This window comes from Pseudomonas syringae pv. tomato str. DC3000 (assembly GCF_000007805.1).
GTDB lineage: Bacteria > Pseudomonadota > Gammaproteobacteria > Pseudomonadales > Pseudomonadaceae > Aquipseudomonas > Aquipseudomonas avellanae.
Genome location: NC_004578.1, coordinates 1 through 115,343, shown reverse-complemented (window position 1 = coordinate 115,343; position 115,343 = coordinate 1). Strand labels below are relative to the sequence as shown.

Genomic DNA, 115,343 nt, shown 5'->3' with positions numbered 1-115,343 from the left:
GGCGATGATCTTTGACCGGCAGAAAGTGTTTGTCGGCTCATTCAACTTCGACCCACGCTCAGTGTTGTGGAACACCGAAGTCGGCGTATTGGTCGACAGCCCGCAACTGGCGGAAGAACTGCGCGAGCTGACGCTGCAGGGCATGGCCCCGTCGCTCACGTACGAAGCTCGGCTGGAAGACGGCAAAGTGGTGTGGGTGACCGAGGACAACGGGCAGATCCACACGCTGCACACCGAGCCGGGCGACTGGTGGCGGCGCTTCAATGCCTGGATGAGCCGTGCCATCGGTCTTGAGAGAATGCTTTAGGCGGGTGCTGCCTGCGAATCCCCGAACGCGCCGCGCCGCCTGATCAGCATCAGCAGGCCAAAGGCACCTGCAGCCATCATCAGCGGCAAGGCCTCGCCGCTGACCCACTGGCTGCCCGCGCCAGCTATCAAAGGGCCGAGCAGGCAGCCGATGCCCCATAGTTGAGCGACATGCGCGTTGGCGCGGACCAGCAAATCATCGCGATAGCGTTCGCCGATCAGAATCAGCGACAGGGTAAACAGCCCGCCGGCACTGGCACCAAAGACGGTCCACAGCGGCCAGATCAGAGCGGTATCGATCAGCAGCGGCACCAGCAGGCTGGAAATCAGCAGCAAGGCGGCGCAGCCGGTAAACATCGCGCGACGTGAAATGCGGTCGGCGAGCATGCCGATAGGCAGTTGCAGCAGCGCGTCACCGACCACCACCACGCTGACCATGATCAGAGCGATTTGCGGGGTGAAACCGTGACGTATGCAATAAAGCGGCAACAGGGTGAGGATCAGCGCTTCAAATGCGGCAAACAGAGCGACCGCCCAGGCGATGGCAGGCATGCCGCGACAGAAACCGGACAGATCGGCAAGCGTCACATTGCAGGATTCGGTCGACGGCGCCCCGGTACGTCCCAGAAGCAGAAATGGTGAGCCGACCAGCAGCACTACGCCAATCCAGAAACCATAGTCGGCTTCGGTGCCGATCACGCCCAGCAGCAGCGGGCCCGCCAGCTGACTCAATGCGTAGGTGCTGCCATACAGCGCCACCAGACGCCCGCGCAGGCGCTCGATGACCAACTGGTTGATCCAGCTTTCACCCAGCACGAAGACGATGGTCAGGATCGCCCCGAGGGTCAGCCGCAAGACCAGCCAGATCCAGTAGTACGGGAGCAGCGCCAGCGCTCCGACCGAAACCGCCCCGGCCCACAGGCATAGGCGCATCAGACTGGCCGTGCCAAAGCGCGCCGCCAGACGACTGGCCAGCGCCGCGCCGAGCAGCACGCCCACCGCAGGCATCGCCGCCATGATGCCAATGGCAAACGAGCCATAGCCCCAGCCTGCCAGCCGCAATGAAACCAGCGGCATGCTGACGCCCATTGCCAGACCAACACCCAGCACCGACGCCAGTACGGCAAAATAAGTACCCCAACGCATTTTCAAACTCCTGCTCGGCGTTGCGCTATGCGCTCATCGCCCTGTACAAATCCTGAAATGCCTATCGTGCCAATGCTCCGCGCTGGCATGCATGAAAAACAAGGGGAGTTCCATGGTGAGTGAGACCTCTGAATTGCTGGTCGCATTGGACAAGCTGATTCTGTCATTGAAAAGCACAGGTAAAACGGGACCTGCGCAATTCTTTGCGAAGAAGTCTATCGAGCTGCAGGCAGGGGGCACTGCCGATGCTGCGATTCAAGGGCTTTCGACCTGTATCGCAATTGCACAGTACGGTGATTTCACTTTCAGCGAAGAGCGGCTACTGGAAGCGGTTGTGGAGGTCGCTAGTAGAAGCCGCAATTAGAAAGCGCCAGACAGCTAGCGCCCCTCGCGCCCTAACGTTGGAGCAAGCGTAAAGGTTGCGCCTTACAACTTGATCCAGGTGGATTTCAGCTCAGTGTATTTGTCGAACGCGTGCAGCGATTTGTCGCGGCCGTTGCCCGATTGTTTGAAGCCGCCGAACGGCGCGGTCATGTCGCCGCCGTCGTACTGGTTGACCCACACACTGCCCGCGCGCAGTGCTCTGGCGGTCAGGTGCGCCTTGGAGAGGTTCGCGGTCCATACCGCAGCGGCCAGGCCGTATGGCGTGTCGTTGGCGATCTGGATGGCTTCTTCGGCTGTGTCGAACGTCAACACCGAAAGCACCGGGCCGAAGATTTCTTCCTGCGCGATCCTCATGGCATTGTTCACGCCGTCAAAAATCGTTGGCTCGACGTAAGTCCCGCCAGTCTCCTGCAGAATTTGCTTGCCGCCCGCGACCAGCCTGGCGCCATCGGTATGCCCGGCTGCGATGTAAGACAGCACTGTGTTCATCTGCTGAGTATCGACCAGTGCGCCGACATTGGTCGCCGGGTCCAGCGGATTGCCGGGTTTCCAGGTGCCAAGGGCTTCGATCACCATTGGCAGGAAGCGATCCTTGATGGAGCGTTCGACCAGCAGGCGCGAACCCGCCGTGCAGACTTCGCCCTGATTGAAGGCAATTGCGCTGGCGGCGGAGTCGGCGGCTGCCTGCAGGTCAGGGGCGTCGGCAAAGACGATGTTCGGGCTTTTGCCGCCGGCCTCCAGCCAGACGCGCTTCATGTTCGATTCGCCCGCATAGATCATCAGTTGTTTGGCGATTTTGGTCGAGCCGGTGAACACCACCGTGTCCACATCCATGTGCAACGCCAGCGCCTTGCCAACGGTGTGGCCGTAACCCGGCAGCACATTGAGCACGCCCGCCGGAATGCCGGCCTCGATAGCCAATTGCGCGATGCGAATGGCCGTCAGCGGGGATTTTTCCGACGGTTTGAGCACCACCGAGTTGCCGGTGGACAGCGCAGGGCCGAGCTTCCAGCAGGCCATCATCAGCGGGAAATTCCACGGCACGATAGCAGCCACAACACCGACCGGCTCGCGGGTTACCAGGCCCAGTTGGTCATGAGGTGTTGCGGCGACTTCGTCATACAGCTTGTCGATCGCCTCGCCGCTCCAGCTCAGGGCCCGGGCGCCGCCGGGTATGTCGACACCCAGCGAGTCGCTGATCGGCTTGCCCATGTCCAGCGTTTCAAGCAAGGCCAGTTCTTCAGCATTCTGCTCAAGCAACCCGGCGAAACGGATCATGGTGGCCTTGCGTTTGGCCGGGGCCAGTCGTGACCAGGCGCCCGAGTCGAAGGCGCTGCGAGCGCTTTCTACCGCACGCTGGGCGTCGGCGGCATCGCAACTGGCGACCTTGGCAAGCAACCGGCCATCGACCGGGCTGATGCAGTCAAAGGTCTCGCCGGAGGCGGCAGCGGTGTATTCACCTTGAATGAAGGCGCGGCCTTCGATCTTCAGATTTTGGGCGCGTTGTTCCCAGTCAGCACGGGTCAGGGTGGTCATTTTTATGTCCTCCTCTTGTTGAATGCGGGTGTGTCATGGTTGATTAGCGACACGATATGAAAAGTTCAGGAGCGGCCAATACCCTAAACCAGCGGCTTGGCAAAACCAATATATTTGACATAAATAGCCATTACCGGCCATTTTTGTTGATTTTATTAAACGGTCGTTGTGGGTATCCAGGGCATTACTGCCCTGCTTGCTCATTCAACCGTCAACGTATTCAGCGCAAGGATCCAGCATGAGCATTGAAAGCATCGTCGACTTCAGCGAAGCCAGCACCGACGCTGAGCACTATCGCCCGGCGCCGGAAAAAGTCTTCAAGGGCGACCCGGCACAGACGATCTACAACCACTACAACAGCCCATGCGGCCAGATGAGTGCAGGTGTCTGGAATGGCGAGCCTGGGCAGTGGCAGGTCAACTACACCGAGCATGAATATTGCGAGATCGTTCAGGGCGTCAGCGTGCTGCGCGACGAGCAAGGCACTGCCAAAACACTACGTGCAGGTGACCGTTTCGTGATCCCGGCAGGCTTCAAGGGAACGTGGGAGGTGCTTGAGGCGTGCCGCAAGATCTACGTGGTGTTCGAGCCGAAACAGGGCTGAGGCTGTTTACACGGATGTGATCAGGGATCTGATGCACGTTGGGGCTGAACCCGCAGGCACAAAAAAGCCCGCTGCGAGGCGGGCTTTTTTGTAGTCGACAGAATCAATTACTTGATTTTGCCTTCTTTGTAGATCACGTGCTTGCGTACAACCGGATCGAATTTTTTGATTTCGATTTTATCCGGAGTAGTACGTTTGTTCTTGTCGGTGGTGTAGAAATGGCCTGTACCAGCGCTCGACACCAAACGGATCAATTCACGCATGATTCTCTCCCTTAAATTTTGCCGTCGCGACGGAGTTCAGCGAGCACAACTTCGATGCCACGCTTGTCGATGATGCGCATGCCTTTAGCAGATACGCGCAGACGAACAAAACGCTTCTCGCCTTCAACCCAGAAGCGGTGATGCTGCAGGTTTGGCAGGAAACGACGACGGGTTTTGTTGTTTGCGTGGGAAATGTTATTCCCAGTCACCGGACCCTTACCGGTAACTTGACATACTCTCGACATGCCTCAGCCCTCTAAAACCACATGCCCAACCCGGCATGGGTTGGCCGCTTAATCTCTCAGTCATTTGGCGCCAGGCGCCGCGTTTCTTTAAGGGTCTTACCGGCTACACCTACAGTGAAGGAACCGGGCCCCTAGAAAAGAGCGCTGCTTTATACCAGAAACCCTGCAATGCAACAACAGGCAAAGCACTTTAGCCCGAATCGTCGCGCCCTGTGCGGCGGTATGCTCAAGCACAGCGGGGGTACGGGCAAATCGACCGCTCGTCGCACCGTGACGATTGTTCTACGCCATTACATGGTCTAGGGTTAGCTCTTCACCAGACTGCGCCGGCAGATGGACCCCTTTCTGAACAGGAATATAGCCATGCGCCTTGCTGCACTTCCCTTTTTGCTTGCCTCCACGCTACTCCCGCTTACCGCACAGGCGTCGAGCCTTGCGGTCTGCACTGAAGCCAGCCCCGAGGGTTTCGATGTGGTGCAGTATAACTCGCTGACCACCACCAACGCGTCGGCTGATGTGCTGATGAACCGTCTGGTGGACTTCGATGCCAAGAGCGGCAAGCTGGTGCCGAGCCTGGCGCAAAGCTGGACCGTCTCCGCCGACGGCCTGACCTATGATTTCAAGCTGCGCACCGGGGTGAAATTCCACACCACCGACTACTTCACGCCGACCCGCGAATTGAGCGCGGATGACGTGCTGTTCAGCTTCCAGCGCATGCTCGACCCGCAGAATCCGTGGCACAAGATTGCCCAGAGCGGCTTCCCGCATGCGCAGTCCATGCAGTTGCCTGCGCTGATCAAAAGCATCGAAGCGCCTGACGCTCATTCGGTCCGCTTCACGCTCAATCGAGCCGATTCGACTTTCCTTGCCACGCTGAGCATGGGTTTTGCGTCGATCTACTCGGCGGAGTACACCGCGCAGCTCCTGAAAGCGGGCACGCCGGAAAAACTCAACAGCCAGCCAATCGGCACCGGGCCGTTTGTCTTCAAGCGCTTCCAGAAAGATGCCGTGGTGCGTTACGAAGCGTTCAAGGATTACTTCGCCGGCAAGTCGGATATCGACACGCTGGTGTATGCCATTACGCCGGACGCCAATGTGCGCCTGCAGAAAATTCGTCAGGACGAGTGCCAGATCGCCCTGTCTCCCAAGCCGCTGGATATTCAGGCAGCCAGCAAGGACGACTCGCTGAAGGTCGAAAAAACCGACGCGTTCATGACTGCATTTGTTGCGATCAACAGCCAGCACCCGCCGTTCGACAAGCCCGAAGTTCGTCAGGCAATCAACCTGGCTTTCGACAAGGCCAATTACCTGAAAGCTGTATTTGAAGGCACCGCCGGCGCTGCCAATGGCCCTTATCCGCCCAATACCTGGAGCTACGCCAAAGACCTGCCTGGCTATCCGCACGATGTTGCCAAAGCCAAGGCATTGCTGGCCAAGGCCGGTTTGAAAGACGGCTTCAAGACCACTGTCTGGACACGGCCTTCCGGCAGCCTGTTGAACCCCAACCCCAGTCTGAGCGCGCAATTGCTCCAGGCTGATCTGAAGCAGATCGGTATCGACGCCGAGATCAAGGTGATCGAGTGGGGCGAGCTGATTCGGCGCGCCAAGGCCGGTGAGCATGATCTGCTGTTCATGGGCTGGGCGGGCGATAATGGCGATCCGGATAACTTCCTGACGCCTCAGTTCTCGTGCGCTGCGGTGCAATCGGGGACCAACTTTGCGCGTTATTGCGACAAGACCCTGGACAAGCTGATCGCTGACGGCAAATCCACCAGCGATCAGGCCGAGCGCAGCAAGCTGTATCACCAGGCTCAGCAGCAGATCCAGCAACAGGCGCTGTGGATCCCCCTCGCCCACCCGACAGCCGCTGCACTGGTGCGCAAGGACGTTTCGGGCTATCAGGTCAGCCCCTTCGGACGGCAGGACTTTTACAAGGTGCAGGTGAAGTAACTCGCTGTGTTGATCGTTCCCGTGCCGGGGGCGCTGGAACGATCAATCGGCCCGCTACATCAATCCCTTCTCCACCATCGACAACGGCTCGCCGTCACCTACGATCACATGGTCAAGCACATGAACATCCACCAGCTTCAGGGCTTCTTTGAGGCGCTTGGTCAGGTCGATGTCGGAGCGGCTGGGCGTTGTAATGCCCGAGGGATGGTTGTGGCAGAGGATCAGGCTGGCGGCGTTGTGCGCCAGCGCCCGCTTCACTACCTGACGTGGGTGCACGTAGGATGCATTGATCGTCCCGCGAAACAGGATCTCGAAGGTCATGACCCGGTGTTTGTTATCGAGAAACAGGCAGGCGAAGACTTCATGCGGTTCGTGTCGAAGCTGGGCCTTGAGGTAGTTACGCACCTGGGCCGGGTTTTCCAGCGCTGAATCGCGGCGCAATGACTCGGCCATGTGCCGGCGCGCCATCTCCATGACGGCCTGTAACTGAGCGAATTTTGCCGGTCCCAGCCCCAGTTGAGCGGTGAAAGCGGGCTGATCAGCATCCAGTAACGATCTGAGCCCGTCGAATTGATTCAAGAGGTGACGCGCCAGGTCTACAGCGCTTTTTCCGGCCACGCCGGTGCGTAAAAAGATCGCCAGCAATTCGGCGTCCGAAAGGCTCGCCGCTCCCAGCTCCAACAAGCGTTCCCGCGGGCGTTCGGCCGCGGGCCAACTGCGAATACTCATAGCACCTCCATGTGGTTGGGCGCCGCTGTTGCACTGCGGTCGCTGTGCTATCTTAGCCCATCTTTTTTGCGCGACGATCTGGCCTGGGGAGGCGTCATGGCCGTCGCGTATTCACTCGACCAAAAAGGCAGGTCTATGCAGCGGCTGTATCGAAAACGCATCGTTCTGGGCGTCGGCGGCGGCATCGCGGCCTACAAGAGCGCTGAGCTGGTCCGCCGATTGCGCGACCAGGGCGCTGAAGTGCGTGTGGTCATGACCAAGGGCGGCGCAGAGTTCATTACGCCGCTGACCATGCAGGCTCTTTCCGGGCACCCTGTGCACCTGGACCTTCTCGATCCGGCCGCCGAGGCCGCGATGGGGCACATCGAGCTGGCCAAGTGGGCCGACCTGATCCTCATCGCACCGGCCACTGCCGACCTGATCGCGCGTCTGGCTCAAGGCATCGCCAACGACCTGCTGACCACCATTGTGCTGGCCACCGACGCAACCGTCGCCATTGCTCCGGCGATGAACCAGGCAATGTGGCGTGATGCTTCCGTGCAGGCCAACACCCGCTTGCTTGAACAGCGCGACTTCCGTGTATTCGGGCCTGCTTCCGGCAGTCAGGCGTGTGGCGATGTCGGCTTCGGGCGCATGCTGGAGGCCGACGATCTGGCCCGGTGCGCGGCCGATTGTTTCCAGCGCCTGACCCTGACCGGCAGGCATGTGCTGATCACCGCAGGCCCTACCCAGGAAAACATCGATCCGGTGCGCTATATCACCAACCACAGCTCCGGCAAAATGGGCTTTGCCCTGGCCGAAGCGGCGGTGGAAGCCGGCGCTCGCGTTACGCTGATCACAGGTCCCGTCAACCTGCCAACGCCGGATCGCGTCTCGCGCATCGACGTGGTCAGTGCCCGCGACATGCTGGCGGCGTGTGAGGCTGCCATCCCGTGTGATCTGTTCATCGCGTCGGCAGCGGTGGCGGACTACCGACCGGAAGTCATTGCCCCTCACAAACTCAAGAAAGATCCTTCAAACGGTGACGGCTTGCTGCTGCAGATGGTCCGTAATCCAGATATTCTGGCGACCATTGCAACCCGCCCGGATCGTCCGTTCAGTGTCGGCTTCGCTGCCGAGACCGAGCACCTGCTCGACTACGCTGCCCGAAAGCTCAAAGACAAAAATCTTGACCTTATTGTCGCCAACGATGTGGCCAACCCCAGCATCGGCTTCAACAGTGAGGAGAACGCTTGCAGCGTGATTGACCGGGCGTTGCACGCAACGCTTTTTGCCCAGACCAGCAAGGCCAAGATTGCCCGCCAGCTGATCACTTTTATCGCCGACCGCATGAATCAGGTTTAACTACGAATGCACGCTCTACAAGCCAAGATCCTCGACCCTCGCATTGGCAACGAATTTCCGCTCCCGGCTTACGCCACCGTGGGTTCGGCCGGCCTGGACCTGCGCGCCATGCTCAAGGAAGACACCCTTCTCGAGCCCGGCCAGACCCTGCTGATCCCCACCGGCCTGTCGATCTACATCGGCGATCCGGGGCTTGCCGCCCTGATTCTGCCGCGCTCCGGCCTGGGTCATAAGCATGGCATCGTGCTGGGCAATCTGGTTGGCCTGATCGACTCCGATTATCAGGGCGAGCTGATGGTGTCTTGCTGGAACCGTGGTCAGACTGCATTCACCATCGCAGTGGGCGAGCGTATTGCACAACTGGTGCTGGTGCCTGTGGTACAGGCCCGTTTCGAGCTGGTAGAAGAATTCGACGAAAGTCAGCGTGGCACAGGCGGCTTCGGTCACTCCGGCAGCCATTGATTGTTATCATTCGGCTCATGAAGCGGTTGCGCATCAAGGCTCAGGGAGAGGTCGGTGAAAGGCACTCAGCACAGCGCTTTAAAGCAAGCCATACCCGCCGATAACGCTCCCCCGGCTGCGAGCCTCAATGCGCTTGCGCCGGGTCTTGTGCCAGCTGCAGTCGGCCTGATCATCGCTGCGGTGCTGGTCTGGGTTGCCCTGATGACCGGCCCGCAGCAGCAGGATCAACTGGTGCAGGCATGGGGCGGCAGTCAGGCGTCAGCGGTCAGCCTGGCGCTGCGGCAGATCAATGCCGACACTCAGGCCGCGGCGTCCAGCGCAGCGCTGGTTCAGGCGCTGCAAAGCAACGACGCCAGTGCGCGGGTGGCTGCGCAGGAGCGCGTTACCCGTTGGGGCGGTCTGTCAGGCGCACGGCTTTATCCCAAGGGGCTGGCTGATGTCGATACGCAAGGCGTGCTGCCGGTCAGCTTTGCCACGCTGGATATGCTCAACAAGGTTGCGCAGGGTGAGGGGGTTGCCCCGGAGGCTCGCAAGGTCGGTGAGCGCTGGCTGATCTACAGCGCAGCGCCGGTACGTGCGGGCGCAGATCAGCCGGTTCTGGGTACATTGCTGCTGGCCTTCGACATGCAGCGCTTGCTCGATGCCTTGCCCGTGCTGCCGGCCGAGGCTGGGCAAATCGTCCTCAGTCAGCAGTTCGGCAGCGGACCTGCGCAGGTTTTTCTGCAGCGCGGGCAGGCAGACGGCGACAAGCCGCAAGGGTTCGATACCGGCTTTGCCGGCTGGAAGCTTGAGTTCACGCCGGGTGCGGGGCTAAAAACTTCGCCCTCCATCGTGCTTTTGCTGTTGGCACTGGTTATTGCTGGAGCAGGTGTGCTGCTTGGCCTGCACCGTAACGAAAGGGTTTTGCAGCGGCGTATTTGTGCCGATGCGCGGCAGCTGGATCAGCTGCTTCAAGAACTCTCACGCGGAAAAGCCGTCAAACCTTTCGGTTTGAGCCTCCCGGCCCTCAGTGGTCTGGCTCAGGCCCTTGCTCGTGTTTCGCTTCGTAGTCAGCCTCAGGCCGTGCCTGTACAGGCGACCAGCGAGCAGCATGGCGCAAATATTACCCAAGACAGTACTTCGCCTGCAGTCGTTGCGTCGCGTACCGACTGGACCGATCCGCTGTTTCAAGATACCGATATTCTTGATATCGACCCTCTCGACGAAAACCAGGACTTCCTGAGATCGGAGCATCCCCTCGCTATGAACAGCCCAGCATCCGTGGCACCCATTCTCCCCGACACTATTTTCCGTGCGTATGACATCCGCGGCGTGGTCGAAGATACCCTCAACGCTGAAACGGCGTACTGGATCGGTCGCGCAATCGGCTCCGAAAGCCTGGCGCAGAACGAACCCAATGTCAGCGTTGGCCGCGATGGTCGTCTTTCCGGTCCTGAGCTGGTGCAGCAACTGATCCAGGGCCTGCACGACAGCGGTTGCCATGTCAGCGACGTCGGTCTGGTGCCGACGCCTGCGCTGTATTACGCAGCCAACGTGCTGGCCGGCAAGACCGGCGTCATGTTGACCGGTAGCCACAACCCCAAGGACTACAACGGCTTCAAGATCGTCATCGCGGGCGATACCCTCGCCAACGAGCAGATCCAGGCGCTGCACGAGCGCATCAAGACCAACAACCTGACCTCGCAAAAAGGCAGCATCACCCAAGTCAACATCCTCGATCGCTACTTCAAGCAGATCAAGGACGACATTGTCATGGCGCGCAAGCTCAAGGTCGTGGTCGATTGCGGCAATGGTGCGGCAGGTGTGATCGCCCCGCAGTTGATCGAAGCGCTGGGCTGCGAAGTGATTTCCCTGTTCGCCGAGGTGGACGGCAACTTCCCGAACCATCACCCGGACCCGGGCAAGCTGGAAAACCTGCAAGACCTGATCGCCAAGGTCAAGGAAACCGGTGCCGATCTGGGTCTGGCCTTCGACGGTGACGGCGACCGTGTCGGTGTTGTGACCAACGCAGGCAATGTGGTTTATCCCGACCGCCTGTTGATGCTGTTCGCGCTGGATGTACTCAAGCGCAATCCGGGTGCCGACATCATTTTCGACGTCAAATGCACACGTCGCCTGACGCCGCTGATCAGCGAACACGGTGGTCGTCCGGTCATGTGGAAAACCGGTCACTCGCTGATCAAGAAAGAAATGAAAAAAAGCGGCGCGTTGCTGGCTGGCGAAATGAGCGGCCATATCTTCTTCAAGGAGCGCTGGTTCGGTTTCGATGACGGCATCTACAGCGCGGCACGTCTGCTGGAGATCCTCAGCCAGGAACCGGCCAATGCCGAAGACCTGTTCGAGACCTTCCCGAACGACATTTCGACGCCTGAAATCAACATCAAGGTGACGGACGTCACCAAGTTCAGCATCATTGAGGCCCTTGAGAAAGACGCCCAATGGGGCGACGCCAAACTGACCACTATCGACGGTGTCCGTGTGGACTATCCGAAGGGCTGGGGTCTGGTTCGCGCTTCCAACACCACGCCGGTGCTGGTGCTGCGTTTTGAGGCTGAAACCCAGGCCGAACTGGAGCGTATCCAGGGTGTGTTCCACGCTGAGCTCAAGAAAGTTGCGCCGGACCTCGACCTGCCATTTTGATTGTTTTTCCTTTTGACTGGAGCCCTGAATGACCCTCGAACGTGATGCCGCCTCTAATGTAGCCAAGGTTCTTTCCGAAGCGCTGCCGTACATTCGCCGTTTCGTCGGCAAGACGCTGGTTATCAAGTACGGCGGCAACGCCATGGAGAGCGAGGAGCTGAAAACCGGCTTCGCGCGCGATATCGTGTTGATGAAAGCGGTCGGTATCAACCCGGTGGTGGTTCATGGCGGCGGGCCGCAGATCGGTGATCTGCTCAAGCGCCTGTCCATCGAGAGCCACTTCATCGATGGCATGCGCGTCACTGACGCACAGACCATGGACGTAGTGGAGATGGTGCTGGGCGGCCAGGTCAACAAGGACATCGTCAACCTGATCAACCGTCATGGCGGCAGCGCCATCGGTCTGACCGGCAAGGACGCTGAGCTGATTCGTGCGAAGAAGCTCACCGTCACGCGCCAGACGCCGGAGATGACCAAGCCGGAAATCATCGACATCGGTCAGGTGGGCGAAGTAGTCGGGGTTAATACCGGCTTGCTGAACATGCTGGTCAAAGGGGATTTCATTCCGGTCATCGCGCCTATTGGTGTGGGGCCGGATGGCGAGTCCTACAACATCAATGCTGACCTGGTAGCGGGTAAGGTTGCCGAGGCCCTCAAGGCCGAGAAGCTGATTCTGCTGACCAACATCGCAGGTTTGATGAACAAGCAGGGCGAGGTATTGACTGGCCTGACCACCGAGCAGGTCGATGGTCTGATCGCTGACGGCACTATCTACGGCGGCATGCTGCCGAAGATCCGTTGCGCGCTGGAAGCGGTTCAGGGCGGCGTCAACAGCTCGCATATCATCGATGGGCGAGTGCCTAACGCGGTCCTGCTGGAAATTTTCACCGACAGCGGTGTGGGTACCCAGATTACCAACCGCAAGCGGCATTGATTCAGGCGTAACACCTAAAGCCCCGTGAGCTGACGCTGACGGGGCTTTTTGGTTCTTATGTCCCGTCCTTTAGGGTGTGGTGCTGCATGGATTTGTGACGCAGAGCGTCGCCCAAGGCATTCCTGCGCTGGAGCGTGAGGAGCGATAGGTGTCAGGGCTGGAATGTGCGGAACGATAATCTCAACTATCGTGCGACGCTCTGCGTCGGCATGCCGTTCTGGACGCTCCGCGTCCGGTCTTGAAGGCGTGGTCTACTGCGTCAGCCGCTGTACGCGCACGCGATCTTCGGCGAAACCGGCTTCGGCTTTTACGCGTGCGGCCTGATACCCGGCGATGTCGGCCTGTAGCTTGTACTGCTGGTCGCGCAGGTCATTGAGCTGATCGACCAGTGCCTGCTGAACCGGACGCCCTGCGCGCTCCAGATCGGCTGCCTGGCTTTGCAGGTTGCGCTGCTGCGCGGCAAGCCCCTGGATGTTGCCTTGGGCAACGCCGACCAGCGCATCCAGTTCGGCCAGTTTGCGGGCCTTGACGCGATCCACCTCCCCCACGCTGCTGTACAGGCTTAACAGCTGTGCATCAGCGGCGGCCTGGCGTTTGTCGGCTTCAATCTGGCGAATCTGCTCGGCGGTCGGTGCGGGCGGTACGACCTGTATTACCCGGCCACGGCCATTGAGCACTTCGTAGCCTTTGGCGACATAGTCGGGCGGCACGCCCTGGGTATCGATCACCGTCACGCCGCGGCTGTCAACGTAGCGATAAAGGCGGATTTCCGGCGCGTCGGCGGCTTGAGCGATCAGGGGCGCAAGCATGCCAAGCGCCAGCCACAGCCCCAAAATGCTTAGCGTGCCTGAAACCGGATGCTGTCGTCTGCCGCTGACTGCCATAGGCCTGACCTCAGATTCCGTATTGCGCGCGGTAGGCTTCGACGGCAGGCAGGTGCTGCTTGAGCTGTTCGTCATCGGCCAGGAACTCAAGCACCTGATTCAGTGAAACGATGCTCACCACCGGAATGCCGAAGTCACGCTCGACTTCCTGAATCGCCGACAGCTCGCCATTGCCGCGTTCCTGGCGATTGAGGGCGATCAGCACGCCAGCCGCTGTGGCGTCCTGGTCTTTGATGATCTGCATGACCTCACGGATGGCCGTGCCCGCAGTGATCACGTCGTCTATGATCAGCACGTTGCCCGCCAGCGGAGAACCGACCAGGCTGCCACCTTCGCCGTGCGCTTTGGCTTCCTTGCGGTTGAAGCACCACGGCAGATCCCGGTCATGGTGTTCGGCCAGCGCCACGGCTGTCGCCGACGCCAGCGGAATGCCCTTGTAGGCCGGGCCGAACAGAACGTCGAAGCGGATACCGCTCTCGACGACCGCCGCTGCGTAGAAACGCCCCAGCTGAGCCAGTGCGGAACCGGTATTGAACAGCCCGGCATTGAAGAAGTACGGGCTGGTGCGCCCGGACTTGAGGGTGAACTCACCAAAGCGCAAAACGCCTCGATCAATGGCAAAACGAATGAAATCGCGTTGATACGCTTGCATGAAAAAAGCCCCGAATACCACGGATTTAGCTAATTAGGTAGAGCTCGGGTATCATACACGCACGTGATTTTTGGGGCCATTTATGCGGATCATCAGTGTGAACGTAAATGGCATTCAGGGCGCAGTCGAGCGTGGTTTGCTCAGTTGGCTGCAAGCTCAGAATGCCGACGTCATCTGCTTACAGGACACCCGCGCCTCCGCCTTTGAACTGGATGATCCAGCTTTTCAGCTGGATGGCTACTTTCTCTATGCCTGCGAAGCCGAAGTTCCAGCCCAGGGCGGTGTGGCGCTTTATTCGCGGTTGCAGCCCAAGGCGGTCATCAGTGGCCTGGGTTTCGAGACAGCCGACCGCTACGGGCGTTACCTGCAAGCAGATTTCGACAAGGTCAGTATCGCCACCCTGCTCTTCCCTTCGGGAATGAACGGGGATGAAGATCTGAACCAGAAATTCAAGCTCATGGACGATTTCGGCAAGTACATGGACAAGCAACGCCGCAAGCGTCGCGAGTACATCTACTGCGGGTCGCTCTATGTGGCGCAGCAGAAGCTCGACATCAAGAACTGGCGTGACAGTCAGCAATCTCCTGGTTTCCTGGCACCTGAACGCGCCTGGATGGACGAGATTGTCGGCACAATGGGCTATGTCGATGCCCTGCGTGAAGTCAGTCGTGAGGGTGATCAGTACAGCTGGTGGCCAGATAACGAACAGGCCGAGATGCTCAATCTGGGCTGGCGTTTCGATTATCAGATCCTGACACCAGGCCTGCGCCGCTTTGTGCGTAGCGCCCGTCTGCCACGTCAGCCGCGCTTTTCACAGCACGCGCCCTTGATCGTTGATTACGACTGGACCCTGACTATCTGATCGTCAGGTAAACAGCGCACATGAAAAAGCCGACTTGAAGTCGGCTTTTTGCGTTGCTCGCGCGGTGCGTTATTTCAGCACGCGCCAGGTAAACGGATAACGATATTCCAGTCCATTGTTGGCCTTCACTCCGGCGATAACCGTGAGTATGAAAGCGCCAAGACATACCAGCATGAACAGCGCGATGCCGATTACCACGAACATCAACATTATGCATATCAGGCCCGCAATCGCGGCAGTGATTTGAAAGTTCAGCGCTTCCTTGCCTTGCGAGTCGATGAACGGGTCTGATTCCCTCTTCATTTGCCAGAGAATCAATGGCGCAAGGAGATTGCCAAAGGGAAAGACCAGCCCGATGAGTGCAGATAAATGACAGAACATCGCCCACTGGCGGGCTTCCCGGCTGGGTTTGTACAAGGGCTGCGGACTGTCATTCATCATCAAGCTCTCCTTTTTATCAGTCGGCCAGTGCGGCGCGCTGCATTTCAAACAATTCGGTCATGCCCTTCTGTGCCAGAGCGAGCATCGCGTTCAGCTCTTCAGGCTGAAACGGTGCGCCTTCTGCGGTGCCCTGTACTTCAATGAAGCCGCCTGCGCTGGTCATGACCACGTTCAGGTCGGTTTCAGCGGCGGAATCTTCCAGGTAATCGAGGTCAAGCACCGGCTCGCCCTGATACATGCCGACCGAAACGGCTGCGATCATCTGCTTGAGCGGGTCGCCGCCTTTCAGGCCGCCGCGCTTCTTGATGACTTTCAAGGCATCTGCCAGGGCAACCATTGCGCCGGTGATGGACGCGGTACGAGTGCCGCCGTCAGCCTGAATGACATCGCAATCGACATACAGGGTGACGTCGCCCAGCTTGGACATGTCCAGTGCTGCGCGCAGCGAACGACCGATCAGGCGCTGGATCTCGAGTGTACGACCGCCCTGTTTGCCACGGCTGGCCTCACGCTGGTTACGCTCGCCGGTGGCGCGCGGCAACATGCCGTATTCGGCAGTCAGCCAACCCTGGCCCTGGCCCTTGAGGAAGCGTGGCACGCCGTTTTCGACGCTGACGGTGCAAATCACCTTGGTATCACCAAACTCGACCAGTACAGAACCCTCGGCGTGTTTGGTGTAGTTGCGGGTGATGCGGATCGAGCGGAGCTGATCGGCGGCGCGACCACTTGGACGTTTCATCTGGGATACCTGTACTGAGACGGAAAACTGTCGATCATTATAGAGGCCATCGCTGCGACTGGGCATCTCTAAAGTCGTCAATGCCGGTATGGCACTACCGGAGTGCTCTGAAACAAGGCTTTCGAGCGCTTGGCGCGATGAAGTGCAGTGCCTTGCGGCGCTTGTCTCATCGCCGGATTGGGAGCCTGCGTTGCACTGCGCTACAATCCTGCGCCTCTGGCCTGTCGGCTTCGCCCGTAGGGATGGCAGCCGTTTTTACGCGCTCTTGAGCAGAATCATCTGAGCCGAGCCGTCTGATCTGAACAAAGAGGTAAATCCCATGGTGCACAGCATGACTGCCTTCGCCCGAGTAGAGCGGGCTGGCGCCCAGGGCACATTGAGCTGGGAGCTGCGCTCGGTCAATCATCGTTACCTTGAGCCTCACCTGCGCCTGCCTGAATCGTTCCGCGATCTGGAGGGCGCGATTCGCGAAGCGCTGCGCCAGGGTCTGTCGCGTGGCAAGGTTGAATGCACCTTGCGCTTTGTCGAAGAGACCGCCGGCAAGCCGCTGCAGGTTGATCGCGAGCGTGCGGGTCAATTGATCGCCGCCGCCGAATCGGTTGCTGGCTTGATCAAGCAGCCTGCCGCGCTGAACCCGCTTGAGGTGCTGGCGTGGCCGGGCGTTCTGGTCGCCGATGCCAGCGACCCGCAAGTGTTGAACACCGAGGCGCTGACGCTGTTCAATGACGCGCTGAGCGAATTGAAACTGGGGCGGGGCCGTGAAGGTGCAGACCTGGCCAGGTTGCTGGATGAGCGCCTGTCTTCCATTGTCGGGGAAGTGGCCACTTTGCGCACGCTGGTCCCGCAGATGCTGGCCGCTCAGCGCCAGAAAGTGCTCGATCGCTTTGCCGACATGAAAGCCGAGCTTGATCCTCAGCGGCTGGAGCAGGAGATGGTTCTGCTGGCACAGAAAAGCGACGTGGCCGAAGAGCTGGACCGCCTCAGCACGCATGTCACCGAAGTGCGCCGTGTGCTCAAGGCCGGTGGTCAGGCGGGTCGTCGTCTTGATTTCCTGATGCAAGAGCTTAACCGCGAAGCGAATACACTGGGCTCCAAGGCCTTTGACCCACGCAGCACGCAGGCCGCCGTCAACCTTAAAGTGTTGATCGAGCAGATGCGTGAGCAAGTGCAGAATATTGAGTAAGGCTGAACCTGACATGACCCATATCACTGGCACCCTTTACATCATTTCCGCCCCGTCCGGCGCGGGCAAGACCAGCCTGGTCAAAGCCTTGATGGACGCCCAGCAAGAGCCTCAACACGGCGCGCAGGCGAAGATTCGCGTCTCGGTCTCGCACACCACCCGCGCCATGCGCCCTGGCGAAGTGGACGGCGTGAACTACAACTTCGTCGATCGTGCCGAGTTCGTGCGCATGATCGAGCACGGCGACTTTCTGGAGCAGGCCGAGGTTTTTGGCAATCTGTATGGCACCTCGCAGAGCCATCTGCAGCAGACGCTGGATGAAGGTCACGACCTGATTCTGGAAATCGACTGGCAGGGCGCCCGCCAGGTTCGTACGCAAATGCCGCAGGCCCGGTCCATCTTTATTCTGCCGCCGTCCCAGCAGGCGCTGCGTCAGCGTCTGACCAACCGGGGTCAGGACAGCGATGAGATCATCGAAGCGCGGATGCGCGAAGCGGTCAGTGAAATGAGCCATTACAACGAGTACGAATACGTAGTGGTCAACGATGATTTTGCCGGCGCGCTGGAAGACCTCAAGTCCATTTTTCGCGCAAATCGCCTGACTCAGCAGCATCAGCAAGAACAATACAGCGAGCTTTTTCAGGAGTTGCTGGCCTGATCGAGCCGTTTCCATGCAACAGGTTGCAGGTTAAAAACACACCGTTGGTGGCTTGCCGCTTGATGCAGGGTGCCGTCCGCTTGTAAACTATTGAGTCCGCTCGCCCATCCGGGCATCGCGCATCCGCATTTGCTACGAGGAATACCCATGGCCCGCGTAACCGTTGAAGACTGCCTAGAACACGTGGATAACCGCTTTGAGCTGGTCATGCTCTCTACCAAGCGTGCCCGTCAGCTGGCAACCGGCGGCAAAGAACCAAAGCTGGCGTGGGAAAACGACAAGCCTACCGTTATGGCTCTGCGCGAAATCGCAGCGGGCCTGATGGATTACGCTGTAATCGCAGAAGCTGAAATCGTTGAAGATGAACCATTGTTTGCAGCGTTTGAGGACGAGTCCAACGAGGCCGTCTAAGCCTATGCCGGGTCGACGCAGTACGGCGCAGGGTAAAAGCCATTGGCAGGGGGTAGCGCCTTGCCGAGCATAGACGCCCTCGCCGACAGACTGTCGGCCTACCTCGGTAAGGACCAGGTCAATCTGGTCCGCCGAGCGTATTTCTACGCCGAACAAGCCCACGATGGCCAGCGCCGTCGCAGCGGTGAAGCCTACGTCACCCATCCTCTTGCGGTAGCCAATATCCTTGCTGACATGCACATGGACCATCAGAGCCTGATGGCTGCGATGCTGCATGACGTCATCGAAGACACCGGTATTGCCAAGGAAGCGCTCAGCGCGCAGTTTGGCGAAACCGTCGCGGAACTGGTCGACGGGGTCAGCAAACTGACCCAGATGAACTTCGAGACCAAAGCCGAAGCTCAGGCCGAAAACTTCCAGAAAATGGCCATGGCGATGGCGCGGGACATCCGCGTGATTCTGGTCAAGCTCGCCGACCGCCTGCACAACATGCGCACACTGGAAGTCCTGTCCGGTGAAAAGCGCCGCCGCATCGCCAAGGAAACCCTCGAAATCTATGCCCCCATCGCCAATCGGCTGGGCATGCACAGTGTGCGCATCGAATTTGAAGACCTGGGTTTCAAGGCCATGTACCCGATGCGCTCCTCGCGAATCAACCAGGCGGTCAAGCGCGCCAGGGGCAATCGCAAGGAGCTGGTCAACAAGATCGAAGAGTCCCTGAGCCATTGCCTTGCGGTGGATGGCATCGAAGGCGACGTCAGCGGGCGGCAGAAACACCTCTACGGCATCTACAAGAAGATGCGCGGCAAGCGCCGGGCCTTCAACGAGATCATGGACGTTTACGCGTTCCGCATCATCGTCGACAAGGTCGATACCTGTTATCGCGTGCTGGGCGCTGTACATAATCTGTACAAGCCGCTGCCCGGCCGATTCAAGGATTACATCGCGATCCCCAAGGCCAACGGCTACCAGTCGTTGCATACCACGCTGTTCGGCATGCACGGCGTACCGATCGAAATCCAGATTCGCACACGCGAAATGGAAGAGATGGCCAATAACGGCATCGCTGCGCACTGGCTGTACAAATCCAGTGATGACGAGCAGCCCAAGGGCACTCACGCCCGCGCCCGGCAGTGGGTCAAGGGCGTGCTGGAAATGCAGCAGCGCGCGGGCAACTCCCTGGAGTTCATCGAGAGCGTCAAGATCGACCTGTTCCCGGACGAGGTCTACGTTTTCACGCCCAAGGGCCGGATCATGGAGCTGCCCAAAGGCTCCACGGCAGTGGATTTTGCCTATGCAGTGCATACCGATGTCGGCAACAGCTGCATTGCCTGTCGCATCAACCGTCGACTGGCGCCATTGTCCGAGCCGCTGCAGAGCGGCTCCACGGTCGAGATTGTCAGCGCCCCCGGCGCACGTCCGAACCCGGCATGGCTGAACTTCGTCGTCACCGGCAAGGCACGTACCCATATTCGCCACGCGCTCAAGCTGCAACGCCGCTCCGAGTCGATCAACCTTGGCGAGCGCCTGCTCAACAAGGTGCTTAACGGCTTTGAATGCAGCCTGGACAAGGTCACGCCAGAGCGCATTCAACTGGTGCTGAATGAATATCGGGTCGAGGTGCTGGAAGACCTGCTCGAAGACATCGGCCTGGGCAATCGCATGGCCTATGTCGTCGCCCGCCGCTTGCTGGGCGAAGGCGAGCAACTGCCAAGCCCGGAAGGCCCGCTGGCGATTCGCGGCACCGAAGGTCTGGTACTCAGCTACGCCAAATGCTGTACGCCGATCCCGGGCGACCCGATTGTCGGCCATTTGTCTGCGGGCAAGGGCATGGTCGTGCACCTGGATAACTGCCGTAATATCAGCGAAATCCGCCACAACCCGGAAAAATGCATCCAGCTTTCCTGGGCCAAGGACGTCACCGGCGAATTCAATGTCGAGCTGCGTGTCGAGCTAGAGCACCAGCGCGGTCTGATCGCCTTGCTGGCCAGCAGCGTCAACGCAGCCGATGGCAATATCGAAAAAATCAGTATGGACGAACGCGATGGTCGCATCAGCGTGGTCCAACTGGTGGTCAGTGTGCACGACCGCGTGCACCTGGCCCGCGTGATCAAGAAACTGCGCGCCTTGACCGGTGTCACACGCATCACCCGGATGCGCGCGTAGGCAATCCAATCATCAGGAGTTCTTCATGACCAAGACTGTCATCACCAGCGACAAAGCCCCTGCGGCTATCGGCCCGTATTCCCAGGCGATCAAAGCTGGCAACACCGTCTACATGTCCGGACAGATTCCGCTGGACCCGAGCACCATGGAGCTGGTTGAAGGCATCGAAGCCCAGATCACTCAGGTTTTCGAAAACCTGAAGTCGGTTGCGCAAGCCGCGGGCGGTTCGTTCAAGGACATCGTCAAACTGAACATCTTTCTGACCGACCTGGGTCACTTCGCCAAGGTCAACGAGATCATGGGCAGCTATTTCTCGCAGCCGTACCCGGCGCGTGCGGCCATTGGCGTTGCGGCATTGCCGCGTGGCGCTCAGGTTGAAATGGACGCGATTCTCGTCATCGAATAAATTCCCGACGGAGCGCGTTTCGCGCCCCGTTCTCCCTGAAGGAAGGAATCCGTTATGCGTTCCGCGCTCGTCATTTCGCTGCTCGCCGTCATTTTGAGCGGCTGCGCCAGCCTCGCCGACCGCAACCCGGACGGCACCTGGATCAACCAGACCGCCATCGACGCTGCCGTCAAACAAGGCAATCTGCGTCAGGCACTGCTCGCCAATGGCCCGAATCTGGAGTGGAAAATCAACTCCAAGGCCAATCAGGCTATCTACTCAAACGGTTTCGAGCTGGGCGAAGGCAAGATTGTCAGTGCCGCCGAAGGCAAGCTGCACATCGACTTCTACGGCAACTTCTTTGAAGACCTGAGCGTAAAGGGCGGCGACCTGGTTCAAGCCGCCAGCGAGTCTGGCCCGGAACAACACTTCCAGAAGCCAGAGAACCCTGCGCCTGAGGGTGCCCAGCCGGGCAGCAGCTTTGAGAGAGCGCTGTACGGCGCTTACATGGGTGGCAAATGGACCGTTGTTGAAGGCGACGGCCAAGGCAGCACTGTGCAATTCATGCCTGATGGCAGTGTGCAGGGGCTTCCCGAAAATGATCGTTTCGCGCTATGCCTGGCTGGCGATTGTGCAGCCATGAGCGGCGAATACGACAGCATGTGGCTGGAAAAGGCCGAAAAGGGCAACCCTTGGATCTTCTCCCGCAAAGGCAAGCAACTGGAGATTTTCCAGGCAGTAAACAATGCCGGTCCAGACCAGATGCCTGAATTGCGTCCGGGCGCACGTCACTGGTTGCTGCAACAGCAGTAAGCAATTGATATTCATGAGCGCCTGCAACGGCGCTCATGAATCAACGTTCTACCCCAGTAAAGCCGCATAGCCAGCCCGGTAATCCGGGTACATCGGCGCCCATCCCAAGGCTCGTGCCCTGGCATTGCTGCAACGCTTGCTGCCGACGCGCTGCACGCTGACATCCTCCGACCATTCGGTCACGCCTAGATACTCACGCAGCCACGCCACCACGTCGGCCAGCGCGGCAGGGTCATCATCGACCCCCAGATAGCAGCTTTCCAGTGCCACACCGCGCAAGTCCGCTTGCAGCAGGTGTTCCAGCAGGCTGGCGGCGTCATCGGCATGAATGCGGTTGGCGTAGACAGGCGGGTCCACCCGCACGCTGTGCCCCTGGCGCACACGATTCGACAGATCGCTGCGCCCCGGGCCATAAATGCCGGTCAGCCTGACGGCCGTGGCGGGCAACCCGCTGTTCAGCGCAAGCTGCTCGGCCTCAAGCATCACCGTGCCGGTATAGCCGCCCGGTTCGGTGGCCGAATTCTCATCGACCCACTCGCCGTTCTGCTGGCCGTAGACACCGCTGCTTGAGACAAAGATCAGCCGTTTGGGTTGCTGCCCCGTCTGCTCAAGCCAGCTCAATACGTTACGCAGGCCTTCCACATAGGCCATCCGGTAACCCGTTTCGTCGCGTTGTGAAGGCGTGGCGCAATACACCACGTAGTCCAGCGCAGCAGTGGGCCACTGCGCGGGCCGCTGAGCCTCGAACAGATCACCCTCCACGCCAATCACCCCGGCCGGAAGCTCGGAAACAGTGCGGCGCAGCCCGTGGACAACCCAGCCATGGGGCTGAAGCCGGGTAGCGAGTCGAGAACCGATGTCGCCACAACCGGCGATCAGAAGCGAAGGAGCAGTCATTTGATATCTCCGTACAAGGCGGTGTCAGCACCTTGCAAAAGGGTCGTTGAAGGTCGGGCATTTGGGCAAATATGTAAAAAAGATACAGTATTACTTTTGTTAACAAGAACGATTTGCAATAATGGCAGCCCATTTGTTCCATGCGAGCGTCGAAAGTACTGAACGACGCACTGGAATCATCCCCCTATTTTTCTCTCAGGTCCGGCCAGCATGACACGCATTCAATCAATCGCTTCGCCTACCAAGCTGCCTCGCCTGCCTCGTGCATGGCGTGGTATTGCAGCCCTTGTCTTGAGCCTGATGTTCGTGCCCGTGGCACTCGCGGATCAATCGGCGCCAGCGACCACCCCCCCTGCAGCCTCCGCCGCTCCAGCGGCAGCGGCTCCTGTTGCACCTGACGCCGCCGCACCGGTTCAGGCGCTGGAGCCAGTGGCTGAAGACAACAGCCTGGGCATGGCACATGACCTGTCGCCGTGGGGCATGTATCAGAACGCCGACATCGTCGTGAAGATCGTCATGATCGGGCTGGCCATCGCCTCGATCATTACGTGGACCATCTGGATCTCCAAGGGTTTCGAGTTGCTGGGCGCCAAGCGCCGGTTGCGCGGAGAAATCGTCAACCTGAAAAAAGCCCGCTCCCTGACAGAAGCCAGCGCAACCGCCAGCAAGGAAGGCACGCTTGCCCACCTGCTGGTGCACGACGCGCTTGAAGAAATGCGCCTTTCGGCCAACAGCCGTGAACGCGAAGGGATCAAGGAGCGTGTCAGCTTCCGCCTCGAGCGCCTGGTAGCAGCCTGTGGCCGTAACATGAGCATGGGCACCGGCGTGCTGGCAACCATCGGTTCTACGGCGCCGTTCGTGGGTCTGTTCGGCACCGTGTGGGGCATCATGAACAGCTTCATCGGCATCGCCAAAACCCAGACCACCAACCTTGCCGTCGTCGCCCCCGGCATCGCCGAGGCCCTGCTGGCCACGGCGCTGGGTCTGGTTGCCGCGATTCCTGCGGTGGTGATCTACAACGTGTTTGCGCGCTCCATCGCCGGTTACAAGGCCCAGGTCTCCGACGCCTCGGCACACGTGCTGTTGCTGGTCAGCCGCGATCTGGATCATCTGCCAGAGCCTGCCGAACGCAATCAACAACAACCGCACATGGTCAAGGTGGGCTAACACGTGGGCCTGCATCTTAACGAGGGCGGCGATGATCTCGCCGAGAACCATGAAATCAACGTGACGCCGTTCATCGACGTCATGCTGGTGCTGTTGATCATCTTCATGGTGGCCGCGCCGTTGGCCACCGTAGACATCAAGGTCGATCTGCCGGCTTCCACCGCCACGCCGCAACCCAGGCCCGAGAAGCCGATCTTCCTCAGCGTCAAGACCGACAAAAGCCTGTATCTGGGCGAAGAGAAGGTGGCCCGCGAGCAGATTGGCCAGGTTCTGGACGCCCGCACCAAGGGCAAGAAGGACACGACGATCTTCTTCCAGGCCGACAAGGGTGTGGATTACGGCGACCTGATGGACGTCATGAACACGCTTCGCGGTGCCGGTTACCTGAAGGTCGGGCTGGTCGGGCTTGAGACGGTTGGTAAGAAATGATCAGTACGCGCCAGAAACTGACGCGCTATAGCGGTAGTCTGTTGTTGGTGCTGGCCGTGCACGCTATCGCAATCATTGTTGCCGTTCGCTGGCCCGCCTCTCAGGCGATCGAGTTGCCGCCGGCAGCGATGATGGTCGAGCTTGCGCCATTGCCCGAGCCAGCGCCGCCGCCACCGCCAAAGGTTGTTCAGCCGCCGCAGCCGCCCGCGCCCGAAGAGCAGGTTCCCATGCCGGAAGTCGCGCAAGCGCCGAAGCCGGAAATCGTGGTGCCCAAGAAGGTCGAGAAGCCCAAGCCAAAACCGCAGCCGCCCAAGCCGCAGAAGAAGCCTGAGCCACCTCAGGAAAAGCCTGCTGACGAAAAGCCGGTCGATACTCCGCCGAGTACAGCCAAACCGGAAAAATCGGCTGCTCCGGCACCAGCGCCTACGCCTTCGCCGCCCAGCACCGCATTGCCTAGCTGGCAGGGCGACCTGCTGAGTCATCTGGGCAAGTACAAGAAGTATCCCGAAGACGCTCGCCGTCGCGGTATGCAGGGTGTTGCCCGTTTGCGGTTCGTCGTGGACGCTGATGGCAACGTACTGTCCTACTCGATTGCCAACAGCTCGGGCAGCCCGGCACTGGATCGGGCAACGATGGAAATGATCCGTCGTGCGCAACCATTGCCCAAGCCGCCGAAGGAAATTCTCAACAACGGCACCATTGAAATCCTCGCACCGTTCGTTTATTCGCTGGATAAACGCTGAATTGCACTTTTGTTACTCATGAGTGCTTCTGATAACGTGCGTCTATCGATCGCACCCGCTATGCTGGGGTAGCAACTTCATGGACGCACGTTATGACTCTTACAGAATTGCGCTACATCGTTACGCTCGCCCAAGAGCAGCACTTTGGTCATGCGGCCGAACGCTGCCACGTCAGCCAGCCAACGCTGTCGGTGGGCGTCAAAAAACTCGAAGACGAACTGGGTGTGCTTATTTTCGAGCGCAGCAAGAGCGCAGTGCGCCTGACTCCGGTCGGTGAAGGCATTGTTGCCCAGGCCCAGAAAGTACTGGAGCAGGCTCAAGGTATCCGTGAGCTGGCCCAGGCAGGCAAGAATCAACTGACCGCTCCGCTGAAAGTCGGTGCGATCTATACAGTGGGCCCTTACCTGTTTCCTCACCTGATTCCACAACTGCACCGGGTCGCCCCGCAGATGCCGTTGTACATCGAGGAAAACTTCACCCACGTGCTGCGCGACAAACTGCGTAACGGCGAGCTGGATGCGGTGATCATCGCCTTGCCGTTCAACGAAGCCGATGTGCTGACCCTGCCGCTGTACGACGAGCCGTTCTCTGTCCTGATGCCTGCTGGCCATCCGTGGACTCAAAAAGAGACCATCGATGCCTCGGCCCTCAATGACAAGAGCCTGTTGCTGTTGGGCGAAGGCCACTGCTTCCGTGACCAGGTGCTGGAAGCCTGCCCTACGCTGGGTAAAGGCAACGAAGGCGCCCGGCATACGACGGTCGAGTCCAGCTCGCTGGAAACCATTCGCCATATGGTCGCTTCCGGATTGGGTATCTCGATCCTGCCGTTGTCGGCAGTCGACAGCCATCACTATGCGCCCGGTGTAATCGAAGTCCGCCCGCTGACGCCACCCGTGCCGTTTCGTACGGTCGCCATCGCGTGGCGTGCCAGCTTCCCAAGGCCGAAGGCTATCGAGATTCTCGCTGACTCTGCACGTCTGTGCTCGGTTGCGCGTCCGAAAAACGTCGCGAGCTAGGCAGTAGAGAGATGAGCGAGCTTTCCAGGGTATCGGTCACGGCACTCAAAGGTGTCGGTGAAGCGATGGCAGAAAAGCTGGCCAAGGTTGGTCTGGAAAATCTGCAGGACGTGTTGTTTCATCTACCGCTGCGCTATCAGGACCGGACTCGCATCGTACCTATAGGTGCGTTGAGCCCCGGTCAGGATGCGGTGATCGAAGGCGTCGTGAGCGGTGCCGATGTGGTGATGGGCAAGCGGCGCAGCCTGTTGGTGCGACTTGGCGACGGCACCGGTGTCGTCAGTCTGCGTTTTTACCACTTCAGCAATGCCCAGAAAGAAAGCATGAAGCGCGGCACGCACCTGCGTTGTTTCGGTGAAGCGCGCCCCGGTGCTTCCGGGCTGGAAATCTACCACCCGGAATACCGTGCGATCACCGGCGATGAGCCGCCACCGGTCGAGCAGACCCTCACGCCGATCTACCCCACGACCGAAGGCCTCACTCAGCAGCGTCTGCGCCAGTTGTGTCAGCAGAGCCTGGCGATGCTTGGCCCGAAAAGCCTGCCGGACTGGCTGCCGGAAGAACTGGCCCGCGACTATCAACTGGCCCCGCTGGATGACGCGATTCGCTACCTGCATCATCCACCCGCTGACGCCGACGTGGACGAACTGGCGCTCGGGCATCACTGGGCGCAGCACCGTCTGGCCTTTGAAGAGCTGCTGACCCATCAGCTTTCTCAGCAACGGCTGCGCGAAAGCCTGCGTTCACAGCGTGCACCCGCACTGCCCGTTGCGAAAAAACTGCCGAAACAATTTCTCGCCAACCTGGGTTTTGCGCCCACTGGCGCGCAGCAGCGTGTCGGCAAGGAAGTGGCCTACGACCTGAGCCAGCCCGAACCGATGCTGCGCTTGATTCAGGGTGATGTCGGTTCTGGCAAGACCGTGGTCGCCGCATTGGCTGCGCTGCAGGCACTGGAAGCGGGTTATCAAGTGGCGCTGATGGCGCCGACCGAGATTCTGGCCGAGCAGCATTACATCAACTTTCAGCGCTGGCTCGAACCACTTGGCGTGGATGTGGCGTGGCTTGCCGGCAAGCTCAAGGGTAAAGCGCGTGTGACCTCGCTTGAGCAGATTGCTACGGGCACCCCCATGGTGGTCGGCACTCACGCCTTGTTTCAGGACGAAGTGCAGTTCAAGAATCTGGCACTGGTGATCATCGACGAGCAGCACCGATTCGGTGTTCAGCAGCGTCTGGCGCTGCGCAAGAAGGGTATTGGCGGCCTGATGTGCCCACACCAGTTGATCATGACTGCCACGCCCATCCCGCGCACGCTGGCCATGAGCGCCTACGCTGACCTGGACACCTCGATTCTCGACGAACTGCCGCCCGGCCGAACGCCGGTCAATACGGTGCTGGTCGCCGACAGCCGCCGCCTGGAAGTCGTCGAACGCGTCCGCGCCGCCTGCGCCGAGGGGCGCCAGGCGTATTGGGTCTGCACGCTGATCGAAGAGTCCGAAGAACTGACCTGCAAGGCTGCTGAAACGACGTACGAAGAACTCACCAGTGCTCTGGGTGAGGTTCGCGTCGGGTTGATCCACGGGCGCATGAAGCATGCAGAAAAAGCCGCGATCATGGCTGAATTCAAGCAGGGCGCGCTGCAATTGCTGGTGGCGACCACGGTGATCGAGGTCGGTGTCGACGTGCCGAATTCCAGCCTGATGATCATCGAAAACCCCGAGCGTCTCGGCTTGGCTCAACTGCACCAGTTGCGTGGACGCGTCGGACGCGGCAGTGCCGTCAGTCACTGCGTGTTGCTGTATCACCCGCCACTTTCACAGATCGGGCGGCAACGGCTGGGCATCATGCGCGAGACCAATGACGGTTTTATCATCGCGGAAAAAGACCTCGAACTGCGCGGTCCTGGTGAAATGCTCGGAACCCGACAAACGGGCCTGCTGCAATTCAAGGTCGCCGACCTGATGCGCGACGCCGACCTGCTCCCGGCCGTACGCGACGCAGCGCAGGCGCTGCTCGAGCGTTGGCCGCAACATGTCAGCCCGCTACTGGACCGATGGCTTCGTCATGGCCAGCAGTATGGCCAGGTGTGATGCAGGCTACGCTTTGGAAACCGCGTGCGACCGAAAACGAATAACGTGGTTATACTTCAAAAAATGTAGGAATTTGGACAAAGCCCATGACAGAAGTTGCCCACGTCAATGATTCTCACCATGCACCGCCCGTGATTCGGCAGTTGCTTGAAAAATTGGCCATCAGCTATAACGAAGTCATGGACGACAAAAGTCTGCCTCCGGCGCGCAAGGTTCAGGCTGTGCTGGTTGAAGACGCTGTCGGCGCCTTGCTTATCCTGTTCCCGCAGAGCCAATTGCTCGACCTGAGCCGCATCACCGAGCTGACCGGACGCCAACTGACTGCCGTGCCCCATGATCGGCTGGCGCGCATGCTCACCAAACACAGCCTGCAGGTGTTGCCGGGTCTTCCTGCGTTGACCAGTTCACCGTGCCTTTACGACGATCGCCTGCTGCAAGAGCCGACACTGCTTGTGGGTTCGGGCGAAGCGGGCCTGCTGCTGGAAATCAGCAGTGACGATTTCAAAGGCATGTTGAGCAAGGCCAGCGCTGCGCACTTCGGCCAGTCCGTGGCAGCGATCCATCCGAACCTTGATCGTCCTGATGATGATCCGGCAGAAATTACCCAGGCCATGCGCGCCTTCACGGCGCGCCGCATCCAGCAGCGACTGGAAGCGACTCTGGAGATCCCGCCGCTGGCCGGCACCGCACAGAAGATCATCAAGCTGCGGGTCGATCCTGATGCAACCATCGACGACATCACCGGCGTGGTCGAAACCGACCCTGCACTGGCGGCACAGGTCGTCAGCTGGGCGGCATCGCCGTACTACGCATCGACCGGCAAGATTCGCTCGGTCGAAGATGCCATCGTTCGCGTGCTGGGTTTCGATCTGGTCATCAACCTGGCGCTGGGCCTGGCGTTGGGCAAGACCCTCAGCCTGCCCAAGGATCAGCCGCAACAGACCACGCCTTACTGGCAGCAATCGATCTACACCGCAGCGGTCATCGAAGGCCTGACCCGCGCCATACCGCGCGCCAAACGCCCTGAAGGTGGTCTGAGCTACCTCGCCGGCCTGTTGCACAACTTCGGTTATCTGCTGCTGGCTCACGTGTTCCCGCCGCACTTCACGCTGATCTGCCGACAGCTCGAAGTCAATCCGCACCTGCACCACAGTTACATTGAGCATCACTTGCTGGGCATCAGCCGTGAGCAGATCGGTGCCTGGCTGATGCGTTACTGGGACATGCCGGACGAACTCTCCACCGCGCTGCGCTTTCAGCACGACCCGCACTACGCCGGCGAGCATTATGCCTACGCCAACCTGGTGTACCTGGCGGTACGCCTGTTGCGGGCGAACGGCGTAGGTGCCGGGCCGGAACAGGAGATCCCGGACGAGCTGTTCGACCGACTGGGCCTGAGCCGCGAAAAAGCCAATGAATCAGTGAAAAAAGTGCTGGAGGCAGAGGTCTTGCTGCGCGAGCTGGCGTCGCAGTTCAGTAAGTAGATGGTGGCCTGCTGGGCAGTGCCGACGTTATCCACCACTCCTGAGGCGCTTGAAAACGGTGTTTCTGCCCGTAGAGCGTCGGAGCCTCAGGAGCTTACGACGGCTGCGATGGGCTGCGAAGCGGCCCTGAAACCGGCCACCCGGGTTGTTTCTGGTGCACCGAGTCGCTCAGGCCACTCCTTCAGCTTTTGGCCAGAATCAAACCAGAACTGTGTAAAGCTGAACGTCAGGGCTCACCTTCATCCCCCGGCAAATCCTCATCCAGATGCAGCCATGGCAATCTGTTCTCTATCCAGATATGGCGAGACGGCACGGCCAGTTCGGGCTGATCTAGCGTTGCGATGGTCACGTCCATTTCGTTCGGGCTGTTGCGGGTGAACAGTGCCATATGGGCGCCGCAGTTGCCGCAGAAATAGCGCACGCAGGTTGCAGCAGAATCGTAAGCGGCCGGGCTTCCTGTCAGCCATTTGAATGAGGCCAGCGGCACGCTGATCCAGGTCACGACGGTTGCGCCCGAGGTGCGCCAGCAGATGGAGCAGTGACAGTGCGCGATGTCCTTCAGCGGCGCATCGAACTGATAGCGAAGCCTGCCGCAATGACAGCCACCTGCGTGTATCTCGCTCATCCGCATTGCTCTCGTTCATGGGCCATAACCCTTGTGACAATAAAATTTGCGCAACTGCCGATTGAAAGGTCGGTGAAAGCTTGGGCCATTAGCATCGCTTCACTTCCGGCAAAAAGACCGGGTAGCCAGGAACGGACTCCAACGTGTTTCAGGCCCAATTAACAACAATAATGGTGATTCCGATGCTTGCTGATTTCTTGATGTGCACCCCTCTTGCGCCCCCACTCCACGTACCGCTCCCGCTGAGCTGACTCGTTCATTTCATCGTTTTGTAGCCGTATTACGTCTGGAGTACTCCCATGCTGACTTTCCTTGGCTTTGCCATGGTCATTGCGTTCATGTACCTGATCATGAGCAAGCGCCTGACTGCGCTGATCGCCCTGATTCTGGTCCCGATCATCTTCGCCCTGTTCGGCGGCTTTGCCGCGCAGATCGGCCCGATGATGCTCGCTGGTATTACCAAGCTTGCGCCGACCGGCGTGATGCTGATGTTCGCCATTCTGTACTTTGCGCTGATGATCGACTCCGGCCTGTTCGACCCGGCCGTGCGCAAGATCCTGAAAATGGTCAAAGGCGACCCGGTGCGCATCTCGGTCGGTACTGCCGTGCTGGCGCTGGTGGTGTCCCTCGACGGTGACGGCGCAACCACCTACATGATCTGCGTGGCCGCCATGCTGCCGCTGTACAGTCGCGTTGGCATGAGCCCGCGGATCATGGCCGGTCTGATCATTCTGGCCGGTGGCGTGATGAACATGACGCCCTGGGGCGGCCCGACCGCTCGTGCGGCCAGCGCCCTGCATGTCGATGCATCGGATATCTTCGTACCGATGATCCCCGCCATGCTGGCCGGTGTGGTTGCGATTCTGGCAATTGCCTACTTCTACGGCAAACGCGAACGCGCTCGTCTTGGCGAACTGCATCTTAAAGGCGATGAAGTCGATCACAGCGAAATCAGCGTCTCGCAGTTCCCGGATGCCCGCCGTCCAAAACTGATCTGGTTCAACGGCGCACTGACCCTCGCACTGATGGTCGCCCTGATCATGGGCCTGTTGCCACTGCCGGTCCTGTTCATGATCGCGTTCAGTATCGCGATGATCATCAACTACCCGAACCTGCAGGACCAGAAAGACCGTGTTTCGGCTCACGCCGGTAGCGTTCTGGCGGTGGTCGGCCTGATCTTCGCGGCGGGTATCTTCACCGGTATTCTGACCGGCACCGGCATGGTCGATGCGATGTCGAAAAGCCTGCTGGCAGTGATCCCGGACGCGCTGGGCCCTTACCTCGCCGTCATCACCGCGCTGGTCAGCATGCCGTTCACCTTCTTCATGTCTAACGATGCGTTCTACTACGGCGTATTGCCGGTGCTGTCGGAAGCCGCTGCCCACTACGGCATCAGCCCGGTCGAAATGGCCCGCGCTTCGATCGTCGGTCAGCCGGTTCACCTGCTCAGCCCGCTGGTGCCATCGACTTACCTGCTGGTTGCGCTGGCCGGTATCGAGTTCGGCGACCACCAGCGCTTCACTCTGAAATGGGCGGTTCTGGTGTGCATGTGCATCCTGGTTGCGGCGCTGCTGATGGGTATCTTCCCGTTCTATAGCAGCATGTAAGCCTCGCAAGCGCTCACAAAAGCTCGCCGTCGACTTGAACGTTGACGGCGAGTTTTGCGTTTGAGGTGTTCGAATACTTGAAGGCCGATGCTGCAACGCCTCGGCCGGATGACTACGAGTGATCGCCTCCACTTGCTCCAGATCCGCCAGGGCACGCGCTACGTTCAGCCGCCTTTATCGCTGCCAGCTCACTGGTAGTTGATGCCCGTGGCGTTCTTTTCAGTGGCGCTGATCTTCTTGTCGGTGGAGTCTTCACGGCCAGCCTGGATGGCCTCGAGCACGTCCAGAAGCTGCTTGCGCGCGGCTTCCCGAGCTTGCAACGCTTCTTTGGCTCTGAGAAGCCCTTCGGCGCGTTGCATTCCATTTTGCTGCTCTCGCATGCTGTTGATGCTTTCAGCAACGCGTTGAGCTGTCTCTTTTTGCCTGTGCAAATCAGGATTGGGTGTCTGATGATCACCGTAGGCTTCAGCCTCTGTCGGCTTTGTTTGCTTGGCATTGAACCTTGCCCCGTTCCTCTCCTCTCGGCCAGGTCGTCCCTTGGCAGACCTGTCCGCGCGAGGACTGTGGCGTTGCGCGTGATCCAGCGCAATGCCCAGCAAACTCAGCACCGAGCCTGCGGGAGGCCGCCGAGGTAATGATGACGAAGCCGTATCGCTCTGCGCATCAGGCTCTGATGGATTCGACGTCGTCGTGACCGCGTTGGGCGTCGGGTCCCAGGGAGTGAGCTTGCCGGCGCTGTCCTGCATATAGACCCTGACAAGGTTCAGGTCGTGATTGGGGTCAGCCTCAAACGCCAACACAGGTTGGAGCGTCGAGGGGCGCGCTGAAAGAGCCGGGACACCGAACATGTTGCTGCCCAAGGAGGCGAGCTCGAACAGTTTCCCTTTCTCGATGCTGGTGCGGATGTGGTCACTGATGGCGCTACGCACCTTATTCAACCACTTGATTGAAGCGGCATTGATCATGCGCGTGGAGTTGGGAATGGAAATTTTGTCTGTGCCTTGTGCGGACGAGCCCTTGCCCGCGGCTGACGTGAGCGGCGTAATGTTCATTGAGTAATCTCCCTTTATCGCTGCTGAGTGGCGATTCGCGGTGATGAGTTCCTCACGGATATATAAAGGCTCGTCGCCGCCTTGATCGTGGGTGGCGAGTTTTACGTCTGAGGGTGCTCAATTACTCGAAGGCCGATACTGCAACGCCTCGGCCAGATGGCTGCGAGTGATCGCGTCCACCTGCTCCAGATCCGCCAGCGTGCGCGCCACTTTCAGCAGTCGATGAGCTGAGCGCAGCGACAACGTCAGGCGCTCGCAGGCCGTTTCCAGCCAGCGTTCGTCGGTGCTCGACAGCGCGCAATATTGGCGCAGCCCCGGCAGATCGAGAAACGCATTGGCGCAGCCCTGACGTTGCTGCTGGCGTGCGCGAGCCTGCGCAACCACTGCGGCAGCGCTGGCGGTGTTTTCGCTGGTGGTCGGGTCAGGGTTGAGCGCCGTAGCCTCGCGGGCGACCGTCAGGTGCAGGTCAATCCGGTCCAGCAACGGCCCGGACAGCTTGTTGCGATAGCGCTGCACCTGCTCGGTGGAACAACGACAGCGCCCGGTCGGCTCACCGAGATATCCACAGGGGCACGGGTTCATCGCCGCCACCAACTGAAACCGCGCCGGAAAGCGCACGCGATCCCGTGCACGGGAAATCACGATATGCCCGGACTCCAGCGGCTCACGCAGAACCTCCAGCACACGGCGATCAAACTCCGGCAGCTCATCAAGAAATAGAACGCCGTGATGGGCGAGGGTGATCTCGCCCGGTTGCGGACGACTGCCGCTGTCGGCTTTCGAAATAACTGAGAAAGGGCTAGGCTAGAGGCCTTTGTTGGCCATAAAACGCTTCTGAAATTACTGAGAAGAATGTCGGTAATAAATGAGACCAGATAAAAAATGATCGGAAATAAATGCGACCAAATTAAACCGGTCCGGAAGATCAAGCCGACTCGCCGTAGCATTTCAGGAGTGATGGCTTTCAAGGGGCTCGGTGGTGTTGCTTTCGAATCGTCGTTGGAAAGGGATTTTTTGAAACGGATGCGGTTCTCTCACCAGGTCGAGTCGGTTATCTCCCAACCGGTTGAGGTTCCTTTCACCGACTCTTTGGGCCGTCCCCAGATCTACACTCCTGATTACCTTGTTTTCTATCACCAGCAGCACCTGCCCTATTTCGGCGCAATGCAACCGCTGCTGGTGGAGGTCAAGCCGAGGGAGCAATGGGTAGAAAATTGGCGAGACTGGTCAGGTAAATGGAAGGAGGCTCGCCGGTTGGCCCGTAGCCAGGGGTGGCAGTTCCGCATTTATGATGAATCGCGCATTCGCGGTCTCCCGCTCGAAAACATTGTGTTCCTGGAACGTTTCGAGCGAATGATTTTTGAACAAGGCGACATCGTTGCTGTGTTGAAGACGCTGCGTGAGATGGAAGTCGCCCCAGTGCACTACCTTCTGGCACGGCACTTCAATGGTATTTTCCGTGACCGGGGCGTGTCGCTGCTTTGGCACTTGATCGCCACGCGTCAGGTCGACTGCGACATCACCGAACCTCTGAACCACGATCTCGAACTGTGGGTCCCCGATAATGAAACTGTATGAAGACGACACCAGCGAGCACCTGGTTCCGTTTGAACCTGCTCGGTCACGCGTTGCCATTGAAGTCGGCGCGATGGTGCGCCGGGACAAGGAGGTTTACCGGATCGTTCAAATCCTAGATCTACAAACGGTGATCGGGACCGAGGTCGAGACGGGCCGCAGTGCGGCCCTTCAAATTATCGACCTCAGAGCTGTAGATCCGGAGAAACTGGACGGGCTGTACGTTAACCACGATATCAGCAGCATCAGTTCGGATGCCTGGGCTATAGCGCAAAAGCGCTATTCCGCGATTCTGCCTTTATTGGGCAACACGGTGTTGTCCAAAGAGACAGTGGCAGCGCGTGCGAAGGCCACCGGGATCAGCCCGGCAACCCTTTATCGTTGGCTGGATCGTTACAGTCGATGGAATGAGGTTCTGGCTCTTGTTCCGCGCAAGCGCGGTTGGCGCGAGGGCAGCACACGTCTTTCTGTCGAAGGAGAAAAGCTCGTACAGGACGTGCTGGATGATTACTACCTGACGGTGCAGAGGTACACGGTTCAGTCCACGATTTCGGAGATTGAGCGCAGAGCGCGAGCGCTCGATATCCAGCCTCCTGGCGCATCTGCTATCAGGGCGCGGATTAGGCAGATTCCCGAGGTGGTGAAGCTTCGTCGGCGTGGTTATGCCGAGCAGGCGAACAACAGACACACTCCTTCAGTCGGACAGTTTCCGGATGAGGGCTATCCGCTGGCCGTTGTGCAGATCGACCATACCCCGGTCAACCTCATTGTGGTGGACGAACGACATCGCAAGCCAATTGGCCGGCCTTGGCTCACCCTCGCCATCGACGTCTACTCCTGCATGATCGTTGGTTACTACTTGGCGTTCGAGGCGCCTTCCGAGACATCTGTGGCGATGTGCATCGCACATTCAATACTTCCCAAGGAGGCTTGGCTGGCTGCTCACGACATTCGTGGTGAATGGCCTGTTTGGGGGTTTCCACGAACAATTCATACTGACAACGGTGCTGACTTCCGGGCGCAGAACATCGTGGATTCCTGTAAGAACTACGGGATAGACAGCGTCTTCCGGCCATCCAAAGTTCCAAAATACGGTGGTCGAATTGAGCGGGTGCTTGGCACTTTCATGAGAATGGTGCATGAGCTGCCAGGCACTACCTTCAGTAACCCTCAGGAACGCGAGGGCTATGATTCGGATGCTAAAGCCGTTCTCACGATGGCGGAATTCGAGGTATGGCTGGTTCGATCAATTTTGAAGTACCACCAGACCTATCACAAAAAGATCCACATGAGCCCTGCTCGCAAGTGGCAGTTGGCGTTCTTCGGCAATCGGGAGGTTGATCCTCTGGTCAGTGTGCCGGCGCGGCCCACCGATCCTTTGGCTGTCCAGTTGGATTTCCTACCATCGGTTCGCAGGACTGTGCAGACGTACGGTGTGCAGTGGGATCTGTTCTACTATTCCGAAGCGCTGCGTCATTGGATCAATCAAAAGGATCCCGCGACCGGGAAGGCAATCAAGTTGCTCTTCAGGCGTGACCCGAGGGATGTCAGCGTCATTTGGTTCTATGACCCTGTTCTGAAGCAGTATTTTCGCGTACCGGCCTCATACCAGGCATTCCCTGCGGTGACGCTTTGGGAATATCACGCTGCCAAGGATAAAGCTGTCAGCGAAGGGCGGGGGAACATTGACGATGCATTGATCGCCGAGTACGCCGTCGAAAACCGAAAGCTAGTCGAGGAGGCTTCTGCGACCAGCAAGAGAGCTCGCAAAGACGCTCAGAAGAGTCGTACCCACAGCAAGAAAGGTACACCGGCCCAACCCACAAAGCCCGTAGCCAAGCTGGTGCTGGATCTCGTGCAGGAGGATTCTGACCTGCTTATGCTTTCGGAAGTCGAATCGACAGGTGAAGTCGAATGAGCACATACGACCACATCCATCCTGATTTTCGACCAGTGTTGCAGTTGAGCGACCGGGAACGGATCCTCTTCATAGGAGAGGAACGTTGGATAGGTTATGCATTGGCTCGCACAATCCTCGACACGCTCAATGATCTGATCGTCATGCCCAAGCGAGCCCGCATGCCTAATTTGCTGATCGTGGGGGATTCCAATAACGGTAAGACGACCGTTATCAGGCGATTTCAGAAAACGCATGGCGAAGGGTACGTCGACGAAAATGATGATCCGGTCCGCCCCCTGATTTTGGCAGAGGCCCCATCGACTGCTGACGAGAAGGCGCTGTATGTGGCTCTTTTGGAACAGCTATGGATGCCTTACAGGATCACGGATACCAAGTTGGCGTTGCGCTACCAGGTTATTCACTCCTTCCGCGAGCTTAAGGTCAGAATGCTGATCATTGATGAGTTCCATTCATTGCTCACAGGCTCTGCAATCAAGCAGCGTGAGGTGATGAACGCTTTGAAGTCCCTCTGCAACGAGCTGGTGATTCCAATCATTGGTGTTGGAACCACGGATGCTGTTCGCATCCTCCATCATGATCCACAACATGCCAGTCGCTTCGATGTTATCAAGCTCGATCAATGGAAGCTCGATCCCGAATTTCAGCGCATGCTCAAAGGCTTTGAGTCGATACTGCCTTTGAAAAAGCCTTCTGGGCTGGCACATCCAGACAAGGCTCGGCGTGTACACGCGATTTCCGGCGGTAACCTTGGGAATGTACACCGGCTTCTGATGGAGTGCTCGAAGCAGGCCATAGTCTCCGGCAAGGAATGCATTGACATAGAACTCATCGAGAGCATGTCATGGTTGCGTCCTACTCGTGGCATCCGGGAGCAGTCTCTGTAAACCCGGTCTGGCCTCTTAGTAAACCGCTGCTTACGGACGAGCTTCTGACTTCCTGGATTATCAGGATGGCTCTGGCTCACGGCTGCTCACCAGCAGCGTTGACAGCAATCGCATGGCCTGGCACTAGGGCTTGGGCAAGTGATTTGGATCGATCTGTTTCAGTGAGTAGGCTTGCGGTTCTGAGTAAGCAGTCGGGTGTGCCCTGCGCAAGCTTGCAGTCTGCTACCCTCAAAAATGTTATGACTTCGATTGTGCGTCAGCCGCACAGATTACTGCGCGCAAGCTGGCCTTGGCTGTCAACGCCAACTAAAAAGTGACCCCCTTCCGTGCTAAATCGCCAACTTAGTTTTGACCCCCCTCGGGTTCATATTTTCGAGCCGGTTCGGCCCGAGAAGATTTGGTTCCTGCTTTGCGCTTGTCCTTGAGTCGATAGCTTTCACCTGTCATCTGCACGATATGGGCATGATGTAACAGCCTGTCCAGCATGGCCGCTGTCAGTGTTTGATCATCCGCAAAGGTTCCGGCCCACTGGGTAAACGGCAAGTTACTCGTGAGGATCAGGCTGCCTTGCTCGTAGCGCTTGGCGACAACATTGAAGAACAGGTTGGCTTCATCACGACCAAACGGCAGGTAGCCGATTTCATCGATGACCAACAACCCAGGGGCCATCACCACACGACTGAAGTATTCCTTGAGCCGTTCCTGGCGGTGCGCAGCGGTCAGTTGCAGCATCAAGTCAGCCGCCGTGACGAAGCGGGTTTTGATACCGGCCATCACTGCCCGGTAGGCCAGGGCGATAGCCAGGTGGCTCTTGCCTACACCACTAGGCCCCAGGAACACGATGTTCTCGGCACGTCCAACAAAACTCAGTGCTGCCAGCTCCTGGAGCTGTGCCCGGGGGACGCCGGTGGCAAACGCGAAGTCGTATTGCTCCAGCGTTTTCACAGCGGGCAGCGCGGCAGTTTTCAGCAGGGCCTGTCGAGAGCGTTCACTTCGGGCATCGGTCTCGGCAGCCAGCAGCTTTTCGAGGAAGTCGGCAAAGCTGTCTTCGCCGCTTGCTGCTTGTTGGGCCAGGTGCGGCCAGTCCACCCCGACGCGCTCAAGCTTTAGCCCCTTGCATAGTTCTGTCAGGCGAGCATGTTGAAGGTTCATGCTCTCACCTCCAGCAGTTGCTCATAAACCGACAGCGGATGCTGCAAGCTCTCGTACGGCAGGACCCGTCCCAGGCGTAGGCCTTGGGCGGGTTGTGGGCGCAGGCTCTGTGTTGGCAGTGGTAATAGTACCTGCTGCTCTTGGGCCAGACGTACCGCCGGTTGAACACCCGTCGTGCCGTGAATCCGCTGATGAGCGACTTCGTCGAGCCATTGGCCGATATGTGCGTTGGCCGTCACCACATCCAGCGTCAGACCCGCACTCTTGAGCGTAGCGGCCAACGGGGTAATGAAACTGCCCTTCAGATACCCGTTGAAGCGCTCAACCTTGCCCTTGGTCTGGGCACGGTAAGGGCGGCAGACCTTGGGAATAAAACCAAACTCATCGGCCAGCGCAGCCAATCGGGGATGCCAACGGTGCTGGCCCTCCCCAAAAGCATCTCGCTCGGTGATGATGGTTCCGGCGTTATCAAACAATGCCTGCTCGGGCACGCCGCCAAAGTAAGCGAACGCCTCCCGAAGCCCTGTCAGCCAGGCTTCGCTGTCCTCTCGCTCGGAGAAACGGACAAAGCTTGCTCGACTAAAACCAAGTGTCGCCACGAACGCCTTAAGCGGCTGACGGCCTCGTCGAATGGTGGTGAAGTCCACCTGTATCTGCTTGCCGGGCAGTGTCTCGAAACGTACCACCGGCTCTTCTGCCTTACGTTTGAAGGGGCGAATATAAGCCTTCAGACGACTGACGCCGCCGCTGTACCCCAATGCCGTGATCTCACGCAGCAGGACGGTCGCCGGAATCCAGTGTGGGCGCGCCGCCTCAATACGCTCGTGCAGGTAGTCCTTGAAGGGGTCGATTTTGCACGGACGTGCGGGTCTCACCTTGTCACTGGGTAGCGACCGGGCCTTTCGCAGGTACTTGCGCACGGTGTTACGCGAAATACCCAGCTCACGGGCGATGAATTTGATGCCATGGCCCTGACGGGCCAACACTTTAATTTCCACAGACTGCTCCTGGGTCAACATATTGGCAGCTCAAAGCCGCCAGTTTTACCCAGGGGGGTCAATTCTAGGTTGGCGTTAGGGGGTCATTTTTACAGTGGCGGTGACACTTGGCTGACGGTACTGGGTTGTCGAGGCGGTCATCATAGCGGAGGGCTGCAATGCTGCCCGGATTGCATTGCGCAATCCAATTCACGTTTTTTCATCCAGTGGCGTTTGGCCTGGCATACCTGCTGCCCTATACATGGGGTGCAGTTGATTGAGCGGTGCGGGCATTGTCTGGCGCCTATGCAACCGGAGCTGCTGAGAGCCGGTGCTTCGCTCAGTGATTGCTACAGGTGCGGTGCTGCGCTAAGCGATGGCGCTCGGTGCGACGCTGCAGAAGCTGCGCTGGCTTTCCAGATATACGTGGACGAAAACATTGGCCGCTGGCCCTTGTACGGCTCATCGCCACTCGACTTTCGCGATTGGTTAACTGTTGCACGAACTTTGGTGAGCTTTGCTCAGGCAGCAGTGCGTCGCCATAGCGCTGCGGCTGAAAGATTCTTCGAATCACTAGGTATACCGCTTGAGTCCCTTCAACCGATTCCGTTGGGGTTGCCCCTTGAATACCTGTCTCCCGCTGAGCGCTCTGTCCTGCTCAGCATCGTGTGGGTGATAATGTCAGCCGGGCCACAAAGATTTATCGAAGCGGCACGGCATGAGTCACTTCCAGCCTCGACGCTGCATTTACCCACCAGTGGTTCTCCTCCAGTTTTGCTGGATCTGGTCGCCGCATTGCAGTCGCCCAGGCATCATCTGGTGAGCGGTGTTGACCGTGAACATCCCAGTAGCCCCGCGCAAACGCTGCGTATGTGGTTGCGACTGAAACGAAAGGTCAGACGACGTGGTATCCGTTGAACATTTGGCTCGCTGTGAATGCGACGGCTGCGGCCGTGCCATTGAGCAGCCTAAGAGGATTTACCAAGAAAAGCGCTATTGCGGCAACTGCTACCCGCGGCTGTTCAAGCGTCGACTATGTCCTGCCTGTGGCAATTTCGCCAGACTCCCGACATTCGATAAGACCGCTCGCTGCAGTGCCTGTTTAAGACGCGGTTCTTGTGCCCGATGCAACAAAGTCGATTTTAAGATAGGGCGGATCACCCCCTATGGGCCTGTATGCAAACCCTGCGCAGTGCACTTTCGTGAACCGGCAATCTGTGACGCCTGTGGAACGCTTTCTCAGCGAACAGCGAGGAACTCGCTGACCGGCAGATTGCTCTGCCCAAAATGCAGCGGCCCTGCTGCCGAAACCTGTCCTGATTGCCGGCGCCATCGCGTACTGATTTCGGAACTTGATGGTCGCAAGCGCTGCAAGGTATGCATTGAGCAGGGTGTGCTTGCGTGCGCGACTTGTGGTGTCAGCACACCAGCCGGGCGAGGCAAGGAATGTGAGAGGTGCTATTGGGAGCGAACCTTCCAAAAGCGCCTGGCAATCAATACCAGCGGTTTAAGCGTGCTATCTATGGCGCAGCGATTTGAGCGTTTCGGAAACTGGGTTTTGCTTGAGCTCGGACCCAAGGCTGCGGCCTTGAAAATCAACACCTATTACAAGTTCTTTAAAGAGCTCGAAAACGTCTGGCAGGGTGTGCCTCAGTACTCTCAGCTGCTGCGGCATTTCTCAGCCGAAGGATTGCGCCGTTCTCGTGTGCCGATGAGCTGGCTGAGCGAGTTCGACGGATTAGTGGTGTGCGAACAAGCCCGTGAGGAGGATTCGGAGCACCGACGTGTGCAGGGCATCATGGAGCAACCCCGAGAGTCTTGGCCTCAGCAGTTGATCACTGGTTATCACCGTATGTTGCAAAGTCGGCTGGCGGCCGGTGACATCAGTTTACGGTCCATCAGGCTCGCCTTGCGATCTGCTTCTGACCTTCTGGATCATTCGCGACTGAAGGCTGCCGCCATGATTGACCAGAAAGTACTCGACGGCTATTGGCGTAAGTCGCCGGGGCATGTGGCAAGTGTCACGGGGTTCGTCGGGTACTTGAATCAGGTCTACAACGCAGGGCTGAACTCTCGCCCGGATCCGAGGTGGGCAAGGCAACAGAAACAAGCGAAGCGCGAGAGAGAGCTTGTCGAATTGCTGCCACAACGCGACGAGACTAGCGATTTTGAGTCACGATGGATCGTTAAAGCCTTGGCTTATTTCCATGGGATTGGCAGGGTCAGTCGCAAGGGGCTGGTATATACGCCGGCAACCTACCAGGGGACTGCTGGATTCAACATCGAATGCTCACAAAGGGTGCTCTGGGTGCCATCAGCGAGCACCTATGAGCGAACCATAGAAGAATGATGGTGAGTCATGGAGGCTGACCTGCTGTTTGCTTTCGACCTGACTGCCACGTGGAGATTTACAGGCATGGCGGTCTTCCTTGGAAAAAGCTTGCTGAAACCTCAATCCTCTCGCGCTTGACCACCGCGGGACACTAGTAGTGACGGGACAGAGATCCAGGTTAGCTGAGCGTGATCCCAAGCTCGCTGAATTTGTTGATGAGGATGCTCCGGTAAAGAATTTCTTTATCGTGTTTGCCGTGGTTGAAGGTGACGTAGTCTGCTGGGTAGAGCTTGTTGAGCTTGCTGAACACCCCTCTGTAGCCAACGATTCTTCGGCACAGCTCGTTGACGAAATTTTTGAACGCCTCTTCATTTTCGCTGAATTTCATCAACAGTCCGGCAGATCCGGGGGGTATTTCACCTTTTTTGCCGTCCTTGCGCTGAACCTCGACGCAAAAATAGTTGCCCTTGATGGTTTTGATGCGCACGATCAGTATGCCTCGTCGCAGTCCAGCGCTCCGGTCCAGATACAGCCAGGACCGCACATCTGATGGCAGATCCTCTTCATTTTCGACCGCGAGTTCAACAATACCGAGGGGCGGCTTACTGCTGAATCGCGCCACGGGTGTGTACCAGTCCACGCGCAGAATCTGTTTCGGATTTTCAGCGCCAATCGACTTGAGCGCTTTCCAGATGTCCATGAAAAAGCCTTGGATTTCGAGCACCACGTCGAGCGCAGCCTCATGCTCCTCATCCGATACCGTCTCTAACTTGCCAACTTGCTTTCCACTTCCCGTGCCGGTACCTGCGGAAACTCCATCTGCCTCAGGTGGTGCTGGCCCAAGGCGGCTTTTGTTGGCCTTCACCACGGATTTTGTTTTCTTCACTGGGCGCTTTGCGCCGAGTACTTTAAAAGGCGCCGCTTTCGCCTCATAGATTTCGGCATGCCGATCCGGCTCAACCGTGGATCGTTCTTGGAGAAACTCTTCGAGAGCGGCGCTTTTGATTGGGCGTGGCAGCACGAGCCTTCCCAAGCCATCCACACCTTCGCTGCTGTCGAACTTTAGCTTCTGAAATTCAACTTCCGGACCTTTGGGCATGTTCGTTCCCATAAGATCCAAGCACAAAAACGTTTTCCCGCCATTCAGCCATTTACCCCGGGCGAGGATTTCACCAGGGCCTTCGAGCCAGGGTCGGCATTCGAGGAGTATGGGCTTGCCCGGTGACTGGGAAATAAACTGCGAATTCACTCTCTTTACAGCGCTGGTTGTGCGTGGGTCATAAAGTATATGAGCCAGAAACACCGCATCGAAGAAACGCATTCTCGGGCCGGGGCGAACCAGCCAGACTGGCAGATTACGTTCTGCTACCGGGTTCTGAAAAAGAACGTTAGAAACATCGCTCCAGCGCAAATTGGCTAAAGCCCTGCAAATCTCCATGTTTCTGGCATAGGCACGTACAAAGTATTCGGTGCACGGGATCAGCAGATTGCGACCATCATCGAGCGAGAAGTTGAGAAGTTTGCAGCGATCGTCGTTTCCCAAGATTAGCGGATACTCCTCATCTGCAAAGAGGTGCCCTTGACCTGAAGCGATGAGCGCTCTGCGTGAGGTAGTCCGCCACTTCCCTGCATTGAAGTTGACCGCAAGCCTCTCGGTGTCGAGCTCGGTGTCAGAAATGCAGCGACCATTGCGCCAAATGGTGCCGACCCTGTAATGGGGAAGGCTAGTGAACGGAATGTAGGCCACCTTAAAGTCGCCTGGGACGTTGTCCTTGAGTCTGCGGAACAGCACCACCGCTAGGGGGATTGACATCGCCCTGTTATTGCGCATCGCAGGACCATACCACCAGACAATGTAGTCGCCTGACCAATCTTGAGTTTTGGGATCAGGATTTCTGAGATCTGGCCTTCCGTATGCAAAATTGCAACGCGTCACTGCTTCAGTCACCGACCGCTTTCTCCTGGCTTTCAGCTCAATCTATTCCGCGCTTCATCGGCTCACCGATGTGCTGCTTACTTGATATCACTATCCAGTGTAAGGACCAAGCGCTCTGATGTGAACTCTCTGGGGCCTGTTGTCACGGCAATCGCGTCTTTGGGAAAAGGGCTCTAGCTAGAGCCTCGTCCATCAGAAATAACTGGTGTGAACACCGATCTTCTTGAAACGAATGTCATTAATGGGGCATGACCTGATCTCGTCGCCAGATGGTTCCAGCAATGGCAGCTGGCTTGAAGTCAGTGATGCCTGCAGAGCCCAATGGGGAAGTGGCTTGTAGTGGAGGATCAAGACTAAGCGTTTGCCCGGTGCTGAGCTGTAGCTGTGTGAAATACACATCGTGTGAGTCGTTGATCTTGTTGATCAGACGTCCAAACAAGCGGCTACCTCGTGCGATTGCCACGTTCTCGTAGTCGTCGTAAACATTCTCGTACACCATCGCCGCAACATAGTTCGGGTCCACACGCTCCAGCGTCAGATTGAGGAACGTCCCTTCAGTTACCTCATACGGTACGCTTACGGGGCGCTGAGCGACTGCCGCCGGCTGTTGAGCCTGCGCCCAACCTGCAAAAATCAATACGTGAGTCACCACAGTGACCCAAACGAGTTTTTTACCTACCATCAATAACTCCTGACATCAGCGAGCCACCACGCGCAAACAACTCGCATTGGACGAAAAATTATTTTATGAATCTACTTGGGCGATCATCAATCGTCAGCGTCTGACTGCGCCTTGCGAGGCACCGATACCGACGGAGTGAAAAACATGGTGCGTTGAGAGGCCGGCATCAGGATGTCAGTTGACTTGATGCTGCTGCCTTTGCGGCGCTTGGTTCGCCTATCCTTGTCGAAGACTTCGATGTCCTTGCACAGGATCGGCAGGTGAAGCGCTTCACGAACGATGCTCTCGTTAGCCATAGTTCCGTTGGCCATGCCCCTCATCATCATTCTAAACGACTGCGTTGGCCGGTCGTAGATCTTGCGTGGCAGAAGTTCAGATAGCTCCGTCTCGATCCGCTTGCCGGTCACGCCATCGAAAAAATGCTCTTCACCGAAACCCAGGTTTCGCTGATCGGTCACCTGAATGTCGCGCTTGGTGTCGTAGCCAACAAACAATGCAGGCGTCATGGAGTGCGAAAAATGGTTGCCGTACTTCCAGTGGATTTCTTTCATTACCGCATTGGCGCGATAGCTATTGGCGAGGTGGATGAACCAGTAAGTCCTTGGATTGGAACCGAAGGGTGTAATAAAAAAGACCGTCATGAATTCCGCACCGCTTTCTTTCAGAATACCTTCTGCCAGAAATCTCTGTATGAGGTGCTGCCATTCCCGGCGCATCGTGGCCTTGAATGAGGGAAGCTTTTCCCAAGGAATGTATTTCTCAAGATCGATGTTTTGCAGTGCCTTGCGGTTTTCATCTCGTTCGGACAGATAGTCAATCAAACTGTCTACGTTGAATGTTAATAATACCTCAGCATTATCCACTTCATTGAAAATGGTTCGAATACTCGAAAATGGCACATCTTTATACGCGTATTGATCCAGCAGAAACAGCGCTCGTTCGGAAAGCTTGAATTTCTTGATTTTATTAATCAGAGCAGGAAGCGCATTGGTAAAACGCGACTTGAGCAGAAATACATTCTGATCAATGAGGTGGCTGTACCCCCTTTCAAAAAGCACGCCACGTAAATAATCGATGTTGTCTTTCTTGATGTCTACGAAGTAGTAGTTGGCTGCAACCTCGCGATCTTGCCGCCTTAAAATGTTCAGCTCGGCAACGGTTTGTCGAACTGTATCCAAGGCAATGATCGGCGAGCCGTAGTGGATGCCCATTCCGTCATCATCTTGGTAAACACCACCTCCGCAGAAGCCGTCTATGATATTTATCCCAATCTTGGGAATTCGCTGATTACTCATCACGACTGTGATGTAAGTGCGGATATAGTCCTCAATGATTTTGTGCTTTATCTTGCTGTGCGGGTCAATCTGGGGATACGTTCCTGTGGAAATATTCCATTTATATTTTTCATCCTTGGCCATGCGGTCAATCCCTAACTCAGGCTAAATTTAAAAGAGGTATCTCATCCCAGGTTTGACCGTTCAACAGTCGCCCATTGGCTTTCTTCGAGCGTTTGACGCCATCTGCCCCCCAGCCTCCCCATTGTTTGAAGAAGAAGGCCGAGCCCGATACGTCGCACTGGCGATGAATGTTATCGACCCATTCCTGCTGCATTGGGCGTGCCTTGTTACCTGACTCACCACCGACAATCACCCAGTGGATATCGGTCAGATCAATCTCGCCTAAATCCTCCAGAAGAGGTTCTGCCGAGAGAAACCTGATTGTTGCATTTACCCGGCGCAGGCAATCAATACGAGGAACACCGTATGCCTTGTCCTCAACCGAGACGCCCAGCCAGGCATTGGTCGGTGGTGTGCGCTTGCTAAAGTAGTCTGCGAGTCTCTCCGCCCGTTTTGTCAGAATTTGGAAGGTATGTTGCGTTGCTTCGCGAATTACCTCAAAGACCTGATCGATATAGTGATCAGGGACTTTTTCATGAAATAGGTCAGACATCGAATTTACAAAATAAATAGTCGGCTTTTTGCGCTGAAGTGGTTCTCGCAGTTTTTCCGGGCGCAGGCTAAGTTTAAATCCATTCTCGTAACCCGGCGTACCCATCGCTTGCAAACGATGAGCCATGTTTTCTGCATAACAATGCTTGCAGCCCGGCGATACCTTGGTACACCCAACAATAGGGTTCCAAGTCATTTCAGTCCATTCAATGCTCGTCTGGGTACTCATTGCATTTTCACTCCTGTCGTCATGCAGGAAAGTCTTAATCATGGGTTTGAAATAACACTCGCCGCCGAAGTGGCGGAGCATATATTCTAATCCCTTCCAAGTTTCAAGCATACCACAAAGTTTTCAAAAAACCAGGAAAATAGTCCGGCGACATAAATAAAAGTCAATTTATTTAGATATATAAGACAAGCGGTGATAGGGCGAATGTTACTTGTTGCTGTTCATGCTTATCACCAATAAATTGATGGGATTCATTCTGCACAAAGTGCCCATCGCTCGCTTGCTCTTGGCCAATTAGGTCTGACAGGTTTCTTTGTCCGACCTTCAACGTCAGTATCCAAGTTGTATATTTTTCCTTCCTTCACGAGCTCTTTAAAAGCGAGCTGGAAGTCCGTAGGGTATAGGTCCGTTTCTTCCAAAAAGCCCGCCCAGCACTCATTGTCTATGAGCATCGGGCTCGCCGAGAGCTTTGTGAGCAAGAAGGTCTTTGCAAGCGTTCGGTTGTCTTGAGCAGCCGTTGCCTCAGGCGGCTCCTCGATGGTGCCGAACAGGTCGTCGATAGGCGCGCGCTTGCTCGATTGATGTCGCAACTTTGTCTCAAACTGACTGACGCGTTGAATCATGTGCATTTGCTCAGCGGCTTCTTTGAAGACAATCAGGCCTTTTGGATGTCGGGTGAGATAAATCAGGAAATACAACACACGATCCATACCAGGACGCTCCACCGTCACATGTGCCGACCTGCCACCGTAAAGGCTTCCAATGGCTTGGCGGTACTGCGCGACGATAATGCGCTGTCGCTCGGTCGCCGACTCTTTACCCGAAAAGCTGACCGGTTTGCCCAACAGCTCTTCCACGTTTGCCTGCTGGGCTTTCATCGACATCGCTCTGTTGATGAAGTCATACATCAGGTTGATGAGAAACTCTGCTTTTTTCAACGCCAGTAGTGGAGCAAGCACCGGAGCATTGATGACCTTGCGCCACCCTTTAGGGTCGATAAAAAAGAAGGTGAAGTTATGCGATGCCCATGCGGCAATCTCAGGAATTTTGGTGGTGTAATCGCCTTGGATGCAGTCTGCTGCAACGCAGGAACTCGAATCGTCGTCGAGAAAGCTTTTCAGCTTTGAGAAGGCTTCTTTGTTTTTCTCGATGTATAAGGCGCGAAATTTAACTTTGCAGCCATGGACCTCTTCGAGCGACTTGGCGCAGTCTTTCATCAGCTTCAGTGAAATACCAATAGAGGTGTCGCGTAAATCCTCTGATTCTTCAGACCACGGTCCAGCGAAACAGTCTACGTAATTGATAACTGTTTCATTTCTGCCAATAATCATGAAAAGCCGTTGGAGATAGGTCTTTAGAATCGTGTGCTTTACGTAAGCCTGTTCCCGACCGTGGTACTCCACTGGTATCGCCGCCATAACACTTCCCTGTTGATGCGCTCGTTCACTGGTTAGCTAGACGAACAAGATGGATATTTCGTAGTGGCGATACGATATCTGAGCCGTTACGGGATGGCTACGCTGAGGACGTCCAGCGAGCTGTCGCTTTCTTGGTCATTACGCCCTAACAGAAGCATTCCTTCTTTGGCTTGTGTGAGCAATTCCTCTACCCGATTTGTTCCGGGGGTAGTCGAAAGCATTTCGATGGGCATTCTACCTGAAAACTGCGACTTGGGTTTGGAGAGCCAGCACTTAGCTTTTTCGACGTCCCCACAGAAAGATTCTGCGAGGGCCAAGATATGTGCGATTCGATAGAGGTAATCACTTTCGCTGTTACTCAGCCGTGCATCGCTCGATTGCAGTGGCTGTACGTCAATATTCACGATTCCAATAGCCCGCAATCCCTGAAGGCTGCTCCCTGTCAGCCCCGTCTCCACCAGCTCGTGGAGCTGCCCATCGGTTGCATCTGTTGAGATGTTGAGATGTTGAGATGTTGAGATGTTGAGATGTTGAGATGTTGAGCAAATATCTCAAGCGGTGGCGATAGGTGCGAGAGAAGTCTTGCCGCGCAGCCACCCCGATCCTCGCCTGCCGCGTTGCCAAGTCTGATATCGGCCTCAGGATGATTGAGCGTCCGACAACATCAACCGCCAGATCATCGCCGATTGCCAAAGCCATTTGGTTCAACAACTCACTTGGCAAATTGATGATGAGATCGCCGCTACAATCGTTGGTCTCTTGGCATTGAATCGTCCACAGATGATGACTACTCATATCCGGCCACCTCGAACCTTCTAATGACGATGTATTTCAGCCTGGAGTTGCTCACTATCACTGCCCCACGAGGGCGTTGAGCTCATCAAGAGTGATCCCCTGTCGATTGCCCCAGCCAAGTAAAACGTACACGGTGTTCTTGGTCAGGAAATAACCTGCCGATTCAAAACCGATCTGAAAGGATATGCGCACCCAATCGCGGGGTTGGTAGCGTCCACGGCTGTCGAGACAACACACAGCGCGTAGACCAAAACCGGTTCCAATCCACGCGTGTGTAGCGCATTGAGTTCTTCGGCGTTGACGTCAATGTCCAGAATGGTCCAGTCGCTGACCAAGCAATATGGACGGGAAGCGAATTTTTCCTGTACAGCAAGGGCGGCTTCCTTTAGGGATAAACTGCACCCATCTGTCGGCTTACCTTGTCCGCTGAAAAGCCTTGCCAATCCTGTCAGGTTCATCATCAGTTCCTACCACATCAGCGATGTGCGTACATTCTGCGCTTCCTCATAAGACAGCGCTGGGGTCGTCCGATCCGGTCACATTTCTATCGGAGCCCTGATGCCAGAAGCTCTCTTCTATAGATCCTGAGTAACCCACTGAAATATAGGACTAACGCATCACTACGCTCCGGTTTGCGCCTGCGGACCTCAAGATCTGCGCCAATGGTATTTACTAGTAATCAGGATATTTGTGTTATCTGAACGCCTGCTGTCTGGAGCAGGTGGTACAACGTGGCAATTTTCGTGCGGCCCCCGCGTTTGGCACAATATGTGAAAATCACGCGCTGCTTGGCTCGGGTGAAGGCGACAAAAAATCCGGCGGTTGCTTCAATCTCATCGTTGGAAAAACTCCACCATGCTCCGTCGTCCAAGCCAACAAAGATGACAGTGTGATACTCCAGCCCTTTGCTTTTGTGAATGGTCATCAGTGGAATGGCATTGACGCCTTCATAGGTGTCGAGTGCCGAAGGCCAATCTGCACATTTGATTGCACAGTTAAATAGATGTGTTGCAGCAGCGTCGAGCACCTTTTCGAGCCATTCTCCTTGTGCGTAAGCAGGGTGTCGGCTCTTGAGGTGGCCAAGTCCAACAAAGCCCATGACCTCATCAACTAGTGATCGTGCGGCTTTCAGCGTAGTCGGTAAACTTGACCGGTTCGCACCAAGCCAAATCGCGCAGGCGTCCAGTTCGCGTGTGAGTTTGGAGTGCCCGATTTCATCGTCGAACTCGACTCCCCGCAACGATGCCATCCATTTTTGGCATTCAGACCAGTAGCGTCCTGCCCGGAGTGTCATGGATAGGCGAAGTAGCGAAACCAGAAGTACCGAGACCTCCTCGACGAGCAACTCCTGCAACATAATCGCTCCGACCAGCCCTGCCTCATTGCGTAAGCTCAGTCCCTGAGCCGTAAAAGCCGGCTCTAGCACCTCGGCATATTCCCCCGCCTTCTGGCGAACAAGGAGAACGAAATCGCGTGGTGTGAGTTTGCCCGACGCGATGTTCGACGCAACAGATACGGCTAGATTGTGTGCTTCTGCATGTGGGCTGGGGAAGTCGAAAACCGTGCAGCTTTCTTCGTTAATCGTACCTGCCGTCTGTGAAATGGGTTCAACCGCTGCGATGTCCAAGGCCTGAGCCAAAATATGCTGGATACGTACCAAGTCAGGCGAGGAGCGGTAGTTGTTGTAGAGGGACGTCCGCTTAGCCGAAAAATCTGCGTCGAATTCGGAGAAAGGGTCATCCATTGCCATAGCCCAGCGCATGATTTGCTGTTTGTTATCACCGACGGCGGTTAATACGGTGTCAGTACCTCGGAAAATGGTACTCACAAGATCGTATTGGACCTGCGTCGTGTCTTGGAACTCGTCCATGAAAAGATGAGAGTAAGTCAGCCGAAGCGCGTCACGTGCCATGGAATTAACTCGCAGTAAAAGCTCTGCGAGTCTGCCTATCATGGGGAAAGACAAGACACTTTTTTCACCACCGTGGAGGGATGCCCGCCAGAATAAATCCGCAGCCCATTGGCCGACGGTCGGACACAGCCATCCATCAATCGGGAGCGGTTGGCCGAGTACATAGTTGCGCTCGAATATTTTCGGTCCGACTGCGCGTAGATCCGCCCTTGTGCCAATTGTCGTTGGAGGCAAGCCAACGTCTTGAAAGAGGAAGTCTTTGTAGTCGCGCTCGTAGTAGCTTGTGATTTCGTAATCGGGTCGGGGTCGCCAACGCTCGGGCAGTGATTGGCCGAAGCGATCGACCAGGCTCTTTGCAAACGCATCAAACGTCATGGAGTCCAAACGACCGGCATGGTCAGGGTGACAGCGCTTTCGCACGCGGCTGGCGAGGTTGGAGGCAGCATCTCTTTTGAAACTGATCGCAAGAATACGTCTAGGCGCAGGTGCTGCACCGGTTTGTAACAAATAGGCGGCACGCTGCGCGAGTAATTCAGTCTTGCCCGCGCCGGGGCCTGCGATGACGGATCGGTTTACGTGTGAACAAACCACCTCAAACGCGTGCTTTTCAAGAGATTTTACCCCTACCGGTTTCCAGTTTTCTGAGCTGACTCTTCGCGACGATAAGGTCATGTTCAGTCCCGCCTCAACGACGCGGAAATGTGTTTGAGCACTGAAGCAAGCACAACTGGCATGTGCGCTACCAGTTGCGCCTTTGTGATATGAGTCAACGCTGCAAGGTGGGTTGCAGGCTTACTGTTAGTGAGAAAGTGGTAGCGGTAACTCGGGAATTGAGGGGGATAACCAACAAAGGGCCCTGTGTAGGCTTTTAATCCGGGACCTGCCGTTCCCAATACCACTTCGGCGGCTTTGTCAGCGGCCATGCGAGAACCCCCGCGCTCGGGGACGATGGCTGCATAGGCGGCAGGGAATGCTTCCAGCATTGCTAGATCTAAATCCAGCGGTGAGGAGAAATACACTCCATGAGCTTTTAGGTTGTTGTTGATCCATGACAGGAGGCCGCTATGATCGACCGAATCAGGCCAATTATGCATGTTCGCTAAGTCGGCATCGGATAAGATGCCAGTTGTAATTCTCAGCACTTCGGCTTTCGGTGCACCGAACTCGATCAGCTTTTCGATCGCCGTTTTGACTCGTCCAAAACCGCCTCCATCGCGCCCTAGGTCAAGATCCAACAGCGTGGCGTGAGGAATACCCAGATGTTTAAGCAAGCGCCAAAAATGCTGAACATGACGTCCACCCAATGGGACAATAGCGACAAAGGCTGGATCGATCAGCAAATTCAGCGCCTCTGCGAGTCGCGGTAAAACAATTCTTTCCGAATCTCCCTCAACCAGCAAAACAAACCGCGCAAAATAAAGCTCTGGGTAGGCCAACATCGCACCCCTTACAAACTTGCTAGCCTCCACGTCGTTGACTGGAAGCTTAATCCGCTTGACCGTAGACACGCGCGTTTTGGGGTCGCATCTACAGTATCGAACTTCCGTCGGATTGACGCGGCTAAGTACTGCGGGTGAGTGACTGGTGACAATGGCTTGCGCGCTGCCATCGGTTGTGAGTGATCGGACTTGGCGGATGATGCGAGCAAGGAAATATGGCGAAAGGTGGTTCTCTGGTTCCTCCAAAGCGAAGATCGTCAACGCAGGTATCCGCAGAGCGTCACTTCGGAAGCCCTCAATTGATCCCGCTACAACCTCACGCTCTAGGTCGAAGACGGCCGCAGCCAGAGCGAAGTAAAAGAGCGATTGTTGACCGTCGCTGAGCGCCTCGATACCGCGCTCCTGACCGTCAGGTCCCTGCTCGAACATGACTGCAATTTTGTTGACGACCTCCTCGAACCTGCGACTTACCAGACTCAGGCGCGGATTAGTGTCGACGACGTCATCATGAAGTGCCGACCACCGCGTCTGTAGAGCTTCTGTGATTGCGGCAATTGCCGCTTCTTCCTCGAAGGCAGAGGCAAGATTTTCGGTAGCGTCATGAACCGCCTCTTCGGTATCGGACGACCACTCGATCGCGCGTAACAAACGAGCCGCCAATGCTCCGGCAGTCGCCCGGGTCTGAGCAGCAGCGTCTCTGCTTGCCGGTGTGTAATACAACTGAATTAATCCCCGATCGGCTACGGAGACGGGGTGGCACTTGTCTTCTGGCGGTGCATCGTCGAGCGTGTCGACCCAGTGCAGGGTTTGCGAAACCTCGCCTTCCACGGTTCCATCGTCCTCCCACTGAGCGTCAAGCCGAAGACGACAGACGGGAGCATCGTCTGGTCGCTCGATTAGCATATGCCGAAATGAAGGTGCGATCGTTTCTGGCGTTGCAGTTCCATCAATCAGTTCGGGAAGGGCGATCAAAACCTCAATGTAGAGGTGCTTTGATTCAAGACTGGTGGGATCGTCATCAGGTCCCAAGTGAAAGTCCGAGCGACGTACGGTGCGTTGTGCCCGAGTCACTCCAAACAGCTTCGCCAACGCGTGTAGAAGCGCAGTTTTCCCTGCCGCGTTGGGGCCGACGATGGTCGTGATCTTTGGCGAGATTGTTACGCTGATAGGACGGGGCGCAAAGCAACGGAAACCAGATAGGACGGCAGATTCGATTAGCACAGGATCCCTTCCTCTATGCCGCGACGGATATGGGTTTATCGCGGGCTGACATAGCGTAGGCAGGAGAAGAGCGTCTTGCCACTAAGAGCGCTGAATTTGAAGCACTAAAGGAGCAAATTAGCCCCTTACCAATCACTGGTCTTGTCCTTTCAGGAAGAGGCATCGCGCTCTGTCGCACTAAAGGCAGTGCGCCCGCACGATAGGGCAAATCGTAGCCTCATTTGGTGTGCTCACCGAAATAAGAACCACCGGCCCGAAATTCGTCACGCGTCGAGACCAAGCTCGACGCGTGAGGGTGGACGCAACAACTGGCTCTTTGCTGGATCACTACGCAGTGGACAACGGGCGGCGGCAATCATGAGCTTGATCCGTATGCGTATCTGAAAGACGTGTTCACGCGTCTGCCGACGCAGCGGGCGAGTGAAATCGATCAGCTGTTACCGCATAAGTGGCAATCGGTTTAATCACGCAAGGCGTGATGGACGGACGCATGCGGCGAATTTCAACAGCTTGCCAGAGAGCAAATATTTCCCAATAGGCTAGGAACTGCAAGCTGGTGCGGCTCCACTAAAACCTCCGCCCTCTCCACAAGGGTAAAAATGAGGACTGCAGGCCTGCTCCTGCACCGTAATTTTTTTGACAAAGAGGTTTTCAATGAATCGCATTTCAACCAGCTCAGTAAATTCCAGCTTCAATTACACGGCCCCTACGGAGGAAGCGCAAAACCGCTTCGCCTCAGCGCCCGACAATTCCCCTCTAGTTGTCACCACAACATCTATCGCCCAAGCGTCGGAAGGGCTACAAAGGCCGGGGGCAACGCTAAGCATGCAGGCCCAGCGACTGCGCCAATTGATGGGGAGCCCGTCTGAGCAGTGCCGGAGGGACACAATGTTAGCTAAAGCTTTTGATGCTCAACGCCTAAACATTAACACTCAAGCAGGCTCTTCCAACAGCCCACACTTGAACGCTCTCAACACGCTCCAACAACGACACTTCAAACCTGCGGCTGGTGGGCTAGAAATCCCAGTTACATCCAACTCCTTATTGGGCGGTGGCAGGCAAGTCTATCAAATTGGCTCATCGTCACGCGAGCTAAGCCACCGACCGGTCAATGATCAGGACCGCGCGCCCTTCAGGGCGCTTGAGCGGCTGCACGCCGAGTTGTTTAGAGGTGGGCCGATTGAGTTTGTGCCTAGAGGCAGCAACGTGTTGGCCTCAAACGTGAGGGATGTCGACATGGACGAGTTCGATGTCATCAACTCTAAAGACGGCTGCCAAGGCATTGGCACCACTGGCCTGGGACCCTGCATTGCAGTGTGTGCAAGAGGCATGGATAGAGAAGGGCTTCCGGTGCTGGGTGTCTATCACCACAGTGGTATCGGCTCACCAGAGGATACCATGGCTACTCTTGATCAAGCGATGCGCGATAAAGGTGCTTTGCAAATCAAATACTCCCTGGTAGGCGGCATGATCATGCCTAAAGAGGAAGAGGCTGGCAGCTATGACGACGAGCAAAGCTTTTTGGCATTGAAAGGCAGTTATTCAATCGAAGGGGCGCGCTTGCATGTATCCGAAGGCGAAGAGGACGTGCATACCGGCGAGGACAACAGTGTCAATGTTCTGCTGATGCCTGACCGCGTTCTGTACGGTCGCGACACGCTCTACTGCTGAGTGGGTTGTGGTGAAAGTGACCACTACACAGGTACCTGGTCAGATTCAGTGCAAAAGAATTTTTAGCCCGAATTTTGCTAGCGCGTCAAAGCTCACGGCGAGATATCTAGGGGGGATTGGGATGCCTGTATCGTTTAAAGGATGAACAGGCATTCTCCTGTGTCGATCAGTTTTGCGTAGGTGTGGATCTATCAGAGCTTTAGAGAGCTTCTCACCACTGAGCATGATTCAAACGAAATGCCGAGTTCTCTCCAGAATTCTAGCGAGCAAGCCTGCTTCGACAGACGAGACTGCTGGTCGGCGGAACTCTACGACATTACATTCAGCTAAAGGATAGGCGTGTGAAGACTCTATGATCGTTGCCACAGGCAGGTACGATTGATCGCCGATGTCCAAAGCTTCGAATGACAAAGTCAGCTGAGTGCCCTGTTCTGAGTAATCAAATTCATCAACGATTTTCATAAAAATGCTCCAATGCTGCTACCGATAACCGGTTGATCTCAAATGCCGCGCGAGGATAAACCCTGAACGATGAGAGATTCAAGAGTCGGAATAGCTTCCATTGTGACAAAAGCGACGGGATGAGCCTCCCTGGTTTGCATAACGCCCTCCGAGTTTTTCCGACCTTTGGGGTGAGCAGAGAAGAAGCGAAGAAATCGTGAGGGCGCTACGCCATCGAACGGCATCACTCTCACCTTATCCGTTTCATTCTCATTTTCAGTTATAGCATCCTCGTGAAGCTTCGTCGCAAGGCTCTTCCGGTAGGGCTCCAAAAAGTAAACCTCACGTACACCAGCTGCGACGATGTGCCGCGCACATGAATGACATGGATACGTGGTCACAAATAGTTTCCCATCACGGATTTTCCCGCCATCGGTGCTTCCAGCACTGAGTAAAGCATGCATCTCGGCGTGCACAGCACGAGAAAACTCAATCAGGCTCTTGAGTTGGGATTTCTTCCGTATTGCCTTGTAGACCTTTTCGCGGTTTGCTTCATCGATGAGCCCTTCGCTCGATAGCAAATCGACGATAGCGTTCGAGATGACCTCTTTCTCCTGATCGTTGGAGCATCGACCGCCTTCGAGGTTCCAGCAGCGTCGATCTTCATCTGGGGAGCTTCCATAAGACTCTGTCTGGTAGAGCCCGCCGAAGGCTTTGGGTACGTCATTCCACCCCGTTGCTAATATTTCCCCTTCCTCGCTTGTAATTGCAGCGCCGACCTGACGGGAGAGGCATGCGGAATTTCGTGCGGCGGAAAATGCTGCATACATAGCGCGCTCGTTGAGGGTTGGCGTCGCGATGACTGTTCCCAAAATGAGATCAAGGAATCGTTTAACGCGTCCTTTGCGATGCGTGTCGGTCGTTTTTTCTACGCGTAAGAAGAAGTCTGCTTGCGGAAAGGTGTCTTCGACTCGTTGCCCGTGATCCATCTCTTCGCCGGAGTCTCGATCGATCAGATCGTGAATCTGATCGCCTTGGCCTTTGTAGCGTTCTAGCCTGGTGATTCGTAGCTCAATCGGGGAATAGACGCCTACCACATGCAGCATGTCCCCGTAGACGGAGCGCAGCAGGCGGAGTTCGTCGATATGTTTAATTGAGTCGATAATGTGGCAATAGCGGACAGTGATCTTTGGAGTCGGCGGCGAACCCGAAGTGTCGAAAAGGTCAGGCTCTTGAATTTTTTCAGCAGCCTGCTGCGCTTCTTCTCGTTCAAGGGTAATTCGACGAATGGCGAAGCGCGCCAAGATCTCGTTTCCATGTTCTTCGCGAAGTTTGTTACCTGCTTCAATTAGCTTGAGGATCGACTTCTCACCCGTCAGCGACTTTTGCTTACGGATTTCGTCACTCAGCCTGATGATGTTTACTTTTTCGTAGTTGTAATCGGTGCCAAGTAGCAGTTCCTGGAATGTTTTTGCCACGTCGTGCAACGGTGTTCCCATCGGTCCGCACAACGCGATAACAATCTCTGGAGTGATCGTTTTACCGATTGCACCGATGTCGTCGAAATGCCCGCCTTTATTACTGTTAGCCGATGCTATGAGACGAAAATCCGGAGCTGCCATAACGATCCCTGCTGGTAGGTGAGCTTCACTGGTGAATCATCGCACAATGACATCACCGTTTAGTAGCTTTGCGTTAAATAGCGTCTCCAAGCGTAGTCAGCAGTCGCATTAATTTCGAGAATTTCTCATTTATTTCGAAAACCGACAGCCGCCGCCCACCAACGCCGGGCCAGACGCCGAGTGATGCGGCTGCCGAAACGGCCGCTGCGGCCAACTTGTCAACGGTATTTGGCTAGCGACCGACTGAATCGCCGCCACCTCCAGCGCTTCGTGCTCATCCAGCGGCGGCAACAACCCCGGCAGGCGACTGGCGAGCAGCGTTTTGCCGGTGCCGGGCGGCCCGCTGAACAACAGGTTATGCGCCCCGGCAGCGGCAATCACCAGCGCACGCTTTGCGGCAGTCTGGCCCTGTACCTCGCTTAAATCCGGATAAGGCTTGGGCTGATGCAGCAAGCCGCTGGACTGATAAGGCGCGATCACCGTACGCCCGTTGAAATGCCCGACCAGCTCCAGCAAATGACTCACCGCAATCACCCGCAACCCGGACGCCAGGCAAGCCTCCTCGGCATTCACCGCCGGGATGATCAACGTCCGCTCCGCCGCACGCGCCGCCAGCGCGGCAGGCAACACCCCCTGAATCGGCCGAATCGCACCTGACAACGCCAGCTCGCCCAGGCATTCAACATCCTGCAACGCAACCAGCGGTATCTGCCCGCTGGCCGCCAGCAAACCCAGCGCAATCGCAAGATCAAAACGACCGCCATCCTTGGGCAAATCAGCCGGGGCAAGATTGAGCGTGATACGCCGCGCCGGAAAATCCAGCCCGGAATTGAGAATCGCACTGCGCACCCGGTCCTTGCTCTCCTTGACCGCGCCCTCCGGCAACCCCACCAGCGTCAGGGCCGGCAGGCCATTGGTCAGATGCGCTTCAACAGTAACCGCCGGGGCTTCCACCCCGACCTGGGCACGACTATGGACGATGGCCAGCGACATGGATCATTCCTTGATAGGTGCGATGGGCGGGTATGGTGCTTTATTTGGGGGGCGAGGGTGGGTGGGGAATGGATACAGGGTGTGAGGGGAGAGGGGGTACACGCGATTTGCAGACCGCACTGCTCCGGGTCGCGTATTCTCTTCAGCTGTACGAAAGCTCTGATAATGCGCGATCATGGCCAGAACATTTTGTTGCCATGAAGCCAAGGAAGCTCTGAAGAAGACCTCCAGATTTTGCAGAATACCTGATCTCAGCCACCGAGACGCTTGATGAAGCAGATGACCTTCGCCGACGCCGAATTCGGTAACGGTCGCAGTAGCTACGCAGGTGTTCTGCGTCATAGCCTTTGTCAGCCAGTAACCATCGTATCCGATCCACGAACCCCACATTTCAAGCCACTGGCTGACGCCTGATGCTGTGCTCCCGTTTTCTTTCAGGAGCCAGCACCATGATGCGACCCGACGCCAAAGTCGAGAAAGTCTACCTCTATCCCAAACCCGTGGATTTCAGAAAATCCATCGATGGCTTAGCTGCTTTGGTCGAGTTGGATATTAAAGTGGCGGTCTTTGATCCGGTGCTCTTTGTCTTTCTCAACAAATCCCGGAATCGAGTGAAGATTTTGTATTGGGAGCGTAACGGCTTCTGCCTTTGGCTCAAGCGTCTCGAGTCCGAGCGTTTCAAAATCTCGCCAGATGATGTCGACGAAGCCATTGTGCTGACGGTTCAGGAATTGAATTGGCTGCTGGATGGATTTGATCTGTGGCGCAACCGTCCTCATAAGATTTTGACTCCAAGGTTTGTTGCCTGACGGGTATAATCCAGGGCATGCGACCATTGCCCGACAACCTTCCTGACGATCCCGTATTGCTCAAACAGATGCTGCTTGAGAGCTACGAAGCACGCTCGCGCGAACAGGAAGTTAAAGACGCCTACGCCACTCACATCGTTGATCTCAAAGAGCAGATCAAGCTGCTGCGTGACCGTATTTTTGGTCGAAAGTCCGAACAAACCGTCGAGCCTAATACCCCTCAACTTGCCTTGTTCAATGAACCTGAAAGCGAGCCTATGCTCCCGGTCGGCGATGCTGATGAGGAAGTAGTTGCTCCTGCGCCACGCCGTGGCAAGCGCAAGCCACTGTCGGCTGATCTGCCGCGCATTGAAGTCATCCACGAGCTGCCCGAACACGAACTGACCTGTGCCTGCGGTTGCCGCAAGCATGTCGTCAGCGAGGAAACCAGCGAGCAACTGGATATCGTGCCGATGCAGATTCGGGTGATCAAACACATCCGCAAAGTCTACGGCTGTCGTGGCTGTGAGTCGGCACCGGTCACAGCCGGCAAGCCTGCGCAGTTGATTGAAAAGAGCATGGCCAGCCCCAGCGTGTTGGCCATGCTGCTGACCACCAAGTATGTCGACGGCTTGCCGCTGCATCGTTTTGAAACGGTGCTAAGCCGACATGGCATAGAAATCCCGCGTCAAACGTTGGCCCGCTGGATTATCCAGTGCGGCGAACATTTGCAGCCGCTGTTAAATCTGATGCGTGATCGATTGCTGGAAAGCCCGGTCATCCACTGTGACGAAACCCGCGTTCAGGTACTGAAAGAACCAGATCGAGACCCGACCAGCCAATCCTGGATGTGGGTACAGGCCAGCGGGCCTCCAGATCATAAAGTCGTATTGTTCGACTACACTTCCAGCCGCGCGCAGGACGTACCGTTACGGCTGCTGGAAAGTTATCGCGGCTATGTGATGACTGATGATTACGCGGGCTATAACGCGCTGGCGTTACAACCGGGCGTGGAGCGCTTGGCGTGTATGGCCCATGCGCGGCGCAAATTTGTCGAAGCACAAAAAGTGCAACCTAAGGGCAAGACCGGGCGTGCCGATATCGCGCTGACGATGATCAATAAGCTGTACGGTATCGAGCGCGAATTGAAAGACGGCAGCGACGAACAGCGCTTTACCGGTCGGCAGGAGAAAAGCCTGCCAATCTTGGCTCAGTTGAAAAGCTGGCTGGATAAAACTCAGTCCCACGTGACGCCGCAAAGCGTGCTGGGCAAGGCAGTTGGTTATCTGGCGAATAACTGGAGTCGGCTGAAGCGTTACGTGGAAGCCGGCTTTTTACCGATCGACAACAACCCGGCAGAGCGCGCAATAAAGCCGTTTGTTATTGGGCGCAAAGCCTGGCTGTTCAGCGACACGCCTAAAGGCGCCACCGCCAGTGCACAGATCTATAGCTTGGTCGAGACCGCCAAGGTCAACGGCCAGGAGCCCTATACGTGGCTGCGCCACGTACTGGAGAGGTTGCCACTTGCGCAGTCGGTGGCCGACTATGAGGCGTTGCTGCCGTGGAACTGCTCACCGGAAATGCCAAGATAAACGGAAGCCGCATCTGATGGTAGGTGTGGTTGGTGGATCGCTTACAGTTATCCACAGCCTGGCGCAGCTGAAGAGGCAGCCTGGTCGCCGGATTCCGCGACTGCGCTATACCAAAACCCTAGGTGCTGGTGGGATACGGAGGCAGGGGGCCATGAAACGGGCCATTGAGCAGGAGACGTTGCTGGCGTTGGTGGAAACCGGGGCGGCGCGGGAATTTCGCGTGCTGCGTGAAGGGGAGGCCTGGCGGCTGGAGCTACGAGTCGGCGTGAAATGGCTACCGGTGCGCTCGCGACGTGAACAGGTGGGGCACTGGCGCTCGCTGACAGCGGTGTGACGACTTTGCGAATGTGCGGGGATCAAGATGCTGACGGTGGAGCTGTAGCCACGATGCAGATTAGAACTGTATGACGTTTTCTTACGTTAGCTGCTCTAAAGTATGCCCTGATGCGTACTCCCCCAGCCTGAAGAATATCCGTTTCACACTCCCTCCTTATCGAACAATCTTACGATCCGATCAGGACACCTTGAGATCGCCGATGCTACCGCGACAGGTGAAGCTGTACTGTCGACGGGCTTCGGCCATACAAGTAACGCGGCTTTAAGCAGGGCTTTCGCACGATTTTCGATGGCTACGTCGTCCCATGATGCAAGCGCTGACTGGTGGAAATAGGTATTCAACAGCAGAGCGCTTTGACCTAGTCGAGATCGTTTGCCCAGAACCAGTTCACCATCGACACCTATGGTGTCGGTAAAGGGGCCATTGCTGATTGAGCTGTTCAGCGGTTGAGTCAGCAGCGTCAAGTTTCCAAAACCATGTACAGCGATATCTCTGAGCTGACTCTGTCCTTCGGTCATGCTTTCAATCTGGTAATAAGACAGGTTCTTCCAGCTTTGTGGCAGTACATGCTCGACAGTCAAATCAGACTGGGCAGGCACATGGTTGCTTGCTTGCTGGGAGCCACGGGCTGCATATTCCAACGCCCGCAAGACGCCGCACGTTTTGACGGGCCTAAGCTCCTTGTACACCGCTCTATGGCACCACTTGTCACTGAATGAAGCGTCGTCCGGCCAGATTTCACTGGTGCCCGTTGCGGCCAAAAGCGTTTCCCTAAGTGCCAGGTGCGGATCAATCGATGCCGCTGAAACCGACTGAAGGACACGCATGAAGAAGCGGTTGTAACCCTTAGTGGTCGATCCGCAGACAGTACGCCGAGTCAAATAGGAAGCCAGGTCACTGAGCGCCTGCTTCAGCTCTGTACTGTCTTTATCAAGACGTTCACGCAACGCGAGATAGACCGGAGTTACCGTACTGACGTCCAACGACCTAACTAGCCGTGCAAACTCAGCGAGGTACCCAGTGCCTTCCGGCGACACCAGCTCCTTGAAGTGTGTGCTGGATGCAACAAGCCGCCCCAGTTCCGCCTCCAGATCACGCGGCTGCTTTTGCCACCAGGTTTTGAATGACTGGAAAACATGGCTGGCCAGGGTTACTTCCTGGCTGCGGAGAGTGGCGTAGTTATAGAAAAACAGATCAATTCGCGGATAGGTCAGACGGCCTTGACGCTCTTTCTCTCGCCAGTAGGCGTTGGTCGAAACGCCTTTGCCGGAGTTTGCTACCAGATCAAATGGACTCCAATAACTTTCATACAGCGTTGGCACATCCTTCCCCTGACGCGCCGCTTCCAGGAAAACATAATTGCGTACCAGATCCGATGCAAGCAAAGGCTCGCCACGGGCATTGAGGGTTTCGAAGATGATTTGAGGGTCGTCTTCGGCTTCCAAAGTCAGCGTCATTATTTGCATGAGGTCGGACAGCGCCATGTATAGCGCCTCACCTCGACTGGATATCAAAGGCAAACCAGCTTGCAACGGCAGAACATCATTGTGACGGCGAATATCAGCAATCAGCGTGTCGCCTAATGTGGCATCTGAAGCCGGATTCACCGCATCGGTGAGGTCAACGCCTCTCATGTAAGCCAAGCAGGCGTGGTAAAGATACAGATAGGTCTGAATCATCAAAGGCCGTTCAATGCGGACACGGCCATCGCGTACCGGGTACCCATTACAAATGACCTGAGCATCTGTAGCAGCATCGCTCAAGCGACGCATTTCATCCTGACCGGCCTGCGTTGGCCAAATTTTGTAGTGATCTTCCGCACACTGGTATGGGCCTGGGTTACGCACGAGGCCGTTGAGCATTTGCGGTATAGGGCTACCCGGTAGTTCAAGCGCAGCCTGGCGGAAAGCCAGTAACAAGAGCTGTAGCGTGGTAGAGCGCTGCTGCCCATCAATGACTTCAAAGGCGGCAACCCTACCAAAGCTGTTGGGCACTGGAGTCATGACAATGGAACCCAAAAAATGCTTCTGCAACGGCTTCAACCCAGCGTTCGTGCCTGTTGAGGACAGCGAATGCTGCTCAAGAACGGCATCTGCTCGATCTTGAATGTCGGCCCACAAAGGGCCGACCTGCTTTTCCAGCGTCCAAACATATCCCCGTTGGAAAATGGGGATCTGATATTGATGTGGACTGTTGAACAGGCCCGTAACCGTTGTTTTGCTCGGTTGCATCTTGAAATCCTTATCAGTGCTTCAAAAGCGATCGACAGTGACTTTTAAGCAATATCCAGTGCCGGCAGCGAGTTGACGATCTTTTGGGTTTCTAGGCTCACTGTGACCACACGCTGGAACAGCTCAAGAGGGTACTTAGGGTTGCCCATAGTTTCGGTGGCCCAATCGTTGGCGTCGTTGACGATGCCGCTGGCTTTGTCCGTGCGCACGGCCTGGCGCTCCATCACCCAGCTCAGTGCGGCCTTAGCGTTAACCACGTAGTCCCAGGCTGCTTCAGGGACGCCTTTGAGGGTGATGCGGTGGTTGTAGATGACAGTGGTCTTATCGCCTTTCTTGGCGAACTTCATCTTCTCCACTCGGTAATCAGCATCGGTAAGCGTGCCCTTGGCTTCGATGGTTAGCGGGTACGGCTCGACGGTTTCGTAGTTTAGGTGGAGATCGGCCAGGGCGCGGCCCGCCTTGCTGAAGACCCAGAAGTCCGCAGCATTCCTCACTGCCGGAATGCGCGGTAACTCCTTGCTCAGATTATCGGCATAGCGTTCGCGGTAGTCCTGTGAATGCAGTATGCCGTAGACGTAATAAAACAGGTCTTCTTTACCGATTTTCTCGTCTTGATAACTAGCTTCGAAATGAGTCAGCCCCTCGTCAGTGATAGCATCGCGACGCCTTAGCGCTGGTGTTTCCGACGTCACAAACAATCCGCCTTGATCAGGGCCTTCAGTCGGCTCATCGTAAAGATAAAGTGGAAAACACTGACTCCCCCCTTTCATCGCTGCTATACAAAACTCAACAGGCACTTTTGAAATGATCGCACTGAAACCTGTTATGCAGCCTGGGCCAGAGACACAAATCATTAGATTGTGGTCTGCCGCATTAGGGAAGATACGCGGCATCTGATAGACCATCTCGTTGAATCTGCGATCAAAGTAAATCCATTGTTTAGTAAATGGTCGATACAAGCATTCCCGCATACCACTTTCCTGGAAATCAAACTTTTTACCTTTCGATAGATCCTGCTTCAGAGCCCTAGTCCAGCTAATTTTCTCCGGATTGGCGTCGATAAAAGAATCAACAAGCGCGTTACGAGACTTTTGATCTATACCGTTAAAACGTTTATTGAACCTTAAAACTTCGCCATTATAAAAATCAATCATGGCACCCATGTTTTTTACAACTTTTTTATTACTTCCATTGAAACACCAGGTATCCCTTGCAGTAAGAATGCCCTGCGAATAACTATGGAATAGCTTCGGAGAATTAACTTTCTTGTCTCCTAACAAGAAAAAATCGTTAAATCCATCTTCACGCTGCCTCAGCCAATCTCCATATGAGTCTGGGCTAATCTCTGTCCAGCCGTTGGCCGCAGCGATCCCTGAGACATCCTGCAACTCTTTTAACTTTGCAAGCTTTTGGTCGCGGTCTAGATATTCTTCGATAGAATGAAAATAAATGTTCCCACGTCGTTCGGAATCAGTATTTTTGACTAGAAAGAATATGCAGATTGCTGTCCCACTGCCCATGCCGAATATTTGCCCACCTTCCTGTTTGGCTCTCTCACCGGACGTATGCTTTCCTCGCAGCCCTCGTAGGTGAAATATGTAAATATTACTAAACTCCTCAGCCAAACATTTCCGCATTCCGTCCGCAAATCTCGCTTCGAGAAAGCCTGCGTTGGTAACAAAGCCTACTATTCCGCTTTCACCTAAGCGGTCGCTTGCCCAACGAATCGCCCGTATATAGCTGTTATATAAACCTTTCGAAAGTGTTGCTGCGGATTGTCGAGCATATGTTGATCGAATTTGACTATCTAATTTCGGATAACCCAGGTTGGCATTATTATCGTTTTCACTTTTTTGACCCTCGGAATACGGTGGGTTGCCAACAATCACTCGAATGTCCAAATTCTTCTGGCGCTTACGCCGGGCACTGTTGTCCACTAGCAAAGCGTCTACCAAATCGTCCTTCTCATACATCTGGAAAGTGTCGGTCAAGCAGATACCTTCAAACGGGGTGTACCCGTCGATCACTTCACCGTGATAGGCCGCTTCAATATTTATGGCGGCGATGTAATAGGCCAGCAGCACCAGTTCGTTGGCGTGGATCTCGTGCTTGTATTTGTGTGGCAGTTCTTCCGGTTTGATCAGGCCCGACTGGATCAGGCGGGTGATAAAGGTGCCTGTGCCGGTGAATGGGTCGATGATGTGTACGCCCTTGCTGCCAAGGGTCTGGCCGAATTCCTGTTGCAGCAGGTGGTTTACGCTGTGAAGGATGAAGTCCACCACTTCGACTGGTGTGTAAACGATGCCCAAGCGTTCAGTCATTTTCGGGAAAGCGTTGCGGAAGAATTTGTCATATAGCTCGACGATGATCTTCTGCTTGCCCTGAGCATTGTCGATACCCAAGGCACGCTGTCGAACGCTGGCGTAGAACTTCTCCAGGGTGTCGGCTTCTTTCTCCAAATGGTGTTCGTGGAGCGCGTCCAGCACCCCTTGCATGGCCTTCGCCATAGGGTTGTGCTTGGCGAAGCTGTATTCGTCGAACAGCGCATCGAACACCGGCTTAGTTACCAAGTGCTGGGCGAGCATCTCGACAATCTCGCCATCGCTGATGCTGTCGTTGAGGTCGTCACGCAACTCGGCGGCGAAGGCGTTGAAAGCGGCCTTTTCCCTAGTGTTGGCTGAATTCTCCAAGATGCCCTGGATACGGTCGATATGGGTACGGGCGATCTTGGCGATGTCGTTCGCCCAGTCTTCCCAGTGGTGGCGGTTGCCACACTTCTCGACGATCTTGGCGTAGATGGCCTTTTCGATCTCGCCCACTTCGTAGGTCAGCTCGGCCTGCTGAGTCATCTGACCTTCGGCATCGTGTCGAGGGCGCTTCTCGCCGATGCCGTACTGGCCTTTGCCGGCTTGGCCGTTGCTCGTTCCGCTGGTTCTCTTCGCCTTCTTGTCGGCCTTGTCGGTGATGGCGATGACCTCCATCTTGCGCGGGTCTGAGCCGATCAGATCAAGCTTGTTGACCATGGCGTCGAAGCTGTCGTCGTGCGAGCGCAGGGCCTGGAGCACCTGCCAAACGACCTTGTAGGTCTGATTGTCGTTGAGCGCTTCGTGCGGCTCCATACCGGCTGGAATGACGACGGGCAGCACGACATAGCCACGTCTCTTGCCCGGCGCGTTGCGCATCACCCGGCCTACAGACTGCACCACGTCCACTTGAGAGTTACGCGGGGTGAGGAAGAGCACGGCGTCCAGCGCCGGCACGTCAACGCCCTCAGATAGGCAGCGCACGTTGCTGAGAATGCGGCAAGTGTTGGCTGGAGGCTCCTCCTTCAGCCAGTTGAGCTTGGCTTCTTTCTGGCTGGCATTCATGCAGCCATCGACGTGTGCAGCTTCGCAGATGATGCGCGAGGCCTCGTCGATGTTTTCTGACTCTTGATAAGCCTCAACCACCGACTGGAACATGCTGGCGATGTTGATCGAGCTGACCTTGTGCTTGGTGCCCTTGTAGCTGGGCGAGATGACCTGACAGAAGGCTACAGCGCGCTTCATGGGCTGATCATCACCCACCAGATTTTCAGCTAGCCCCTGTTTGGCCAGGGCTTTCCAGCAGCCGACGATTTTGGCGGCGTCGTCCACCTTGAGCTGGTTGTCTTCGTCTTTCAGCAGCTCTTGAAGCCGACGATTGACAATGCTCTCTTCAACAGTGAGTACCAGCACCTTGTAGTCGGTGAGCAGGCCGCGCTGAACGGCCTCGGAGAAGTTAATTACGAACAGTTCTTTACCGTACAGCGCCTCGTCATCCATAGAGCACAGGGTGACTTCACCGGATTCGGCCTTGATCTTGGCGTTGTCGCCGTAGATGCGTGGCGTGGCGGTCATGTACAGGCGTTTGATGGCGCGGATGTAGTCGACATCATGGATGCGCACAAAGGTACTTTCGTCATCGTCGTCGAAGGTTGCGCCGGTTGTGCGGTGCGCTTCATCGCAGATCACCAGATCGAATGCTGCCAGGTCGTATTCGTGTTGGGCGCGGCTGATCACGTCGATGGAGTGGTAGGTGGAGAAGACCACGCTCATGTGCTCGGCATCGTGGCGCTTGAGCATTTCGGCTGCGAGCCGATCCGCCTTGGTGGTAGCTGGGTAGCGCAGTTCGTGGGTGAACACCTGCACGGTATCTTCATCGGCCTTGCGCTTCTTGCCTACGTCGCTATCCGAGCACACGGCGAAGCTATGGAGCGGGGTTTCGCTTTCCTGCGTCCACTCGGTGAGGGTCTGCGATAGCAGGGACAGGCTAGGTACCAGGAACAACACACGCTTGCCCTTGCCAGCCAGACGCTCAGCAATCTTCAGGCTGGTGAAGGTCTTGCCAGTGCCGCACGCCATGATCAATTTGCCGCGCTCGGCATCATTTAAGCCGGCAGCGGTGGCGTTTAGTGCGGTTTGTTGGTGATCGCGCAATTGCTTACGCGCTTTGAGAACAACGGCTTGGTGGGGCTGGTACTTGGCCCAGTCGATCTGGCTTTCTTCCAAGGCTTGCAGGTCGATCTTATTGATCGTCTGGTGTTGCCCCTGCAATGCGTCCTCGGCGTGTTCGCTCCAGTTGTTGGTGGTTGCAACGATGATCCTGTGAGTGAACGGAGCTTTGCCCGAGGCAGTGAAAAAGCTGTCGATGTCCTTCTTCTGGACTTTGTAATCTTCGGCGTACAGCTTGCACTGGATGGCGTGGTACTCGCCGGTTCCTTGGGTGCGCGCTACCAGATCAATGCCCGCGTCCTTACCACTAAGACCCTGCTCCTTCGCCCATTCGGCATACGTCCACACCTTTTCGTATAGATCGCGATAAGTGGCTTCGTTGCGCAGGTAGCCGCAAATCAGCTCTTCGAAATAGGTGCCTTTTTCGCGCTCAGTGACAGCGGCGGAGCGATAGGTGTCGAGCAGGGAGGATAGGGCGGACATGAGGAATTCCTTTTGATTACCACTAACGCACGTCTCGGGCGCTAAAGGTTCCCAGTCTATCAATAGGCGTCTCTTTGAGCAGCCAAAAGAAAACCCCAGGAGATACGAGATCTATTGGGGTTTGTCTCTGCTTACTAACTTTGGCCGAGTGGGCAAATAACTCTGTCCACCTACAGCTGGCTGGCTGGCTGGCTGGCTGGCTGGCTGGCTGGCTGGCTGGCTGGCTGGCTCAGCATGCGGTCTGTTTTAATGTATCCGATCCACGAACCCCACATTTCAAGCCACTGGCTGACGCCTGATGCTGTGCTCCCGTTTTCTTTCAGGAGCCAGCACCATGATGCGACCCGACGCCAAAGTCGAGAAAGTCTACCTCTATCCCAAACCCGTGGATTTCAGAAAATCCATCGATGGCTTAGCTGCTTTGGTCGAGTTGGATATTAAAGTGGCGGTCTTTGATCCGGTGCTCTTTGTCTTTCTCAACAAATCCCGGAATCGAGTGAAGATTTTGTATTGGGAGCGTAACGGCTTCTGCCTTTGGCTCAAGCGTCTCGAGTCCGAGCGTTTCAAAATCTCGCCAGATGATGTCGACGAAGCCATTGTGCTGACGGTTCAGGAATTGAATTGGCTGCTGGATGGATTTGATCTGTGGCGCAACCGTCCTCATAAGATTTTGACTCCAAGGTTTGTTGCCTGACGGGTATAATCCAGGGCATGCGACCATTGCCCGACAACCTTCCTGACGATCCCGTATTGCTCAAACAGATGCTGCTTGAGAGCTACGAAGCACGCTCGCGCGAACAGGAAGTTAAAGACGCCTACGCCACTCACATCGTTGATCTCAAAGAGCAGATCAAGCTGCTGCGTGACCGTATTTTTGGTCGAAAGTCCGAACAAACCGTCGAGCCTAATACCCCTCAACTTGCCTTGTTCAATGAACCTGAAAGCGAGCCTATGCTCCCGGTCGGCGATGCTGATGAGGAAGTAGTTGCTCCTGCGCCACGCCGTGGCAAGCGCAAGCCACTGTCGGCTGATCTGCCGCGCATTGAAGTCATCCACGAGCTGCCCGAACACGAACTGACCTGTGCCTGCGGTTGCCGCAAGCATGTCGTCAGCGAGGAAACCAGCGAGCAACTGGATATCGTGCCGATGCAGATTCGGGTGATCAAACACATCCGCAAAGTCTACGGCTGTCGTGGCTGTGAGTCGGCACCGGTCACAGCCGGCAAGCCTGCGCAGTTGATTGAAAAGAGCATGGCCAGCCCCAGCGTGTTGGCCATGCTGCTGACCACCAAGTATGTCGACGGCTTGCCGCTGCATCGTTTTGAAACGGTGCTAAGCCGACATGGCATAGAAATCCCGCGTCAAACGTTGGCCCGCTGGATTATCCAGTGCGGCGAACATTTGCAGCCGCTGTTAAATCTGATGCGTGATCGATTGCTGGAAAGCCCGGTCATCCACTGTGACGAAACCCGCGTTCAGGTACTGAAAGAACCAGATCGAGACCCGACCAGCCAATCCTGGATGTGGGTACAGGCCAGCGGGCCTCCAGATCATAAAGTCGTATTGTTCGACTACACTTCCAGCCGCGCGCAGGACGTACCGTTACGGCTGCTGGAAAGTTATCGCGGCTATGTGATGACTGATGATTACGCGGGCTATAACGCGCTGGCGTTACAACCGGGCGTGGAGCGCTTGGCGTGTATGGCCCATGCGCGGCGCAAATTTGTCGAAGCACAAAAAGTGCAACCTAAGGGCAAGACCGGGCGTGCCGATATCGCGCTGACGATGATCAATAAGCTGTACGGTATCGAGCGCGAATTGAAAGACGGCAGCGACGAACAGCGCTTTACCGGTCGGCAGGAGAAAAGCCTGCCAATCTTGGCTCAGTTGAAAAGCTGGCTGGATAAAACTCAGTCCCACGTGACGCCGCAAAGCGTGCTGGGCAAGGCAGTTGGTTATCTGGCGAATAACTGGAGTCGGCTGAAGCGTTACGTGGAAGCCGGCTTTTTACCGATCGACAACAACCCGGCAGAGCGCGCAATAAAGCCGTTTGTTATTGGGCGCAAAGCCTGGCTGTTCAGCGACACGCCTAAAGGCGCCACCGCCAGTGCACAGATCTATAGCTTGGTCGAGACCGCCAAGGTCAACGGCCAGGAGCCCTATACGTGGCTGCGCCACGTACTGGAGAGGTTGCCACTTGCGCAGTCGGTGGCCGACTATGAGGCGTTGCTGCCGTGGAACTGCTCACCGGAAATGCCAAGATAAACGGAAGCCGCATCTGATGGTAGGTGTGGTTGGTGGATCGCTTACGTTTTAATGAATCCGCAAGCGTATCTCAATGGGCCGCCCATCAGCGGTGGTTTAGGGGGCTGATGGGCGACGCTGTTTTGATTGCCATAAATTACCTCGTATCAGATAACCCTAAATCTCCCAGGTTTTTTGCCTTTATCAATACGAGATTTTCCGAACAACCCTTGTAGCTTCGCTACAAAATGGACTCCACAGATACTGCCCAGCCATCCCTAAAGCTCTCAGCAAGAAAGAAAAAACCCCGGCGCTAAGCCGGGGTAGTGACGCTTTTTGTCATGACAATAACCTGCACGAACATGACAATTAACTTGCCCGTCGACACGTCCTGTCGGCGGGCAACATGAATGTCATCCGTCACGCTATAAAAATCAATGACTTAAGAACGAATTGGGCAAGATTAATGACATGAACGCGTCAAACAAGATGTCATCTTCCGTCAAACGAGCGCAACTTATTGTCATTTTCCGCAAGCCAGAAGAACTGCGCGCTGACCGCACTACATCTCCGCTACGCCGCCCACTCAAAGAGAGTTCAATGCGCAACCCAGATTGACAAATTGGCAATGTCCCTAAGGTTACAGGGATTCCAGCCAGCATGGAACAGGCATTTTTCTCGCCGACTGCTAACAGGATTTGTAGTCCATATCAGTCTTATGAAAGCATCGCAGTTGAGCAAGAGGAGTCAGCAAACCTGTACCCCATAGCCTTGAAACCCACCTAGCGTCTGCTCCATGCCTTGTCACCATCAGGTCATAAAGCAACGCTAGGCTGAATAGAATGGGCCGGAATTTTCTGGTCTAGAGGAGGCCTGCCTTGTCCTCTCCGTCCATGCGAAAAAGACTAGAAGACTACTCCGACGGCTTGATAGCGGCTGCGGAATACGTTCGCATGTCGACTGATCACCAGCGCTATTCCACCGAAAACCAATCGGCTGCTATTCATGCTTACGCCCTGAGCCATGGCATGGACATTGTAAAAACCTATCGTGATGAAGGCAAAAGCGGCTTAGACATCGGGGGCCGCGACGCTCTGCGTAGGTTGCTCGATGACGTCCAGGCGGGAAATGTTCAGTTCCAAATTATTCTGGTTTATGACGTCAGTCGCTGGGGGCGCTTTCAGAACACAGACGAGAGCGCTCATTATGAATACCTCTGTACCAGCTCCGGCATCCAGGTGGTGTATTGCGCAGAGCCCTTCGAGAACGATGGTTCGCCTCTGGCAACGATTTATAAAGGTATCAAACGTTCAATGGCAGGAGAGTACAGTCGCGAGCTCTCTCAAAAAGTTTTCGCTGGCCAATGCCGCCTTGTGGAAAAGGGTTTCCATCAGGGCGGGCCCGCAGGGTATGGACTGCGCCGCGCTCTGATTGATGAGAAAAATGAGTTCAAGGCAGAACTGTCGCGGGGGCAGCAAAAAAGCATTCAGACGGACAGGGTCATCCTAATTCCTGGGCCTGAAGCTGAGATAGAAATCGTTCAACACATCTATCACCGATTCATCCACAACGGGATGAACGAACGCGAAATTGCTAACGCACTTAATGCTGACGGTGTGCTCACCGACTTTGATCGTCCTTGGAGCCGTAGCAGCGTCCACGAGGTGCTGACCAATGAGAAATATATTGGCAACAACGTATACAACAAAACATCATCCAAGCTACGCAAACGTAGCAGCCGCAACCCGCCCGACAAGTGGATACGCTGTGATGGCGCATTTCAAGGAATTGTTTCACTAGAGGTTTTTACCTGCGCTCGCGAAATCATCCTGCAGCGTTCACACCGCCTAGATGATACACAAATGCTAGAACTGCTCCGCGCCTTACTTCAACAGGCAGGCTCATTATCTGGGATGCTCATTGACGAGCAGGACAACATGCCCTCCAGCACTGTTTACATAAGTCGTTTTGGTGGACTTTTACGCGCCTATACCCTCATCGGTTACGCACCAGACCGAGATTATCGATATATGGATATCAATCGGTCTCTACGACAACTACATCCACAGGTTTTTGAAGACGTAATAAAACACTTGGAAAACGCTGGAGCGAGTGTAGAAATCAGTGCTCAGAATGACGTATTAACAGTTAACGGTGAGTGGACGGCATCTGTAGTTATCGCCCGCTGTCACTCAACTCCGGCAGGCACTCTTCGATGGAAACTGAGATTCGACATTAGCCTGGCACCAGATATCACCATTGCTGTGCGCATGGAGCGAGCAAACCTTCAAGTCCGGGACTATTACCTCGTTCCACTTATAGACATGGGCGCCTGGCCACAGAAAATGGCAGAAGAAAACAGCCCTCTGATAGACAGCTACTGTTTCCAAACTCTGGATGTACTTGATGGGCTTGCTGCCCGCTGCTCTCTGAAGGAGGCTTGTCAATGACCGTCCCCTTAACCACACGCGACCGTATCGCACTTATACCTATCGCAGAAATTCATATACTTAACCCGCGAACGAGAAACAAGAAAATCCACCATGAGCTTATCGAAAATATCAAAACAGTCGGACTCAAACGCCCGATTACTGTCAGCCGCAGAGTGTCAACTCAAGGGTCTTTCAACTATGACCTTGTATGCGGACAAGGTCGTTTAGAAGCGTTCCTGGCTCTAGAGGCTACTGAGATTCCAGCTTTCGTGATCGACTCGGCGGAAGAAGATTGCCTTGTCATGAGTTTGGTGGAAAACGTTGCGCGAAGGCAACATCGTCCGATCGACCTTATGAATGAAGTGGGGCGCTTAAAAGGCCGAGGCAAAACAGATGCGGAAATCGCAACCATAATTGGTAGTACATCCTCATGGGTCAACATGATTGTTAATCTGATTGAGCGAGGTGAAGAAAAACTCCTCTCGGCTGTTGAAACCGGGCTGATCCCATTGAGCATGGCGACGGATATCGCTCGGAGCAGTGAAAGTGATATTCAAGATTTACTCACCGACGCTTACGAACGAGGGATCAGAGGAAAGAAAATCACCAAACTACGGCACCTCCTGGAGCTCCGGGCCAAGAAGGACAAGCTTGTACGCGGAAATCCCTTGGGCGTTAGCCAAAATAAGAAAAAAAGGCTTACCCCAACTGACTTGAGGCATTTATTTGAGCGGGAGGCTGAGCGGCAGCGTTTGATGGTGAAAAAAGCAGCATTTACTCACGACCGTGTTGTTTTCTCAATCCAAGCTATAAAAGAGCTTTTGGCCGTCAGTGATTTCGAAAAGCTACTTTCTACAGAACACCTAGATTCGATGCCAAAGCTGATACAGGCTAGACTATCGAATAGAGGAGGCTTGTGATGTCTAACCGAAAATTAAGCCCTGATAAAACACAGCCAATATATGCTCCCAACAATGCTTTTCTGGACGAATGCGTTCGAGTCGAAATCATTAATATTCTGCCGCTGAAGGTCTTACGTCCTGCGGTCAAAGAGAGTACTAAGTATCATCAAATTCTTGCCTCTATCCAAGATGTAGGACTAGTGGAGCCGCCAGCTGTCACACCTGCACCGGGCACCAGTGGACAATATTTTCTGCTCGATGGCCATCTGCGCATTGAAGTTCTGAAAGATTTAGGCGAGCTAAAAGTAGATTGCTTGGTAGCAACTGACGATGATACTTATTCGTACAATAAACGTACTAATCGATTATCCGCTGTCCAAAGTAACAAAATGATCGTACGAGCAATGGAACGAGGCGTATCAGCCGAAAGGCTTGGTAAAGCCCTCGGGCTATCACCGCAGACCATCAGGCAGAGATTTCGCCTGCTTAATGGTATTTGCGCAGAGGTCGTAGCCCTTTTGGGTGACACGGACTGCCCGGCCAATGTATTTAACCTGTTACGGCAGATGAAACCCTTAAGGCAAATCGAAGCAGCAGAACTGATGATTGGGAACAAAAACCTATCGGTTCTCCTTGCTAAAGCACTATTAGCGGCCACACCACCCGACCAGCTCGTGATGATAAAAAAGCCTTCTCAAGATCATCAGGTTTCTGCGGAGTCCATGGCACGCTTGGAGCGCGAGCTAGCTGCCTTGCAGATGCAGATCAAGACAGTCGAAGAGGACTATGGGCCTGATGTCCTTCATTTGACGGTTATAAAAGGCTACCTGACCAAGCTTCTCGCCAACGCTGCCGTTGTGCGGTGGTTAGCTCGGCACCAACCAGAGTACCTGAAAGAATTCCAGTCCATTGCCGAGTTGACCGAACTGCCTTGGGCAGACAACGGGCCCGAAGATGATTTACAGAGCACCACTGCCGAGGGTTGATGGTGCCAACCGGATGTATCCAGATGCTATTCGTATTCGATATACCTCGTTGGAGGGACATTGGATCATCCAATGGCGCATAGGCGCACGTCGTAGTATGGAAGCCGAGATTCCGTCTTGGAATTATGGCTCACGAATAATTATTGGATTTTAATAATTCGGCATAAAATCTTTGGCCTCGGCCAGACAGGTCGTTGAATGAGCACGCAAGCGGCTCATAAGATACAGAGCCAGCCGAAGCAATCCTCAGCCACGACCCGCTCAACGGCTAACTATAGGTCGTTTGGCCCGTTGATCCGCTGCATGCCACCAGGTAATGAGAAAGACGCAGTTCGCGCCCCGTGAACCGGGTTACCGTCGATTCTTCGCGAGGGTTCGCCGTCTGTACTGTTGTAGGCACCGGGTATCATTAATTTGAAAGAATGATTGTCACTGCAACCGCTCTGGCGTCAGATGAATGCCCTTTGAACGAAGCCTGAGGAAAGTCTGCAGCGACTGTCGGCCACCCTTACGATGAAAACTGGCAATCACATAAAAGCTTCCGCTGACTGTCCGCAGTGCCCAAAACGAGCCATAGCGGTCTGCATGGAGAATGTCAGAGGTTCGTAACCTGTGACCGTCTTCGAAATATCCTACTCGACTTACCTTCACATGCCGGTACATTACGCCATATCCGCAGCAGGACACGATGATGACATTGGTAAGAAAAGCCGTAACCAGCTCAGGAAAATAGCAGCTATAAGCCCGAGCCAGGCGGCATCTGGAGTAGCGGGAAAGGCTATCCACTGAACCTCTCCTCGATTAAACCGTTAACACTAAACCAGCATCGAAACCGGTATCTTCATTTGGATACCCACGCGGATTGCATACCACTCTGGTGCCTTCAACGTCATAGTCCACCGCTGTGTGTGAATGGCCATGTACCCACAAATTGGCCCGATCGCTACCCATGAGATGTTCCCAACGATTTGCATAGGCAGCATCCATATGACCACCAGCATGCGGGTTGTCCTGAAGGGATCGTAGCGAAGGAGCATGGTGTGTGATCACCACCGTCGCGCCGTCGTATGGCTCTTTCAGTCTCGCCCACAACCACTCTCGCGCATTCACAGACCTCTCAACCAAGTCACTTGGCCGAATACGCCGGTAATTTTCGGTACGGATTTGCCGAAAATCGTTCATTAGATTTTGGGCGCTTATGGATGCCAGTGGAGCGTTGCCGGTAGCTGAAAAATCCGTCCACGCTGTGGCACCCAGAAAGCGGACGCCTTCTATGACGACCTGTTCGAGATCAAGAATCTGGACATGACTGTCACATGCCAAGCGCATTTTCTCCAGCGTCTTGGTGAGATGACCACCGTAGTACTCGTGATTGCCAGGCACATACAGCACAGGGCAGGTGAAAGCTTTACCGGCCCAAGCAACCCCACGGGTTTTGATATCAATATCGCCGGACAGGATCACCAAATCCACATCCAGTTTTGACGGTAGGTAGGGCTCAAACTCGTTGTGTAAATCGGAGAGCAGGTGAATGCGCATCGTCTTTTCCTCAAACGGTCACTGAGTGGCGGGGCGTCTGACATGGGCAAGCTGTCATGGGCAAACTTGTCGATGATCATCCTTCAACTCGGTCAGCTAGATAGGCCCCGAGCAATTTCATACAGCTCTAGAGGACGCGCTCTAGGACATCAGGCGCTGAAACCTTGCGCATCCCACCGCCTAGCAGCACGTAAACCGTGCGGCACGTCTTAAAGAGAAACCCATCTTGGAAAACGTGTAGCGGTGAGGTTCGAACAAAGTCACCACACCTCCACTGATCGGTACTGTCATGTATGACGGTATGGGCATATAAAATCACGGGCTGACAACGGGCTTCTTGCAGATCTGCTCGCTGCACATCGCTAACATCCAAATCGACCCAAACCCAATCCCGGACTAAGCAAAAAGGCGCCTGCGGACAATGTTGCCGGACGTACGCAATCGCCTCATCGTTCTTCATTTCGGAACCAGACATTGGCTGGCCTGGCCCATAAAGCACTTCAACCACATCACTGAGGTAATGCATTTCAGACTCTCCATGCGCCAGCTGGCGCCGGTTACGTTGTCGCACAGGCGGCTAACACTGGATAAAATCCACCTGGGCCATTTGATTAGCCAAATCTCGGATAGTGGGCTTACGCAGTTGAGCTCCGCGTGCCAAGTCAGCACTCCGCAATAACAGGCCACGATGAGCTCCTCCTGCTTCCTGAGGCGGAACAATGCATTCGATCTTCGCGGGCCGGAGGGACTGGAGCAAATAGGGCGTTTTGGTCTCAAGCTGCTTGGAGATCTCAGCAGTTGGAACGTATGTCAGAAGAAAACGAACAAGCGCGGATACAGGCACTACATCTCGCTTAGCTTTGCCATGTTTCTCTTCGACAGCATTAAGGTATCCGCCCTGAATCCATTTCTTGATCACTGCAGGTTTCCACCCTGATATCTGGGCCAAGTGGTCTACGCTGAGCGCGACGTCCGGATTGTTGTCTCGAACACGCTGTTCGATTTCGGCCTGATCGAACTGTAAGCCTGCCAGTCCAGGGAGAGCTGGCACATGCCCCGTCGGGCAGATCGTTCCCTGCAAAATGTCCTGGAGCACCGCGACAATCTTGGCATTGGATATGCCGTGTCTTACCGAAATGTCCTGAATTCCGATGGGGAGAGAAACCCGAGCTTTCTTACGCACCCGTTTAATCAACTGAGCAACAACTGCGTCAATCTCGGTAGCTAAAAATTCGCCCGCGACTAACACAGGCCGCTCATCACGTTTGTACCGGCGGAGGCCTCCGGCTTGCACGAAACGCTCAAAAAATATTTTTGAGACGTTCAGTCGACGGCGAGCCTCGGTTGCGGAAAGGTATTCAGCACGTGCTGATGCGATCTGATCAAGCATAGAGCGGTGAATGGCGACAAAGCGACTCTTACCTTCCTGGTGAACCCTCCCGATCACAGCTTGCTTGATCACTAGGTTGGCCAGAATATCTGGAGCAACTCCTAACAAGCGCGCAGCCTCTGCCGCTGAGAACCACTGCATCGCTTCAGCGTTATCAGGCCCAAACATCATCGCGCGCGTATTGAGCCCTAAGCGCCCGTCAAAGTGTTCAGCCACTTGTGCCCTGAACTGATCTCGAACGAAATCAAAGCTGGAGGATGAGTAGGTGCTGAATAACTCCCTGTACCAAGATCCAATCCGTTCGGCGAGACCAACGCCATGGCCTGAGCGAAGTTGGTTTTGCATGGCCGCATCAAAACGTGCTGGCCAATCACTCAGCAACGACTCCAAACAACCCACCATCACCAGCGAATCTTGCAAAGGTGAAGAACTGCTGAAGCGAGGTTTAGCCATCGGCAAACCGCTTCGTTGAGCTTGGTGCTTCGCGAGTAGCGTTAAGAAGTCAGGCAACAGCGGTTCGAATCCCTGACGGCGGCAAATCTCGGTAAACCCTTTGTGCTCGCCGACACCCGCATCAGCCATCAGTGCGGATAATTTCATTGCGAACTCTGACGCTTGGGCGCTAACAGCAAGCCGTAGATCGTACCCGCAGTCACAAAGCTCCAGCGTGCGTCGGTGGTAACTGATCGGTTTCTCGCAGTCGGGGCAGTTGCCAAGCAGCACAATGCCATGGGTGGGACAAGCTGTGACCAGCAGATGAGACCAAGCCTCTTTAGCATATCCATCGGAGGCCAAGCACTCTGGACAGACCGGTGAATGGCCATTGCGAAGGTAGCTGGGTTGACCAAGGTAATGCGTTTGGCCAATGAGAGTTGTACTGAGCTGTTCCTCTTTCAGCTCAAAACATTCGCAGATTTGAGCGAGCTCTGGCGACGAGTAAGCGGCTGCTAACTTGAGCCCTCGTTCGCCCAACAGCGCCTGAGCGCAACCATAGCCGTTGAGCTCCGCTTTTCGCATCAAAAGAGAGTTCAGGCTTTCACCTGATTGGAGGGCCACATTTTGGAAAAACGACATTTATGTTGCCCTCTACAGCCGGGGAATAGGGAGATGAGCCTCGCGCAACACCTTCACATAAGCGGCGTTCAAATCGTGATCCGAAATGACGGTGCCAGGTGTAAACGGGTTGCCAGAAAAAGGCTGGTCATTGACGGCGTTACGGTAGGCTTTAGCTAGACATCTAACGTCAATTATCTTGTTGGCATTATTAGTCTCGGCATGGCTGAAGAGATCGACCAACATACCGAAGCGGCCTAAGGAGGAGGCATAAAGGGACTTAATAGCTACATCGCCACTTAGCTCAAATATCCAGCCTTGTTCACTGTACGCAGCAGCCACAAGCGAAATACCCGCAGCAAAATCTTGGCGATCAGCAGCACTAATCCACGAGTAGGGGTAGATCAGCTCAGTGGCCAAACTGCGACCACGTAATTGCTCATTTAGCCCCAGCAAGCGCTCAGCAGCAGGAAGACCAAGCAAAATGAGAGAGATGTTGAGTTCATCGCTTAATACTTTGAAGAAATCAGCTAGAGCTCTTACTTTTTGTGGGCTGTGTAGCTCTGCCAGATGTTGTACTTCATCGACGATGATCGCCCTGACTTTCGCAATCTCTAGCTGGCGCAACGCTTGATCGTACAAATCCGGTGTGCTGCATTTGCTCAGTACCCTACCACCGAGGCCACGGATAATACTTAGCGTGAGCGCACGCTGATTGGGTTCAGTTGGGGCTGTGACGCGGATCAGTGGCTTACAGATTTTGCCGTTCACCTCCTGCGTGGGAAAGTCTGCCATCAGTGCCTGAGCGACTTCTCCTTTGCCTATTCGGCTGGGGCCGAACATCGGCAAGATTTGCCGCTCACCGGCAAGGGAGGCCTCAATGACTTGAAAGGCCCGCTGATATGATCTCAACATCCGGCCATGGAAAAAGCCCTCAGAACGAATCACCTTAATGACTTCATTCGCCATCATTTTTTCCTCCGGTGGGGCGCAACTACGATTTCTGTCGGAGCAGCAGCGAGAACGGTTTCAGCAATCGGCAATTGTTGTTCAGGAGTGATCGCCGCAGCGTTGGCTTTATCGACTGTTCGTTGAGCTCTTTGATTCTCGCGAATCTTGCCTTTTGGACGTTTCTGCGCATTGGCATCTTCGATAATATTTATATGATTGATGACGTAATCTTCCCCAGACAACTCGAAGTCTGACTTATAATGTGCCTTCCGGATTTCCTTAGCCTGTTCAAAACTAATAGCAGGCATGTTCGGGTTCTTATTTTGAACCGTGACCCACTCTTTCAAGCCAAGGTCATAAATATGAACCGACCGGCAGTCAAGTGGATTAATGCACACATCTACCTTCACCGTAGAGTTTGTTTTGAAAAGCGCTGAAACATACTCGTTCTGATAGAACTGGCGCTGATAGTTAATACCTTCACGAGTGATACTTAACTTGACTTCTAAGTAATGACGACAGGCTTCCATCAATTCTTCAGCCGAAGGGGCTGGAAAAACTACATACTGCTGGCTCAGACGAGTCAACGCCTGCAATGGAGTAAACTCCTGACCAAACTTTTCGGACAAGCGATCACTCTTCTTAATATGATATGAATCCGTAATCCAGCGGATGATGACTTCGTTAAGTTTTTCGATGGTCAAGGTCGCAGATTTTTGTGCGTCTTCCAGACCATGCGTTTCCCGCTTGTCATGTGATTTCTTAGCGCCTGGCAGTTTCTTGATCAGCATCGTGTTCAACGTGCCAAAAAAACGCTCAATAAACGGTTTCTGGTAGGGGGCACCGGCAACACAGTACTCCAACATCATACCCAGGTGTTGCGACGCTTTAACGATCATAGGGCCATGGCAATCAGATCCGTTATCCAGAACCAATGTGCGGATATCTGCCGGGGCGGGCCACTCATGCATACAGCTCCATTGCGTTTTAAATGGCTCTCCCTTGGGGCTAAAAGCAAACTGCAGGGATTGCATCAACCCGACCTGGCTTGCTGCCTGAATGGTGAGGTGAATTCCAACAATGGTCATTGTTGCTGTATCGATCAAAGCATAGAAGGTGGGGCAACCAATTACGTTGCCAGAGGCATCGACAATGAAGATGTCCAAAACCGTAGAGTCACCCTCTACGCGGGCATAAGGCTCTTTGACATCGAGATAGCTACACGCATTTCGCATAATCAAACGAAAGGTGCGGGGGTTCAGCCGACCTTTGATATTTTTCAGATTTAGTCTCGCAATGAATCGGCCTACCGTACGCCTAGACACACCGCCAAGTTCAACACCGATCTCAGCTGACTTTTCTGAACACCGAATATTAATTGCATGAACAATATCCTGAATGCTAAACCTACTGCTACTGCAATACTTTGACTCGATGACGTTAAGAATGATTTCTTGAACCTCGGGTTCCATCGATAACGAATGATGAACCCCACGATCCGAAAAATGTGCAGCTAAGCAGTTTGGCGAATATGACTCTTTATAAATTCTCCAGTATCGTTCAATTGATCTTCTTGACGGTACAGTACGATGCGAGCCATATCGCCTTTGGATCTCAATGTAGATATCCTTCCAAGTAAAATCCTCAATCAGCTGCTCTACAACTCTGATGTACTCCTGCCGCTCATCTCTAGATTTAATTTCTGTGGGACTCAAGAATCGAGGTTCAAAAACCTCTTCTACCCCACATGGGGTTTCAATACGCACGACCGAGCGTAGATCCCCCGAAGCGACTGTATTGCGAAAGTCGTCATCCTGGTAGACATGAGATTCACCTAGCTGCCCAATCAGCACTACTTGCCGTGCTTTGGTATTGATCGTTCCAATTACATACGAACGACCATCTGCTCCGATGAGCGCGGCGCCAACCCTGTATCGACGCGAGCTGATGAGCCCTTCATTAACGGCAGCCATCTCAGATGTCCATTAGCTTCAGATGATCCAACGAGCCGTGCGCCGCATTGACCCAGCCATCCCCCGAGAAAACATTCTCCGACAAGTCCGCGCTCAGCACCCCATATGCCAATCCAAAAAAAATGTCCGCATTAGATAGTGCCCCAGATTCTTTAAGCTCTAGGGTCGGCCACCGCTTACGATTTTTTAACGCGATGCCTACCTTTTCACAGGCACCTGCCGCGCGTTCCTTTTGGGCAGGACTAAGCGCCTTTTTCAAATTTTCCAGATTGGAGATGAACACCGGAGAGAATTTCTCCTCGGTGAAGGTGATAAATTGCTTGCCATATGTGGCCAAGATGCGTTCAGCCCGAGCATGCTTATCCGCGTGCTTCTCTAAGAAAGCGCTGGGTTTGCTCTCGCAGATAAAGATCTGTCCGTCATGCCGCTCAATTTCACTGTCAGCAGTGTAAGCCACAGCCTTTTTACCGTCTTTCTTGGGCAAGTCCTGTCGGCTAATAAGCAGATTTTCGTTTTCCAGGTCGACACAGATTGACTGGTCGGATATCCGCGTGAATCCAGGCATGAGGCTGAGAAGCAGCAAGTGGTTGCGCTCAAGAAAACTCTCGCCCGCGACAATCCCATTCGCGTTGCGATCCGTCGGCACGATATAAGCTCGGCGACCCCGTTTGGTACGCTTGGCAACGTCACGTACAGGCTTAACGCCCTTATTTCTGACGGGCATAACACAACTCCAAAATCTTAAGAAAGCACCGTCAAGGCGGTGTGCGCCATGGCGATGCTTGACGCCGTAAGCGCCAAACCCCAAACTCCGACTGGATTCTGTAGAGTCCAAACAATCGACGTATAGAAATACTGCTGGCCGGCCAACCTGTCAATAGTTTTCCGTCCAAACAAAATGGGGTTGGCATGGGTAGAAAAGTGGACACCACCTGGTACGGCATCTATTTGGAAGCAATCGCCTTCGAGAACCTCTCGGGAGATAAGTCCGTAGGCACACCAGAGTTGGCAGATCATCTGGGTGTGAAGCCAAAAACACTTGCACGAATAAGGTCTGCAGGCCGCTTCATCCATGAGGTGCTACCTGGGGTAAAGCCAGAGCAAATTCAGTGCGGTTACGCCTCGTTAGAGCTGTTATCTAAGTTATGGGGAGCGGATCCCTCGGGCGCACAGTCTCGATTGGAAAGTGTCCTGGCCAACAGGACTAAGCTGCCTGAGCTAGAAGAAGCTATTCGTCGGCTCAAGCTTGGCGAAAACAAAAGCTCCACAGAAAGCAACCTAGTCGGGCCGTCCCAGCTTGGGTTTATGGCACGAATGGATGTCTGGATAGCATCGTCAGATTTGGTGCATTTCGATTCGTATCGGGGTACAGCGTTTAGACTCAAACCATGCCTCGGCTCCTGTCCTGGATATCTCATCAACACAGAAAACGGTCAACCGAGCGCCCTCGTCCTTTGCAAACAGGGGAGCGGCTGGCGGGATCCTGCCGGCGTCGCTAGGGAGCTGTATGAGCATGCAATAGCTCGCAGGCACACAGCCCCAGCGATCTGGTATGTCTTTGAAAAAGACAGTGCAGTGCTTCAGCACCTCGCAGAGCTAAGCATCTGGTGGGGTGGCTCGCCTACTAGTGACGATCCATGGTTACTCTTGGCCTATCTGACCGAATCAGGGAAGCTTGAGGTGCTTTTTGAGGAATACTTCTACAACCTGATAGGCAGCATGACAAAGGGCGAAGGTGCGCTTCGGCCAAATGATCTGATCGCCACTGGGGAAGCTATGGATGGCAGCAAGGCATGCATCACAATTCCTTTACGGAACATCCAGCCTATATCTGCAGCGACGAAACATCGCCCGTACTCCGAAGTACTTCGAGAGCGCTTACTGGCGATTGCCGGGCAAGGTCATGCAACGTCGGATCAAATTGACCGATTGGCTGCTATTGACCTAGGTCTCTGACCTGCATCGGCTAAGCGTTACCGGTGCTGCACAACTGTAGATGTAACTGGGAGATCAAGGCGATCGGCTTTCAAACACGGAGTGCTTGAAAGCCATCAAATCGCGAAAGTCAGATGGCGATCCTGCTCCAGTCCGGTTTAGATAATGCCCTTTGATTCCAAGGGCTATTGGCCCGTCTCGATCACAACGCTGGGAATCCCCGATCATCCACACCTTGCAGGCGTCTACAGCCAACTCAGTCAGCGCTGCCTCGTAGATCCGCCGATCTGGCTTGAGCGTCCCTATCTCATAGCTGAAGCCGTAGCTCTCCAAGCCAGGAAAGATGCGCTTAACAGCCGCGCCATAGGGCCTGGCCAAATTTGAACAGACCGCCACTTTCAGACCATGCGCTTGCAGTGCCTCAATGCAGGCGAGGGCGTCGGCGAAGGGTTGGATGCTAGCGACCTCGGCATCAAGTTCGGCTTGGATTCGCGCAAGCTCTGCCGGTGTTACATCAATACCGAAATGGTCAGCGGCTTGTGCAAGCCCCCAAGGATGGCGCATTAGCATTGACGCATCATCCGGCTTAGGCCGCCGCCCTTGGGCGATACCCAGCTTTAGAAGCTGGCGAAATGGATGGCGCGCGTTCTCGATCCGCGTGATGGTACCGAACGCATCGAAGATCACAGCTTGGACATGGCTCATACCGCGTACTCCCTCCAGACCATTGAACCTCACCCTTCATTATCGAGGCGGTCGCTGCTACCGATAAAAAGACTACCTGACAGGAGACCGTCAGGGACAGCACCTGTCCCTCTAACTACGACGTGTCGTGACACAACATCCACCATCAGGTTCTTTCCAAGCACACCCTTACGCATATTCAAGCCTAAGCAACGGCCACTTTCAGTTGTCGACCCTGCTACCGCAGGGCTCACCGGTCACCCTCGGCGTGTACAGTCTGCTTGCTCAAGCGAGAGATGGGCGAAGCACACCTGCCGATTCGGCGAAACCCACCCCTGAATATGAGCGAAGCTTCTCAATGATCGAGCCGTTCAGCCCACGCCAGGCCAACGCCCAGCGTGAACCGAAGAAACCGAGGAAGCAATTGAGCGCGCGGAAGCTACCCTGACCTTGGTCTTGGTCTTGGTCTTGGTCTTGGCCTTGGCAAAGGTCAGGGACGTCAGGGTCATTCCTAACTTCCTATGAGTTTAGCTGCGCTTGATTAGCGAGTATGGTCGACTCCCCACGCTGACAGCGCGCGGTCGACCGCCGAACCGTCAATGGCGACCGACGCCAGACTTGGCTTGGCCTATGCTGGAAGGGTTGGTACGACCTTCCTGACGAAATGATAAATGGCTATGCCAAGAAGAGCCGGCTGACACGCCAAAAAGTCATTTCTGACATCTTAAGAATATCTTAACAATATCCTGTACGTATCTCGATGACTCAGATACCGTCTCCTCACACCCAAAATGGAGGAGGCAAAATGTCTGTGGAAGAGCCAAAAGTATGGGGCGTTTTTGTCGGGGATGCCGGGGATCAGCTGGAGGCATTTAACTCAAAAGCCGGCCCTTTCCCACCGGATCCAGGTTCCATTGGTTACATTGCTATTGGGTGGCCGGCAGTGGGGGATATGCGGCTTTACAAAGATAATTACCCAGATTTCGTTGAGAAATTTAGAATCGCCTATCCCAATGACAACGAAAGAGTTTTTAAGACCACAGCCAACATGCCATGGAATTTTGCATTCAAAATGCAAAGCGGTGACTGGGTAATGTGCCCGTCTTCTACGTCGGGGTATTTACTAGCTGGAAAAGTAGAGGGTGAGTATTTATCCAATTTTCACGGATCAAAATCGTTGCCCAACGCACATACGCGGGTCGATTTTGTTCATTTAAGAAAGGTTAAATGGCTGTACGTCGTTTCGGACAAAGATCCTCGTTACGCAAAGCTTCACCGTATCGGACAACTCACCGTTGTCCAACCCGACATTTCGGCGTCAACGCTCCAAGGCGTTCTTAAAGGCGAGTTGTAAATTCGGTGCGGGACAAAGTACTGTTACATTGTAGACACGTGGCCACTGGTTGACCTAGGTGGCCAGTGCGTTTGCGGCCATCCATTTAGCCCCTACCGAATAGCTTCAGAAAGGCTATGTGTTTTGCCTGGCGCCACGTTTCAGTCAAGTCGCCGTTGAGCTCCAGCGCTTCGAAGATACTTTTGACCTGCTCATTTGTGATCAACTTGGCCGTGAGCATTTTCTTTAGCAGTTCGTGGCCATGCCAGACAGCAATTCCGAAATCTTGAGCCAGCTTGTGCATACCTAGGTCATCCGTGACCACAATGGCGTCTCGAATTTGGCCAAACGCAAGCACCCGACAGTCCGTGGAGGAAGGGGGAGAACGACCAGCCGTGGTATAAACCGTCGGGTTCGTTAAGACCCAACCACGCAGGACGCTTTGCGCAGCTTCTAACTGACCTTTCTCGTCGGCGCTGAGTCGTACCTGCTTGGCAACCCGCTCAGCGGCAAGATCCTCACCGTCAAACCAAGGGAACTTGAATTTCAGAGCACCACTGCGATGCACTTCCTCTTCAACATCTTTCAGAATGGTCAGAACGTAGTTTTTCTGCCCAAACCCAACCCCCAGCATTGGGCGTACACGCTTCGCAAGCCGCAGATACGCGTTGGTATCCAGCAATACGAGCGTGGACGCCGCGCTCAACGCGCGAGCTCGCCGTAAAGCGCGGAGGCATCACTGAGTGATACATCCATGATTTGCTGAACATACGACGGGCCCGTCCCGTGCTCGCGAATCATGCGTTTCAGCGCCAGGAAGAACTCAGACTGAAACACATTCGACGCTGCGGCAATGTATTGCGCCGGTTTGGGTGGAGTCGGATCAAACAGGATCGTACTGACCAACTGCGGCGTGGAGCTGTTGCGCACCGCGTGAATTGTCCTTTCCGGTACCCGTAAGGATGGCAGATTGTTTTCCGCCGCATATCCCTGCGCCTGCTGGAACACCGTGTTCAGTGAAATTTGGTGATGCCGGGCATGCTGCTGAAGGACACTCACCTCCCCAGCTGCGCTAGGCGCTTGCGCCGCCTCGGCATACGCTAGCTGCACGCAAGCCTCAGGAAACAGCAGGGCACCGGCAAAGGCATCCGCAAAATCCTCCCCCTCGTCACTACCCGCAAGCTCAGGAGTGTAGACATGCGCTAACTCGTGGGCCATCCAAAACTTGAAGTCTTCCAGCTTGGTATCCAGGTTGACGAAGACAAAGGTGACATCTGACGCCGGCAATAGAATGTGCAACGCATTCTTGTGTTGCTGCTTTTGTCCCCAAAGAACGGGCACCAGAACCGCCCCGCACGCCTTGAACTCGGCGATCAGCGCTTCATAACCCAGCACGCTGCGCTCACCCAATCCCAATTTACTGCGTACCTGGGACGCATCGCTTTGCAAACGCGCGTAGCTGATGGAAGGCGAGGAAATCTTGGTGCGTAAGGTCGGCAACTTCGGTAAAAAATCGACCAAAGGTTTAAGCAAACCGCCAATGCCCATCGCTTTCAGAATGTGTTCGTCGGTGGTTTTGGTTCCCGCCTTCTTGCGGAACGCCACCACAGGCTGATCCTCAGGTGGAGCCACCAACTGCGAAAATGACAGCTGCAGCGTTGTGGCCAGCTTGAGCAGCTTGTCAGGGCGAGGAAAATCCTTACCTTTGAACCAGTTGGTAACGGACTGCGCCGAGACCCCCAACTGATCGGCCAGGTCTTTTTGTGTCCAGCCACGCTGAACGAGGGCCGCCCGAAGCGACTCGATGTGTAGGGTATTTTGCATAACAGCCAATGTAGTGCCTCGGCTGGTGAAAATCAAGTTTGATCAAGTTTTGCTTGCGCAGCATTGTCGAAACCATCATGTGCTTGAAGCGCCGACGCATCGCTCACCGTCCTGAGCCCGGCCACAGGAAGGCGAAACCTGCGGCACCCGGTACACCTAATGGACGTTATGGTCAGACTCCTAGTCTGGCCATGGGCCGGTCGATACATAGAGAAATGCCAATTCGGTAACTAGCAACCCCTGGCTAGAGAAGAATTTAACGTCCTAATGGCTGTTTGCCTTTACCCACAAGGTCGGTCTGGATAATGTGACGGACGACACAGGCTAAATACCTATAGGGCTGTGCTCTCTCCTACCGCGCCACAATCTTGCGCACGGCCAGGGCAGTGTCGTCACGGAGTCGGTATGGAAATGGATTGGGAATCGCTGTTAGACGAACTGTGGAGTTATGCGGCATCGGATCCTATGGAGCTGGAGACGAAGATCCGTTCGAGCCTGAAAGGCCATTCCTCAGAAGGCCTGCTCCAAGCCATTTCACTTCTGATTACTCAGGGGCAGCACGCCACAGCCAGAACACTCCTCAGCGAGTTCCTAAAAAACCATCAGGCTGCGGAAGATATTCGGCGCAGGCTTGAACTGATCCTTCGTTTCAAAAAACATCGCGCACAGCAAACGCTTTCAATCAAGAGCAAGCAACGCAGCAAAGAGCTGCTCCTCAAAGACGTCAACAGCCTGGTCGCGTCTGGCAAGTTACAAGCTGCCGAGTCGCTCCTCCTGGAAGCAATTGCTACGTTTGAAGAGCCTGACTATCTAAACCTGCTAAGTCGCGTTTACATGCGACAACGCCGCCCGATAGATGGGGCCAAAGCCATGCAGCGCGCCCTAGTGCTGAGACGCCAACAGCAGGCCTTTGTCGAAATAGCGACTGAAGAGTCGACGGATGATCTTCCGACAGCCAGTGACCTGGCTTTCCTCAACGACTCAGCTGAGAGCCTAACGACCTTAGAAAGCCCCCCACCCCCGATCAACAAGGCGTTGACCGAAACAGCCGATGACTCGCTCAACTTCATTCAGCACACGGCATCTAAATACCCGTCGTTGAAAACTGACGGCTGGTGGGAAGGCCAATTAACGCCTTCTGAAGCTCCAATGTGCCTCGGCAAACCTGAAGCCGGTGATGCACCTGATATGGCTTCAGCAGCTAGAGCCGACTCCACCGAAGAGCACGCGGCTGAGGACGAGACCGCTCCGTCCGCCCCCATAAAAAACATACTCAAACTCACCCATCCGAGGAAAGAGACGGAGGCTGGAGAGGGATTAACCAAGGTCAAGGTATTCAACAAATCAGGGCGCTCGTTAACCTCTATTCAGCCAACAAGATTGGACACTCCAGAACCATTGGATTCTGATGGCCCTCCCTCACATGTCATACCGTCGCTAGTCATGAAGGCTTCTGCTCCCACGCCTCCAATTCAAGATCAGATATCCGATGAGAACGATGAGGATGAGGATGAGGATGAGGATGAGGATGGTGAAGACCTCGCATTAACCGATCTGGAGCTAGACCTTCCTACTACGCCCCAGCCGAACTTGGGGCTTGAAGCCCTTGAAGATGACCTCGACCTCGATCATGACTTGTATGATCTGACCATTATCGAACTTGGGACAGGCCTCGAAGAAGAAATTCGCACCGATCTAGATGACTTCCGTGATATTGATGATGACTATGCGGCTTATGCCTTTGACCCGGATGAAGTCTTTGACGGCGAGGAGGCTGTAGCTGCAGAGCCAAATGATTGGCTCGCTGACAAACTCTCACGCGAAGAGCGTGCGCTTCAGAAAGCCGCTGAGTTGATCGGAAAGGCCAACTGGCCGCTCAGCACACTCTCTCTTGTTCAACAGATTTTTGTGATGAGTGGCTGGGGACAGACTCGTCTCGCACTTGAGAGAGAAATCGAAAAAGGACTCGTCCCTCAAGAGCTAATCTTGGCTGCTCATATCAAAGTGATCTGGTCTGAGAATGATATCTACTGGATCGCTTTTGATAAAAATGGCAGTAGTAGCCTGTCCTACTACGCGTTGTCATGGCCGACAGCCTTGCTGATCGTCCGCTCTTTTGAATCACTGCCACAGGTGGAAGAAATAGAGGTTTTCCTAGAAAGTCTCTTTGCTTCCTGGTACGAGAACACTGTCCTGCGCCGCGCATTTAAAGCATTTTCTCGGTATTTGTGGTTCAGGTTTGCCAATTTGGAAGGCTGCCTACCTGCTAATCAGCCCTTCGACTTCTGCGATCCTCACGAACTACCTGCTGAGGAATACAGTGATTTGGGGCTATGGGATGTGCTGGAAATCGAAAAAACCGAGATCCTTCGGGCCTACGGCGTATTTAAAACCAAACATCCGCAAGAGCCTGGTTGCTATTTGAGTGACAAACCACTTGTAGAAGAAAAGCCACCGCTTAATGCCGAAAAGCGGAATAAGAAACAACACCCTGAGGACACGAATACTCCTCAAGAAACTGAGGGTGAAGATGAGACTCTTGACGATTGTGCTTATGAAGCGCCATCACAGTGGTCAGCAGAGTCGCTCACATCTGCCTTGCATGCACAGCGTACCGACCTAACCTTGCCAAACATCGAACCGTAACGGATATAGGATTAGCGCATGAAGCCCCTCAGACTTACACATGTACCAGGTTGCTGGGTCAGCCAGAAATTACCCAGCGGCCAAGAGGAGCGTCGGGGCATTGTCAAAATGGCGATTGCTAAAGAATCCGAAGATCAACTTCAGGTTCACTGGTTTAGCCCTGAGAAAAAGCTGGCCTATGTCGATGCTTCCGCCGTGCACTCAGGCTTTCAAAATGGCATGGACGTGGTCGATGAGACCCCTGGCAGCGGCGTCCTCTCGCTAGGGCAGGGCGTCATCATGCAACAACGCACCTTGGCAGGTAGCGAACAAGTGTTGGTGGACTTTCCTGAACGTGGTGAGCGCCATTGGTTGTCACCGCCACTGTAAAAATGACCCCCTAACGCCAACCTAGAATTGACCCCCCTGGGTAAAACTGGCGGCTTTGAGCTGCCAATATGTTGACCCAGGAGCAGTCTGTGGAAATTAAAGTGTTGGCCCGTCAGGGCCATGGCATCAAATTCATCGCCCGTGAGCTGGGTATTTCGCGTAACACCGTGCGCAAGTACCTGCGAAAGGCCCGGTCGCTACCCAGTGACAAGGTGAGACCCGCACGTCCGTGCAAAATCGACCCCTTCAAGGACTACCTGCACGAGCGTATTGAGGCGGCGCGCCCACACTGGATTCCGGCGACCGTCCTGCTGCGTGAGATCACGGCATTGGGGTACAGCGGCGGCGTCAGTCGTCTGAAGGCTTATATTCGCCCCTTCAAACGTAAGGCAGAAGAGCCGGTGGTACGTTTCGAGACACTGCCCGGCAAGCAGATACAGGTGGACTTCACCACCATTCGACGAGGCCGTCAGCCGCTTAAGGCGTTCGTGGCGACACTTGGTTTTAGTCGAGCAAGCTTTGTCCGTTTCTCCGAGCGAGAGGACAGCGAAGCCTGGCTGACAGGGCTTCGGGAGGCGTTCGCTTACTTTGGCGGCGTGCCCGAGCAGGCATTGTTTGATAACGCCGGAACCATCATCACCGAGCGAGATGCTTTTGGGGAGGGCCAGCACCGTTGGCATCCCCGATTGGCTGCGCTGGCCGATGAGTTTGGTTTTATTCCCAAGGTCTGCCGCCCTTACCGTGCCCAGACCAAGGGCAAGGTTGAGCGCTTCAACGGGTATCTGAAGGGCAGTTTCATTACCCCGTTGGCCGCTACGCTCAAGAGTGCGGGTCTGACGCTGGATGTGGTGACGGCCAACGCACATATCGGCCAATGGCTCGACGAAGTCGCTCATCAGCGGATTCACGGCACGACGGGTGTTCAACCGGCGGTACGTCTGGCCCAAGAGCAGCAGGTACTATTACCACTGCCAACACAGAGCCTGCGCCCACAACCCGCCCAAGGCCTACGCCTGGGACGGGTCCTGCCGTACGAGAGCTTGCAGCATCCGCTGTCGGTTTATGAGCAACTGCTGGAGGTGAGAGCATGAACCTTCAACATGCTCGCCTGACAGAACTATGCAAGGGGCTAAAGCTTGAGCGCGTCGGGGTGGACTGGCCGCACCTGGCCCAACAAGCAGCAAGCGGCGAAGACAGCTTTGCCGACTTCCTCGAAAAGCTGCTGGCTGCCGAGACCGATGCCCGAAGTGAACGCTCTCGACAGGCCCTGCTGAAAACTGCCGCGCTGCCCGCTGTGAAAACGCTGGAGCAATACGACTTCGCGTTTGCCACCGGCGTCCCCCGGGCACAGCTCCAGGAGCTGGCAGCACTGAGTTTTGTTGGACGTGCCGAGAACATCGTGTTCCTGGGGCCTAGTGGTGTAGGCAAGAGCCACCTGGCTATCGCCCTGGCCTACCGGGCAGTGATGGCCGGTATCAAAACCCGCTTCGTCACGGCGGCTGACTTGATGCTGCAACTGACCGCTGCGCACCGCCAGGAACGGCTCAAGGAATACTTCAGTCGTGTGGTGATGGCCCCTGGGTTGTTGGTCATCGATGAAATCGGCTACCTGCCGTTTGGTCGTGATGAAGCCAACCTGTTCTTCAATGTTGTCGCCAAGCGCTACGAGCAAGGCAGCCTGATCCTCACGAGTAACTTGCCGTTTACCCAGTGGGCCGGAACCTTTGCGGATGATCAAACACTGACAGCGGCCATGCTGGACAGGCTGTTACATCATGCCCATATCGTGCAGATGACAGGTGAAAGCTATCGACTCAAGGACAAGCGCAAAGCAGGAACCAAATCTTCTCGGGCCGAACCGGCTCGAAAATATGAACCCGAGGGGGGTCAAAACTAAGTTGGCGATTTAGCACGGAAGGGGGTCACTTTTTAGTTGGCGTTGACAATTGGTTGCCTTATCAATATCTGCGTCAGGTGAAAGGCGTTAAGCATCGGTTTGTCACAGCCAGCAAAGGGGAACCAATCGACGCCGAGCGTATGCGCATGCGCATGTTGGCTCATGCCATTAAGGTGTGGAATGAAAACACTGGTGCTCTTTCTCACCTGGAAATTGAGCCGCTGCCTCACCAGATTCACCTGGTGCACCACATCCTGGCATCCGGCAACTTCAACTGGTTGATTGCGGATGATGTGGGATTGGGTAAGACCATCGAGACTGGAATGTTGCTGCACGCCCTGCAGCAACGAGACCTGGCCAAACGCATCCTGCTGATCACGCCCGCAGGCCTGACCAAACAATGGCAGGAGGAGCTGTACCACAAGTTCAAACTGGAAGACTTCGAGATCTATGGGGAAGACTTTTTCATCAATGAACCCCGCCAATGGAAGATGCACGACTGCGTCATAGGCTCCATGGATCGTCTAAAACAAGTCGACCACCTGGAAAGCCTGCTCCAGGCAGAGCCATGGGATCTGGTGATCTTTGACGAAGGGCATCGACTCAGCCGCCGCCAGTACGGACAGAAGCTGGACAGCTCTGAACGCTATGACTTGGCAAAGAACCTACGCAGCCAAACCAAACACATGCTGTTATTGAGCGCGACTCCTCATCAAGGCATGCAGGACAAGTTCGTGGCACTGCTAGAGCTACTACGCCCTGAGCGTCGCACCGAGCTGATGATGCTCAACCTGAATCCAGAAATTCTGCATGACATGGTGTTCCGCAACCACAAAGCCGACGTCACCGATGCGGAAGGGAACTTCATCTTCCAGGGCAAAATAACCAGTGCCTTGCAGGTGCCCAGCAGCCATGAATCCATCGAGTTCGACAAAACGCTTCAAGCCTATCTGCGCAAAGGCTATGACGCAGGTGAAGCGCTAGGCCGTACCGGTAACGCCATTGGATTCGTCATGACGGTTTATCGCAAGCTGGCCGCCTCCAGCGCAGCAGCCATTCACCGGGCACTGTCTAATCGTCTTCAGAGGCTTCTTGACGATGAAGCCAAGGGCACCTCAAAAGACGAACCCAGCGATGAACGCTACCTGGGTGAGTGGGAAGAGCAATTTACCAGCGATGCCCGCGAGTTCTTTGCCGGTGAAGTCCAGTTGTTGAAAGATCTTATTGATGAGGCCGCTGCGCTGAAAGCCAACGACCTCAAGCTGAAGCGATTCATCGATGAGATCATCGGCAAAATCCACACAGCTAACCCCGACGAGAAAGTGCTGATTTTTACCGAATATCGCACCACTCAAAACTATCTGCGTGATGCCTTGGCCAACCACTATGGTAGCGACCAGGTCGATCTAATCAATGGCTCCATGCAGCATGCTGAACGGCGTGAAGCCATCAAGCGCTTTGAAGAGCAAGGGCGATTCCTGATCTCGACCGAGGCGGGCGGCGAAGGCATCAACCTCCAGAGTAAGTGCCACGTCATGGTCAACTACGACCTGCCCTGGAACCCCATGCGTCTCGTCCAACGCATCGGTCGTTTGTATCGCTATGGTCAGAAGAAGAAGGTCGTCGTGTTCAACATCCAGCAAGCTGACAGTCTGGATCAGAACATCGTCGACCTGATGTATGAGCGGATCGACAGCGTGGTGAATGACCTCGCCGAAGTTCAGCAGCATGAATTCAACGATGGCCTGAAAGACGAAATCCTCGGTCAGGTAGCCGAGTTGATCGATGTGGAAGATATCCTGCAACAAGCCACAAAACTCGGAATCGACCGAACCCGAGAGCGCATCGATGAAGCGTTAAAGCAGGCACGTACTGCCGCCGCTAAACAACGAGAGCTGTTTGCTCACGCCGCCACCAGTGACCCAAACGAACTGCGCGACGAGCTAGAAATCACCGTCGATCACCTTTACAGCTTTGTCCTGGGCATGTTCGATCAACTTGGCATAGAGGTGACAGAACGCAGCCATAAAGAGCGGCTATTGCGTATTCGCTTGTCTGATCAAGTGATGCGTGAAATGGGCCTATCACCCAAAGCCTCACAACGCATGGACGTTACCCTGGATCGCTTGCTGGCCTCCAATCGCCCTGACACCCATATGCTCGATCTCAACTCCAAGCTCATGCAGTACCTACTGGGTAAAGCCTGCGAGTATGACTTCGGCGGTTTGGCCGCAATGCTTCAAGCACCCGAACTCGGTGAAGGTGCGCTGCTCGGTGCCATGCTGCGCTGGCAAGGCCCACAGGGCAAACGCATGCGGCAGGAGTTTGTGGCCATTCAGGTTGACGATGGCAAAGCCAAACTCAACCATGCAAAAGTTAGCCAATGGCTAATGAGACCAGCGGAATACAGCGTCCTGAGTCCCGATGGCCAAACCTCCAAATTATTGTTCAAGGCCGCAGAGGAGATGGCCAACCAACGCCTGGCTGATGCAAGTAACCGCTACCTGATACCAGAGAATTTGGACTGGGCTGCCGCCGGCTGGACGCATTAAGCGGCAGTTTGCACACTTTAGGCATCGGTACTGCGCCGATTATTAAAGCTGAACACTATGAATAAAGCCCTTAACCGGATGACGATTCGTCGAGGCCTGCCTCGATACACCGCTGAAAGGTACCACGACATGCATGGATGCTTGGTGCGGGAGTGAGGCCCCGGCCTCACTTTGCAATGCGTTTATCTTCGCTTACCCCAAAACTCTTACAGAGCGGGCAACGGACTAGCAACCTGCGGCCAGCCATGAAATGCTGATCACACCTCTTGCAAATGAAGAAGTACGGCGGGGCAGAGCGGAAATCAGACATTGCGCTTGATCTTCAAGTGCGCGGATGTTTTTCCTTTGGGGATTCCGCCTTCAAGACCTGACGAGCTAGCTGAGATACCGGCGTCGAAATCATAGTCTTTCACCATGGCCAGAGCCGAAACACTGAGCGCCGCTAAAAGCACCAGTACGCCGCCAATGATTGCGGCGGTACCCGTAGTAATACCTGCCGCAGCTGCGGCGCTTGCAACCACACCGACCCCTGCTGCGCTGCCGGCTGCCGCGCCGAACCAGCCGACAGGGTTCCAAAATACGGCAGCAGATGCTCCAGCCACAGCGATAATGGCAGCGAGTGTTTTGTAGGGGATATTTGAAGCCACTTTGACGCAGGTTGCTAACTTGGCATCAGTGATAATGATGTCGCCGATCTTGTCATCAATGGCCTTCTTAAGTTCCTTTGTTGTACTTACCGTTCGGCTATTGTTCATTGCTCGTTCCTTCATTCTAAGGCTCCCATGTGGACAGGAAATAAGTTGTTTCAATCGAACAGCAGGGCCTCGGTCAGCCCCTTGTCGGGATCCGGTTCATCGATGAGGTGGGCCATGCCGACCAGGCTGCGAGCCAGCTTTTCGTATGCGAGCCACTCAGTATGCAGGTGATCGAACACCTGGTTGATCAGTCTAGTGGTTTCGACTTCCAGGCTGTCTTCATCGAATGCGAACACCTGATCGAATCGAACAGATTCCAAGTGTTCGTTAAGTATCTCTTGCTGTTCGAGCAGTGAGTCATAGCCGTCGCGGCACTCTTCGCGAATTTCATTGGCGAATTCGGTGAATGCCTCGTCTGTATCGTCGAAGTGCTCCCGCAGGTGGGTGGGGATGTCGTTCAGACTTGTAAAACGCTTGCGTCCTCCATCCCGGCGGATCTCTCCAACCAGTGCCTCTAGCTCATCGAAATCGCCGAAATCTGGCAACCAACCGCACAAGGTATTGGCATGCAGGGCTTCGGAGACGCACTCACTGATCTCGTTCATGCTGGCCGCCAGGGGAGTGCGGCGAAAGAACGGGGCCAATAGCGCATGCAAATCGTTGAAAGCTTGTGCACGTGCTTGGTAGCGGTGGGCGATGAGGTTGGCTTCTCGGGCGTTCATAAGGCCTCACTGGCATTGGTTGGACGTTCAAAATGCGCAGACGTCGACGACCTGCGGCTGGCGTGTATAAGCCGGCGTTGGCCCTGATCCGGGTCATAGTGGCGAAATGCCCTGAGGCTGTCGAGAGTGCAGTCGCCGATCTTTCGGGGAATGACGGCTGAGCGCTTTCCGGCATTTGCTCGAATGCGCAGGGAAGATTGAATTATCGCCAGTCGTTTAAGGCAGTGGTGCCGTTAACCGACGCCAGGGGTTCTGGCCAAACTGCGTCGCGCCCAGCGACCTCCCGATCAGACCACAGTGGCCCTGCCTTCAGGCAGGCACAAGCAGGAGGATAACGCCAAGCCCCGCCCACCCGCTCCTCGACCGCCCTGCGCGGAATTGGCGATTATGGTGAATTGCCCCCCACCGTTATCCACAGTCTGGTGAAGCTACAGGGGCAAGCTGGTCGCCGGGTTCCATGGTTGCGCTATACCAGCAGGGTGGGGCCTGGCTGGATAGTGGAGCGGAGGAGCAGTCCATGAAAAGAGCCATCGAGCAGGAGACCTTGGCCGCCCTGGTCGAGACCGGCGCGGCGCGGGAGTTTCGCGTGCTGCGCGAGGGCGAGACCTGGCGTCTGGAACTGCGCCTCGGCGCCAAATGGCTGCCGATCCGTTCACGGCGCGAGCCGGTGCGCTATTGGCGCTCACTCACTGCCGTCGGGCGGTTCTGCGAAGGGGTGGGCATCAAGGTGCTGACGGTGCAGTTTTGACCAACCGCTCGTTATCTCTGTCGTGCCCGCCAAACGTCTTCGATGTCGACAGTAGCCAACGCTTCGCGCATCCGTCTGAACGCGTTATCAGAAAAACGGGGAATCCGGGTCGATCCAAACTCGAAGACATCACGGCAGGCCACATCCTCATCGACTCCCAGATGCGCTCGTAGCGCGCTGGCTTTGGGCAGCGTCAGTCCGACCTTTTGCGCGAGGTCGGCGGCTCCCAGGTAGAACTTCTTCTGAAGATCCAGCTCCCGCACCGCCGCCGCTTCAGCAGGATCGTCACCGCCGATATATCGGATGGGGGCGCCTTCCTTCTTGGTGAAGTGCACGAGCAGATTCACCCCTTCACCATCCGTCCGTGTGCCTACTGTGGATAAACGTGGAAAGACCTCTTTGATCCCTTGGCCTGCACGGACGGCCTTTTCAATGCGGTCAATATCTCGTTCGGAGACCTCCACCTCTTCGACCGCAATAGATTCCATGGCCAGCATGGAGCGAATGCGTGCACGCGCCTCATCCCGTTGCCGCCGTCCTGGCTCCAGTAATTCCCTAACCAAGTGATATTCGCGATCCACCAGAAACTCGAAGTCTCCTGGCGGGGATGGTTGAGACGGGCAATACCCGAGCCGGGATATGCTCGATCAAGGCATCTTCCAGGGCTCGCTGAAGGTAGGCATCAAAGGCGGTAATCAGTGCCCTCGTATTGAGGTACAGCAGATCCTCCGCGACCACAATGAACCAATGCTGGGCGGCATCGCGTAGGCTGTCGACGGCTCGCATCACTCCCGCTTCCTCTGCCGTCAGGCCATAGTGCGCCATACAAAGTCCGAGGCTTTTGTCGAAGGTTATAGAGCGTCCAGTCTCCTTATCAAAAACCTTCGCTTTGTTCTGAACCAACACCGCCTTTAACAGCATTTCGCACGCATGCTGAAGGTGTAGCAAGACGGTGGTAATGCGCCCATCGTCATCAAAGCTGTTAAAGGCCTGCATCCCTGTACGGAGGGAGCTGACGGCTTTGGTCTTCAGCGTTCTGGCGTCGCGCAAGAGCTTCATCATTCATTCCTTTGATTGGTGTAGTTATCGGTATCCATCCAAACACGATCCGGCTGAACATTACACCGCGTCCCCAAATGTCGCCCTCTCCAGTACCTGATGCTGCTTCTGCCACTCTGGCATGTAGCTAGCCACCAGGCCCCAGAATGCCTTGGTGTGGTTTTTCTCTACCGTATGACAGAGTTCATGAATGATGACGTAATCCTGCACGCTGGCCGGCAACTCCATCACGCGAGGATGAAACTCCAGGGTGTTGTTTGCATCGCAGCTGGCCCACCGGCTTTGGAAATGACGAATACGAGCGCCCGTTGCCTGAAGGCCAGTTTCACGCTGCCAGTGACGGACGCGCACCAACAATTTGTCTTGAGCACGTTCCCGGTAGAAACGCTCCAACAGCGGTATCAATGCATCAGGCTGGATGCTCGCGCTATCTGGATTATCCACAATAAAGCGTGATGCCGTGAAGGTCAGTCGGGGCTTGAGGATATCTGGTGTATGCCTGACTTCGGTGAAGTAGGTACGCCCGGCATAGCGCAAGCGGCTGCCCGTCACGATAGCTTCGTTAGCCAAAGGCAAATTTACCTGGGCCAGCTTTTCGCGAATCCAGCGCGCACGGCGGAGCACCAACGCCTCTTGTTCAGGATCATCCACCTGTGGCCCACGCAGCAGAACAGGTCGTCCCCGTTCTACGGTCACGTAGTGGCGCTTGAGGTTGGTATCGAGCTGGAAGTACCACTCGATAGTCGTTTGGCCGTAATGCAATACAGGCATGGTCAGCGCCGCGTTAGTTTTTCAGCAAAATATCGAACAGGGCAGCCTGCGGCTGCAAATCGCCCGTTCTTACGATCGCGTAGCAGCAGAAACATTGATTTGAGCTTTGTCATGATGCCCGTTATTGATCATCATGAAGCCTGCTTACCCACCGCTGCTGCTTCAGATGAGTCCAGCCTACGCACCTCGACCGCTCAAAAACCTCTTCACCGCTAACCAGTATTGGGCACATCTCCTCGAAGGGGGCTATGAAGACATGACGCCTTCTTCATAACGTCAACTTGATGCATAGGCATCTTAAAATCCCCATGCATAAACTCATCAGTCCTCGTTTAGCCGCAGCGGAACGAACTGACACTCAGATGCTGACTTTGTACATTCATATCCTTGAATTCCAACCGCGCCACGCTCTTTAATCCAATTGTGCTGACCTTCAATGGAAACGATAAGTGTCTTTAGTCTATTCTCATTTCCTGATTTTCGATACTCAAGATCTATTACGCCATTATCTCCGCTTAGTGAATAACTACAGTTAGTCAATGTTCCTCCCTTCTGACTTTTATCCACTGAAAGATATAAAGCAGTGGAAAACTCTTTAATGGAGTGTTTCTTGTGTGGTTGAGAAACCCAGTTCCCCTCCCAACCAGCAAACGTTTCCGGCGCGATATAGATACCATTAACGTACTTCACGCTTTGCGGGACAGGACAACTCATAGCATGAGCGTTAGCTGCCATAATGCAGGGGGATGCGGTCAATATAGCCGCCAGCAGACTGGTCTTGTGAAGCCTGTTCATAGCACTTGTCCTCTTGTCTGGTTCTTATAAATAGAATGAATGACTAGGCTCTATACGTAAACCAAAAAATACGATTGCTTGTAGAGAGCACGGAAGTGTTAGTGGAGCCGCACCAGCCGGCAGTTCCCAGCCTGCGGGGAAATATGAGGGCCGGGGAGCAATGAACATCGATTTGAGCTTTGCCATGAGGCCCATTATTGATCATCATGAAGCCTGCTTACCCACCGCTGCTGCTTCAGATGAGTCCTGCCTACACGCCTCGACCGCTCAAAAACCTCTTCACCGCTAACCAGTGCTGGGCACACCTCATCGAGGAGGGCGGCTTACGCGACATCGAAGTCGAGTCCGTCACCAAAATGCTGGCCTGCGGCACCTCGATCCTGGGCGTCAAACACTACACCTGCGGCAACCACAGCTGCCCGCACGTCAAATACCTGTGCAACACCTGCAGTTGCCGCGCCTGTCCATCCTGCGGCAAAAAGGCTACCGATCAGTGGATAGCCAATCAACAGCACCGCTTACCCGAGTGTACCTGGCAACACCTGGTGTTCACATTGCCTGACACCCTGTGGCCGCTGTTCTTTCATAACCGTCACTGGCTCGATGCCTTGTGTCGCCTGGCCGTCGACAACCTGCTCTATGCGGGCCGACGCCGGGGCGTGGAGGTGGGTGTTTTCTGCGCCATCCACACCTACGGGCGGCGACTTAACTGGCACCCACACATCCATGTCTCGGTCACCTTGGGTGGGATCGATGACGCAGGTGTCTGGAAAGATCTTTCGTTTCATCCATCAGCCTTGCGTCGACGCTGGATGTGGAATGTACGCCAGTACCTGCTCAGTCAGTGGGAGCACACCACCGTCCCACCTGAAAACGCTCATCTGCAGAGCGAAAATGACTGGCGTCACCTCGTGCTCAACGCCGGTGGTCAGCACTGGCACATCCACTTGTCGAAGAAGACGAAAAACGGCAAAAAGACCGTCAATTACCTGGGCCGCTACCTGAAAAAACCGCCCATCTCGGGCAGTCGTCTGGCGCACTACACCTCCGGTGCCACGTTGAGCTTCACCTACCTGGATCACCGCACCAAGACCTATCAACAGGAAACACTGAGCCAGACCGACATGCTGCGCCGGGTGGTGCAGCACATCCCGGAGAAGCACTTTCGGATGATCCGGTATTTTGGATTTCTGGCCAACCGCGTCTGTGGCCGACAGCTACCCCGGGTGTATGAGGCGATACGAATGGAAAGGCGTGGCAAAGCGCCAAAACTGTATTTTGCGCAGATGAGCAAAGCGTTCTTGCATCGGGATCCGTTCAGCTGCGTGCTGTGCGGAGCGCGGATGGTGTACACCGCAGCCATCGCCGGTCTGACAGTGCAGGGCTTGATCAACAACGCTCAAAGCATCGCGCAATTGAGGTACGTGCCGGCCTGATACGGGAGAGGTGCGTCCAAAATCTGGAAAAGGCACAGAAAAGTCGCTTTCAATCCATTTTTCGGCGTGGGTGATGGGTGAAAAAAGCTTTTTGCCGACATCGACGCCACGTTGGCATCACGCAGAGGGTGCCTTTTTAGGAGGATTACCCTGTATAGGAATTATTGAAATTCCTATACATCAAGATTCGCTTGGCGTGTTCACGTGCTACTGAGCGCTCCCACCCCGCCAGCGGCATCAACAACCCGCGCAGATGGTCTCTGATGTCCGGGTGCAGATCCGGCATCTTCTTCCAGTTGTCGGTGGCGACCGTCCGGCTCAGCTCTCCATCCTCGAACAGTTTGGTCGTTGCCACCCTGGCCGTGTCCTCGGCCAGTAGCGCGGTTAGGTAGTGATACACCGCTGAATGTGCGGGTTTGATAAATCCGGTGTTGTCCTTGTCCTGGATGCGCTGACCGAACAATTCCAGTTGCTCCAGAAATTTAGCCTGGGTAATGCGACCCGCCTTTTCTTCTTCCAGCAGCTTTTGCAGCTCCTCAGCCAGCTTGTCGAAGAATGCAGGGTCTTTGTCCTTGCCGGTGACAATTGTATGTTTCAGCTGGTTCTTCATCACCAGGGCTCGGCTACCAGGGCTGGCCAGCTGCTTCAGGCGCGCCATGTCGCTGGCATCAAGAATCGACACCTCATGGCCCAATAGGCTCTTAGCCGGACTGGCGGCAACGTACTCATCCAGCAGCTGTTGAAGCAGTACAGACTCCAGCTTGGTGATGCGCTCCTTGTAGGTATTACCTGGCAGCTTGTCCCGCAGCATCAACCGTATTTCACCTAACAGGGTGAAGTAGGGCTTGAAGGGCACGCCGCGCACATCCGGCAGAATGATGTCCACAGAGCGGTTGAACTGCTTCACCAAGTCCAGGAACTCTTCGACCATGTCCAGTCTGGTAGCTGGATCTAGGAAACGCTCGGCGTCAGTCTTGTACCCCTCACGCTGCGCAACCGGATCATGTTTTTTCGGCAGCAGCTTAAGTATGCGGTCAAGCGTGGCTTGCAGCTTGGGCAGTTCGGTTTCGACACCTTCCCAGACCTGTGAAGGCTTCACTTCGCCGCCGTAAATTTTCAGCGCATGGTCGAGGTGCTCGACCACTCCGTGGTAATCCACGATGTAACCGGCATTCTTGCCGGGCAGGGTGCGGTTCACCCGTGCGATAGCCTGCAAAAGGGTGTGTTCCTTGAGCGGTTTGTCGAGGTACATAGTGCCGACAATCGGGGCATCCCACCCGGTCAGGAGCATGTCGGAGACAATGATCAGCCCAACGTTGTTCGCCTGCGGTTTACCATCCAACCCACTACTTTCCTCTCCGTAGGGCAGGGGGAACAGCTTGCTGACAAAGTTGCCAATCTGCTCGGACGGCATGGCCACCGGGGTGTTTCCGGCTTTCACTTCGGCCTTGACCCGTTCCTCGATGCTTTGGATCTTGTCGAGGTCGACCTCGTACTCTGATGCCTCCTCCATAGCAGAAGCACCCGTGCGGGAAGCGGTGATGCTGGCCAGGGAAATAACCACCTTGCTGTCAAAGGTTGGCAGCCCTTTTTGCACTCGCTCGGCCATGATTGCATCGAGCAGATCCTTGTAACCCACTGCCATATCGCGTCCGTCGCACACCAGCATGGCCTTCAAGCCCTTGGCCTTTACGTTACTGAGGAAGTGCTCGACCAGATGTTCAGCGACCTGTTCCATACGGTTACCGGCCTGACGCCAGCGGCGCAGCAGTTCGCGCTTAAGCTCGTGCTGGCGAGCTTCACTCTGGCCAGAGAACTGCTCTTTGAATGCAGCATCCAATTCAGCGTTGGCCGACAATGCTACCCAGGCATCCTGGTATTTGATGGACAGGGTCGCGCCATCCGCCACCGCTTCATGCAGGCGGTATTCGTCGATGTATTCACCACCGCCAAACTCACCCAGTGTGTGTTTGTCCTCTTGCAGCAGCGGCGTACCTGTGAAGGCAATGAACTTGGCGTTGGGCAAACTGGCGCGCATAAAAGCCGCGAGGAAATCGTACTGGCTACGGTGAGCTTCATCGACCAGCACATAGAAATTGGATTTGGTACTCAACACCCGGAAATGTACCTTCTCCCGGCTGATTTCTTCCCACTTGGCTTTCACCAGCACACCGTTCTCATCCACTTGCCGGTGGCGAACATTGCGCTCATGCAGGATGAAGAAGTCCTTCTCCTCGCGAATCCGCCGGTGCCGGGTTGCTTGCAGGGCATTGTCTTCCTCATCAGGAGTCACAGCAGGCTGCTCACCGGGCTGCTCGTTCTCCTGGAACTTCTGCACCGTGCTGGTGAACACACTGCCGTAGTCGTTGGACAACATCTTCAGCAAGCCTTCAACCGACACGGCCTGAATAGCACTGATGCCCACTGCATGGAAAGTATCGAAGATCTGTTTGTCGAGGTCTTTGCGGTCGGTCAGTACCAACACAGTAGGGTTGTTCAAACCGGTGCTATCGGCACGCAACATGCGAGCGAGCAGGGCCATGGTCAAGGACTTACCGCTACCCTGGGTGTGCCAGACAACACCGCCCATGGGTTTTGGAGCACACAGGCGATCCAACGTTTTGCGCACGGCCCGCCATTGTTGATAGCGCGGCAGCTTTTTCATTGTCTTGCCGTCGCGGGTTTCGAACAGCGCAAAATGTGTAATCAGTTGCAGGAAGCGACTCGGCTCGAACAATGCCCACAGCAGGCTTTCCTGCTCACTCGGGACATCGCCCAGCAAAGCAGCTACAGCAGCAGATTCCTGCGCCTGCAACCGATAGCGGGCGTAGTACGCAGGCTTGGTAAGGATCGCACCATATGCCCCCTCACGCCGATTAAGCCCAACGCATACCTGGTTGAATACAAACTGGGTTGGGAAACAGTTCTGATAGCCATCCAGTTGCCCCAAGGCCTCATCCAGACGGTGATGGCTGGCTTTGCATTCGATGATGGCCAGGGGCAGGCCATTCACAAACAGGAGTAGGTCGGGACGGAAAAAATCCCCATCAGCGTTGCGCCCCACATACTGATCAACCACATGGAAGTCGTTGTTGGCGGCATCACTGGCGTCGAAGAAACGCACACTACGCGGCCTGCCTTCGACGTCCTTCACCTGAATATCCGAACGGTGCACCACCTGTTCCCAGAACGCCTTATTCGCGGGCAACAGCTCATCGTTGAGACGTTTACGTAGCTCGATCAGTGCGGTAGGGATGCCACCGGGTACGCTCTCCAGCCACGGGTTGAGGATCAGCAGTCGAGCCTGCAACACATCGTCCAATACCGGTGCCAGGTGACGATATTCAACCTGTACCTGATTACTGGATAGATGGGTGTAGCCCAGCTTGACCAGCCAATTAATGGCGGGCAGTTCAACCCCGACTTTCTCCGGTGACTGGCTCATTGCTTACTCCTGTTCCTTGGAGGTTTCCCTCGGGCGACTTCGATACCAAACCACCGTAGGGCCATTATCGGCTTGGCTTTGCTTACGAATTTCAAACTGCTGCGACTCATGGATGACATGACGCCAACTACCGCAGCCATAGCGCTTCGGCGTCAGCTCTGGATAGGTCTTGGCAATCCAACGAATAGCCTCGAAAAGAGGTGTCCAACCTGCATGGGCCAGCTTAGTTTCCGCTTCACGCAAGCAGGCAGTTATCCCACTGCTGGGCCAGTGTACGATGCCATCTAGCCAAATACCGTTGATAACGGCATCCCTATACTCTTGGGTTTGCATAAAGGACACCATAAGCTGTCGAGCCTCATCCATGGATTTGGCCCAGTCGCGCAGCGTCAGGTAGTGGCCGTCGATGGTTTCGTAACTTTCATCGAGATATGACTCAGCGGCTATACAGCCATCGACGCCCCAAAGGTCGAAGCGCTGAAGGAAGTGGTGCACCAACTCGTTACGCAGGTCGACCAACTCCTTCAGCGCAGCCTTGGTCTCGGCATAACGTTCTTCGGTTAACTCCATCTGACATCGGAAGCTAACCCATACCCGATCAATTGGCTCCGCTTGCTCTGGCTCATCAGACAAGTCCGGCAGTTTCAGATAGCTCTCGGTCAGCATCCCCACCAAGGTACCCAGAGTTTTCTTATCGGCACAGGCAACCTTCTCGTCGCGAATCGCCTGAAGTCGTTCCGGAGGGCCACTCAACTCGCCATGGGCCACCATGGCCTTCAGCAGCCGCTCGTACTGCTGCGACTGCAATATGCAGCGCCCAAGCTTGCGCTGCACGGTGCGCTGAAGGTCAGGCAGAGGATCTGAGGGCAGGGGGATGATTTCGTCCATGAATAAAATCTCAGACCGTACCGGTAGGGCTATCGATCTTGACCCGCCATTCGCCGGTTAGCAGTTTTTGCATCAGCCCGCGTTTGAGGGTTTGGAAATGGTTTTGCTTACTGTTCAAGGCTTCAATTTTGGATGTAACGTCAGAAAGAATCGCTGCAATGTGCTCTTGCTCAGCTAGCGGTACTAAAGGCATCCGAATGCTTAAAAATGCTGGCTTGGAGATGTTCTTCATGCTGCCACTTGTGCCCGTTGCTGCCTTACTGATTTCTTGACGAACAAATGGTGACTGCAAATAAAAAGACAGCCACTTTATCGAATGGGGGCTTTCAGAGGGCTCGATTTGCCAGAGTTTGTCTGGGAGAAACAAGTTGGGCCACGCAGAATTGACATACGCTGATTCACCGACTAATGCAGGAGTGTTCGCTCGACTGACGATAATACGTCCCTGTAAAACGGGCTCAGCGACGCGCTCTCGCTCCTCGGGGACAACTGTCTTATGACAATTTGGATAGAACCCACCACGGAGTACGCAACTCACCTTGAGGACACCGATCTCATCATCACCATGCATACGATCTTCTGCGTTAACACTGACCCCTGAACGAAGAGCTGATACGTAATCCGCTATCACGCCAACATCCCATAGCGCTGGAATCGTGCCGAGTTCACTGTCCTTGAACTCGGTATGCTGAATCCAACGACCAGTAGTATCTTGGGTACCCACGCCCCGGCTGAACAGGGCTTGCATCAGGCCCTGTTTCAGAGCCTGTGTGGCTTTAATCTGACGGAAAATTACGTCCAACTTATCGTCAACCGCAGTGAGGATGGCGGCGATCTTTTGTTGTTCGGGCAGTGGGGTACGAGGAACAGGCAGCGACAACACTGTCTCTTTCGAGATGTTCTTCATGCTGTTGCTGGTGCCAGTTGCACTGGCAGCAATCAATCGGCGAACCCCAGGATGCTGCAACCAGTAAGACAGCCAACGCTGTGAGTGTGGACGGTCTGAAGGCTCAGTTTGCCAAAGGCGATCAGGTAGGAAGAGATTGGGCTCATCCTTTGTCACATAGCCTGACTCACCAACAAGCGCAGGAGTATTCATGCGACTGATGATGATCCGGTCTCCGACAACGCTTGTTGCCACTCTTCCCATGTCTTCCGCGACGACTACCTTGTACTGCTCCGCAAAAAATCTACCACGGAGTACAGCACTGGTCTTCAGCACACCAAGCTCGCCCTCTGTGCAGCCAGAGTCAGTTTCAAAAGCATTGACGCTAACACCTGCTTGCAGCGCAGTTACAAAATCGCCAATTACCCCCATCTCCCAATCTGAGGCAACGTCTCCTATTGCAGTCTCTCGGAGCGAATCAGCCTCACATTGGCTCATACCCCAGTCTCCAGCAGTCCCAACTCCATCAAATAGCGATTGAGCCGCTGATCAATCTGCGCTTCCTCCTTGGCCAGGGTCGCCATATGCGCCAAAGTGGCAGCCACATTTACGACCTCGTCGGACTCACCGTTATCGATGTAACGGACAATGTTGAGGTTACCGTCATTGCTACGGATTTCGTCCAGAGTCACCAACCGACAATAGTTTTCGACCTCAACTTGCTGCTCAAATGCCGCCTTGTGGGTGCTGACAATGCGCAAGATATCTTCAGCATGTAGGCTGTTCTGCGCCTTACCTTCTAGATAGTCTCGGCTGCCGTCAATGATGATGACCTTGTCCTTTAGGGCAGAGGGTTTTTGCTTGTTCAGGATCAACACGCAAGCCGGGATGCCGGTGTTGTAGAACAGGGCTGAGGGCAGGCCGACGATGGCTTCAATCACGTCGCCCGGCTGGTTGCCGCTGGCGGCGCCAGTCCCGAACAGCAGTCCTTCGCGGATCTTGCCTTCCTCGCCACTTCGAAACAGCACTCCATGGGGCAGGATAACGCCCATGCGGCCATCAGCCTTGAGGCTAGCCAGCATATGCTGAGCAAAGGCAAGGTCAGCATAGCCCCGTGGCGGGACGCCATAAACTAACCGACCATAGGGATCGCTGACCTGCTTATAGTTGGGCGCTTTGACCTTCTTGCCATTCTCCTGCTCGTTTTCGTTGCTCAACTCCAGCGGAGTCCACCAGGATTTGGCTGAGAACGGAGGATTAGCAATAACCCTGTCGAATGTCTTCAGGTAATCGCCGTCGAGGTGTTTGGGTTCGACCAGCGTATCTCCACGTTCAATAGATGCATGCATGTTGTGCAGGTAAAGATTGAGCTTGGCAATGGCCCAGGTGCCTAGGTTCTTTTCCTGCCCGTACAGCAGCACATTAGGCTTGCCCATCAAGGTGCCATCGGGCAAACCAGATACATGATGGGCGCTCTCAACCAACATACCACCACTGCCGCAGGTGGGATCATACACACTGTGCCCCGGTCGCGGATCAATCAACTCAACCACCAGTTGCACCACTGCCTTTGGCGTATAGAACTCGCCACCTTTCTTACCCGCATCGTCGGCAAACTGCTTGATCAAATACTCGTAAGCATCGCCCAGCATGTCGGCCTTATACAGGTCGTCATTGCCCAATTTGTACTGGTTAAAGTGACGCAGCAGGCGCTGCAAGGTGGCATCCGCCAGCACTCGCTTGTCACCATACTGGGTAGCGGTCAGTACGTGTTGCAATTCGGGGTTGTTGGCCTCAATGGTCGCGAACGCCTTGTCCAGAGCCTCCCCGATATTCTCGGTACGTGAAATCAAGTCAAACCAGCGGGCACTGATAGGGTACTTGCCCCATTTGTCCTCGATTTCCTCCTGAGCTTCGCCATAGCTCAGGTTTTCCTCTTCCCTCAGCTTGGTGACACGCTCGTCGAACACGTCGTTGTAGCGTTTGAGAAAGAGCAGGCCGAAGATGTAGTTCTTGAAGTCGGAAGAGTCGATGGAACCGCGCAGAATGTTCGCGGATTCCCAGAGCCAAGACTCCAGCGTTTCGAGTGACAACTTGTCAGCCATGGGTAAATCAATCCCTATAAAAGCACGAAGCCCAACGCCAGTGACTACTGCCATCCAGCATGGGCATATCAGAAAAAAGTGTGCCTGATTGTACAAGTCGACGTCACTTGGAGCCCGAAAAATCCATCCCCTTGTAACGTCAAAACCCCGGCAGACCTTTCGGTCAACCGGGGTTTATTGGTAGGGCAGTGGGCCATTAACCTTGGTCGATGCGCTTAACTTTGACCGAAAGGGCAAATAACTTTTCCCACCTACAGGCTGGCTGGCTGGCTGGCTGGCTGGCTCAGCATGCGATTTGTTTTAATGAATCCGCAAGCGTGTCTCACTGGGCCGCCCATCAGCGGTGATTTAAGGGGCTGATGGGCGATGCTGTTTTGATTGCCGTAAATTGCCTCGTATCAGCTACACCTTAGGTCGCCCAATTTTTTGCCTTCGTCAAAGCGAGATTTTCCGATCATCCCTTGTAGCTTCGCTACAAAATGCAGTCCACAGATGCCGCCCAGCCATCCCTAAATCTCTCAGTCAGAAAGAAAAACCCCGGCGCTAAGCCGGGGTAGTGACGCTTTTTGTCATGACAATAACCTGCACGAACATGACAATTAACTTGCCCGTCGACACGTCCATCAGAAGTCCAGGTTGGACACCGCCAGCGCATTGCTCTCGATGAAGTCACGGCGTGGTTCGACCGCATCACCCATCAGGGTGTTGAAGATCTGGTCAGCGCCAATGGCGTCTTCGATAGTGACTTTGAGCATGCGACGCACGCTTGGGTCCATAGTGGTTTCCCAGAGCTGATCCGGGTTCATTTCACCCAGTCCTTTGTAGCGCTGGATGGTATGACGCTTGGTGCTTTCAGCCATCAGCCAGGCGAGGGCTTGTTTGAACTCGGTGACGGGCTTTTTGCGCTCGCCACGTTGCACGTACGCGCCTTCTTCCAGCAGCGTGCTTATCTGCGCGCCCAGGGCCGTGACGGTCTTGTAGTCGTTGCTGCCGAAGAAGTCGCGGTTGAAGGTGATGTAATTCGACAGGCCGTGGGAGATCAGTTCGACCTCTGGCAGCCAGACGTTACGCTCACGGTCTTCGCGCAGGCTGGCTTTGTAGACCAGACCCGACTTCTCGCCAGTGCGCAGACGCACGTCGAACAGTGCCAGCCAGGCTTGCATGCCCTCGTGGTCGGATAGCTGCTCCAGGGTGATTGGCGGCAGGTAGACGAAGTGCTCGGTCAATTCCTGTGGGTACAGACGCGAGAGGCGCTTGAGGGTTTTCATGACCATGCGGAAGTCGTGAACCAGTTTCTCCAGCGCGGTGCCCGAGATACCCGGTGCAGACTCGCTGAGGTGCAGACTGGCGTCTTCAAGGGCCGATTGGGTCATGTATTCTTCCATGGCCTCGTCGTCCTTGATGTACTGCTCCTGCTTGCCTTTCTTGACCTTGTACAGCGGCGGCTGAGCGATGTATATGTAGCCACGCTCGATTAGCTCCGGCAACTGACGGAAGAAGAAGGTCAGCAGCAGGGTGCGGATGTGCGAGCCGTCGACGTCAGCATCGGTCATGATGATGATGTTGTGATAGCGCAACTTGTCGATGTTGTACTCTTCGCGGCCAATGCCACAGCCCAGCGCGGTGATCAAGGTGCCCACTTCCTGAGAAGAGATCATCTTGTCGAAGCGTGCTTTTTCAACGTTCAGAATCTTGCCCTTAAGAGGCAGGATGGCCTGGGTTCTACGGTTACGTCCCTGCTTGGCTGATCCGCCAGCAGAGTCCCCTTCCACCAGGTACAGTTCGGAGAGGGCAGGGTCTTTTTCCTGGCAGTCAGCCAGTTTGCCTGGCAAGCCGGCGATGTCCAGCGCGCCTTTACGGCGAGTCATCTCACGGGCCTTGCGCGCGGCTTCACGGGCACGGGCTGCGTCGATCATCTTGCCGACGACGGCTTTGGCTTCGTTCGGGTTTTCCAGCAGGAAGTCGGAGAAGTACTTGCCCATTTCCTGTTCGACTGCAGTTTTGACTTCGGACGAAACCAGCTTGTCTTTGGTCTGCGAGCTGAACTTCGGATCAGGTACTTTGACCGAGATAATTGCAGTCAGACCTTCACGCGCATCGTCACCGGTGGTCGCGACCTTGTGCTTCTTGGCCAGACCTTCCTGCTCGATGTAGTTGTTCAGGTTACGCGTCAGTGCGGATCGGAACCCCACCAGGTGAGTGCCGCCATCGCGCTGTGGAATGTTGTTGGTGAAGCACAACAGGTTCTCGTTGAAGCTGTCGTTCCACTGCAGGGCAATCTCGACGCCAATACCGTCATCGCGCTGGACATTGAAGTGGAACACTTCGTTGACCGGCGTCTTGTTGGTGTTCAGGTATTCAACGAACGCACGCAAACCGCCTTCGTACTTGAACAGTTCTTCCTTGCCGCTACGCTCGTCCTTGAGGACGATGCCAACACCGGAGTTCAGGAACGACAGTTCACGGATCCGCTTGGCCAGAATGTCCCAGCTGAAGTGGATATTCTTGAAGGTCTCAGCAGATGGCTTGAAGTGAATCTGGGTGCCGGTGCTGTCGCTTTCGCCGACGATTTTCATCGGTTCTTGTGGAACACCGTGAATGTAGGTCTGTTCCCAGATCTTGCCGCTGCGACGCACTGTCAGCAACAGAAGTTCTGAAAGGGCGTTGACCACGGAAACACCTACACCGTGCAAACCGCCGGATACTTTGTAGGAGTTGTCATCGAACTTACCACCCGCGTGGAGCACGGTCATGATGACTTCGGCTGCCGACACGCCTTCTTCTTTATGCACGTCTACCGGAATACCGCGGCCGTTGTCGCGCACGGTGATAGATTCGTCTGGATGGATGATGATGCTGATGTCGTCGCAATGGCCTGCCAATGCTTCGTCGATCGAGTTATCAACCACCTCGAACACCATATGGTGCAGACCGCTGCCATCGTCTGTATCACCGATGTACATTCCGGGACGCTTGCGTACGGCATCAAGTCCTTTCAGCACTTTAATGCTGGACGAGTCGTACGTTTGGTTTTCGCTCATGCAATCACTCCCGATGGTCGTGGGTCTGGGTGATACGGCCTTGTTCCACGTGGAACAATGCGACTGGCGTATCCGTCTGCCAGCCTTCCCTCAAAAATTCTTGATCTACACAGGTGATAAATACCTGGCAGCGTAATTCTTCCAGCAAGCGGCAAAGCGCGCGTCGATGGTTGTCGTCCAGTTCGGAGGGCAAGTCATCCACCAGGTAAATACACTGGCCGCGACGGACCTGGCTGACCAGGTGTCCTTGAGCAATACGCAGTGCACAGACCACCAATTTTTGCTGACCACGTGACAAGATATCTGCCGCGTTGTGGGCACCTAATCTAAGGCGCAGATCAGCACGTTGTGGTCCTGCCTGGGTGTGGCCCATTTGCTGATCGCGATTCAGGGAGGAGGCGAGCACAGTGCTCAGCTCTTTTTCCTTGTCCCATCCTCGGTAGTAGCTAAGGGTCAAACCTTCAAGTTCAACAAGTTCGCTCAAAGTCTTTTCAAAGACGGGCTTCAATGCCTTGATATAGGCTCGACGAAACTCATCGATCTCGTCACTTGCCAAACACAGCTCCCGGTCCCATGCCGCCTGCGAAGCGGCGTCAAGTGTACCATGCCGAAGCCACGAGTTTCGCTGCTTGAGGGCCTTCTGCAGGCGCTGCCAGGTGGACATGAAGCGAGGTTCCACGTGGAACACTCCCCAGTCCAGAAACTGCCTGCGAATCTTCGGCGCGCCCTCAAGTAATCGGAAGCTATCAGGATTGATTAACTGCAGCGGCAGGATCTCGGCAAGCTGCGCAGCGCTGCGTGCATTCTGGCCGTCGATGCGAATCTGAAATTCACCCTGCCTATCGCGTGAAACACCCAGATTGCTGTGGCCGCCTTGCGCGAGATCAACCTGCCCGAAAACCGTACATGACGGCTGCTCGTACTGAATAACGGGAAGCAGACGACTGCTGCGAAACGAGCGGGCGATGCCCAGCAGATGGATCGCTTCCAGCACACTGGTTTTGCCGCTGCCGTTGGCACCGTAAAGGATATTGATACGCGGGGAGGGGGAGAGGGTCACCGGGTGCAGATTGCGCACCCCGGTGACCGAGACGCGACTAAGAGACATCTAGGTTGCGCTGGACATGAAGTTACAGACGCATCGGCATGACAACGTAGGCGGAATCGTCGTTATCCGACTCTTGCACCAGAGCGCTGCTGTTGGAGTCAGAGAGAATCAGGCGAACCTGTTCGGTGGTCATGACGCTCAGCACGTCGAGCAAGTAGCTCACGTTGAAACCGATCTCCAACGCCTCACCGTTGTACTCGACGCCGATTTCTTCTTCTGCCTCTTCCTGCTCAGGATTGTTGGCCTGAATTTTCAGTTGGCCGTTAGCCAGTTGCAGACGAATGCCACGGTACTTCTCGTTGGACAGAATCGCGGTGCGGCTGAACGCTTCACGCAGGGACTGACGATCGCCCAGTACCAGCTTGTCGCCACCCTTGGGCAACACACGCTCGTAATCCGGGAACTTGCCATCGACCAGTTTCGAGGTAAAGGTAAATTCACCGGTGGTGGCGCGGATGTGATGCTGACCCAGCACGATGCTGACCATGCCGTCCTGCTCGGTCAGCAAACGCGCCATCTCCAGAATACCTTTACGAGGCACGATGACCTGATGACGGTCGGCGTGTTCGATATCGGCTGACATCGAGCACATTGCCAGACGGTGGCCATCGGTAGCCACTGCACGCAAGATTCCGGCACTGACTTCAAGCAGCATGCCGTTAAGGTAATAGCGAACATCCTGCTGAGCCATCGCAAAGCTGGTGCGCTCGATCAGGCGACGCAGTTTGCTTTGCACCAGATTGAACGTCAGCGAGCCGGGGCCTTCTTCCACCGTCGGGAAATCGTTGGCAGGCAGCGTGGACAACGTGAACCGGCTGCGACCTGCCTTCACGATCAGTTTCGAGTCATCAAGCTTGATGTCGATCAGCGCATCATTGGGCAGGCTTTTGCAAATGTCCATAAGCTTGCGCGCGGGAACGGTGATTTCCCCAGGTTCGGCAGGCTCTTCCAGCTGAACACGGCCAACCAGCTCGACTTCCAGGTCAGTACCGGTCAGCGACAGCTGCTGGCCTTGCACGACCAGAAGCACATTGGAAAGAACCGGCAAGGTCTGGCGGCGTTCTACCACGCCGGCGACCAATTGCAGGGGTTTCAACAGGGCTTCGCGTTGAATGGTGAAATGCATGGTCTAGTCCCTTGCCTTGATAAGCTGCACTGGCTTCATCACGTAGTCAGAGTGCGCAGCAGGTTCTTGTAGTCCTCACGGATATCCGCGTCGGATTCCTTGAGTTCGTTGATCTTCCGGCACGCGTGCAGAACAGTCGTATGGTCCCGGCCACCAAACACATCGCCGATTTCCGGCAGGCTGTGGTTGGTGAGTTCCTTGGAAAGTGCCATGGCCACTTGACGCGGTCGGGCTACGGAACGGGAACGACGCTTGGACAGCAGGTCGGAGATCTTGATCTTGTAGTACTCGGCCACGGTTCGCTGAATGTTATCCACACTCACCAGCTTGTCTTGCAACGCCAGCAAATCTTTCAGCGACTCGCGAATCAGCTCGATGGTGATATCGCGACCCATGAAGTGCGAGTGGGCAATGACACGCTTGAGCGCGCCCTCGAGTTCACGGACGTTGGAACGGATACGCTGGGCGATGAAAAACGCCGCATCGTGAGGCAGATCGACCTTGGCCTGATCTGCTTTCTTCATGAGGATCGCTACGCGTGTCTCAAGCTCCGGTGGCTCGACCGCGACGGTCAGCCCCCAGCCGAAGCGGGACTTGAGTCGCTCTTCCAGGCCTTCGATTTCCTTTGGATAGCGGTCGCTGGTCAGAATGACCTGCTGTCCACCTTCCAGCAGCGCGTTGAACGTGTGGAAAAACTCTTCCTGTGAACGTTCCTTGCGAGCGAAAAACTGAATGTCATCGATCAGCAACGCATCAACCGAGCGGTAGAACCGCTTGAACTCGTTGATTGCGTTGAGCTGCAAGGCCTTGACCATGTCCGCTACAAAGCGCTCCGAATGCAGGTAGACAACCTTGGCGTTCGGGTTCTTCTTCAGCAGATGATTACCCACAGCGTGCATCAAGTGAGTTTTACCAAGGCCCACGCCACCATAAAGGAACAGCGGGTTGTAGCCGTGCTTGGGGTTGTCGGCAACCTGCCAGGCGGCAGCGCGTGCCAGCTGGTTGGATTTACCCTCGACGAAATTCTCGAAGGTGAATGTGCGGTTCAGGTAACTGGTGTGCTTGAGCGCACCTTCGACCTGCACCGTACGTTGCTCGGCACGGGCCGGCGCCTGCTGCGAGCTGGCGCCTGCCATCGGATCGAAGCTGTCGCGTGACGGCTCGTCGTGAGTGGCGACGTTATGCACAGGCACAGGCGCTGCAACCATCGGTGCAGGAACGGCCATGGCCGGTGCAGACGCTGAAACGCTGCTGACCGAATTGCCAGACAACGCCTGGGACGCTGCAGCAGCCAATGGCGCATTCGGTGCGGCACGCGGCGCTGAGCTGCGCTTGCTTCCTATTAATAAGGAAAGAGCGGGCGCCATGCCTTGACCACGTTCGCCGAGAAGCTCAAGCAAACGGCCGAGGTATTTTTCATTGACCCAATCGAGAACAAAGCGGTTGGGTGCGTACACACGCAACTCGTCGCCTTCGGCTTCGACCTGTAGCGGACGGATCCAAGTGTTGAATTGCTGGGCCGGCAGCTCGTCGCGCAAAAGCTCCACGCACTGCTGCCAAAGTTCCACTGACACGGATATCCCCTGAGTTGAAAGCCGGTGAGGCAAAAACAGCCGCCATTGTAACGATCCGAGGACGACTTATCCACATGTAGGTTGCTCACAGATAGCTATAAATCAACGATTTATCGATTGGCCACACGACAAACGGTCGCGCCACGAGCTCTGTGGATAACCTGACTTCAGCCCATTGCATAACTCAGGGTTAAACCCTGTGCACAACTCGCCTGTGGATAAAACTGCATTCCATGCACAGCTTTTCCGAGGGTGCGGCACAGGCAGAGCACCGTTTCTCGACAACCTTTCTGATCTCTGTACACATTGAATATCAAGGGCTGTAGACAGTTATCCAC

General features: G+C 55.4%; 96 protein-coding genes and 4 pseudogenes (1 of these 100 running past the window's edge). 48 read left to right on the top strand and 52 right to left on the bottom strand.

All coding sequences use genetic code 11. The features are described from left to right. Positions 1-307 carry the final stretch of a phospholipase D family protein gene (locus PSPTO_RS00520; protein ID WP_010208311.1) on the top strand. Its footprint begins 1,274 nt before the window's first position, so 307 of the gene's 1,581 nt are visible here — the last part of the coding sequence; its start codon lies off the left edge, out of view; its stop codon occupies positions 305-307. Here the strand turns inward: PSPTO_RS00520 and PSPTO_RS00515 are convergent. After that, a complete protein-coding gene (locus PSPTO_RS00515) occupies positions 304-1,452 on the bottom strand; it encodes an MFS transporter (RefSeq protein ID WP_005769547.1) in 1,149 nt (382 codons plus the stop codon). The genes PSPTO_RS00520 and PSPTO_RS00515 overlap by 4 nt on opposite strands. Before the next feature lie 112 nt (positions 1,453-1,564). Here PSPTO_RS00515 and PSPTO_RS00510 point away from each other — a divergent pair, with 112 nt between their 5' ends. Further along, positions 1,565-1,816: a hypothetical protein gene (locus PSPTO_RS00510; protein ID WP_005769549.1), complete on the top strand. Its 252-nt coding sequence runs from the start codon at positions 1,565-1,567 to the stop codon at positions 1,814-1,816. A 62-nt stretch (positions 1,817-1,878) separates the two neighbouring features. Here the strand turns inward: PSPTO_RS00510 and PSPTO_RS00505 are convergent, their stop codons facing one another. After that, on the bottom strand, positions 1,879-3,372 hold the full coding sequence (locus PSPTO_RS00505) for an aldehyde dehydrogenase (protein WP_011102988.1): 1,494 nt from the start codon (positions 3,370-3,372) through the stop codon (positions 1,879-1,881). 238 nt (positions 3,373-3,610) lie between these two features. Between PSPTO_RS00505 and PSPTO_RS00500 the strand changes: the two genes are divergently transcribed. Next, positions 3,611-3,976, top strand: a complete 366-nt coding sequence (locus PSPTO_RS00500; protein WP_005769553.1) for a cupin domain-containing protein — start codon at positions 3,611-3,613, stop codon at positions 3,974-3,976. A gap of 107 nt (positions 3,977-4,083) precedes the next feature. Here PSPTO_RS00500 and rpmG read toward each other — a convergent pair whose 3' ends face one another. Together rpmG and rpmB are read right to left on the bottom strand one after the other, a co-directional pair. Further along, complete coding sequence (rpmG, locus tag PSPTO_RS00495; protein ID WP_002551515.1) at positions 4,084-4,239, bottom strand: 50S ribosomal protein L33; 156 nt, start codon at positions 4,237-4,239, stop codon at positions 4,084-4,086. 11 nt (positions 4,240-4,250) lie between these two features. Further along, complete coding sequence (gene rpmB, locus PSPTO_RS00490; protein ID WP_002551514.1) at positions 4,251-4,484, bottom strand: 50S ribosomal protein L28; 234 nt, start codon at positions 4,482-4,484, stop codon at positions 4,251-4,253. 363 nt (positions 4,485-4,847) lie between these two features. On the opposite strand from rpmB, the gene PSPTO_RS00485 reads away from it, so the two are divergent. Next, a complete protein-coding gene (locus PSPTO_RS00485) occupies positions 4,848-6,434 on the top strand; it encodes an ABC transporter substrate-binding protein (protein ID WP_011102986.1) in 1,587 nt (528 codons plus the stop codon). A 54-nt stretch (positions 6,435-6,488) separates the two neighbouring features. Here the strand turns inward: PSPTO_RS00485 and radC are convergent, their stop codons facing one another. Then, complete coding sequence (gene radC, locus PSPTO_RS00480) at positions 6,489-7,163, bottom strand: RadC family protein (protein ID WP_005769555.1); 675 nt, start codon at positions 7,161-7,163, stop codon at positions 6,489-6,491. Positions 7,164-7,298: 135 nt separating this feature from the next. On the opposite strand from radC, the gene coaBC reads away from it, so the two are divergent. From coaBC to argB, 4 genes are read left to right on the top strand one after another with little or no spacing between them, the layout of a single operon-like run. Beyond that, entirely contained in the window at positions 7,299-8,507 is a 1,209-nt protein-coding gene (coaBC, locus tag PSPTO_RS00475; protein ID WP_046463702.1) for a bifunctional phosphopantothenoylcysteine decarboxylase/phosphopantothenate--cysteine ligase CoaBC, read from the top strand. A 6-nt stretch (positions 8,508-8,513) separates the two neighbouring features. Then, a complete protein-coding gene (gene dut / locus PSPTO_RS00470; protein ID WP_011102984.1) occupies positions 8,514-8,969 on the top strand; it encodes a dUTP diphosphatase in 456 nt (151 codons plus the stop codon). Between the two features lie 54 nt (positions 8,970-9,023). Beyond that, positions 9,024-11,609: a phosphomannomutase/phosphoglucomutase gene (locus tag PSPTO_RS30595; RefSeq protein WP_046463701.1), complete on the top strand. Its 2,586-nt coding sequence runs from the start codon at positions 9,024-9,026 to the stop codon at positions 11,607-11,609. Positions 11,610-11,637: 28 nt separating this feature from the next. Beyond that, positions 11,638-12,543, top strand: coding sequence for an acetylglutamate kinase (gene argB, locus PSPTO_RS00460; RefSeq protein WP_002551508.1), 906 nt, complete (start codon positions 11,638-11,640; stop codon positions 12,541-12,543). 251 nt (positions 12,544-12,794) lie between these two features. Here argB and PSPTO_RS00450 read toward each other — a convergent pair whose 3' ends face one another. After that, positions 12,795-13,427 (bottom strand): hypothetical protein, encoded by a 633-nt coding sequence (locus PSPTO_RS00450; RefSeq protein ID WP_005769563.1) that lies wholly within the window; start codon positions 13,425-13,427, stop codon positions 12,795-12,797. Positions 13,428-13,437: 10 nt separating this feature from the next. After that, positions 13,438-14,079 carry an orotate phosphoribosyltransferase gene (gene pyrE / locus PSPTO_RS00445; RefSeq protein ID WP_007246510.1) on the bottom strand — a complete coding sequence of 214 codons (642 nt, stop codon included), beginning with the start codon at positions 14,077-14,079 and terminating at the stop codon, positions 13,438-13,440. 82 nt (positions 14,080-14,161) lie between these two features. Here pyrE and PSPTO_RS00440 point away from each other — a divergent pair, with 82 nt between their 5' ends. Next, complete coding sequence (locus PSPTO_RS00440; protein ID WP_005613323.1) at positions 14,162-14,941, top strand: exodeoxyribonuclease III; 780 nt, start codon at positions 14,162-14,164, stop codon at positions 14,939-14,941. A gap of 69 nt (positions 14,942-15,010) precedes the next feature. Here PSPTO_RS00440 and PSPTO_RS00435 read toward each other — a convergent pair whose 3' ends face one another. Together PSPTO_RS00435 and rph are read right to left on the bottom strand one after the other, a co-directional pair. Next, complete coding sequence (locus PSPTO_RS00435; protein ID WP_005769565.1) at positions 15,011-15,379, bottom strand: DUF4870 domain-containing protein; 369 nt, start codon at positions 15,377-15,379, stop codon at positions 15,011-15,013. 19 nt (positions 15,380-15,398) lie between these two features. After that, positions 15,399-16,121 carry a ribonuclease PH gene (gene rph / locus PSPTO_RS00430; RefSeq protein WP_005769567.1) on the bottom strand — a complete coding sequence of 241 codons (723 nt, stop codon included), beginning with the start codon at positions 16,119-16,121 and terminating at the stop codon, positions 15,399-15,401. 319 nt (positions 16,122-16,440) lie between these two features. Between rph and PSPTO_RS00425 the strand changes: the two genes are divergently transcribed. The 6 genes from PSPTO_RS00425 (at position 16,441) to PSPTO_RS00400 (ending at position 21,737) form a co-directional block, all read left to right on the top strand. Then, positions 16,441-17,304 carry a YicC/YloC family endoribonuclease gene (locus PSPTO_RS00425; RefSeq protein WP_007246513.1) on the top strand — a complete coding sequence of 288 codons (864 nt, stop codon included), beginning with the start codon at positions 16,441-16,443 and terminating at the stop codon, positions 17,302-17,304. A gap of 13 nt (positions 17,305-17,317) precedes the next feature. Continuing rightward, entirely contained in the window at positions 17,318-17,962 is a 645-nt protein-coding gene (gene gmk, locus PSPTO_RS00420) for a guanylate kinase (RefSeq protein WP_003377979.1), read from the top strand. A gap of 147 nt (positions 17,963-18,109) precedes the next feature. After that, on the top strand, positions 18,110-18,373 hold the full coding sequence (rpoZ, locus tag PSPTO_RS00415; RefSeq protein WP_002551500.1) for a DNA-directed RNA polymerase subunit omega: 264 nt from the start codon (positions 18,110-18,112) through the stop codon (positions 18,371-18,373). Between the two features lie 60 nt (positions 18,374-18,433). Next, entirely contained in the window at positions 18,434-20,539 is a 2,106-nt protein-coding gene (spoT, locus tag PSPTO_RS00410; RefSeq protein ID WP_005769571.1) for a bifunctional GTP diphosphokinase/guanosine-3',5'-bis pyrophosphate 3'-pyrophosphohydrolase, read from the top strand. Positions 20,540-20,564: 25 nt separating this feature from the next. Continuing rightward, complete coding sequence (locus tag PSPTO_RS00405) at positions 20,565-20,945, top strand: RidA family protein (protein WP_011102981.1); 381 nt, start codon at positions 20,565-20,567, stop codon at positions 20,943-20,945. 54 nt (positions 20,946-20,999) lie between these two features. Continuing rightward, a complete protein-coding gene (locus PSPTO_RS00400; RefSeq protein ID WP_003377974.1) occupies positions 21,000-21,737 on the top strand; it encodes a lipoprotein in 738 nt (245 codons plus the stop codon). A gap of 48 nt (positions 21,738-21,785) precedes the next feature. Here the strand turns inward: PSPTO_RS00400 and PSPTO_RS00395 are convergent, their stop codons facing one another. Beyond that, positions 21,786-22,634 (bottom strand): SDR family oxidoreductase, encoded by an 849-nt coding sequence (locus PSPTO_RS00395; protein ID WP_011102980.1) that lies wholly within the window; start codon positions 22,632-22,634, stop codon positions 21,786-21,788. Positions 22,635-22,844: 210 nt separating this feature from the next. On the opposite strand from PSPTO_RS00395, the gene exbB reads away from it, so the two are divergent. The 6 genes from exbB (at position 22,845) to PSPTO_RS00365 (ending at position 29,560) form a co-directional block, all read left to right on the top strand. Next, complete coding sequence (gene exbB, locus PSPTO_RS00390; protein ID WP_007246518.1) at positions 22,845-23,801, top strand: tonB-system energizer ExbB; 957 nt, start codon at positions 22,845-22,847, stop codon at positions 23,799-23,801. Between the two features lie 3 nt (positions 23,802-23,804). Continuing rightward, a complete protein-coding gene (gene exbD, locus PSPTO_RS00385; protein ID WP_005613239.1) occupies positions 23,805-24,230 on the top strand; it encodes a TonB system transport protein ExbD in 426 nt (141 codons plus the stop codon). Then, complete coding sequence (locus PSPTO_RS00380) at positions 24,227-24,973, top strand: energy transducer TonB (protein ID WP_005613236.1); 747 nt, start codon at positions 24,227-24,229, stop codon at positions 24,971-24,973. The genes exbD and PSPTO_RS00380 overlap by 4 nt, the downstream gene beginning before the upstream one ends. Before the next feature lie 92 nt (positions 24,974-25,065). Next, positions 25,066-25,989, top strand: coding sequence for a hydrogen peroxide-inducible genes activator (locus PSPTO_RS00375; RefSeq protein WP_005769579.1), 924 nt, complete (start codon positions 25,066-25,068; stop codon positions 25,987-25,989). 11 nt (positions 25,990-26,000) lie between these two features. After that, positions 26,001-28,076 carry an ATP-dependent DNA helicase RecG gene (gene recG / locus PSPTO_RS00370; protein WP_011102979.1) on the top strand — a complete coding sequence of 692 codons (2,076 nt, stop codon included), beginning with the start codon at positions 26,001-26,003 and terminating at the stop codon, positions 28,074-28,076. A gap of 86 nt (positions 28,077-28,162) precedes the next feature. Then, positions 28,163-29,560 carry an aminoacyl-tRNA deacylase and HDOD domain-containing protein gene (locus tag PSPTO_RS00365; RefSeq protein ID WP_005769583.1) on the top strand — a complete coding sequence of 466 codons (1,398 nt, stop codon included), beginning with the start codon at positions 28,163-28,165 and terminating at the stop codon, positions 29,558-29,560. A 226-nt stretch (positions 29,561-29,786) separates the two neighbouring features. On the opposite strand, the gene PSPTO_RS00360 is transcribed toward PSPTO_RS00365, so the two are convergent. Continuing rightward, positions 29,787-30,185 carry a GFA family protein gene (locus tag PSPTO_RS00360; protein ID WP_011102978.1) on the bottom strand — a complete coding sequence of 133 codons (399 nt, stop codon included), beginning with the start codon at positions 30,183-30,185 and terminating at the stop codon, positions 29,787-29,789. Positions 30,186-30,484: 299 nt separating this feature from the next. On the opposite strand from PSPTO_RS00360, the gene PSPTO_RS00355 reads away from it, so the two are divergent. After that, positions 30,485-31,792: a CitMHS family transporter gene (locus PSPTO_RS00355; RefSeq protein WP_005769588.1), complete on the top strand. Its 1,308-nt coding sequence runs from the start codon at positions 30,485-30,487 to the stop codon at positions 31,790-31,792. 188 nt (positions 31,793-31,980) lie between these two features. Here PSPTO_RS00355 and PSPTO_RS00350 read toward each other — a convergent pair whose 3' ends face one another. Further along, a complete protein-coding gene (locus PSPTO_RS00350; protein ID WP_005769591.1) occupies positions 31,981-32,844 on the bottom strand; it encodes a type III effector in 864 nt (287 codons plus the stop codon). A 117-nt stretch (positions 32,845-32,961) separates the two neighbouring features. Continuing rightward, positions 32,962-33,612 (bottom strand): annotated as a pseudogene (locus PSPTO_RS00345) (ATP-binding protein); the annotation flags it as partial. 114 nt (positions 33,613-33,726) lie between these two features. Between PSPTO_RS00345 and PSPTO_RS00340 the strand changes: the two are divergent. Genes PSPTO_RS00340 through PSPTO_RS30590 form a run of 4 tightly spaced genes read left to right on the top strand, consistent with a single transcriptional unit; the run spans position 33,727 to position 37,541 of the window. Further along, positions 33,727-34,422: a TnsA endonuclease N-terminal domain-containing protein gene (locus PSPTO_RS00340; protein WP_223862839.1), complete on the top strand. Its 696-nt coding sequence runs from the start codon at positions 33,727-33,729 to the stop codon at positions 34,420-34,422. Further along, entirely contained in the window at positions 34,409-36,337 is a 1,929-nt protein-coding gene (locus PSPTO_RS00335) for a Mu transposase C-terminal domain-containing protein (protein ID WP_044392641.1), read from the top strand. Before PSPTO_RS00340 ends, PSPTO_RS00335 begins: the two co-directional genes overlap by 14 nt. Then, the gene (locus tag PSPTO_RS00330; protein WP_011102975.1) at positions 36,334-37,224 is read left to right on the top strand and encodes a TniB family NTP-binding protein; all 891 of its coding nucleotides are present in this window, start codon (positions 36,334-36,336) and stop codon (positions 37,222-37,224) included. Before PSPTO_RS00335 ends, PSPTO_RS00330 begins: the two co-directional genes overlap by 4 nt. Continuing rightward, on the top strand, positions 37,182-37,541 hold the full coding sequence (locus PSPTO_RS30590) for a TniQ family protein (protein WP_159229425.1): 360 nt from the start codon (positions 37,182-37,184) through the stop codon (positions 37,539-37,541). The genes PSPTO_RS00330 and PSPTO_RS30590 overlap by 43 nt, the downstream gene beginning before the upstream one ends. A gap of 25 nt (positions 37,542-37,566) precedes the next feature. Here PSPTO_RS30590 and istB (PSPTO_RS00320) read toward each other — a convergent pair whose 3' ends face one another. Continuing rightward, positions 37,567-38,376 (bottom strand): IS21-like element ISPsy4 family helper ATPase IstB, encoded by an 810-nt coding sequence (istB, locus tag PSPTO_RS00320; protein ID WP_005741073.1) that lies wholly within the window; start codon positions 38,374-38,376, stop codon positions 37,567-37,569. Beyond that, complete coding sequence (istA, locus tag PSPTO_RS00315) at positions 38,373-39,395, bottom strand: IS21-like element ISPsy4 family transposase (protein WP_002551322.1); 1,023 nt, start codon at positions 39,393-39,395, stop codon at positions 38,373-38,375. The genes istB (PSPTO_RS00320) and istA (PSPTO_RS00315) overlap by 4 nt, the downstream gene beginning before the upstream one ends. Between istA (PSPTO_RS00315) and PSPTO_RS30585 the strand changes: the two genes are divergently transcribed. After that, positions 39,342-40,271 carry a hypothetical protein gene (locus PSPTO_RS30585; protein WP_159250468.1) on the top strand — a complete coding sequence of 310 codons (930 nt, stop codon included), beginning with the start codon at positions 39,342-39,344 and terminating at the stop codon, positions 40,269-40,271. The genes istA (PSPTO_RS00315) and PSPTO_RS30585 overlap by 54 nt on opposite strands. 604 nt (positions 40,272-40,875) lie before the next feature. Then, on the top strand, positions 40,876-41,703 hold the full coding sequence (locus PSPTO_RS00305; protein ID WP_052507194.1) for a hypothetical protein: 828 nt from the start codon (positions 40,876-40,878) through the stop codon (positions 41,701-41,703). Between the two features lie 160 nt (positions 41,704-41,863). Here PSPTO_RS00305 and PSPTO_RS00300 read toward each other — a convergent pair whose 3' ends face one another. The 10 genes from PSPTO_RS00300 to PSPTO_RS00255 form a co-directional block, all read right to left on the bottom strand. Next, a complete protein-coding gene (locus PSPTO_RS00300; protein WP_011102972.1) occupies positions 41,864-43,633 on the bottom strand; it encodes a hypothetical protein in 1,770 nt (589 codons plus the stop codon). Between the two features lie 226 nt (positions 43,634-43,859). Next, positions 43,860-44,303: a hypothetical protein gene (locus PSPTO_RS00295; protein WP_011102971.1), complete on the bottom strand. Its 444-nt coding sequence runs from the start codon at positions 44,301-44,303 to the stop codon at positions 43,860-43,862. An 86-nt stretch (positions 44,304-44,389) separates the two neighbouring features. Then, positions 44,390-45,721 (bottom strand): three-Cys-motif partner protein TcmP, encoded by a 1,332-nt coding sequence (locus PSPTO_RS00290; RefSeq protein WP_011102970.1) that lies wholly within the window; start codon positions 45,719-45,721, stop codon positions 44,390-44,392. Positions 45,722-45,737: 16 nt separating this feature from the next. Further along, the gene (locus tag PSPTO_RS00285; RefSeq protein WP_011102969.1) at positions 45,738-46,481 is read right to left on the bottom strand and encodes a phage Gp37/Gp68 family protein; all 744 of its coding nucleotides are present in this window, start codon (positions 46,479-46,481) and stop codon (positions 45,738-45,740) included. A 251-nt stretch (positions 46,482-46,732) separates the two neighbouring features. After that, positions 46,733-47,899: a three-Cys-motif partner protein TcmP gene (gene tcmP, locus PSPTO_RS00280; protein WP_011102968.1), complete on the bottom strand. Its 1,167-nt coding sequence runs from the start codon at positions 47,897-47,899 to the stop codon at positions 46,733-46,735. A gap of 86 nt (positions 47,900-47,985) precedes the next feature. Continuing rightward, positions 47,986-48,303: an antitoxin Xre/MbcA/ParS toxin-binding domain-containing protein gene (locus PSPTO_RS30580; RefSeq protein WP_158502624.1), complete on the bottom strand. Its 318-nt coding sequence runs from the start codon at positions 48,301-48,303 to the stop codon at positions 47,986-47,988. Next, the gene (locus tag PSPTO_RS30015; RefSeq protein WP_193383851.1) at positions 48,293-48,694 is read right to left on the bottom strand and encodes an AbrB/MazE/SpoVT family DNA-binding domain-containing protein; all 402 of its coding nucleotides are present in this window, start codon (positions 48,692-48,694) and stop codon (positions 48,293-48,295) included. The genes PSPTO_RS30580 and PSPTO_RS30015 overlap by 11 nt, the downstream gene beginning before the upstream one ends. Before the next feature lie 143 nt (positions 48,695-48,837). Beyond that, positions 48,838-49,152 carry a DUF6957 family protein gene (locus PSPTO_RS00265; protein WP_226992675.1) on the bottom strand — a complete coding sequence of 105 codons (315 nt, stop codon included), beginning with the start codon at positions 49,150-49,152 and terminating at the stop codon, positions 48,838-48,840. 221 nt (positions 49,153-49,373) lie between these two features. Further along, the gene (locus tag PSPTO_RS00260) at positions 49,374-51,278 is read right to left on the bottom strand and encodes a UvrD-helicase domain-containing protein (RefSeq protein ID WP_011102967.1); all 1,905 of its coding nucleotides are present in this window, start codon (positions 51,276-51,278) and stop codon (positions 49,374-49,376) included. 2 nt (positions 51,279-51,280) lie between these two features. Next, positions 51,281-53,266 carry an ATP-dependent nuclease gene (locus PSPTO_RS00255; protein ID WP_011102966.1) on the bottom strand — a complete coding sequence of 662 codons (1,986 nt, stop codon included), beginning with the start codon at positions 53,264-53,266 and terminating at the stop codon, positions 51,281-51,283. Positions 53,267-53,563: 297 nt separating this feature from the next. Here PSPTO_RS00255 and PSPTO_RS00250 point away from each other — a divergent pair. Both PSPTO_RS00250 and xopAK read left to right on the top strand, forming a co-directional pair. After that, positions 53,564-53,730 (top strand): annotated as a pseudogene (locus tag PSPTO_RS00250) (transposase domain-containing protein); the annotation flags it as partial. Between the two features lie 424 nt (positions 53,731-54,154). Next, on the top strand, positions 54,155-54,937 hold the full coding sequence (gene xopAK / locus PSPTO_RS30105; protein ID WP_226992674.1) for a XopAK family type III secretion system effector: 783 nt from the start codon (positions 54,155-54,157) through the stop codon (positions 54,935-54,937). Between the two features lie 228 nt (positions 54,938-55,165). On the opposite strand, the gene PSPTO_RS00240 is transcribed toward xopAK, so the two are convergent. The 3 genes and pseudogenes from PSPTO_RS00240 to PSPTO_RS00230 form a co-directional block, all read right to left on the bottom strand. Then, a complete protein-coding gene (locus PSPTO_RS00240; protein WP_054070124.1) occupies positions 55,166-55,399 on the bottom strand; it encodes a hypothetical protein in 234 nt (77 codons plus the stop codon). A 38-nt stretch (positions 55,400-55,437) separates the two neighbouring features. Continuing rightward, the gene (locus PSPTO_RS00235; RefSeq protein ID WP_011102963.1) at positions 55,438-57,000 is read right to left on the bottom strand and encodes an anti-phage dCTP deaminase; all 1,563 of its coding nucleotides are present in this window, start codon (positions 56,998-57,000) and stop codon (positions 55,438-55,440) included. Between the two features lie 141 nt (positions 57,001-57,141). Next, positions 57,142-57,993, bottom strand: a pseudogene (locus PSPTO_RS00230) (YifB family Mg chelatase-like AAA ATPase); the annotation flags it as partial. Positions 57,994-58,263: 270 nt separating this feature from the next. On the opposite strand from PSPTO_RS00230, the gene PSPTO_RS00225 reads away from it, so the two are divergent. From PSPTO_RS00225 to PSPTO_RS00210, 4 genes are all read left to right on the top strand, one after another. Beyond that, entirely contained in the window at positions 58,264-58,407 is a 144-nt protein-coding gene (locus tag PSPTO_RS00225; RefSeq protein WP_164923170.1) for a hypothetical protein, read from the top strand. Between the two features lie 35 nt (positions 58,408-58,442). Then, positions 58,443-58,802, top strand: a complete 360-nt coding sequence (gene tnpB / locus PSPTO_RS00220) for an IS66 family insertion sequence element accessory protein TnpB (RefSeq protein ID WP_003409203.1) — start codon at positions 58,443-58,445, stop codon at positions 58,800-58,802. 17 nt (positions 58,803-58,819) lie between these two features. Beyond that, entirely contained in the window at positions 58,820-60,373 is a 1,554-nt protein-coding gene (locus PSPTO_RS00215) for an IS66-like element ISPsy5 family transposase (protein ID WP_003409202.1), read from the top strand. Between the two features lie 151 nt (positions 60,374-60,524). Next, on the top strand, positions 60,525-60,707 hold the full coding sequence (locus PSPTO_RS00210; protein WP_046463987.1) for a hypothetical protein: 183 nt from the start codon (positions 60,525-60,527) through the stop codon (positions 60,705-60,707). A gap of 143 nt (positions 60,708-60,850) precedes the next feature. Here PSPTO_RS00210 and PSPTO_RS00205 read toward each other — a convergent pair whose 3' ends face one another. Both PSPTO_RS00205 and PSPTO_RS00200 read right to left on the bottom strand, forming a co-directional pair. Continuing rightward, on the bottom strand, positions 60,851-62,941 hold the full coding sequence (locus tag PSPTO_RS00205) for a DUF262 domain-containing protein (protein ID WP_011102961.1): 2,091 nt from the start codon (positions 62,939-62,941) through the stop codon (positions 60,851-60,853). Between the two features lie 44 nt (positions 62,942-62,985). Further along, positions 62,986-67,896 carry a DEAD/DEAH box helicase gene (locus PSPTO_RS00200; protein ID WP_011102960.1) on the bottom strand — a complete coding sequence of 1,637 codons (4,911 nt, stop codon included), beginning with the start codon at positions 67,894-67,896 and terminating at the stop codon, positions 62,986-62,988. A gap of 334 nt (positions 67,897-68,230) precedes the next feature. On the opposite strand from PSPTO_RS00200, the gene tnpB (PSPTO_RS00195) reads away from it, so the two are divergent. The 5 genes from tnpB (PSPTO_RS00195) (at position 68,231) to PSPTO_RS00175 (ending at position 74,460) form a co-directional block, all read left to right on the top strand. Then, complete coding sequence (gene tnpB / locus PSPTO_RS00195; RefSeq protein WP_003409203.1) at positions 68,231-68,590, top strand: IS66 family insertion sequence element accessory protein TnpB; 360 nt, start codon at positions 68,231-68,233, stop codon at positions 68,588-68,590. Between the two features lie 17 nt (positions 68,591-68,607). Continuing rightward, complete coding sequence (locus tag PSPTO_RS00190; protein WP_003409202.1) at positions 68,608-70,161, top strand: IS66-like element ISPsy5 family transposase; 1,554 nt, start codon at positions 68,608-68,610, stop codon at positions 70,159-70,161. A gap of 872 nt (positions 70,162-71,033) precedes the next feature. Next, complete coding sequence (locus PSPTO_RS00185; RefSeq protein WP_011102959.1) at positions 71,034-72,590, top strand: recombinase family protein; 1,557 nt, start codon at positions 71,034-71,036, stop codon at positions 72,588-72,590. Then, the gene (locus tag PSPTO_RS00180; RefSeq protein WP_011102958.1) at positions 72,587-73,492 is read left to right on the top strand and encodes a plasmid partitioning protein RepB C-terminal domain-containing protein; all 906 of its coding nucleotides are present in this window, start codon (positions 72,587-72,589) and stop codon (positions 73,490-73,492) included. Before PSPTO_RS00185 ends, PSPTO_RS00180 begins: the two co-directional genes overlap by 4 nt. Then, positions 73,492-74,460 carry a plasmid partitioning protein RepB C-terminal domain-containing protein gene (locus PSPTO_RS00175; protein ID WP_011102957.1) on the top strand — a complete coding sequence of 323 codons (969 nt, stop codon included), beginning with the start codon at positions 73,492-73,494 and terminating at the stop codon, positions 74,458-74,460. The genes PSPTO_RS00180 and PSPTO_RS00175 overlap by 1 nt, the downstream gene beginning before the upstream one ends. 801 nt (positions 74,461-75,261) lie before the next feature. On the opposite strand, the gene PSPTO_RS00170 is transcribed toward PSPTO_RS00175, so the two are convergent. The 5 genes from PSPTO_RS00170 to PSPTO_RS00150 all read right to left on the bottom strand — a co-directional run bounded on the left by PSPTO_RS00170 (position 75,262) and on the right by PSPTO_RS00150 (position 82,090). Further along, positions 75,262-75,999, bottom strand: coding sequence for a metallophosphoesterase (locus tag PSPTO_RS00170; protein WP_011102956.1), 738 nt, complete (start codon positions 75,997-75,999; stop codon positions 75,262-75,264). 577 nt (positions 76,000-76,576) lie between these two features. Further along, positions 76,577-78,463, bottom strand: coding sequence for a TniQ family protein (locus PSPTO_RS00165; RefSeq protein WP_011102955.1), 1,887 nt, complete (start codon positions 78,461-78,463; stop codon positions 76,577-76,579). A 12-nt stretch (positions 78,464-78,475) separates the two neighbouring features. Beyond that, complete coding sequence (locus PSPTO_RS00160) at positions 78,476-79,414, bottom strand: TniB family NTP-binding protein (protein WP_169790031.1); 939 nt, start codon at positions 79,412-79,414, stop codon at positions 78,476-78,478. Further along, positions 79,411-81,366 (bottom strand): DDE-type integrase/transposase/recombinase, encoded by a 1,956-nt coding sequence (locus PSPTO_RS00155; RefSeq protein ID WP_011102953.1) that lies wholly within the window; start codon positions 81,364-81,366, stop codon positions 79,411-79,413. The genes PSPTO_RS00160 and PSPTO_RS00155 overlap by 4 nt, the downstream gene beginning before the upstream one ends. Before the next feature lies 1 nt (position 81,367). Then, positions 81,368-82,090, bottom strand: a complete 723-nt coding sequence (locus tag PSPTO_RS00150) for a hypothetical protein (RefSeq protein ID WP_011102952.1) — start codon at positions 82,088-82,090, stop codon at positions 81,368-81,370. A gap of 185 nt (positions 82,091-82,275) precedes the next feature. Here PSPTO_RS00150 and PSPTO_RS00145 point away from each other — a divergent pair, with 185 nt between their 5' ends. Then, on the top strand, positions 82,276-83,322 hold the full coding sequence (locus tag PSPTO_RS00145) for a hypothetical protein (RefSeq protein ID WP_011102951.1): 1,047 nt from the start codon (positions 82,276-82,278) through the stop codon (positions 83,320-83,322). Positions 83,323-83,376: 54 nt separating this feature from the next. On the opposite strand, the gene PSPTO_RS00140 is transcribed toward PSPTO_RS00145, so the two are convergent. Together PSPTO_RS00140 and PSPTO_RS00135 are read right to left on the bottom strand one after the other, a co-directional pair. Beyond that, entirely contained in the window at positions 83,377-84,006 is a 630-nt protein-coding gene (locus PSPTO_RS00140) for an HAD family hydrolase (RefSeq protein ID WP_011102950.1), read from the bottom strand. A gap of 350 nt (positions 84,007-84,356) precedes the next feature. After that, positions 84,357-84,494, bottom strand: a complete 138-nt coding sequence (locus PSPTO_RS00135) for a hypothetical protein (RefSeq protein ID WP_011102949.1) — start codon at positions 84,492-84,494, stop codon at positions 84,357-84,359. Between the two features lie 296 nt (positions 84,495-84,790). On the opposite strand from PSPTO_RS00135, the gene PSPTO_RS00130 reads away from it, so the two are divergent. After that, the gene (locus tag PSPTO_RS00130) at positions 84,791-85,339 is read left to right on the top strand and encodes a hypothetical protein (RefSeq protein WP_046463838.1); all 549 of its coding nucleotides are present in this window, start codon (positions 84,791-84,793) and stop codon (positions 85,337-85,339) included. 85 nt (positions 85,340-85,424) lie between these two features. Here the strand turns inward: PSPTO_RS00130 and PSPTO_RS00125 are convergent, their stop codons facing one another. Together PSPTO_RS00125 and PSPTO_RS00120 are read right to left on the bottom strand one after the other, a co-directional pair. Further along, complete coding sequence (locus tag PSPTO_RS00125) at positions 85,425-86,024, bottom strand: hypothetical protein (protein ID WP_011102948.1); 600 nt, start codon at positions 86,022-86,024, stop codon at positions 85,425-85,427. After that, positions 86,021-87,178 (bottom strand): ImmA/IrrE family metallo-endopeptidase, encoded by a 1,158-nt coding sequence (locus PSPTO_RS00120; RefSeq protein WP_200836483.1) that lies wholly within the window; start codon positions 87,176-87,178, stop codon positions 86,021-86,023. Before PSPTO_RS00120 ends, PSPTO_RS00125 begins: the two co-directional genes overlap by 4 nt. A 369-nt stretch (positions 87,179-87,547) precedes the next feature. On the opposite strand from PSPTO_RS00120, the gene PSPTO_RS30100 reads away from it, so the two are divergent. The 5 genes from PSPTO_RS30100 (at position 87,548) to PSPTO_RS00085 (ending at position 94,606) form a co-directional block, all read left to right on the top strand. After that, positions 87,548-89,788 (top strand): hypothetical protein, encoded by a 2,241-nt coding sequence (locus PSPTO_RS30100; protein WP_011102946.1) that lies wholly within the window; start codon positions 87,548-87,550, stop codon positions 89,786-89,788. An 18-nt stretch (positions 89,789-89,806) separates the two neighbouring features. Then, positions 89,807-90,157 (top strand): hypothetical protein, encoded by a 351-nt coding sequence (locus tag PSPTO_RS00100; RefSeq protein ID WP_011102945.1) that lies wholly within the window; start codon positions 89,807-89,809, stop codon positions 90,155-90,157. A gap of 68 nt (positions 90,158-90,225) precedes the next feature. Next, on the top strand, positions 90,226-91,248 hold the full coding sequence (gene istA, locus PSPTO_RS00095; RefSeq protein WP_002551322.1) for an IS21-like element ISPsy4 family transposase: 1,023 nt from the start codon (positions 90,226-90,228) through the stop codon (positions 91,246-91,248). Then, positions 91,245-92,054, top strand: coding sequence for an IS21-like element ISPsy4 family helper ATPase IstB (istB, locus tag PSPTO_RS00090; RefSeq protein WP_005741073.1), 810 nt, complete (start codon positions 91,245-91,247; stop codon positions 92,052-92,054). The genes istA (PSPTO_RS00095) and istB (PSPTO_RS00090) overlap by 4 nt, the downstream gene beginning before the upstream one ends. Before the next feature lie 140 nt (positions 92,055-92,194). After that, entirely contained in the window at positions 92,195-94,606 is a 2,412-nt protein-coding gene (locus PSPTO_RS00085; protein ID WP_161797787.1) for a DEAD/DEAH box helicase, read from the top strand. A 302-nt stretch (positions 94,607-94,908) separates the two neighbouring features. Here the strand turns inward: PSPTO_RS00085 and PSPTO_RS00080 are convergent, their stop codons facing one another. Then, positions 94,909-95,361, bottom strand: a complete 453-nt coding sequence (locus PSPTO_RS00080) for a hypothetical protein (RefSeq protein WP_046463577.1) — start codon at positions 95,359-95,361, stop codon at positions 94,909-94,911. Positions 95,362-95,411: 50 nt separating this feature from the next. Further along, positions 95,412-96,023, bottom strand: coding sequence for a hypothetical protein (locus PSPTO_RS00075; RefSeq protein WP_011102942.1), 612 nt, complete (start codon positions 96,021-96,023; stop codon positions 95,412-95,414). 517 nt (positions 96,024-96,540) lie between these two features. Here PSPTO_RS00075 and PSPTO_RS00070 point away from each other — a divergent pair. After that, positions 96,541-96,771 carry a hypothetical protein gene (locus PSPTO_RS00070; protein ID WP_046463578.1) on the top strand — a complete coding sequence of 77 codons (231 nt, stop codon included), beginning with the start codon at positions 96,541-96,543 and terminating at the stop codon, positions 96,769-96,771. A gap of 11 nt (positions 96,772-96,782) precedes the next feature. Here PSPTO_RS00070 and PSPTO_RS30575 read toward each other — a convergent pair. The 3 genes and pseudogenes from PSPTO_RS30575 to PSPTO_RS00050 all read right to left on the bottom strand — a co-directional run bounded on the left by PSPTO_RS30575 (position 96,783) and on the right by PSPTO_RS00050 (position 99,396). Then, a pseudogene (locus PSPTO_RS30575) lies at positions 96,783-97,833 on the bottom strand (hypothetical protein). A 57-nt stretch (positions 97,834-97,890) separates the two neighbouring features. After that, a complete protein-coding gene (locus tag PSPTO_RS00060; protein WP_011102938.1) occupies positions 97,891-98,601 on the bottom strand; it encodes a SprT family zinc-dependent metalloprotease in 711 nt (236 codons plus the stop codon). 321 nt (positions 98,602-98,922) lie between these two features. Continuing rightward, entirely contained in the window at positions 98,923-99,396 is a 474-nt protein-coding gene (locus tag PSPTO_RS00050; protein ID WP_011102937.1) for a DUF3757 domain-containing protein, read from the bottom strand. A gap of 206 nt (positions 99,397-99,602) precedes the next feature. Between PSPTO_RS00050 and PSPTO_RS00045 the strand changes: the two genes are divergently transcribed. Then, positions 99,603-100,832: an IS91 family transposase gene (locus PSPTO_RS00045; RefSeq protein WP_004667395.1), complete on the top strand. Its 1,230-nt coding sequence runs from the start codon at positions 99,603-99,605 to the stop codon at positions 100,830-100,832. Positions 100,833-100,977: 145 nt separating this feature from the next. Here PSPTO_RS00045 and PSPTO_RS00040 read toward each other — a convergent pair whose 3' ends face one another. From PSPTO_RS00040 to dnaA, 8 genes are all read right to left on the bottom strand, one after another. Further along, positions 100,978-104,277, bottom strand: coding sequence for a type I restriction endonuclease subunit R (locus PSPTO_RS00040; protein ID WP_011102936.1), 3,300 nt, complete (start codon positions 104,275-104,277; stop codon positions 100,978-100,980). A 3-nt stretch (positions 104,278-104,280) separates the two neighbouring features. Next, positions 104,281-105,165 carry an OST-HTH/LOTUS domain-containing protein gene (locus PSPTO_RS00035; protein WP_011102935.1) on the bottom strand — a complete coding sequence of 295 codons (885 nt, stop codon included), beginning with the start codon at positions 105,163-105,165 and terminating at the stop codon, positions 104,281-104,283. A 10-nt stretch (positions 105,166-105,175) separates the two neighbouring features. Continuing rightward, a complete protein-coding gene (locus tag PSPTO_RS00030) occupies positions 105,176-106,549 on the bottom strand; it encodes a restriction endonuclease subunit S (RefSeq protein ID WP_226992673.1) in 1,374 nt (457 codons plus the stop codon). Beyond that, on the bottom strand, positions 106,546-108,156 hold the full coding sequence (locus tag PSPTO_RS00025; protein WP_161797786.1) for a type I restriction-modification system subunit M: 1,611 nt from the start codon (positions 108,154-108,156) through the stop codon (positions 106,546-106,548). Before PSPTO_RS00025 ends, PSPTO_RS00030 begins: the two co-directional genes overlap by 4 nt. 623 nt (positions 108,157-108,779) lie before the next feature. Then, complete coding sequence (gyrB, locus tag PSPTO_RS00020; protein ID WP_005768224.1) at positions 108,780-111,197, bottom strand: DNA topoisomerase (ATP-hydrolyzing) subunit B; 2,418 nt, start codon at positions 111,195-111,197, stop codon at positions 108,780-108,782. A gap of 4 nt (positions 111,198-111,201) precedes the next feature. Beyond that, on the bottom strand, positions 111,202-112,305 hold the full coding sequence (gene recF / locus PSPTO_RS00015; protein WP_003377871.1) for a DNA replication/repair protein RecF: 1,104 nt from the start codon (positions 112,303-112,305) through the stop codon (positions 111,202-111,204). Positions 112,306-112,327: 22 nt separating this feature from the next. Further along, complete coding sequence (gene dnaN / locus PSPTO_RS00010; RefSeq protein WP_005768226.1) at positions 112,328-113,431, bottom strand: DNA polymerase III subunit beta; 1,104 nt, start codon at positions 113,429-113,431, stop codon at positions 112,328-112,330. 38 nt (positions 113,432-113,469) lie between these two features. Next, positions 113,470-115,005 carry a chromosomal replication initiator protein DnaA gene (gene dnaA / locus PSPTO_RS00005; RefSeq protein ID WP_011102932.1) on the bottom strand — a complete coding sequence of 512 codons (1,536 nt, stop codon included), beginning with the start codon at positions 115,003-115,005 and terminating at the stop codon, positions 113,470-113,472. Positions 115,006-115,343: the final 338 nt, after the last annotated feature.

Bases quoted from the DNA above. Each gene is read 5' to 3' on its own strand.
- tcmP (WP_011102968.1), bottom strand. From the start codon at position 47,899: ATGGCGGCGATACCAGTGGAGTACCACGGTCGGGAACAGGCTTACGTA.
- pyrE (WP_007246510.1), bottom strand. From the start codon at position 14,079: ATGCAAGCGTATCAACGCGATTTCATTCGTTTTGCCATTGATCGAGGC.
- PSPTO_RS00170 (WP_011102956.1), bottom strand. From the start codon at position 75,999: ATGCGCATTCACCTGCTCTCCGATTTACACAACGAGTTTGAGCCCTAC.
- tnpB (WP_003409203.1), top strand. From the start codon at position 68,231: ATGATGCGACCCGACGCCAAAGTCGAGAAAGTCTACCTCTATCCCAAA.
- xopAK (WP_226992674.1), top strand. From the start codon at position 54,155: ATGTTAGCTAAAGCTTTTGATGCTCAACGCCTAAACATTAACACTCAA.
- PSPTO_RS00360 (WP_011102978.1), bottom strand. From the start codon at position 30,185: ATGAGCGAGATACACGCAGGTGGCTGTCATTGCGGCAGGCTTCGCTAT.
- PSPTO_RS00200 (WP_011102960.1), bottom strand. From the start codon at position 67,896: ATGTCCGCCCTATCCTCCCTGCTCGACACCTATCGCTCCGCCGCTGTC.
- gmk (WP_003377979.1), top strand. From the start codon at position 17,318: ATGACCCATATCACTGGCACCCTTTACATCATTTCCGCCCCGTCCGGC.
- PSPTO_RS30015 (WP_193383851.1), bottom strand. From the start codon at position 48,694: ATGAGTAGTCATCATCTGTGGACGATTCAATGCCAAGAGACCAACGAT.
- PSPTO_RS00040 (WP_011102936.1), bottom strand. From the start codon at position 104,277: ATGAGCCAGTCACCGGAGAAAGTCGGGGTTGAACTGCCCGCCATTAAT.
- PSPTO_RS00485 (WP_011102986.1), top strand. From the start codon at position 4,848: ATGCGCCTTGCTGCACTTCCCTTTTTGCTTGCCTCCACGCTACTCCCG.
- recG (WP_011102979.1), top strand. From the start codon at position 26,001: ATGAGCGAGCTTTCCAGGGTATCGGTCACGGCACTCAAAGGTGTCGGT.
- PSPTO_RS00435 (WP_005769565.1), bottom strand. From the start codon at position 15,379: ATGAATGACAGTCCGCAGCCCTTGTACAAACCCAGCCGGGAAGCCCGC.
- PSPTO_RS00335 (WP_044392641.1), top strand. From the start codon at position 34,409: ATGAAACTGTATGAAGACGACACCAGCGAGCACCTGGTTCCGTTTGAA.
- PSPTO_RS00425 (WP_007246513.1), top strand. From the start codon at position 16,441: ATGGTGCACAGCATGACTGCCTTCGCCCGAGTAGAGCGGGCTGGCGCC.
- recF (WP_003377871.1), bottom strand. From the start codon at position 112,305: ATGTCTCTTAGTCGCGTCTCGGTCACCGGGGTGCGCAATCTGCACCCG.
- rpmG (WP_002551515.1), bottom strand. From the start codon at position 4,239: ATGCGTGAATTGATCCGTTTGGTGTCGAGCGCTGGTACAGGCCATTTC.
- PSPTO_RS00285 (WP_011102969.1), bottom strand. From the start codon at position 46,481: ATGAGTACCCAGACGAGCATTGAATGGACTGAAATGACTTGGAACCCT.
- istA (WP_002551322.1), top strand. From the start codon at position 90,226: ATGTTGACCCAGGAGCAGTCTGTGGAAATTAAAGTGTTGGCCCGTCAG.
- PSPTO_RS00515 (WP_005769547.1), bottom strand. From the start codon at position 1,452: ATGCGTTGGGGTACTTATTTTGCCGTACTGGCGTCGGTGCTGGGTGTT.
- PSPTO_RS00140 (WP_011102950.1), bottom strand. From the start codon at position 84,006: ATGAGCCATGTCCAAGCTGTGATCTTCGATGCGTTCGGTACCATCACG.
- PSPTO_RS00210 (WP_046463987.1), top strand. From the start codon at position 60,525: ATGAAACGGGCCATTGAGCAGGAGACGTTGCTGGCGTTGGTGGAAACC.
- PSPTO_RS00145 (WP_011102951.1), top strand. From the start codon at position 82,276: ATGGGTAGAAAAGTGGACACCACCTGGTACGGCATCTATTTGGAAGCA.
- PSPTO_RS00075 (WP_011102942.1), bottom strand. From the start codon at position 96,023: ATGAACGCCCGAGAAGCCAACCTCATCGCCCACCGCTACCAAGCACGT.
- PSPTO_RS00405 (WP_011102981.1), top strand. From the start codon at position 20,565: ATGACCAAGACTGTCATCACCAGCGACAAAGCCCCTGCGGCTATCGGC.
- rpoZ (WP_002551500.1), top strand. From the start codon at position 18,110: ATGGCCCGCGTAACCGTTGAAGACTGCCTAGAACACGTGGATAACCGC.
- PSPTO_RS00155 (WP_011102953.1), bottom strand. From the start codon at position 81,366: ATGGCTGCCGTTAATGAAGGGCTCATCAGCTCGCGTCGATACAGGGTT.
- dut (WP_011102984.1), top strand. From the start codon at position 8,514: ATGCACGCTCTACAAGCCAAGATCCTCGACCCTCGCATTGGCAACGAA.
- istB (WP_005741073.1), top strand. From the start codon at position 91,245: ATGAACCTTCAACATGCTCGCCTGACAGAACTATGCAAGGGGCTAAAG.
- PSPTO_RS00030 (WP_226992673.1), bottom strand. From the start codon at position 106,549: ATGAGCCAATGTGAGGCTGATTCGCTCCGAGAGACTGCAATAGGAGAC.
- PSPTO_RS00235 (WP_011102963.1), bottom strand. From the start codon at position 57,000: ATGGCAGCTCCGGATTTTCGTCTCATAGCATCGGCTAACAGTAATAAA.
- PSPTO_RS00375 (WP_005769579.1), top strand. From the start codon at position 25,066: ATGACTCTTACAGAATTGCGCTACATCGTTACGCTCGCCCAAGAGCAG.
- PSPTO_RS00025 (WP_161797786.1), bottom strand. From the start codon at position 108,156: ATGGCTGACAAGTTGTCACTCGAAACGCTGGAGTCTTGGCTCTGGGAA.
- PSPTO_RS00380 (WP_005613236.1), top strand. From the start codon at position 24,227: ATGATCAGTACGCGCCAGAAACTGACGCGCTATAGCGGTAGTCTGTTG.
- radC (WP_005769555.1), bottom strand. From the start codon at position 7,163: ATGAGTATTCGCAGTTGGCCCGCGGCCGAACGCCCGCGGGAACGCTTG.
- PSPTO_RS00500 (WP_005769553.1), top strand. From the start codon at position 3,611: ATGAGCATTGAAAGCATCGTCGACTTCAGCGAAGCCAGCACCGACGCT.
- PSPTO_RS00295 (WP_011102971.1), bottom strand. From the start codon at position 44,303: ATGGTAGGTAAAAAACTCGTTTGGGTCACTGTGGTGACTCACGTATTG.
- gyrB (WP_005768224.1), bottom strand. From the start codon at position 111,197: ATGAGCGAAAACCAAACGTACGACTCGTCCAGCATTAAAGTGCTGAAA.
- PSPTO_RS00260 (WP_011102967.1), bottom strand. From the start codon at position 51,278: ATGACCTTATCGTCGCGAAGAGTCAGCTCAGAAAACTGGAAACCGGTA.
- PSPTO_RS00395 (WP_011102980.1), bottom strand. From the start codon at position 22,634: ATGACTGCTCCTTCGCTTCTGATCGCCGGTTGTGGCGACATCGGTTCT.
- PSPTO_RS00165 (WP_011102955.1), bottom strand. From the start codon at position 78,463: ATGTCGTTTTTCCAAAATGTGGCCCTCCAATCAGGTGAAAGCCTGAAC.
- PSPTO_RS00060 (WP_011102938.1), bottom strand. From the start codon at position 98,601: ATGCCTGTATTGCATTACGGCCAAACGACTATCGAGTGGTACTTCCAG.
- PSPTO_RS00350 (WP_005769591.1), bottom strand. From the start codon at position 32,844: ATGAACATTACGCCGCTCACGTCAGCCGCGGGCAAGGGCTCGTCCGCA.
- argB (WP_002551508.1), top strand. From the start codon at position 11,638: ATGACCCTCGAACGTGATGCCGCCTCTAATGTAGCCAAGGTTCTTTCC.
- PSPTO_RS00135 (WP_011102949.1), bottom strand. From the start codon at position 84,494: ATGACCCTGACGTCCCTGACCTTTGCCAAGGCCAAGACCAAGACCAAG.
- PSPTO_RS00185 (WP_011102959.1), top strand. From the start codon at position 71,034: ATGCGAAAAAGACTAGAAGACTACTCCGACGGCTTGATAGCGGCTGCG.
- PSPTO_RS00290 (WP_011102970.1), bottom strand. From the start codon at position 45,721: ATGGCCAAGGATGAAAAATATAAATGGAATATTTCCACAGGAACGTAT.
- rph (WP_005769567.1), bottom strand. From the start codon at position 16,121: ATGAAACGTCCAAGTGGTCGCGCCGCCGATCAGCTCCGCTCGATCCGC.
- coaBC (WP_046463702.1), top strand. From the start codon at position 7,299: ATGCAGCGGCTGTATCGAAAACGCATCGTTCTGGGCGTCGGCGGCGGC.
- PSPTO_RS00050 (WP_011102937.1), bottom strand. From the start codon at position 99,396: ATGAACAGGCTTCACAAGACCAGTCTGCTGGCGGCTATATTGACCGCA.
- PSPTO_RS00215 (WP_003409202.1), top strand. From the start codon at position 58,820: ATGCGACCATTGCCCGACAACCTTCCTGACGATCCCGTATTGCTCAAA.
- PSPTO_RS00080 (WP_046463577.1), bottom strand. From the start codon at position 95,361: ATGAACAATAGCCGAACGGTAAGTACAACAAAGGAACTTAAGAAGGCC.
- exbB (WP_007246518.1), top strand. From the start codon at position 22,845: ATGACACGCATTCAATCAATCGCTTCGCCTACCAAGCTGCCTCGCCTG.
- PSPTO_RS00190 (WP_003409202.1), top strand. From the start codon at position 68,608: ATGCGACCATTGCCCGACAACCTTCCTGACGATCCCGTATTGCTCAAA.
- PSPTO_RS00355 (WP_005769588.1), top strand. From the start codon at position 30,485: ATGCTGACTTTCCTTGGCTTTGCCATGGTCATTGCGTTCATGTACCTG.
- PSPTO_RS00035 (WP_011102935.1), bottom strand. From the start codon at position 105,165: ATGGACGAAATCATCCCCCTGCCCTCAGATCCTCTGCCTGACCTTCAG.
- tnpB (WP_003409203.1), top strand. From the start codon at position 58,443: ATGATGCGACCCGACGCCAAAGTCGAGAAAGTCTACCTCTATCCCAAA.
- PSPTO_RS00070 (WP_046463578.1), top strand. From the start codon at position 96,541: ATGAAAAGAGCCATCGAGCAGGAGACCTTGGCCGCCCTGGTCGAGACC.
- PSPTO_RS30590 (WP_159229425.1), top strand. From the start codon at position 37,182: ATGGTTGCGTCCTACTCGTGGCATCCGGGAGCAGTCTCTGTAAACCCG.
- PSPTO_RS00265 (WP_226992675.1), bottom strand. From the start codon at position 49,152: ATGAACCTGACAGGATTGGCAAGGCTTTTCAGCGGACAAGGTAAGCCG.
- istB (WP_005741073.1), bottom strand. From the start codon at position 38,376: ATGAACCTTCAACATGCTCGCCTGACAGAACTATGCAAGGGGCTAAAG.
- dnaN (WP_005768226.1), bottom strand. From the start codon at position 113,431: ATGCATTTCACCATTCAACGCGAAGCCCTGTTGAAACCCCTGCAATTG.
- PSPTO_RS00045 (WP_004667395.1), top strand. From the start codon at position 99,603: ATGAAGCCTGCTTACCCACCGCTGCTGCTTCAGATGAGTCCTGCCTAC.
- PSPTO_RS00305 (WP_052507194.1), top strand. From the start codon at position 40,876: ATGGCGCAGCGATTTGAGCGTTTCGGAAACTGGGTTTTGCTTGAGCTC.
- PSPTO_RS30585 (WP_159250468.1), top strand. From the start codon at position 39,342: ATGGCCCTGACGGGCCAACACTTTAATTTCCACAGACTGCTCCTGGGT.
- PSPTO_RS00400 (WP_003377974.1), top strand. From the start codon at position 21,000: ATGCGTTCCGCGCTCGTCATTTCGCTGCTCGCCGTCATTTTGAGCGGC.
- PSPTO_RS00130 (WP_046463838.1), top strand. From the start codon at position 84,791: ATGTCTGTGGAAGAGCCAAAAGTATGGGGCGTTTTTGTCGGGGATGCC.
- PSPTO_RS00085 (WP_161797787.1), top strand. From the start codon at position 92,195: ATGCGCATGCGCATGTTGGCTCATGCCATTAAGGTGTGGAATGAAAAC.
- PSPTO_RS00510 (WP_005769549.1), top strand. From the start codon at position 1,565: ATGGTGAGTGAGACCTCTGAATTGCTGGTCGCATTGGACAAGCTGATT.
- PSPTO_RS00225 (WP_164923170.1), top strand. From the start codon at position 58,264: ATGAAGCAGATGACCTTCGCCGACGCCGAATTCGGTAACGGTCGCAGT.
- PSPTO_RS00330 (WP_011102975.1), top strand. From the start codon at position 36,334: ATGAGCACATACGACCACATCCATCCTGATTTTCGACCAGTGTTGCAG.
- PSPTO_RS00150 (WP_011102952.1), bottom strand. From the start codon at position 82,090: ATGCCCGTCAGAAATAAGGGCGTTAAGCCTGTACGTGACGTTGCCAAG.
- PSPTO_RS30100 (WP_011102946.1), top strand. From the start codon at position 87,548: ATGGAAATGGATTGGGAATCGCTGTTAGACGAACTGTGGAGTTATGCG.
- PSPTO_RS00160 (WP_169790031.1), bottom strand. From the start codon at position 79,414: ATGATGGCGAATGAAGTCATTAAGGTGATTCGTTCTGAGGGCTTTTTC.
- PSPTO_RS00205 (WP_011102961.1), bottom strand. From the start codon at position 62,941: ATGCAACCGAGCAAAACAACGGTTACGGGCCTGTTCAACAGTCCACAT.
- PSPTO_RS00365 (WP_005769583.1), top strand. From the start codon at position 28,163: ATGACAGAAGTTGCCCACGTCAATGATTCTCACCATGCACCGCCCGTG.
- PSPTO_RS00340 (WP_223862839.1), top strand. From the start codon at position 33,727: ATGATCGGAAATAAATGCGACCAAATTAAACCGGTCCGGAAGATCAAG.
- istA (WP_002551322.1), bottom strand. From the start codon at position 39,395: ATGTTGACCCAGGAGCAGTCTGTGGAAATTAAAGTGTTGGCCCGTCAG.
- PSPTO_RS00450 (WP_005769563.1), bottom strand. From the start codon at position 13,427: ATGGCAGTCAGCGGCAGACGACAGCATCCGGTTTCAGGCACGCTAAGC.
- PSPTO_RS00440 (WP_005613323.1), top strand. From the start codon at position 14,162: ATGCGGATCATCAGTGTGAACGTAAATGGCATTCAGGGCGCAGTCGAG.
- PSPTO_RS00240 (WP_054070124.1), bottom strand. From the start codon at position 55,399: ATGAAAATCGTTGATGAATTTGATTACTCAGAACAGGGCACTCAGCTG.
- PSPTO_RS00505 (WP_011102988.1), bottom strand. From the start codon at position 3,372: ATGACCACCCTGACCCGTGCTGACTGGGAACAACGCGCCCAAAATCTG.
- PSPTO_RS00100 (WP_011102945.1), top strand. From the start codon at position 89,807: ATGAAGCCCCTCAGACTTACACATGTACCAGGTTGCTGGGTCAGCCAG.
- rpmB (WP_002551514.1), bottom strand. From the start codon at position 4,484: ATGTCGAGAGTATGTCAAGTTACCGGTAAGGGTCCGGTGACTGGGAAT.
- PSPTO_RS00180 (WP_011102958.1), top strand. From the start codon at position 72,587: ATGACCGTCCCCTTAACCACACGCGACCGTATCGCACTTATACCTATC.
- PSPTO_RS00175 (WP_011102957.1), top strand. From the start codon at position 73,492: ATGTCTAACCGAAAATTAAGCCCTGATAAAACACAGCCAATATATGCT.